This window comes from Terriglobus roseus DSM 18391, from assembly GCF_000265425.1.
GTDB classification, from domain to species: Bacteria; Acidobacteriota; Terriglobia; order Terriglobales; family Acidobacteriaceae; genus Terriglobus; species Terriglobus roseus.
Window position 1 is genome coordinate 3,801,582 of the sequence record NC_018014.1, and the last position, 115,343, is coordinate 3,916,924.

Annotated in this window: 103 protein-coding genes, 1 tRNA gene and 3 pseudogenes (2 of these 107 cut by a window edge); 50 read left to right on the forward strand and 57 right to left on the reverse strand. The window is 57.7% G+C overall.

What is annotated here, in order from left to right:
• The 7 genes from TERRO_RS15455 to TERRO_RS15495 form a co-directional block, all read left to right on the forward strand.
• On the forward strand, positions 1-117 hold the 3' portion of the coding sequence (locus tag TERRO_RS15455; protein ID WP_041592640.1) for a hypothetical protein. It extends 123 nt beyond the left edge of the window; only the last 117 of its 240 coding nucleotides appear in the window; the start codon falls outside the window, past its left edge; it ends in the stop codon at positions 115-117.
• Between the two features lie 1,779 nt (positions 118-1,896).
• Positions 1,897-2,610: a Crp/Fnr family transcriptional regulator gene (locus TERRO_RS15465; protein ID WP_041593372.1), complete on the forward strand. Its 714-nt coding sequence runs from the start codon at positions 1,897-1,899 to the stop codon at positions 2,608-2,610.
• Positions 2,611-4,360: 1,750 nt separating this feature from the next.
• Positions 4,361-5,605 (forward strand): sensor histidine kinase, encoded by a 1,245-nt coding sequence (locus TERRO_RS15475; RefSeq protein ID WP_014786640.1) that lies wholly within the window; start codon positions 4,361-4,363, stop codon positions 5,603-5,605.
• Between the two features lie 1,273 nt (positions 5,606-6,878).
• Entirely contained in the window at positions 6,879-9,467 is a 2,589-nt protein-coding gene (locus TERRO_RS22220; protein WP_014786642.1) for a sensor domain-containing protein, read from the forward strand.
• A gap of 183 nt (positions 9,468-9,650) precedes the next feature.
• Complete coding sequence (locus tag TERRO_RS22225) at positions 9,651-9,851, forward strand: hypothetical protein (protein WP_052313362.1); 201 nt, start codon at positions 9,651-9,653, stop codon at positions 9,849-9,851.
• Between the two features lie 91 nt (positions 9,852-9,942).
• A complete protein-coding gene (locus tag TERRO_RS15490; RefSeq protein WP_217164373.1) occupies positions 9,943-10,953 on the forward strand; it encodes a catalase family peroxidase in 1,011 nt (336 codons plus the stop codon).
• Positions 10,950-11,522: a cytochrome b gene (locus tag TERRO_RS15495; RefSeq protein WP_014786644.1), complete on the forward strand. Its 573-nt coding sequence runs from the start codon at positions 10,950-10,952 to the stop codon at positions 11,520-11,522. Before TERRO_RS15490 ends, TERRO_RS15495 begins: the two co-directional genes overlap by 4 nt.
• A 291-nt stretch (positions 11,523-11,813) precedes the next feature.
• Here TERRO_RS15495 and TERRO_RS15500 read toward each other — a convergent pair whose 3' ends face one another.
• The 4 genes from TERRO_RS15500 to TERRO_RS15510 form a co-directional block, all read right to left on the reverse strand.
• On the reverse strand, positions 11,814-12,092 hold the full coding sequence (locus tag TERRO_RS15500; RefSeq protein WP_041592642.1) for a hypothetical protein: 279 nt from the start codon (positions 12,090-12,092) through the stop codon (positions 11,814-11,816).
• A gap of 582 nt (positions 12,093-12,674) precedes the next feature.
• Positions 12,675-12,836, reverse strand: a complete 162-nt coding sequence (locus TERRO_RS23245; protein ID WP_157178395.1) for a hypothetical protein — start codon at positions 12,834-12,836, stop codon at positions 12,675-12,677.
• Between the two features lie 40 nt (positions 12,837-12,876).
• Positions 12,877-13,251, reverse strand: a complete 375-nt coding sequence (locus TERRO_RS23980) for an ATP-dependent DNA ligase (protein ID WP_041592643.1) — start codon at positions 13,249-13,251, stop codon at positions 12,877-12,879.
• Between the two features lie 402 nt (positions 13,252-13,653).
• A complete protein-coding gene (locus tag TERRO_RS15510) occupies positions 13,654-13,869 on the reverse strand; it encodes a hypothetical protein (RefSeq protein ID WP_014786647.1) in 216 nt (71 codons plus the stop codon).
• A 332-nt stretch (positions 13,870-14,201) separates the two neighbouring features.
• On the opposite strand from TERRO_RS15510, the gene TERRO_RS15515 reads away from it, so the two are divergent.
• Complete coding sequence (locus TERRO_RS15515) at positions 14,202-14,414, forward strand: hypothetical protein (RefSeq protein WP_014786648.1); 213 nt, start codon at positions 14,202-14,204, stop codon at positions 14,412-14,414.
• Positions 14,415-15,407: 993 nt separating this feature from the next.
• Here TERRO_RS15515 and TERRO_RS23835 read toward each other — a convergent pair.
• A complete protein-coding gene (locus tag TERRO_RS23835; protein ID WP_281047877.1) occupies positions 15,408-15,533 on the reverse strand; it encodes a hypothetical protein in 126 nt (41 codons plus the stop codon).
• A 139-nt stretch (positions 15,534-15,672) separates the two neighbouring features.
• Between TERRO_RS23835 and TERRO_RS23985 the strand changes: the two genes are divergently transcribed.
• Both TERRO_RS23985 and TERRO_RS15530 read left to right on the forward strand, forming a co-directional pair.
• Positions 15,673-16,215, forward strand: coding sequence for a glycosyl-4,4'-diaponeurosporenoate acyltransferase CrtO family protein (locus TERRO_RS23985; protein WP_425358493.1), 543 nt, complete (start codon positions 15,673-15,675; stop codon positions 16,213-16,215).
• Between the two features lie 131 nt (positions 16,216-16,346).
• Entirely contained in the window at positions 16,347-16,685 is a 339-nt protein-coding gene (locus TERRO_RS15530; RefSeq protein WP_014786649.1) for a low molecular weight protein tyrosine phosphatase family protein, read from the forward strand.
• A gap of 769 nt (positions 16,686-17,454) precedes the next feature.
• On the opposite strand, the gene TERRO_RS15535 is transcribed toward TERRO_RS15530, so the two are convergent.
• Positions 17,455-18,999, reverse strand: coding sequence for an outer membrane protein assembly factor BamB family protein (locus tag TERRO_RS15535; RefSeq protein ID WP_014786651.1), 1,545 nt, complete (start codon positions 18,997-18,999; stop codon positions 17,455-17,457).
• 747 nt (positions 19,000-19,746) lie between these two features.
• On the opposite strand from TERRO_RS15535, the gene TERRO_RS23250 reads away from it, so the two are divergent.
• Entirely contained in the window at positions 19,747-19,983 is a 237-nt protein-coding gene (locus tag TERRO_RS23250; RefSeq protein WP_245536293.1) for a transposase family protein, read from the forward strand.
• A gap of 778 nt (positions 19,984-20,761) precedes the next feature.
• Here TERRO_RS23250 and TERRO_RS22230 read toward each other — a convergent pair.
• Together TERRO_RS22230 and TERRO_RS15550 are read right to left on the reverse strand one after the other, a co-directional pair.
• Positions 20,762-22,528 (reverse strand): FG-GAP repeat domain-containing protein, encoded by a 1,767-nt coding sequence (locus TERRO_RS22230; protein WP_014786652.1) that lies wholly within the window; start codon positions 22,526-22,528, stop codon positions 20,762-20,764.
• A 219-nt stretch (positions 22,529-22,747) separates the two neighbouring features.
• Positions 22,748-23,320, reverse strand: a complete 573-nt coding sequence (locus tag TERRO_RS15550) for a GAF domain-containing protein (protein WP_245536117.1) — start codon at positions 23,318-23,320, stop codon at positions 22,748-22,750.
• A gap of 747 nt (positions 23,321-24,067) precedes the next feature.
• Between TERRO_RS15550 and TERRO_RS22805 the strand changes: the two are divergent.
• Positions 24,068-24,328 (forward strand): annotated as a pseudogene (locus TERRO_RS22805) (DUF1738 domain-containing protein); the annotation flags it as partial.
• A gap of 57 nt (positions 24,329-24,385) precedes the next feature.
• Here the strand turns inward: TERRO_RS22805 and TERRO_RS23880 are convergent.
• A pseudogene (locus TERRO_RS23880) lies at positions 24,386-24,658 on the reverse strand (hypothetical protein); the annotation flags it as partial.
• Between the two features lie 215 nt (positions 24,659-24,873).
• Between TERRO_RS23880 and TERRO_RS22240 the strand changes: the two are divergent.
• Complete coding sequence (locus tag TERRO_RS22240) at positions 24,874-25,662, forward strand: hypothetical protein (protein ID WP_014786655.1); 789 nt, start codon at positions 24,874-24,876, stop codon at positions 25,660-25,662.
• A 573-nt stretch (positions 25,663-26,235) separates the two neighbouring features.
• Here TERRO_RS22240 and TERRO_RS15565 read toward each other — a convergent pair.
• Positions 26,236-26,601: a TIGR03435 family protein gene (locus tag TERRO_RS15565; protein ID WP_081490657.1), complete on the reverse strand. Its 366-nt coding sequence runs from the start codon at positions 26,599-26,601 to the stop codon at positions 26,236-26,238.
• A gap of 101 nt (positions 26,602-26,702) precedes the next feature.
• On the opposite strand from TERRO_RS15565, the gene TERRO_RS15570 reads away from it, so the two are divergent.
• The 3 genes from TERRO_RS15570 (at position 26,703) to TERRO_RS15580 (ending at position 29,647) form a co-directional block, all read left to right on the forward strand.
• Positions 26,703-27,038 (forward strand): TetR/AcrR family transcriptional regulator, encoded by a 336-nt coding sequence (locus tag TERRO_RS15570; protein ID WP_217164376.1) that lies wholly within the window; start codon positions 26,703-26,705, stop codon positions 27,036-27,038.
• A gap of 964 nt (positions 27,039-28,002) precedes the next feature.
• Positions 28,003-28,794 (forward strand): TlpA family protein disulfide reductase, encoded by a 792-nt coding sequence (locus TERRO_RS15575; RefSeq protein ID WP_157178397.1) that lies wholly within the window; start codon positions 28,003-28,005, stop codon positions 28,792-28,794.
• A gap of 70 nt (positions 28,795-28,864) precedes the next feature.
• A complete protein-coding gene (locus tag TERRO_RS15580; protein ID WP_081490658.1) occupies positions 28,865-29,647 on the forward strand; it encodes a TIGR03435 family protein in 783 nt (260 codons plus the stop codon).
• Positions 29,648-29,804: 157 nt separating this feature from the next.
• Here the strand turns inward: TERRO_RS15580 and TERRO_RS15585 are convergent, their stop codons facing one another.
• Entirely contained in the window at positions 29,805-30,632 is an 828-nt protein-coding gene (locus tag TERRO_RS15585) for a hypothetical protein (protein WP_014786658.1), read from the reverse strand.
• 104 nt (positions 30,633-30,736) lie between these two features.
• On the reverse strand, positions 30,737-31,489 hold the full coding sequence (locus TERRO_RS22245; protein ID WP_014786659.1) for an alpha/beta hydrolase: 753 nt from the start codon (positions 31,487-31,489) through the stop codon (positions 30,737-30,739).
• 507 nt (positions 31,490-31,996) lie between these two features.
• Between TERRO_RS22245 and TERRO_RS15595 the strand changes: the two genes are divergently transcribed.
• Positions 31,997-33,418 carry a M61 family metallopeptidase gene (locus TERRO_RS15595; protein ID WP_157178398.1) on the forward strand — a complete coding sequence of 474 codons (1,422 nt, stop codon included), beginning with the start codon at positions 31,997-31,999 and terminating at the stop codon, positions 33,416-33,418.
• Between the two features lie 858 nt (positions 33,419-34,276).
• Here TERRO_RS15595 and TERRO_RS15605 read toward each other — a convergent pair.
• Positions 34,277-35,236, reverse strand: coding sequence for a DoxX family membrane protein (locus TERRO_RS15605; RefSeq protein ID WP_052313366.1), 960 nt, complete (start codon positions 35,234-35,236; stop codon positions 34,277-34,279).
• A 378-nt stretch (positions 35,237-35,614) separates the two neighbouring features.
• Positions 35,615-37,189, reverse strand: coding sequence for a tetratricopeptide repeat protein (locus TERRO_RS15610; RefSeq protein WP_014786663.1), 1,575 nt, complete (start codon positions 37,187-37,189; stop codon positions 35,615-35,617).
• A gap of 523 nt (positions 37,190-37,712) precedes the next feature.
• Between TERRO_RS15610 and TERRO_RS15615 the strand changes: the two genes are divergently transcribed.
• From TERRO_RS15615 to TERRO_RS23260, 4 genes are all read left to right on the forward strand, one after another.
• Entirely contained in the window at positions 37,713-38,552 is an 840-nt protein-coding gene (locus tag TERRO_RS15615; protein WP_245536118.1) for an alpha/beta hydrolase, read from the forward strand.
• 13 nt (positions 38,553-38,565) lie between these two features.
• Positions 38,566-39,405, forward strand: a complete 840-nt coding sequence (locus TERRO_RS15620) for a TIGR03435 family protein (RefSeq protein WP_245536119.1) — start codon at positions 38,566-38,568, stop codon at positions 39,403-39,405.
• 248 nt (positions 39,406-39,653) lie between these two features.
• Entirely contained in the window at positions 39,654-41,198 is a 1,545-nt protein-coding gene (locus TERRO_RS15625) for a dienelactone hydrolase family protein (RefSeq protein WP_014786666.1), read from the forward strand.
• A gap of 152 nt (positions 41,199-41,350) precedes the next feature.
• The gene (locus tag TERRO_RS23260; RefSeq protein ID WP_157178399.1) at positions 41,351-42,532 is read left to right on the forward strand and encodes a hypothetical protein; all 1,182 of its coding nucleotides are present in this window, start codon (positions 41,351-41,353) and stop codon (positions 42,530-42,532) included.
• Between the two features lie 277 nt (positions 42,533-42,809).
• Here TERRO_RS23260 and TERRO_RS15635 read toward each other — a convergent pair whose 3' ends face one another.
• Positions 42,810-43,541, reverse strand: coding sequence for a hypothetical protein (locus TERRO_RS15635; protein WP_041592651.1), 732 nt, complete (start codon positions 43,539-43,541; stop codon positions 42,810-42,812).
• 145 nt (positions 43,542-43,686) lie between these two features.
• Between TERRO_RS15635 and TERRO_RS22810 the strand changes: the two genes are divergently transcribed.
• The 3 genes from TERRO_RS22810 to TERRO_RS15660 all read left to right on the forward strand — a co-directional run bounded on the left by TERRO_RS22810 (position 43,687) and on the right by TERRO_RS15660 (position 46,904).
• The gene (locus TERRO_RS22810; protein ID WP_245536120.1) at positions 43,687-43,920 is read left to right on the forward strand and encodes a hypothetical protein; all 234 of its coding nucleotides are present in this window, start codon (positions 43,687-43,689) and stop codon (positions 43,918-43,920) included.
• Between the two features lie 1,444 nt (positions 43,921-45,364).
• Positions 45,365-45,691, forward strand: coding sequence for a hypothetical protein (locus TERRO_RS15650; RefSeq protein ID WP_041592654.1), 327 nt, complete (start codon positions 45,365-45,367; stop codon positions 45,689-45,691).
• Positions 45,692-46,601: 910 nt separating this feature from the next.
• A complete protein-coding gene (locus TERRO_RS15660) occupies positions 46,602-46,904 on the forward strand; it encodes a DUF3592 domain-containing protein (RefSeq protein ID WP_157178400.1) in 303 nt (100 codons plus the stop codon).
• A 1,197-nt stretch (positions 46,905-48,101) separates the two neighbouring features.
• Here TERRO_RS15660 and TERRO_RS15670 read toward each other — a convergent pair.
• On the reverse strand, positions 48,102-48,755 hold the full coding sequence (locus tag TERRO_RS15670; RefSeq protein ID WP_157178401.1) for a hypothetical protein: 654 nt from the start codon (positions 48,753-48,755) through the stop codon (positions 48,102-48,104).
• 357 nt (positions 48,756-49,112) lie between these two features.
• On the opposite strand from TERRO_RS15670, the gene TERRO_RS15675 reads away from it, so the two are divergent.
• Together TERRO_RS15675 and TERRO_RS15685 are read left to right on the forward strand one after the other, a co-directional pair.
• Entirely contained in the window at positions 49,113-49,598 is a 486-nt protein-coding gene (locus TERRO_RS15675; protein WP_014786675.1) for a hypothetical protein, read from the forward strand.
• Between the two features lie 532 nt (positions 49,599-50,130).
• Positions 50,131-50,508 (forward strand): hypothetical protein, encoded by a 378-nt coding sequence (locus tag TERRO_RS15685; protein WP_041592658.1) that lies wholly within the window; start codon positions 50,131-50,133, stop codon positions 50,506-50,508.
• A gap of 368 nt (positions 50,509-50,876) precedes the next feature.
• On the opposite strand, the gene TERRO_RS15690 is transcribed toward TERRO_RS15685, so the two are convergent.
• From TERRO_RS15690 to TERRO_RS15725, 8 genes are all read right to left on the reverse strand, one after another.
• Positions 50,877-51,272, reverse strand: coding sequence for a DUF3592 domain-containing protein (locus TERRO_RS15690; protein WP_014786677.1), 396 nt, complete (start codon positions 51,270-51,272; stop codon positions 50,877-50,879).
• A gap of 85 nt (positions 51,273-51,357) precedes the next feature.
• Positions 51,358-51,591, reverse strand: a complete 234-nt coding sequence (locus TERRO_RS15695) for a hypothetical protein (protein ID WP_157178369.1) — start codon at positions 51,589-51,591, stop codon at positions 51,358-51,360.
• 621 nt (positions 51,592-52,212) lie between these two features.
• On the reverse strand, positions 52,213-52,488 hold the full coding sequence (locus TERRO_RS15700; RefSeq protein ID WP_041592660.1) for a site-specific integrase: 276 nt from the start codon (positions 52,486-52,488) through the stop codon (positions 52,213-52,215).
• Between the two features lie 364 nt (positions 52,489-52,852).
• Positions 52,853-53,779 carry a diguanylate cyclase gene (locus TERRO_RS15705; protein ID WP_014786678.1) on the reverse strand — a complete coding sequence of 309 codons (927 nt, stop codon included), beginning with the start codon at positions 53,777-53,779 and terminating at the stop codon, positions 52,853-52,855.
• Positions 53,776-56,904: a response regulator gene (locus TERRO_RS22815; protein WP_014786679.1), complete on the reverse strand. Its 3,129-nt coding sequence runs from the start codon at positions 56,902-56,904 to the stop codon at positions 53,776-53,778. Before TERRO_RS22815 ends, TERRO_RS15705 begins: the two co-directional genes overlap by 4 nt.
• 270 nt (positions 56,905-57,174) lie before the next feature.
• Entirely contained in the window at positions 57,175-58,113 is a 939-nt protein-coding gene (locus tag TERRO_RS15715) for a tyrosine-type recombinase/integrase (protein ID WP_014786680.1), read from the reverse strand.
• 310 nt (positions 58,114-58,423) lie between these two features.
• Positions 58,424-58,696, reverse strand: coding sequence for a hypothetical protein (locus tag TERRO_RS15720; RefSeq protein ID WP_014786681.1), 273 nt, complete (start codon positions 58,694-58,696; stop codon positions 58,424-58,426).
• Between the two features lie 145 nt (positions 58,697-58,841).
• Positions 58,842-59,501 carry a metallophosphatase domain-containing protein gene (locus TERRO_RS15725; RefSeq protein ID WP_014786682.1) on the reverse strand — a complete coding sequence of 220 codons (660 nt, stop codon included), beginning with the start codon at positions 59,499-59,501 and terminating at the stop codon, positions 58,842-58,844.
• Positions 59,502-60,713: 1,212 nt separating this feature from the next.
• On the opposite strand from TERRO_RS15725, the pseudogene TERRO_RS23990 reads away from it, so the two are divergent.
• The 3 genes and pseudogenes from TERRO_RS23990 to TERRO_RS15740 form a co-directional block, all read left to right on the forward strand.
• Positions 60,714-61,080 (forward strand): annotated as a pseudogene (locus TERRO_RS23990) (IS110 family transposase); the annotation flags it as partial.
• A gap of 297 nt (positions 61,081-61,377) precedes the next feature.
• On the forward strand, positions 61,378-61,620 hold the full coding sequence (locus TERRO_RS23995) for a helix-turn-helix transcriptional regulator (protein ID WP_014786684.1): 243 nt from the start codon (positions 61,378-61,380) through the stop codon (positions 61,618-61,620).
• Between the two features lies 1 nt (position 61,621).
• A complete protein-coding gene (locus TERRO_RS15740; protein WP_014786685.1) occupies positions 61,622-62,662 on the forward strand; it encodes a tyrosine-type recombinase/integrase in 1,041 nt (346 codons plus the stop codon).
• Between the two features lie 59 nt (positions 62,663-62,721).
• On the opposite strand, the gene TERRO_RS15745 is transcribed toward TERRO_RS15740, so the two are convergent.
• The 5 genes from TERRO_RS15745 to TERRO_RS15765 all read right to left on the reverse strand — a co-directional run bounded on the left by TERRO_RS15745 (position 62,722) and on the right by TERRO_RS15765 (position 67,389).
• Positions 62,722-62,796, reverse strand: a tRNA-Asn gene (locus TERRO_RS15745).
• Positions 62,797-62,931: 135 nt separating this feature from the next.
• Positions 62,932-63,645, reverse strand: coding sequence for a CAP domain-containing protein (locus TERRO_RS22260; RefSeq protein ID WP_052313369.1), 714 nt, complete (start codon positions 63,643-63,645; stop codon positions 62,932-62,934).
• A 130-nt stretch (positions 63,646-63,775) separates the two neighbouring features.
• Entirely contained in the window at positions 63,776-64,750 is a 975-nt protein-coding gene (locus TERRO_RS15755) for a GDP-L-fucose synthase family protein (RefSeq protein WP_014786687.1), read from the reverse strand.
• A 111-nt stretch (positions 64,751-64,861) separates the two neighbouring features.
• On the reverse strand, positions 64,862-65,947 hold the full coding sequence (gene gmd / locus TERRO_RS15760) for a GDP-mannose 4,6-dehydratase (RefSeq protein ID WP_014786688.1): 1,086 nt from the start codon (positions 65,945-65,947) through the stop codon (positions 64,862-64,864).
• Between the two features lie 119 nt (positions 65,948-66,066).
• Positions 66,067-67,389 (reverse strand): WcaI family glycosyltransferase, encoded by a 1,323-nt coding sequence (locus TERRO_RS15765; RefSeq protein ID WP_041593390.1) that lies wholly within the window; start codon positions 67,387-67,389, stop codon positions 66,067-66,069.
• 95 nt (positions 67,390-67,484) lie between these two features.
• Here TERRO_RS15765 and TERRO_RS15770 point away from each other — a divergent pair, with 95 nt between their 5' ends.
• The gene (locus TERRO_RS15770) at positions 67,485-68,291 is read left to right on the forward strand and encodes an ABC transporter permease (protein WP_014786690.1); all 807 of its coding nucleotides are present in this window, start codon (positions 67,485-67,487) and stop codon (positions 68,289-68,291) included.
• A 173-nt stretch (positions 68,292-68,464) separates the two neighbouring features.
• On the opposite strand, the gene thrB is transcribed toward TERRO_RS15770, so the two are convergent.
• Together thrB and thrC are read right to left on the reverse strand one after the other, a co-directional pair.
• On the reverse strand, positions 68,465-69,394 hold the full coding sequence (gene thrB, locus TERRO_RS15775) for a homoserine kinase (protein WP_014786691.1): 930 nt from the start codon (positions 69,392-69,394) through the stop codon (positions 68,465-68,467).
• Between the two features lie 2 nt (positions 69,395-69,396).
• Positions 69,397-70,749: a threonine synthase gene (thrC, locus tag TERRO_RS15780; RefSeq protein WP_014786692.1), complete on the reverse strand. Its 1,353-nt coding sequence runs from the start codon at positions 70,747-70,749 to the stop codon at positions 69,397-69,399.
• Between thrC and modA the strand changes: the two genes are divergently transcribed.
• The 4 genes from modA to TERRO_RS22270 all read left to right on the forward strand — a co-directional run bounded on the left by modA (position 70,743) and on the right by TERRO_RS22270 (position 73,399).
• Complete coding sequence (gene modA / locus TERRO_RS15785; protein WP_157178403.1) at positions 70,743-71,594, forward strand: molybdate ABC transporter substrate-binding protein; 852 nt, start codon at positions 70,743-70,745, stop codon at positions 71,592-71,594. The genes thrC and modA overlap by 7 nt on opposite strands.
• 66 nt (positions 71,595-71,660) lie before the next feature.
• Positions 71,661-72,398, forward strand: a complete 738-nt coding sequence (locus TERRO_RS15790) for an NADP-dependent oxidoreductase (protein WP_014786694.1) — start codon at positions 71,661-71,663, stop codon at positions 72,396-72,398.
• Complete coding sequence (locus tag TERRO_RS24000) at positions 72,395-72,595, forward strand: zinc-binding dehydrogenase (protein ID WP_052313370.1); 201 nt, start codon at positions 72,395-72,397, stop codon at positions 72,593-72,595. The genes TERRO_RS15790 and TERRO_RS24000 overlap by 4 nt, the downstream gene beginning before the upstream one ends.
• A gap of 72 nt (positions 72,596-72,667) precedes the next feature.
• Positions 72,668-73,399 (forward strand): TIGR03435 family protein, encoded by a 732-nt coding sequence (locus TERRO_RS22270; protein ID WP_014786695.1) that lies wholly within the window; start codon positions 72,668-72,670, stop codon positions 73,397-73,399.
• 102 nt (positions 73,400-73,501) lie between these two features.
• On the opposite strand, the gene TERRO_RS15800 is transcribed toward TERRO_RS22270, so the two are convergent.
• Positions 73,502-74,689 carry a hypothetical protein gene (locus TERRO_RS15800; protein ID WP_014786696.1) on the reverse strand — a complete coding sequence of 396 codons (1,188 nt, stop codon included), beginning with the start codon at positions 74,687-74,689 and terminating at the stop codon, positions 73,502-73,504.
• A 151-nt stretch (positions 74,690-74,840) separates the two neighbouring features.
• On the opposite strand from TERRO_RS15800, the gene modB reads away from it, so the two are divergent.
• Together modB and TERRO_RS15810 are read left to right on the forward strand one after the other, a co-directional pair.
• A complete protein-coding gene (modB, locus tag TERRO_RS15805; protein ID WP_281047904.1) occupies positions 74,841-75,485 on the forward strand; it encodes a molybdate ABC transporter permease subunit in 645 nt (214 codons plus the stop codon).
• Positions 75,482-76,159: an ATP-binding cassette domain-containing protein gene (locus tag TERRO_RS15810; RefSeq protein WP_014786698.1), complete on the forward strand. Its 678-nt coding sequence runs from the start codon at positions 75,482-75,484 to the stop codon at positions 76,157-76,159. Before modB ends, TERRO_RS15810 begins: the two co-directional genes overlap by 4 nt.
• Here the strand turns inward: TERRO_RS15810 and TERRO_RS15815 are convergent.
• The gene (locus TERRO_RS15815; RefSeq protein ID WP_014786699.1) at positions 76,156-77,232 is read right to left on the reverse strand and encodes a UDP-N-acetylmuramate dehydrogenase; all 1,077 of its coding nucleotides are present in this window, start codon (positions 77,230-77,232) and stop codon (positions 76,156-76,158) included. The genes TERRO_RS15810 and TERRO_RS15815 overlap by 4 nt on opposite strands.
• Positions 77,233-77,359: 127 nt before the next feature.
• Here TERRO_RS15815 and TERRO_RS15820 point away from each other — a divergent pair, with 127 nt between their 5' ends.
• The 3 genes from TERRO_RS15820 to TERRO_RS15830 all read left to right on the forward strand — a co-directional run bounded on the left by TERRO_RS15820 (position 77,360) and on the right by TERRO_RS15830 (position 79,949).
• A complete protein-coding gene (locus TERRO_RS15820; RefSeq protein WP_014786700.1) occupies positions 77,360-77,785 on the forward strand; it encodes a BrxA/BrxB family bacilliredoxin in 426 nt (141 codons plus the stop codon).
• A gap of 95 nt (positions 77,786-77,880) precedes the next feature.
• The gene (locus TERRO_RS15825; RefSeq protein ID WP_041592662.1) at positions 77,881-78,093 is read left to right on the forward strand and encodes a helix-turn-helix domain-containing protein; all 213 of its coding nucleotides are present in this window, start codon (positions 77,881-77,883) and stop codon (positions 78,091-78,093) included.
• Positions 78,094-78,155: 62 nt separating this feature from the next.
• Complete coding sequence (locus tag TERRO_RS15830) at positions 78,156-79,949, forward strand: DUF885 domain-containing protein (RefSeq protein ID WP_014786701.1); 1,794 nt, start codon at positions 78,156-78,158, stop codon at positions 79,947-79,949.
• A gap of 21 nt (positions 79,950-79,970) precedes the next feature.
• On the opposite strand, the gene recO is transcribed toward TERRO_RS15830, so the two are convergent.
• From recO to TERRO_RS15880, 10 genes are all read right to left on the reverse strand, one after another.
• The gene (gene recO / locus TERRO_RS15835) at positions 79,971-80,714 is read right to left on the reverse strand and encodes a DNA repair protein RecO (protein ID WP_014786702.1); all 744 of its coding nucleotides are present in this window, start codon (positions 80,712-80,714) and stop codon (positions 79,971-79,973) included.
• A 3-nt stretch (positions 80,715-80,717) separates the two neighbouring features.
• The gene (locus TERRO_RS15840) at positions 80,718-81,104 is read right to left on the reverse strand and encodes a type II toxin-antitoxin system VapC family toxin (protein WP_014786703.1); all 387 of its coding nucleotides are present in this window, start codon (positions 81,102-81,104) and stop codon (positions 80,718-80,720) included.
• Positions 81,101-81,340, reverse strand: coding sequence for a type II toxin-antitoxin system Phd/YefM family antitoxin (locus tag TERRO_RS15845; RefSeq protein ID WP_014786704.1), 240 nt, complete (start codon positions 81,338-81,340; stop codon positions 81,101-81,103). The genes TERRO_RS15840 and TERRO_RS15845 overlap by 4 nt, the downstream gene beginning before the upstream one ends.
• A gap of 99 nt (positions 81,341-81,439) precedes the next feature.
• Positions 81,440-81,700, reverse strand: coding sequence for a 4Fe-4S dicluster domain-containing protein (locus TERRO_RS15850; RefSeq protein WP_014786705.1), 261 nt, complete (start codon positions 81,698-81,700; stop codon positions 81,440-81,442).
• Positions 81,701-81,799: 99 nt separating this feature from the next.
• On the reverse strand, positions 81,800-82,696 hold the full coding sequence (locus TERRO_RS15855; protein WP_014786706.1) for an inositol monophosphatase family protein: 897 nt from the start codon (positions 82,694-82,696) through the stop codon (positions 81,800-81,802).
• Positions 82,697-82,738: 42 nt separating this feature from the next.
• Entirely contained in the window at positions 82,739-83,689 is a 951-nt protein-coding gene (locus TERRO_RS15860) for a VWA domain-containing protein (protein ID WP_014786707.1), read from the reverse strand.
• Between the two features lie 76 nt (positions 83,690-83,765).
• The gene (locus TERRO_RS23730) at positions 83,766-84,218 is read right to left on the reverse strand and encodes a molybdenum cofactor biosynthesis protein MoaE (RefSeq protein ID WP_014786708.1); all 453 of its coding nucleotides are present in this window, start codon (positions 84,216-84,218) and stop codon (positions 83,766-83,768) included.
• Positions 84,208-84,480, reverse strand: a complete 273-nt coding sequence (gene moaD / locus TERRO_RS23735) for a molybdopterin converting factor subunit 1 (protein WP_014786709.1) — start codon at positions 84,478-84,480, stop codon at positions 84,208-84,210. The genes TERRO_RS23730 and moaD overlap by 11 nt, the downstream gene beginning before the upstream one ends.
• A 71-nt stretch (positions 84,481-84,551) precedes the next feature.
• Positions 84,552-87,068, reverse strand: a complete 2,517-nt coding sequence (lon, locus tag TERRO_RS15875) for an endopeptidase La (RefSeq protein WP_014786710.1) — start codon at positions 87,066-87,068, stop codon at positions 84,552-84,554.
• Positions 87,069-87,314: 246 nt separating this feature from the next.
• Complete coding sequence (locus TERRO_RS15880; protein ID WP_014786711.1) at positions 87,315-88,208, reverse strand: prephenate dehydratase; 894 nt, start codon at positions 88,206-88,208, stop codon at positions 87,315-87,317.
• Between the two features lie 150 nt (positions 88,209-88,358).
• Between TERRO_RS15880 and TERRO_RS23270 the strand changes: the two genes are divergently transcribed.
• Positions 88,359-88,508 carry a lmo0937 family membrane protein gene (locus TERRO_RS23270; RefSeq protein ID WP_014786712.1) on the forward strand — a complete coding sequence of 50 codons (150 nt, stop codon included), beginning with the start codon at positions 88,359-88,361 and terminating at the stop codon, positions 88,506-88,508.
• A gap of 152 nt (positions 88,509-88,660) precedes the next feature.
• Positions 88,661-89,011, forward strand: a complete 351-nt coding sequence (locus TERRO_RS15885) for a CsbD family protein (RefSeq protein WP_014786713.1) — start codon at positions 88,661-88,663, stop codon at positions 89,009-89,011.
• A 67-nt stretch (positions 89,012-89,078) separates the two neighbouring features.
• On the opposite strand, the gene TERRO_RS15890 is transcribed toward TERRO_RS15885, so the two are convergent.
• From TERRO_RS15890 to TERRO_RS15910, 5 genes are all read right to left on the reverse strand, one after another.
• The gene (locus TERRO_RS15890) at positions 89,079-89,990 is read right to left on the reverse strand and encodes a UbiA-like polyprenyltransferase (protein WP_014786714.1); all 912 of its coding nucleotides are present in this window, start codon (positions 89,988-89,990) and stop codon (positions 89,079-89,081) included.
• Positions 89,991-90,059: 69 nt separating this feature from the next.
• On the reverse strand, positions 90,060-90,830 hold the full coding sequence (locus TERRO_RS15895; protein WP_014786715.1) for a BON domain-containing protein: 771 nt from the start codon (positions 90,828-90,830) through the stop codon (positions 90,060-90,062).
• A gap of 180 nt (positions 90,831-91,010) precedes the next feature.
• The gene (locus TERRO_RS15900; protein WP_014786716.1) at positions 91,011-95,396 is read right to left on the reverse strand and encodes a translocation/assembly module TamB domain-containing protein; all 4,386 of its coding nucleotides are present in this window, start codon (positions 95,394-95,396) and stop codon (positions 91,011-91,013) included.
• Positions 95,396-96,190 carry a peptidylprolyl isomerase gene (locus TERRO_RS15905; RefSeq protein ID WP_014786717.1) on the reverse strand — a complete coding sequence of 265 codons (795 nt, stop codon included), beginning with the start codon at positions 96,188-96,190 and terminating at the stop codon, positions 95,396-95,398. The genes TERRO_RS15900 and TERRO_RS15905 overlap by 1 nt, the downstream gene beginning before the upstream one ends.
• 2 nt (positions 96,191-96,192) lie before the next feature.
• Positions 96,193-99,552 carry a POTRA domain-containing protein gene (locus TERRO_RS15910; RefSeq protein WP_014786718.1) on the reverse strand — a complete coding sequence of 1,120 codons (3,360 nt, stop codon included), beginning with the start codon at positions 99,550-99,552 and terminating at the stop codon, positions 96,193-96,195.
• Positions 99,553-99,833: 281 nt separating this feature from the next.
• On the opposite strand from TERRO_RS15910, the gene TERRO_RS15915 reads away from it, so the two are divergent.
• The 5 genes from TERRO_RS15915 to TERRO_RS15935 all read left to right on the forward strand — a co-directional run bounded on the left by TERRO_RS15915 (position 99,834) and on the right by TERRO_RS15935 (position 104,176).
• The gene (locus TERRO_RS15915; RefSeq protein WP_014786719.1) at positions 99,834-100,913 is read left to right on the forward strand and encodes a ThiF family adenylyltransferase; all 1,080 of its coding nucleotides are present in this window, start codon (positions 99,834-99,836) and stop codon (positions 100,911-100,913) included.
• Positions 100,914-101,134: 221 nt separating this feature from the next.
• Positions 101,135-101,788, forward strand: coding sequence for an RNA polymerase sigma factor (locus TERRO_RS15920; protein WP_014786720.1), 654 nt, complete (start codon positions 101,135-101,137; stop codon positions 101,786-101,788).
• Complete coding sequence (locus tag TERRO_RS15925; protein ID WP_014786721.1) at positions 101,788-102,069, forward strand: hypothetical protein; 282 nt, start codon at positions 101,788-101,790, stop codon at positions 102,067-102,069. The genes TERRO_RS15920 and TERRO_RS15925 overlap by 1 nt, the downstream gene beginning before the upstream one ends.
• 284 nt (positions 102,070-102,353) lie before the next feature.
• Positions 102,354-102,926 carry a shikimate kinase gene (locus tag TERRO_RS15930; protein ID WP_014786722.1) on the forward strand — a complete coding sequence of 191 codons (573 nt, stop codon included), beginning with the start codon at positions 102,354-102,356 and terminating at the stop codon, positions 102,924-102,926.
• 134 nt (positions 102,927-103,060) lie between these two features.
• Positions 103,061-104,176, forward strand: a complete 1,116-nt coding sequence (locus TERRO_RS15935; RefSeq protein WP_014786723.1) for an AI-2E family transporter — start codon at positions 103,061-103,063, stop codon at positions 104,174-104,176.
• Positions 104,177-104,254: 78 nt separating this feature from the next.
• On the opposite strand, the gene TERRO_RS15940 is transcribed toward TERRO_RS15935, so the two are convergent.
• Positions 104,255-105,352, reverse strand: a complete 1,098-nt coding sequence (locus TERRO_RS15940; protein WP_014786724.1) for an acyltransferase family protein — start codon at positions 105,350-105,352, stop codon at positions 104,255-104,257.
• 139 nt (positions 105,353-105,491) lie between these two features.
• Here TERRO_RS15940 and TERRO_RS15945 point away from each other — a divergent pair, with 139 nt between their 5' ends.
• Positions 105,492-107,144: a CTP synthase gene (locus TERRO_RS15945; RefSeq protein ID WP_014786725.1), complete on the forward strand. Its 1,653-nt coding sequence runs from the start codon at positions 105,492-105,494 to the stop codon at positions 107,142-107,144.
• A gap of 69 nt (positions 107,145-107,213) precedes the next feature.
• Here the strand turns inward: TERRO_RS15945 and TERRO_RS15950 are convergent, their stop codons facing one another.
• The gene (locus TERRO_RS15950; protein WP_014786726.1) at positions 107,214-107,750 is read right to left on the reverse strand and encodes a DUF4142 domain-containing protein; all 537 of its coding nucleotides are present in this window, start codon (positions 107,748-107,750) and stop codon (positions 107,214-107,216) included.
• A 248-nt stretch (positions 107,751-107,998) separates the two neighbouring features.
• Here TERRO_RS15950 and TERRO_RS15955 point away from each other — a divergent pair, with 248 nt between their 5' ends.
• A complete protein-coding gene (locus tag TERRO_RS15955; RefSeq protein WP_014786727.1) occupies positions 107,999-108,709 on the forward strand; it encodes a DUF4230 domain-containing protein in 711 nt (236 codons plus the stop codon).
• On the opposite strand, the gene TERRO_RS15960 is transcribed toward TERRO_RS15955, so the two are convergent.
• The 6 genes from TERRO_RS15960 to TERRO_RS15985 all read right to left on the reverse strand — a co-directional run bounded on the left by TERRO_RS15960 (position 108,706) and on the right by TERRO_RS15985 (position 113,165).
• Positions 108,706-109,134, reverse strand: coding sequence for a PIN domain-containing protein (locus tag TERRO_RS15960; RefSeq protein WP_014786728.1), 429 nt, complete (start codon positions 109,132-109,134; stop codon positions 108,706-108,708). The two genes, TERRO_RS15955 and TERRO_RS15960, sit on opposite strands and share 4 nt — an antisense overlap.
• Positions 109,131-109,376, reverse strand: a complete 246-nt coding sequence (locus tag TERRO_RS15965) for a hypothetical protein (RefSeq protein WP_014786729.1) — start codon at positions 109,374-109,376, stop codon at positions 109,131-109,133. Before TERRO_RS15965 ends, TERRO_RS15960 begins: the two co-directional genes overlap by 4 nt.
• Positions 109,377-109,660: 284 nt before the next feature.
• Positions 109,661-110,578 carry an OmpA family protein gene (locus tag TERRO_RS15970; RefSeq protein ID WP_014786730.1) on the reverse strand — a complete coding sequence of 306 codons (918 nt, stop codon included), beginning with the start codon at positions 110,576-110,578 and terminating at the stop codon, positions 109,661-109,663.
• 232 nt (positions 110,579-110,810) lie between these two features.
• Positions 110,811-111,335 carry a DUF2393 family protein gene (locus tag TERRO_RS15975; RefSeq protein WP_014786731.1) on the reverse strand — a complete coding sequence of 175 codons (525 nt, stop codon included), beginning with the start codon at positions 111,333-111,335 and terminating at the stop codon, positions 110,811-110,813.
• A gap of 327 nt (positions 111,336-111,662) precedes the next feature.
• Positions 111,663-112,475 (reverse strand): ATP-binding protein, encoded by an 813-nt coding sequence (locus tag TERRO_RS15980; RefSeq protein WP_014786733.1) that lies wholly within the window; start codon positions 112,473-112,475, stop codon positions 111,663-111,665.
• Between the two features lie 120 nt (positions 112,476-112,595).
• On the reverse strand, positions 112,596-113,165 hold the full coding sequence (locus TERRO_RS15985; protein ID WP_014786734.1) for a hypothetical protein: 570 nt from the start codon (positions 113,163-113,165) through the stop codon (positions 112,596-112,598).
• Positions 113,166-113,512: 347 nt separating this feature from the next.
• Here TERRO_RS15985 and rpmE point away from each other — a divergent pair, with 347 nt between their 5' ends.
• A complete protein-coding gene (gene rpmE, locus TERRO_RS15990) occupies positions 113,513-113,743 on the forward strand; it encodes a 50S ribosomal protein L31 (protein WP_014786735.1) in 231 nt (76 codons plus the stop codon).
• A gap of 73 nt (positions 113,744-113,816) precedes the next feature.
• Positions 113,817-115,124, forward strand: a complete 1,308-nt coding sequence (locus TERRO_RS15995) for a tRNA dihydrouridine synthase (RefSeq protein ID WP_014786736.1) — start codon at positions 113,817-113,819, stop codon at positions 115,122-115,124.
• Positions 115,125-115,148: 24 nt separating this feature from the next.
• On the opposite strand, the gene TERRO_RS16000 is transcribed toward TERRO_RS15995, so the two are convergent.
• Positions 115,149-115,343, reverse strand: partial view of a hypothetical protein gene (locus TERRO_RS16000; RefSeq protein WP_157178405.1) — the 3' end only. The gene runs 543 nt beyond the window's last position; only the last 195 of its 738 coding nucleotides appear in the window; its start codon lies beyond the right edge, outside the window — the gene reads right to left on this strand; it ends in the stop codon at positions 115,149-115,151.

Sequence of the window (115,343 nt, forward strand, 5' to 3'; positions counted from 1 at the left end):
TTCGAAAGGGCTGAAGAGGTAAGGCGTCAAGCCGACAAAGAGGACCAGTCTACCGATGAATTATCGTACAACCACGACGGAACACTAAAGACAGAGCCAAACTGCTCATGCTGCTAGCATTACCGCTGACAGCACTCTGAGGAGTATTCATGTCAGGGAGAGCGCTGGCGCACGGACCGCGTTGATAGGAACTTAGAGTCTTGGCCTGCGGGAACCAGGAGCGATGCATTGCTCAAAGCACCGAGGATCAGACTGCAGCGAAGGGTCAACACGTCCAATCAACCTCAACGACGTGCATGGCAAGTCGACTATGCGGCAGAGTCCCAGGCAACAGGGGAGTGTGACGGTGGCATGACAACCCGTTGCCCGATAGGTTCTGCGTTGCAAGCCAATTGGTTCAACGAGCCGATGGAGCCTGGTATCGTCTTTCAGGTTTCAAAGGAATGGCCCGCATTTTCTGGCCATGTGATAGCCTGCCTAGCCTGCAATCACGGAATGATTGGTACGTGACGCAGTAGGTATACCGCGACGCTCAGCAGATCTCAGCTCTCATTGCGGCGAGCAAAAGCTCAGGGGAACGGGTTCTGGAGAATCTCGTAGCGTTTGTCGTTATCGTCATAGTCCCTGAAGAGCTCTAGCATGTGTGCCAGCCCTGAAAGCAAGTCACCGGGCAGTCTGCACAAAGTATTTTCAGCTGGTGTGCAACTCGAATCCGGTTATGCCAAGCAACATGAAATGACCAGAATAGAGCAGCTAACGAGGCGCTTGCCAAGCGCTATAAGTGGATCGGAGACGCTACTGTATTGAAGCCGTGAATCTTGATCATGGCAACCATGGTATTAGCGACGAGTTGGTCGTCGACGACGAAGACTCTTTACTCCGTGACACTTATAGGGTCCCCATTCCGTGATGGTTGGACTATCATGAGCGGCAAGTCCCGATTTTGACGCCAAAGGCCAATGATTGCGGTCGATTTCGACCGATGAGGCTGACGGCTATCGCTGGCGTGGACTTCGCCTCCACCAAGTGTTTGGTACTAAACGCCTAAAGGCCCGTCACCTCTTTGTCAGTCGAGCGTTACACGTCGCACAAAAGGCCAGATGCGCAGAGAACGCTGGCCACTCCTTCGAAATCTGAAACACAGAACCGTCTGCAAGTTCTTCCTCCAGCCAGTTCCTTTCCAAAGCTACTCCAATCTCGCACAGCGATTTCATTGCGAATCCTTTCCCGCTATTCGAGCGAGCATCCGAGGTTGAACTATGTTGTTAGAACCTACGCCTAGGCGCCCTCTTCCGCGTTGAGAACAGAGTGGCATCGTTTTCTTCGGCCTGCGCGTCGCCATCGAACAGTTTCAGATGTCAGGCTGCTTGCAAGACTATTTAAAACAGAACACGAGGAAGTTTTCGAAGGCGAAACCTGCACACTTCGGCGGAGTGACGGCAGAGGATTGTCTATTTCATGAAACGAATGATCGCCCAGAGCAGAGCGGCCAGACCCATGGCTATGGCGCCAGCGTACAGCAAGCGCATATCACTGCCGGATGGAGCATGACCGGACATGAGGCAACCTTGCAGCTGTATCAGTGCCAGTGTCATAGGCAGCGAGTAGGAGATACGACGAAGGTTGCGATTAGCCTTGATCAACGATTCACCTAAGAGTAAGAGCGTGATTCGTTTCCAGAGGGTGTATTGAGTTGGATCTCGTCTTTTGAAGTTCCTTGCGTTGGCGCTTGGGTAAACCGGCGTATCTGAAGCGCTGGAGTCGGCCTGAGGAGCTGCTAGTTTCCCTGTGTGTCAGGTGCCGGACAGACCGCGTATGCCATCCCCAGTAGAGTTAGTGCAAGCAATTTACCCCGCATCGATGCGGCCCTCCCTTGCGATCTATTTAGGGAGAATCATGCCTGCTCCGCTCGTCAATCGCCTCCTCAGCTCCCTTTCGCCCGAAGTCCGCCAATCTCTTGAGCGGAAACTTGTAAGCGTGCCACTGCCAATACGTACGCCCATCTACGAGCCTGGGAGGGAGCCGAAATACAGCTACTTCATCACCTCTGGCATCGCTTCGGTCGTCACCGAAATGGACGAGGGAAGCGTTGTGGAAGTCGGTCTACTGGGGCGTGAAGCGGTCCCTGGTAGCTTATTGATGCTTGGAGCGCAACAGGGGGGAAACCGCTGTTTCATGCAGGTTGGGGGCACAGGACTGCGCATCGGCTTTAGCGACCTCGTTCAAGAGTTCCGTAGAAGTCCTGAGGTTCATGCTCGCATCCTGCAGCAGGTTCAGTACGAGGCTTTTACCCTCACACAGCTTTCGGCATGCAACCGGCTTCACGAAGTTGAGGAGCGGCTCGCGCGCTGGATACTGATGGTTTCAGATCGCATTTCGGATGACGTTTTGCCTATCACGCATGAGTTTCTCGGTCAGATGCTGGGAACTCGAAGGTCTACCGTGTCGATGAGCGCAGCAGTCCTGCAAAGAGCTGGCTTCATCGAATATCAGTATGGGCAGATCCGCATCCTGGATCGTCCACTTCTGGAAAGTGCGGCCTGTCAGTGCTATCCGATGATGAAGCGGTTACACAGCGACCTCTACGCCGACGCTGTTTCCCTCGTTTAAGGGACGGGCGAAGGTGTTTTAGCAAGCGCTGAATTTTGTGCTACTTTCAGGAGTTCTTCTTAAGCAGGTCGCAGCCGCTTCTATTCTTGCTACCCTCGGAGATAAGCCGAAGTGCTCCTAAGAGCGCTCTTGGGCCTCGAAGCTCGATAGAGATACGCCGAGCTGGCGGCAAAGATGATGTGGACTGCTATTCAGCGATCGAATGAATCAATCTGTTCTTCGGGTCACGATCTGTCGGGGCACGTGGTCACTTTCTAAAGTGCTGGGGATGGTGCGATCGTTGCACACAGCGCATGTCCAAATGTGCTCTTGATAGTCCGTCCACGCGACGGACGCACGAGAGCTTGTCTTCGATGGCAGCGGTCCCTGCGACCAGACCTGCCTCAGCGATAACCCAACCGCACAGCGATGTTTCATGGATAAGCAATAGTTGAGTCAGAAACGGCTTACCGTCTTCCAAGAGACAGAATGCGCGAAATCGTCGAATCTATTGATTTTTGATGGAAAACCACTTTAAAACGTGTTTGTTTCGTGATGTCGCAAACAGCAGTGCACACACCAATAGTCCACTGAGAATCTTGAGTTCTGGCTCTATGCTGCAAGAACAGTGCCCTGATGGTCAGATAGCACAAAGCCTAGCATGGAGTCGAACTAGCAGTATCAGGGCTCCATCAGTCCAAATTTCGACGTGCGGTGGGCGCAGCTCCATCGAGGGTTGAGCAAGGACTACAAGCTCCCGCACACAAATTGGTCACCAGCGTGGTGTCCGATTCAGTAGCGAATATTTGCCAGTGTCTCAACCGCACTGCTGGTTTGCACGAGGAATTCTTACGATGAAGAGCATCGTTATTTGTGGCAAAGACCCTACCTTGCTTCAAGTTCGGGCCGAAGTCCTCCGCCGGGCGTCCTTTGTACCGATACTTCTCTTAGGTATTGATGCATTTCTCGACGCAACACTTGAAGAAGACCCTGCCCTTTTGGTTCTTTGCAACAGTCTTCCGCTTGCCGAAAGAGTGAGGGCGAACGCCCTCGCTAAGACCCGGTTCCCCTCCGTGCCCGTGATCACACTTCTGCGCGGACTAGAGTCTGACAATCACTTGTTGGGCGAGACACTGACGCTCACCGAGGGGCCTGCAGCTCTCGTCAGTACTGCACATCGCTTGACCAGGTTCGCGCAGGCAGCGTGTAGCGCTCAGATTGTTGGCTCTGCGAGAGCGCACTGGGTGGCAGATGGAGTCTGACACCGTTCGAACCACGACTTCCTTGCTGGCTGCTAGGTTTCGACGCTTTGACATCAGCATCGTCTTGCCTCGCACCGTTAGGAATCTCCCGCCTCCTCGAAAGCGTCCTTTCTCCTTGAAGCGCAGGCCAATTGGAATGCAAGAGAGGCCAGCTCCGGTATCTTCCCCGCACATAAGCAGTTCCTCGATGGGGTCATGAGACAACTCCCCAGGCTCGCGGGTATGCTGCGGTGGTCGGTAGAGTTTTAGGATCGAGCGCGCTTTGCCGTTGCCCAAGGTGTGGACATGCCCATTGCGGGGCAAGACCGGCGAAACGGCCTCAATACTCCGGCTCATTCAGCTAAAGACGGTCCTGAGCGTTGAATATCAGCTTTTCTCAAAGGACTGAGCCCTACATTTGCTAATCCCGGCATCGCACATAGGTAGACCTGGTTTGTGGAGGCTTGAACTCCTAAACGACACGCCATATATGGCGTTCTCTCCAGAGCTTTAGAGCTGGAGACACCTTCTTGAACGACGACTCATCTTTATCGCAGCAGGATCTCGTGAGCAGAAACGGCGCCCAGGATAAGGCTCACATCGGATCGCTATTGCGATCTTTTCCCTTCCGGTCGGATCCCTGGCACCTTGAAAGTCCTTCCGCTCAAGAGACAGAGGAGCGGTTTGCCGTGGCGACCGTCGCGGCGGATATTGGAATCTGGGACGTGGATGTGCAATCCGGTTCCCTACATTGGTGTCCGCGTTGCGCGAAGATCTTCGGAGAGCCGCTCGGCCCCGGTGGATGGCAGGAGCGTCTCTTAGAGCGTGTTCACCCCGGGGACCGCGGGGGCCTCGAGACTTCCATCGCGAACGCGCTCCGCCCAACAGGTACCGGAATCTTCGACGCGGAGTACCGCATCCTCAAATCGCACGATGAGCAGCGGTGGTTATCAATCAACGGGAAAGTCTTCTTTGAGAACGTCTCAGGACGTCGTACAGCGATACGTTTCCTTGGCACGATGCTGGACAGGACGACCCAGAAATTGGCTGAGCAGGCGCTCGTTGAAGCAGAGAAGCTTGCCATCACGGGCCGGCTTGCGGTATCGATTGCGCACGAAATCAAAAACCCAATCGAGTCGGTATCGAATCTGCTCTACCTTGTCCGCCATGAACCCGCGGCCGAGCAGAGAGCCGAGTATTTGTCGTTGGCCGGAGCGGAGTTGACGCGGCTGGATGACATCGTAACGAATACCCTGCGCTTCTACCGCAACCCTGTGGAGGCCGTCACGGTCGATATCGGCGATCTCATCGCCATGGTGACGGCCTTGTTCCGAGGCCGGATCGACGCGCAGCAAGTGCGAGTGCAGACCGAGATTGCACCAGGGATTGTGGCTTCTGCTCCGCAGGGAGAATTACGACAGGTGCTCGCTAATCTAGTGGGCAATGCCCTCGATGCAATGCCCGCAGGAGGCCGCTTGCTGATCCGAGCGCGTGCCTTGAACAGTAAACACCCTAAGCGCATCCGCCTCACGGTAGCCGATACCGGGATGGGCATGACGCGTGAAGTTCAAACGAAGGTGTTTGACCTGTTCTACACGACGAAGAAGGTCAATGGCACCGGCGTCGGCCTCTGGCTGAGCCATGAGATTGTCAAGAAATTAGGCTCGCAACTAAGAGTGAAGAGCGCTATCGGACGGGGAACAGTCTTCCGGTTCTGCCTATCGGGAGCAAAAGACTCTTCCCCAGCACGCGTTGGGTCTGCAAATGCTGCTTAGTTCTATCGCACTAATGCCCGTCACATTTCCCAAGCGGCTCATTTGGGAATTAGATTCTTGCCGCCGCTTCATAATGCATTAGGGTGCAAAAGGTTGTATGAGTTACGAAAGAACTCCACTCTTTCGAGTTGGCAAACGGACTGGAGTTGTTCGGAATGGACCGGAACCAAGCCCGGCGGAGCAGGTCACTCGGCGGGCAAAGGATGTTGATTTGAGCTCTGCCCAGGAGCGAGGTTTACCAGAGATCCATCGAGCGTCAGGAATCTCGGTTGGGCGTACCTCAACCCTGATAGCCTCCGGAAATGACACCGGGGTAAGCCGCATGAAGCAGAGCACGTTTCCCATGACGGCAGCGTATCACTCACGCCCGAGCGTGAACCTATTAAATTGCGCTTCTGTCAGTTCTATGCCCAAGCCGCCGGCGCAATTGCGAATGCCAGCTTCCAGATCCTGTTTGGCGGCCAGATCTTTGGGCGCCCCTGCGCGCAGTGCAATAGCCTGTTCTTATCCGAAAGTCGCACTCAGGCTTGATTCTCGAGCAAGCTTGTGTCCTAAGCCGTCGGACCGAACCGAGGCCAGACGACCGCATCGTCGTGTCCGACGGATCTGCAATTGCAATCTGCACCGCTAGCGAACCTTTTGTTTGTGTAACCCGATAGTGAATCACCATTGCGCCAACGAACGCGATCCACAAAAAGAGTATGCTGGACCCGTCAGGGCATGGCCCCAAGGCAAAGAATCGGGGGACAGTCGAACGCAGACTGCGGCAGACCGCCACGGACCCGCCCGCTCCAGACGAAGAGCCCTCCCATATACAAACCAGCCCCAACAGAGCAGAGTGTAGTTGCGGTGCCAAAGGCTGACTCAACGCATAGGTGGGCCATGTGATCTACGCACCTGCTTGTTCCGAAGGATGACGCAGTGTCAACAATTTCGTCAGCTGATAACTTTGCTGCGGCTGGCGCCTCTCATGTGCAACACAATGCTGCAAGGCAGTCAATCTGAATTGACCGCTGGCAGCAGTACCATCAACCGACGAAGCGCAGAGTTCCCACTCCCTAAGTCCTTCTTTACGTTCGGATAAGCGTCGAGTCTCGTGCAGACGCTCACAATTGCGCCAACTGGTAGATAAGTCCCGAGATTTGTACCTCGTCGCAGGTCTACAAACCTTCTTAGCCTAAACGGCAAATGAGTGGTATCTTGCACCTCCGAGAAGTTGGACTGACTCAGGTTTCAACCGGTCGAGGTTAGATTTGTACGAGGTGTCCATCTTATGCGTGAACAGCCCTTCTCGCCGCACCTCCCTAAGGTTCTTATCGCAGCGCTGGAAGAACGAGCACTCGGGGAGGGCCTATCGATCGAAGACTTCATAGTCTTCGCGATCGCTGAGAAAATTGCACGATCCGAACATCAAACCTGGCAGACTCAAAAGTCTGAACTGAGCAGAACCGTCGTCGCTCAGGAGGAACAAGCAGAGAAGAATAACCAGTCTATGCTGGCGGATCTTTTCGAACAAGCGCCTATTTTCATCGCTGTCTTAGCAGGTCCAGAGCACGTCTTTGAGATGGTCAACCAGTCGTGTCGAGACTTCCTGGGCGGTCGGGAGTTGCTTGGGAGGCGGGCTGCAGAGTGTTTCCCCGAATCAGCCAAGACAGCTTGGCTGGAGCTGCTCGATGACGTCTACCAACGTGGCGATGTGCGTCTTGAACAGGACGTCCAGGTGTCGCTTACCTCCAGTGACGGGAGGACTCCTGAAATCAAGTACGTAGACATCATGTACAAGCCACGGCTCGATTCGGCAGGACTTGTGAACGGCATCATCACACTTGGGGTGGATCGTAGCCTGCTTTATGAAGTGTTACACAGCACGAGCGATGGCATCTTCTTACTTGATCGAGACTGGCGCTTCGTCTATCTAAACCCATGCGCCATTGAGCTCTTGAGCGGTGGAAAAGCTTTAGTAGGCCGCAATGTATGGGAAGCGTTCGAGGCGGCTTCCTCCCTTGAGTTCTGGGACAAGTACCACACGACAATGGAACAGCGGGTCCCAACGGAGTTTGAAGCTTACTATCCGGCACCGCTCGATCGCTGGTTTCAGGTACACGCTCACCCAATCAGCCAAGGTATCAGTGTCTTCTTCCGTGACATAACAGAAAGGAGGGGCGAGACCGTTAGGCTGCGATTGTTGGAACAAACGGTCGATGCTGCCCCCATCGGCATCGCTCTATCCGAATACAAAAGCGCAGACGATTGTCCCTTGATCTACGTCAATCCCGCCTTCGAACGCTTAACCGGCTATTCCGCCGAAGAGGTACTTGGTACCGACTGTCGCTTTCTTCAAGGTTCCGACCTTGGACAGCCAGGCGGCTCTACACTTCAAAGCGCAATTGCGAATGGGTGCTCCGGAAAGGCTGTTCTTCGCAACTACAAGAAGGACGGTACTCGCTTTCTGAACGAGGTCCACATTTCGCACGTTCGCGGTTCGGACAGCAAGGTGAGTCACATCATAGGACTCCAATACGACGTGACGGAGCAGCTCGAAACAAGGGAGCAGCTTGCCAAGCAGGCACGACATGATGCTTTGACTGGCCTCAGCAATCGGCACGCGCTGTTGGAACACCTAGAGACGACTTTAGCCCATGCAAAAGCATCGGGTAGGCCTGTCGCCGTTGTCGTCCTAGACCTTGATAACTTCAAGCACATGAATGACCGGTTCGGCCACATCGAAACCGATAGAATCCTTGTACACGTCAGCCGCCGGATTGCATCGTTCGCAGGCGTCCAGACTGCAGCGAGGCTCGGAGGGGATGAATTTGCACTAATCCTTTCGCAGTGGAACGATCATACCGATCTCGGAAAACTGGTTGAACAGCTCCTCCACGAAATCAGCAAACCTCTACCACTGGGCAGTAAGGAGATTTTGATTACCGGAAGTGCCGGCATTGCCCTCTTTCCGCAGGACACCGTTGAACCAGAAGAGCTCCTGCAGATGGCGGACGTTTCGATGTACGCGGTCAAGCGACGCGGTAAGAACTCGTTTCGGTTTTATACCGCCGATCTGCGTTTCAATCAGAACGAACCGCTGGACGTGGCCGTTGGATTTCGACGGGCACTTGCAAACAGTGAGTTTGAGCTCTATTACCAACCACGCGTGAACGCATCGTCGAAGCGGATCATTGGCTGTGAAGCGCTCATTCGCTGGAATCATCCGGATCGTGGCACCCTTCTTCCGGCTCAGTTCATTCGTATCGCCGAAGATACCGGGCTCATCAACGAGATCGGACGTTGGGTGCTTGAAGAAGCTCTGCAGCAAAACGCGTCATGGCGTCGATCTGGCTTCCAGTCCGCCCTCATTTCAATAAATGTGTCCCCTTCACAGATCCGTGATCCAAACTTCCCAGCCATAGTTCAAGATGCACTTGCCAGGTATCGCTTGCCCGGGACATCTCTCGAACTTGAACTCACGGAGTCTCTACTCATCGACAATGGCGAACTCGCCGAATCTTCGCTGCGTCTTTTGAAGAAGCTCGGGGTTCGCATCGCTATCGACGATTTCGGGACCGGGTACTCGGGCCTTCAATACCTTGCTCGTTTCCCTATCGACACAATCAAGATTGATCAAGGCTTCACCCGAAACATAACTTCCGACCATCTGTCCGCCACCATCTGCAAATCAATTCTCACATTGGGGCGCGACCTTGGCCTGACGACGGTCGCAGAAGGCGTTGAATCGGTCGAGCAGGCCGAACTACTCCGATCTTGGAGCTGTAAGGAATTGCAAGGACATCTGTTTGGTAAGCCGTGGCCCCGCAACATGGCTGAACGGGCGTTTCAAAAAACGCGCCCTCAAAAGTCCCCGTAGATTTGCGCGTTAAGATCTGCCTCACGATTCCGCTCTGCTTTCGCAACGTAGGAGCTTTTTCAATAGATCAAACATGTCGCGCAGGCGAACTATGCCGTTGCGTCAACTATCATCGCCTCTGAGCCAGCAGTGCCCCCAGATGGGATCGGCAGGCTACGGTCCAAAGAAGATATCCTTGAGGCATTGGCGAAGACATTCGTTGCCATTCGCATCGCAATCCTGACAAGCACAACAACGAACGCAAACGATGTGGTTGATGATCCTGGTGTCGGACCGAATCAAACCCGTGCCAGCGAAGCAGCTTGGGCTGCAGTTCATGGGTACGATCATTATGGCCAGGTGATCGGATATCTGCGCTGGAACGGCATCATCCCTAAGCCGTAGCGAACTGATCGCATCTCGCACGGAAGTCTACGGAGGCACGTTTATGAGTCACCCAGATCTGGAACATAGGGGTCTGCCCATCCGTCCCATCATGGGGATCGCAGCCGTGGTCACCATTGCGGGTGCGGCGTTCGCCTACACTGCCGGCTGGCTGTCGCCGCATCGTCTCACTCCGCAGAAGTTTGTTGCAGCGCTCGCGCCACCTAAGGGCCCTGCTCTCGGTCATCGTCGAAATCACGTCATCGGCATCTGCTACACCGGGACATTCACCGCGAACGGCGCAGGCAGCGCTCTTTCTACCGCACAAGTATTCAGGTCGGGCCAGTATCCCGTTGTCGGCCGCTTCAACCTCCCCGGTGGTGATCCGCACATGCCTGACGCTCTGGCGCAGGCTCGCGGCTTTAGCTTCCGCATCACCACCCCCGATGGGGGCGACTGGCGATCGGCGATGCTGGATGCTCCCTTTTTCGCCGCCTCTTCACCCGAGAACTTCTACAAGTTCATCACCGCAGCAGCCAGCAAGAATCCCAACGACATCAAGACCTACCTCGGCGCGCACCCTGAAACGCTGTCCTTCATTGGGTGGGCAAAGGGTCATCCGCGCACCGAAAGCTGGGCCGAAGACCGGTTCAACAGCCTAAACTCCTTCGTATTTACTGACGGGTCTGGTACAAAGCGGACCGGCCGATGGTCGCTCGTACCCTCTGCACCCGCGGTCACTCTCACGCCCGACGAACTCAAAGCACGTGACCCCAATTTTCTCTTGCAGGACATCACCCAGCGCGTAGCCGCCGCACCACAGCATTGGGACCTTATTTTAACCATCGCCAATCCCGGAGATTCTACATCCGACCCGACGAAAGCCTGGCCGGTTGATCGACAAACTATCAAAGCTGGCATGCTTACTGTGAGCCAGATCGAAGATGAGGCCAATGGTCCCTGCCGCGATGTCAATTTTGATCCGGCGGTTCTACCAGCCGGCATTGCTACTTCGGACGATGGGTTCCCCGCTGCCCGTTCAGCCGCGTACCGCGTTTCTTTCGACAAGCGGATAGCGGAAGCAAAGAGCTACCCGCACACCACAGCAGGAGGACAGCAATGAGTGACGCAAAACGTTTCGCTACACCGCAGCGCGTTATGCACTGGCTGATGGCCGCCTGCATCATCGCGATCCTTTTTATTGGGGTTGGGATGGTGGCAACCGTCGCGCCCAAGTACCTTACGCTCTACCAGGTTCACAAGCCGCTTGGGATAGTCATCTTCATTCTGGCGCTCATTCGCCTGGCCATGCGTGTTGGCTATGGCGCACCTGCGCTTCCCAAAGACATGCCCTTCATGATGCGCCTTGCCGCAGAGTCCTCACAGTACGTGTTCTACGCTCTTATGCTCGCTATGCCGCTCCTCGGCTGGGGCATGCTCTCCGCCGCGTCGCACCCCGTCCTCTTATTCGGTGGCGTGCACATTTTTCCGATCCTGCCAGTCAACGAGACGCTCTATTCCCTTCTCCGTCAGGCACATGTCTATCTCGCTTTTGCCTTCTACGCACTCATCCTCATGCACGTCGGCGCACTCCTCTTTCACAAGTTCGTCCGAAAAGATGGCGTCTTTGAAGCTATGGCTCCGGTGCTCACTCCAAATCAGGTGGAAGAGCTAAACGCAAAGAACTCCTAAGCTGCATATGCAGGCTACCGGGGTTCCTTTGGGCTCGTGTTGTGCAGGTTCTGTCACCCATCGAGTGTCCAAGTTTCACCGAGATCTTTCTGGCAGAATACCCCTCGGCTGTCGAATCACGCCTGCTTTCCCTGCATGTGATGTTGCGCCGTGGCTGTCTTTATTCACAGTTTGATGTCTGAGTTTGATCGCGTTCTTCGCCGCACTTTCTGAAGGCCGCCAGCGCCCACACCCTGAGCACACATGGCATCCTGTAGTTCACAGGACTTGGGCGGCCTCTGATGTGGATGATTATTGATCTGAGAGTCGAAACCCTTTGGCCTGCATAGTCCTAGCGTCGGGAACAGGTACCAGCTTGGACCAACGCTGCACGCCCTCATCAAGGACCGTTTGCACATCTTCTCCGCAAAGGAACTTACACTCGGCGGCGGCGAAACTGACTGCCTCCGCGACACTCTGAAACGTCTTGGAATAGAAGGCTCTTTGGGTAACAAGATGCAGTTCGATCTGTCGTGCGCCTGAGTAAAAACTGACCAAAGCTTGGTCTTTCGGGATGTAGTGCGTTGGCATGACAGCAGCGTAACACTAGCCCAAGCGCAAGAAACATCGCTCGCACTCGCCCTTGTCTTTTGCAACATGATTGTCCTTGGACGTCTTCCAGAAGCCGTCGAAGGGCCGGTCCACCTCCGCGTTATTCAACTTGACATGCGCATTTCTCTGGCTGACCCAGACCTTCAGGAAAGAGTCGGCCGGGTTTCGCCTCCGATGCGCTGAAACCTCAACAAGTTGACCGCCGGTGAGTTGCTGTCGCTGCCAAGGAGCCCTTTGCACGCAAAGCGGAGCGCTGGTAACAGTGCAACGAAAGCGTGAAGCCTGTCTGGAGTCATCACAAGTCGCTTAGCCATGAGGTAAACAGGTCATCACTCAGACCATGGCATCAACCTGACTCTTCGAGATGAAGCTAATCTATCCAGAACTACAGAGCGCCGAGAGGGATAACTCTCGGCGCCGTCGCCACAACCAGAGAGCGCTCCCCCTTGGATTGTCTCCGTCAGGCATCGTTAACTTCTCACAGGCGGCGAACTAGGTCTAGTGACGGGAGCGTCGCACTGCAAGTTGATTGCGATTTAATGAACAAATCTTACGCGAACCTTAATTCCTGTCGCCGGGTGTGTAGCCGCCGATGACGAACTCCTGCGCCATGTTCATGCGCTGCTTCACCCATAGGCCGGAGCATATGCCGGGTTCGTACAGTCCGTTCAGACGCTTGGCCACGATGCCCTCGAGCGAGTGAGCGCGAACCGTGTCGAGCATCTGTTGTAGCGGCACCTGGACGCTTATGCCAAGTTGCGCATCACCGGAGACAGCTTCTCCAGCAACCCTCGACGCTCAGGAGAGGCTTGGACAACATGCTCTTCCCGCGGAGGTGCAAGAGGTCGAACGCGTAGAAGACCAGATGTGAATAGCGGCTCTTCCGGTTTTGCAAGAGCTGGAAGCTCGGGCGACCGACCGCGTCGAGCGCGCACAGTTCACCGTCGACGGCGGTACCAGGCGGCAGCAGATGTGCCAGAGCTGCGCATGGGCCGGATGCCTGTTCGGTGAGCGGCTTGCCGTTGCGAGACAACATCTGTACGGCGCCGCTGCCTCGCATGGCCTGCGCACGGTAGCCGTCGAGCTTAATCTCGTACGTCCACGCGCTCCTTCCGGCAGCTTCTTCACCGCAAGGCATTCCATGGGCGCGGTGAAAGGTGTTTCGGGCATAGAGGTTATGGGGTCCAGGAGTTCGAATGCGCGCGGGGGCGGGTGGTATGAATTGGTACCGAGCTAGAGCCGATCAGCGGTCTTGTGATTGGGTAAATATCTTAACCGCGCAGTGGAAGCGGGATCGTCAGATTTTCGCCGTCTATGTCATCCGAGAGATAAATTTTACAGATGGTTCACCGTTGTGCCACTGCGTTGGCCTTGCACAGTCTCTGGCTCAACCAAGCGCCCCGACTGCGTCCCACCCTCAAAGCTTCTCAGGAGTGGGAGGCTTTGCATGATCACATCATCTCGTGCCCGAAGTGCACAGCCTTGCTACCCGGGCCACCATTTAGCCCTTTCGATGGCATCGAGCGCCGCCGGACCCGACTCATTCAGCGTCGGTGACGGACCGCGCGGTCAGTTCTTCCTGCAGTTGAAATAGCGCCGCATCTAGCAAAGCCTCTTCGAGGCGAAGCTCGCCCGCAAACCTCGATTCCTCGAGTTGTTCTGCAGTAAATAGCGCAGCACCGTGGTCCGCGAAGGTGACGAGTAGGCCATTTGGGAGTACATCGGCGGCCACGATCTTGGGTGACTCGGATTGCATAGATCTGTTCTATCGAAGCATAACGGGGGACGTCTTCCGCTTACCCGGAGAACGCTCAAAATCGGGACTTCACGGCTGAATCGCTTCACGTAGCATTCATGCGAGCTCTGTAGGTAGCCCCGCGCGCGGCGGGACGCTCTGCAGTCTCAGCGAGGCCGGCCGGACCAGCTGTTAACCCGTCCTTTACCAGTCAGACATTATCGACTCCAGTCCTTCCAGCAAGGTAACGACGGCCTTTGTTCCTAGACGCAAGGCCCTCATCACCTTCGGGCCATTCGGAGGCGCGAAAGTGCTATGAGGAGAGCAGAGCCTGCGCTGCTAGCCTCAGCCACATGAGCCTGAGATCGCCGTCAGAAAACGAACCGGAATGGATCGAACTGTTCACCGGCGACAGCGACGTCGCCGTGATCTACTGGCTGACCGCCGCGCGAAAACTCACCTGCCGAAATGACGCCTTGCAAAAGGGTTGGAGCCGCTTCGCATACGCGGCGGAGATCGAGTGCATGCGCCGCGGCCTGCCCATGCCGGGGATACCGGAAGCATAACGGCATCCATAACCTGACGCGGCTCTTCATTGCAGGCTCCTAGACACCGGGTCCTTAGAACTCGGCAGAGGCTAAGCACCTTCGCTGCATTGGCGAGCTCGCTGCCGCCGGACGAATGCTTCCCGCAGAGGCCCCAACGCTGCGAGAAATCGCTGGGAAGTGGAGCCGACCGATCGGAGCATCTGGCGCGAACCCAGATCGCGCGCCGACTCGGACATCTGTTGTTCAGCTGAATCGCTAGTAACATCATCTCGTCTGATAGGCATCATGCACCCCGACGTTGACAGTACATGCACGCAGAAAAAGCTGCTGCCACGGTACAAGTTGGGTGGTGAAATTGACCAGGCGTAAATGCCTCTGGGAGTCCTATGCAAAGCAGGCGCCATTCCAAGGACGATCTGAACTCGGGACAAGGGCTGGCCTTGAGTAGTAGTGCTGCTATGTGGCTGAGCACCAATCTGACTGTCGCTAAATATCCACTTATGGTCCTGAGCATGATCGGCATCGGGATGATGGCGCGCGCAGCTTATCGAGATCTCTTCCGACCCGAGCGTGGGTCGCAGCAAGATGCTGGTAGTCAACAGAGTTCGTGACTTCAAGTTTGAGAAGCGTAAAAAGTGGGAGCCGCGTGCACGACTCCCAAACGCGTTCTTAGTACCTGGGCAAAACTTTAGCAGCGGATCGGTTCCGGCGCATAGCAAAAAGGCATCAGGAAGGCAGATCTAGATCTCGTCGCCTTAAGCGGAAAGGTAGCCCGAAACGTAAAAGCCTTGGCGAACCGTTTGCTCACAGAACTTTGACCGCTTTACTGCGAAGTGGCAGCTCGGGCAATCGCTAGCCGGAACTCTCCGAGGTCGGTCTCGTTGGTGTTGCTCAGCAGATGATCGTGAGGCCATCCTCCGAGAAGATCGTCAAGAGTGCATTCGCTCCCATGTTGGTCCCATAGCGTTCAAAGGTCAGCCGTCCCTTCCCCGCGATCTCGTAGTGCTGCACCTAAACGCCATCGCCGTTGTTGTCGAGGCCCGGCGTCATCATCTCGTCTAACGACTTCGGGCTAAGGAGCTGCCCATAGAACAACGCCCCCGCGAACAGGCTGAGGTCATCTACAGTGCTGTACATTGCGCCACCAGCAGACATGTTCTCGGGATACATGGCGTCTGCAAACTTCAGAGCTCACGAAACGGCGTTAGCAGAAGCTCCACGTCACTGTTACCGCGAACCCGACTTTCGAGCTAGTACGGGTGTAATCTCGCTATCTATGCGCAGATGGCGACACGTCTCCAACGCAGTCATCAACCTTCTGTGGACCAGCCTTTTCCTTACCCCGGTTTTTGTCTATTGTGCGCACCATGTACCTTCGAAATGGCTTCTTGTGTTCGGAATCGCTGCCATTCTTCCGCTTGGACTTCCGAGAGCGATTTTGCAGAGGTTTCGGCTTGGTTCAGAGGTCGAAGTGTACCGCCGCCTTGGGGTGCCATTTCTGATGTGGTTCACCCAAGATGCTCCGTGGCTTATGCGGTGGGGCGGTGACCAGAGCAGGCGTGTTTCGCTTGATCGCAAACTCATCGCACAGGTGATACGAGAAACGTGGATGCGAGAGCGTTTCCATCTCGGGCTGCTTTTGTTCTGCGGGTTCTGCTCCGGCCAAGCGCTTTGTCAGATGCAGCTCAGGTGGTGCCTCGCTCTCATCTTCATCAACACTTTGTACAACTTGTACCCGGTTTGGCTGCAGCAATATGTTCGACTTCGTCTTAGCCGAGCTCTGGTGCGTGCCGTCATGTCACAGTCTGATAGCTTGTGACTTCAGCTCTAGAGCTCACGACAACATGCAGGCGATACCTCGGAAAAACGATGATCTCGGCAAGTCCGAGAATACTGTTTCCGAAAACTCGACTTTCGAGGATGGAGCGCCGCCTATAGTAGTTTCAGTGCATGAACCTGCTATTCGTCTGCAGCCGCAACAGGTTACGTAGCCCTACTGCCGAAGCCGTCTTCTCGATGCTGGATGGATACGAAGTTCTGTCTGCAGGAACGGGTTCTGACTCCGAGCAGGAGGTGTCGACCGATCTCGTAGATTGGGCTGACGTGATTTTTGCGATGGAAGGTGTTCATCGCCGGAGGCTGAATCAACGGTTCGGTTCACGCCTGAGAGCGAAGCGTCTCATCGTCCTAGGCATTCGAGATGAGTACAGCTACATGGATCCTCGGCTCGTCGAACTCCTGAAGGAGAGAGTTCTCCCTCACCTACCCGTCAGCCATCCCGTCCGCTAGAGGTAAGGTGTTTCCGAAAACCCGACTTCAAGGGACTCGCTGACTTGAATCAGATCCATGGCACCGAATAGACCGAGTAAACGCGGTAAGGTCCTGGCTCAGCTTCATCGAACGCGCCAGCGGTCAGAGCCGCTTTGGCTTCTTCTAAAGTCTGGAAGAGGCAATGCTCGTTAGTCTTCATGTCTGCAGCGACACTGTTGCATGAAAGCGGCGAATGCGAATGCGGACCGTCACAGGACGTAACCACGTCAAAACCTTCAAGCTGTCTCGTGGACGGGTGTCGTTTTGCGAATTAAGTGGCCGACTTTTGTGCTAATTATCTGGCACACAGCGAGCGGTGATGGCGGGAAACCACACGGGTACAAGCGCTTATACAGCAACAGCTTAGCCGTGTTTGGGGCGATATCGCCGCGGAAGGCGTTCGGGGTTGAGGGTCTTAAAAGCGCGCCAAAGTGCCAAATAGCGCGAACAGAACTTCGCCACTTAATTAGCAAAACAACACCCATGAAGGTAGCAGAGCCGCCGGAACGTCTGCGAAGCATCGGGTGAGTCCTCTTCGGTTGATTGGGAGTGTCACTTTCAGAATTATCTGGCTTAATGTTTCAGCAAGATTGGCGTTTGTTCTGCGACGGCGGAGCCGGTTCAATGGGCGCAGGAACTTCTACCTCACTGAGGCCAATGTTGAATCAAGAACTTGCAACCAGCAATACCGATCTGTCGGTTCTGGAACCACGTTCGCCCGCCATCATGATGGGAGAGCTACGGTCTACTAAGGAATATAAAAGGCATACAGCTTGTTGTTACCTGTTCCTCCAAACCGCTTATAGCCGGATCCCCAGTAGAGTGTTCCATCGACAATGGCAGGCGCACCAAATACTGATCCCCCGCTTGGGAAAGACCACAGCACCTGACCGGTTGCGGAACTCAACGCATACATATATCCCGCCGCATCGAGAGACCCAACATAAACGACCCCGTTCGCAGTGCTCATGGAAGATATAGCTGAAGCGCCATGGGTTGGTTCCGGAGTCTGCCAGAGAATCTTTCCGGTTTTCATGTCAAGTGCGCTCCAGAATCCCCAATTGATGCTCTGGCCGGAGGCAAGAGTCCATGTGGCCGCTGCGGAGTTCGCCGAGGCGACAAAGATGCGTGAACCATCGCTGGCAGTGCCCCAAAGAATGCCGCCGAGCTGGCCACCGGGACCTACGGGCACAGACCAGATGTACTTGCCCTTTGCCGCATCAAACATGTTAAATACTCCGCTCTTCTGGCCAGCTCCAACGACATTGTTGAAGAGGTTTGGGCCGCCGCCGCCGAAGTCGTAGTCGAGGCCCTGAATGGTGGGGCAGTTGGGGCCGGGCGGAGTGAGATGACAGGCAAGATTGTAAGTGTCATAAACGGAAGGCCTCTGCCACCACACGGGCTCGCCCGTTGTAAGGTTCAGGGCAACAATCGCGTCAAACATGTCGGAAGCCAAGGCGCATCGCTTGGTGGTGTTATGAGCGGCATTTGCTGCGGCCTGGCAGGCCTGCACGCTAGAAGGCACACTGTAATTATTTCCGGTAGTTGTGAAAAGAAGATTGCGGCCAACGTCGATCGCTGGCGGACTCCAGATTGCTGCACCGCTGTACTGATTTGGCTGGCCATTGTTGTCAGGCGTCATATAGGTTTGCCACAGCTTGGCACCGGTTGTGGCATTCAGCGCAACTATGCTGCCGCGAAATGTGCAGCAGGCATAACCCTTCTGTTGGGTTAAACCTTCCTCTTCGGAAGAGATCCCTACGTAAGCAACGTTGTTGTAGACGACGGGAGAGCCGGTGATGATCGCAGCTTTATTCGCATCAACCTGCGTAATCCACAGCAGCTTGCCGTCCGCTTGGTTCACGGCGAAGACGTGCGCGCCGGCATGTTTCTCGGTGACCGACAAGTTGTCGCCGAGAATGATTTCGTTCATGTAGACGGCCGGACTCACCCTAGCAATAGCGTTCGGCATTCCGACGTAGCTTGTAATAGTTTGCTGCCAGATCTTAATACCGGTGGTGGCGTTGACGGCATAGAGGTTCCCAGCTGAATCAGGAAAATAGACCACGCCGCCACTCACAGTCGGGGTAGCAGTGACATCTCCGACAGTGGTAAAAGCCCACTTAACCGCGAGCCTACCCACGTTCAACGCAGAGATGCTCTTCTCTGCGGGCTGTGACCGGAGGTTGGTGAGACCTTGGCCAACGCTGGTCCACGCTGCGGTTGTCTGCGCGAATGAGGACACTGAAAACACGATAACCGACATGAGTACCGAGAAGAGCGAGCGAAGCATGAGGCACACCTTGACTCTTACTTTCCAGCTTAGAGGTTGAAACTGAACCCACGGCACTAAAGTGGCTCAGATAGGCAGAGTGACGCGAGGGCATCTGGCGAAACCTTCTCTCAGTCACGGCGCACGTTGAGCGGACATAAATTCCACCAAACACAATGACTAAGTGTTTGGTGATGCTCACGATTTCAAGAGAGTGTTGTCAATTAGATCTTAAGCGCAGAGTGCGTATAACGTTAAAATCAGTGTGTAGCACTTAAAGTAACTTGCCGCGTGGTTACGCAAGTTACTTGGTACCGGAAACTACTTAATAAGCGACTGCTGTTGGTCTACATGCATGGGAATTCTTGCATTGCGCATATGCCCTGAGGTGCTCTTAAGTGCGCTGCCATGCATTACCTGCTTACTCTTCACGGCCACGCGTTCCCAAATAAACGGGCTTTGGGTGAGATCGCAGGCGCGATAACAGCCATGCCTCAACGGGCGCACTGACATGGCTACGCTATGGCTTTAACTTCGTTGCGACGGACCAGATTTCCGCGTACTCGATCTCCAGGGTGATTTTGCCGCGTGTGAGCGGAATGAAGTTTAGTGGCGTTGCTTGGGTCGGGCTGCTGCAGGTTTATGACAGTGTTGTTGACCCGGCCATTGATGAGGCGCGATCGCCCTGCCAGATGACTTCGACGGTGCTCCAGTAACTCTGCCGAAGTGAAGCTTGTCAGCCTACGACCGAAGGCGGGGGCCATCGAGATGCACTTGCGCGCCTGCCGAAGTGACTCAGTCGGTCCAGACTGCAACAGAAGCTCGAGCCGAGTTCATAGCCGCTATGTTCGCTTCCTTGGCGATCTACCTTGGGAGGGCCTGCCTGTGCGGATCGTGCTCGAGAGCAGGAGGTTCTTCTGCCGGGAGCTGGCATGCGCCCGCAGGATCTTCACTGAGTCGCTGCCCAGCACGGTGCGCCACTCGCACGCCACAGCGCCCGCTTGAGTGAACCCTCGCACTGGGAACGCTCAGTCTGAGAGGTGCAGCCGGAGCTCGGCTGGCACACAGGCTGGGCTTACTTGTAAGTGGCTCGAGTCTCCTTCGGCATCTGCGCCGGCGGTCGCGGACAACTCCGTTAGAGGCGCCTCGCGTGCTGGGCATCGATGACTAGGCCTGGCGTAAGGGCCATCGCTATGGCACGATCCTGTGCGATCTGGAGCAGCGAAGAGTCATTGACCTGCTGCCGTGTCGTTGTTCTAGTTATTTGGGTTCTGGCGCGCTTTTGGTGAAGCGGGCACGTGAACTCGCGAACGCGTATACCCGCGTTGATGGCTGCAACTCTGAAGGTGGCGAGATGGGGAGCCACAAGCGCTTCTGATCCGAACCATGACCTCACGCAGGCTCAGTTCGCTCAGGCGATTGCTGGTCAGTAACAGTCCTGGTTACCTGGCGCCGGTCTCTGAACCAGTTGTAAATGCAATTTCTATTGAGCTGGTGCTTTGGTTTGGAGATGAGATCAGGGCCATGGCCCTGATCTCATCTCGGCCGTTTGGATTCCTGTACATCACTGGTAATTCCAGTGAGTTATGGGCCGCTCTACAGTACTCCTGCTCGCATTCTGCCAGCTTCTGACGCACCTCGTTTAGAGTGCGAAACCAGCTGGGTGGAGGCACTCATAACGCAGCCGGACGTGGAAGCTCCCGAGTAGCTATCGTTTGCTAAGAAAATCGGCCTCACCGATCACGATGTCCTGGGCTCGGGCGAGGCCGTTGGCCTACTACTGTCACTGTCCCTGCAACTGCGCTGTGCTCGAAGTACTCGGGTTGTAAGGAGCAGCAGGCGAGCTTGCCGCCTGCACGGAATGCGTTCCGGGGCCGGTGACGGATACGCCGGTGAGCACCGCCTGCGCAGTTTGTGTTGGTTTATCTAAAAGCACGCCAGGCCCCACAAGCAGATCCGGATTGCCGTCACCGTTCATATCAGCGCTCAGGATGCTGGCGTAATACTGCCCGCCAGCGTATGGCTTTGCGAGCGGAAGTATTGTTGACGTGAAGGTGCCCTGTCCGGTTCCAAACAGCACCGTTTGGTAGCCGATTCCCTCGTACGTCGAGCTGGTGGCTACGGCGATATCTTCTAAGCCATCCTGGTTGAGATCGGTCAATGCCAATGCATTGGGCTGAGTCGCGCCGTCAAATGGAATGGAGGCAGCAGCGGTGAACGATCCATTTCCGTTGCCGAGTAGAACGGAAACCGCGTAGTTCACTTGGCTTGCCACGGCTAGATCAACTTTTCCGTCCGCGTTGAAATCCCCACCAATCATCTGCGTGGCATTCGCGACTGCTGTCAATCCAGCGCTGGTAAATGTCGCACCAGCCGATCCAAGAAGGACCTCGATCGAGTTATCTTCGGCTGCTGCCAGGTCCTGAATACTATCGCCATTCACGTCGGCAACGACCAGACTGATTGCAGCACTCGCCAGTGGTGCAACCTTCCTACGGAAGGTTCCATCGCCCTGCCCAATGAAAAGCGAAACCGCGCTCACGCCATTACTCGTTGTCGCTAAGTCTGCTATGCCGTCCCGATTGAAATCACCGACCGCGATGGTGTTCGTATAAGCCACACCAGGATAGGCTACAGCTGTCTGGAATGTTCCATCCCCTTCACCCAAAAGGATGATGAGTTTGGCATCCGTATAGCTTGTCGCCGCAATGTCCTGGAAGCCATCTCCGTTGAAGTCACCTACCGCAAAGGTATTGACAGAGTAGCCGACCGGGAAATTGACCGCCCGTACCGGGAACCCACCGGTTCCATCGCCGAGCACCACGCCCACGCTATTGTTTAATCCGACACCGGCAAGGTCAGGAATTCCGTCATCGTTAAAGTCACCCACTGTGTAATTGGCAGGCAGATTGACACTATTCGGAGCGACGATTAGGGATAGACCCGGGGTGCTGCTTCCAAGTGAACTTACTCCCAGTTGCGTCGGCTGCGGTTGACTCGTGGTCAGATCTGTAAAGAAGACATTCCCTGTGAGTGCTGCCGCAGAACCGGTTCCGACCACCGTGGCCGTGAGTGTGTAGTTGCCCGGAGAGCCGGTAGCCACTAGCGTCGTCTTCGTCGGGAACTTGCCGTTGACAGTCAACATTTCGTTGGAAGAAACACTGGGTTGAAACTGTTTGACCACTCCCAGGAACTCCGCTCGGTATGCCCGTGAGCCAGGGCCGGGAACGATGCTCAGGGTGGCCGTGCCCGAGGGTGTTAGCTGTGCGACTCCCAACAGGTGTAGATCAGTGCATCTCGGTGCAGACGCGTCGCAAAATCGAACCTGGCCGGTTGTAAGCGGCGCCGTCGAACTTTGCACCTGTGCAACGAGTTGGACTGAAGTCTGTTTGGGAACCCTGTTCACTAGAGCGCCGCTTGATTTCACCGAAAGCAGAGTACTGGTTGGCACCGCTGATTGGGCATAAGCAATCGTTGAGCTACCTGCGGCGCAGGCGGCCGCCACAACCGCCAAAGCTACTGGCATGGAAAAGACTTTACGAGCAAGCATGAGAGGGTCCTGGGACAACGTGAATGAAGCGTTTAGACACTACAAACGTTCTTATGTCACAACGAAAACTGTTCCCGCGCGACGAGCATGGTGATGCCTTCAAGAATGGGTCCTGAGCATGAGTTGCGTGACTATAACAGCAGTATTCCTTCAAACGCCATGGAGTGTCTGGAAATGACACCGCTCTTTCGGTCCTCTCTGCCTGGTTTAACCAAGTTCTCACAACGCGGCTGACCTGATCTGGAAAAGGTCCTCCTTCATGTCGGCCAGCCGCTTCGCTTCGTGCTGCGCATCCATCAAGGCTTTGCGTTGGTCCAACAACATCGAAACTTGGCGAGCAAGCGACTCCAGGGCGGCTAGTTGCTTAAGTGACAGTGTTCTTGGAACGGTGTCAATCACGCACACCGTTCCAAGAACATAACCGTCCTGGACTATGGGAGCGCCAGCGTAGAACCGGATGTTTGGATTGCCCAGGACCAGTGGATTATCGCGAAAGCGCGGATCCGTCCGCGCATCTTCTACGACAAGTGTTTCTCTCGTTGATATCGTATTGGCGCAAAAGCTTTGTGTTCGCGGGGTCTCTCGTGCACCCAATCCAACTTCAGACTTGAACCATTGCCGCTGTTCATCGACGAAGGAGATCAGCGAAATCGGAGTACCGCAGATGAAAGACGCAAGCGCCGTCACATCCTCATAGCCCTGCTCCGGGAGTGAGTCGAGGACCGCAAAGCTCCGTAATTTCTCAAGTCGAGCCAGTTCTTGGTCGAGCTGCGGCTCTTCTGCAGGAAGCACAGTCGATTTTCTCACGTCTTAAATGACCTCTCTGCCTACCGTTACTGCCTCGCCCAAAATCCACGGCTTGCGAGTCAGCTACGACGACGGCGCTCGAGTGAAGACTCTGCGGATCTTGAAATGTCGCTTTGAGCGATATTTGGCGTAGACCTTTGAGCGATAACTGGCGTAAGGAGCCGTCGGAGGCGACCCTGCACCATCCATCTGAGTCTGTGCTCGATCAGCAGAATTAGAGCTGGTTGCAGGCATCCGGAAGGGGCTCGAGCTTGATTGACAGTTCACCTCAGCGATGAGACGGGATGAACCTTGCGCCAGAAAGCTCCCAAGAAGTTACGCCACTTTGCGATCCAAACAACACACAGGGCGAGTGGTAAACGCCTCTCGCCTCCCTTTCTCAAGTTTTGAAGGAGGTCTGCCCCTGTCTCCGGAATGCGCCGGCAAGAAGCACCGGGCCATTCTTCCGCCACCCCCCTCTGCGGGGACACCCCGCAACGCCCCAAGAGCAATTCCCGCGCTACGCGCCGAGCTAGGTAACCAAACCTGCTGTGGGACTCCGTCCCTGGCGCGCGCAAGCTGATGGAAAAAGCTCCGTGCAGCTCCAGGTGTTCGCTTCCTCCGTGCCTCCGGCATGCCCTTACGGGCACTTTTCCGCACAGCCTGCACTTGCCGCCCCTGCTGGCGTGGGCCAGGGCCAAGGCGTGTTTGAAAGCAAACACAGCACAGCCATTCAAAACGGAGAAGCCCACCATGACCAGCAACGCAACCGCAAACAACGTCACCACCCTTCCCTCCACACCGAATCCCCAGACCTCCAAGGAAGTGATCGCCGCCAACGTTCAGCTCCTCATCGAGCAGCTTGAGGCAGGACACTCCGAAGGCCTCACCGCCTACCTCACCGCCATGGGCAGGTTTCATAACTACAGCTTCGGCAACATCCTTGAGATCGCACGACAGATGCCCGAGGCGACCCGCGTTGCAGGCCTCTATGCGTGGAACCAGCTTGGACGTTGCCGTTATAAGGAAGCCGGAGACCGCGAAGAACATCTGCACCCCATACTGTCCGTTCCACACAAGGGAGGAAACCACCTGACGTGGGAGACCCTGCGTGTACGGCACGCGCGCGAACAGAAGCTGCATGTTCACGTGGTTCATCAACACGAAGAAGATCGCGAGGCCCCGAATAAGGTCGACCCCATCCACCCTGTTCCAGCTCTTGGTCTCGGTGTTGCTGCGCTCCAGAGACAGGAAACACCATCGCATCTCGGGATCATGAAAGCCAACCCTGGGCATTTGCGAGAGTTGGTACATAGCCTTGACCCCTATTACGTCAATGCGCATTTCCGCATATTTTTGCTATGCGCATTTCAACAATTCGATACTGTCGTTCAATGCGACAGCGATGTCCTGCTCCGATCCTAGGCAGCGCTCCGTCGTCTGGGACCATGGGCCTGTTACCTCGCGAGGCAGCAAACCGCAGCCGTTGCGCCAAATCGCTCTGGAAGACAGAGCAAAGTAATAATCGAAGCTGAACCTTGACCTCTAAACTGGTTCCGATGTCCATCTCGGAAGCAGCCCAGCTCTACAGCAGCAACATGTCGATCATTCGCGATCGCATCAATCTCGTTCGCAGCGTTCTAGATAATCAAGTCCTTCTCGGGTCTGAAGCCTTCGAGACTGAGCTGGTGTACCTGCAATTCCGAAAAGTGTTGGAGTCCATCGCGTTCTCGTCCCTAGCGGCAAACAAAGAGCAATACGCGTCTCTCCACGCCAATTTCGGCAGACATTGGAAAGCCGAACAGATCCTCAAGGAACTGACCGCGCTCAACCCTGACTTTTACCCGATGCCTTTAGAGGCTCCCATCTCAATGCCGGGATTTCACCACTTCGACTTGGTCACAGATGGATTCCTTACGCGAGAAGACTTCGCCACCCTCTACGACGTGTCGTCTCAAGTGCTACATACACGCAATCCCTACTCAGAGAAGGCCCCTGTCATCCAGGCGAAATACTCTGGCATTGAGTGGACAGCACGAATCCAGCGCCTCCTTTCGATACATTCGGTGCGGCTTCTGAATGGTGAGGTTTTTCTGGTGCAGATCCCCGCGGAGGGTCCTATATTGATGAACCACGGGGCCGCCGGTCAAAACTTAGACCCGGTCCGGGCTGAAGAGAACCGCCGCAACGCTGTGATGTATGGCTGGCTCACGGGGCATCAGACGTTCATAGGCGCCGTGCCGTCTACAGCTGTGCCCTTGCAGCCTGCACCCCAACTTGTGAGCTTCTCACGCCTACCAATATCCAAGTCACCTCCGGGCGTGGATCGACAGCCCAAGGCGCACTGATGTTCACGTGTAGCTGCGGGTCTTCCTCCGCTGTCCCTAATTGACTGTCAAATCCAATACCGATTCCGATGCCCCACGGATGCCGATTTGACCACTCGCGACCTCCGGTTTTATCACCCTACGGGGCAAATACCCCGGAGAGATCGCACACACATGAGCAAACGCAAGAGCCCGCCTAGTCCCAGCCGCAACCCGCACACAAAAGGGGAAAGCTGCTGCATATGCCGCAAGACCACATCATCCTCCAACAATCCTCCGACCCAATCGGGTTCCTCACGCGGATCACGCTGTCTCCCAATCAGACCCTGCCGTCAAAGCTGGAAGAAAGAGCGGCCGATGCAGAGGACAGATCGGAGTAGCACTTAGCCGATCCGTCCACAGTCTTCGCGGTCCGGCGGCGATTCCCTTTGGGAACGTCGCCCGGCAAGCGGGATCCCCTGTTGACCCTTCCTCACAGTCCACCTGTTCCCCAAGAGCTAGCAACCCGATGGCGCCAGGGCTGTTTTGATCGAGCACGAATGCCGAATGAGCAGCTTCCGCTAACGGTCGCGTTTGCTCGCGGCCTCCCACAGCCTAGTTTTCGGACGGCGGTTCCATATGATCGATCACCATGACTTGCACGAAGGCTTTCACAGGAGCAAGCTTCAACCCCGCCTGCTCTTGAATCGCGGTGTAAAGGCCCGGAGGAGCGTTCGGATCGTCTCCGGTGTGGCTCCCAGCTACGGGGCAATAGCCCTGTGATTCATCGGGTGTCCACTTAAGATCGAAATCGTATCGAGAAGGCAAACCAGTTTGATCGACCACGGGCTTGTCCATGAACGCATCCTGCATCCCTTTGGCGACGTCTCCAAGAGAAGCGTTTCGGACCCTAAGGACGGCTTGGCATTTGTACGGGAAGCCCGTGCTGTCGCTTGGCTGACACTTAAGGCTATGAGCAATTGCTCATCTTTGGTACTCGCATCCCTATGCTCAGGAAACGTGTAGCGGCCAGGACGATAAAGCCACGTAAATTGCCCCGTCAAAAGCGCGCAGAAGAGACTGTGGCTGTCATCGTGGAAGCGGCTGCTCGCATTCTTGAGAAGAGCGGGTTCGAGGGATTCAACACAAACGCCGTGAGCAAGAAAGCGGGCGTGAGTATTGGCTCGTTGTACCAGTACTTCCCGAGCAAGAACGCTCTTCTCAGTGCAATCATCGAACGTGAGGCAGCACCTCTGCTGGCGATCAAGGCGCAGGTAGCTCGACTCACTGATTGCCGCATAGCCATGCAGCGCTACATCGCGGCGGCAACCCAACACCAGATGCGTCGCCCTCAACTCGCCAGGCTTATCGACATAGCAGAGAAGCGGGAGATTTTCTCGCGCCGACAAGGGCCCTGATCGTAAAGAGAACGCATTATGAGCACAATCGAAGGTGCCTCCAACAAACTTCGGGAAAGAGTGGAAGGGGCCGTCTGGGGCTATCTCCGATCGAGTTGATCAAGCATTCACTATGACGCCGCTCTGCCGACTCAGCCGGTGAGCGGGATGAAGGCTTCTGACACCATGAACGCCTGTAGGTTCGGTCTAGGCTTGCGCTGCTCCAGAGACCTAGCAATCAGCGGCTGAGAGCCTGTGCAGCGTCAGGTCCCAGCTTCACCAAAAGTGATCCAGAACCAATAAATGTCGTAGTTTGATCACGATATTTGTCGCATTCCGCGCCGGAATCGCTTCCATTCCCTTGGCGTCACGGGCGAGCTAAATCACGCTTGGTAAGGCCCAGCACCCTTCGACCGATTTAGTACTGCTCATAATATTCGAGTCGCAGTTCCCGCTGCTGTGCGAGTCGTTGTTGGCGGTTGGCATTAGCAGCCGCTACGAATCCTTCGTTAAATTCCGTGGCAAATGTATTTGCGCAGTATCCCGCGCGGATGCCGGGGCCCCTAGCTGGACGCTTGGCGACGCGGCTGTCGCTGCTACAACAATGTCGTTTTGCGTCATTTCCATTTTGGGAATGTAGAGCAACCCATGTGTCAGACGGCTCGCTCCATATGCTCGGTATTCCAAAGCACACTTGCGATGCGGGTCCATGCTGCGATTGTTAGCTAATAGGCCCAAACCGGCGCCGTCACCGGCGTGCCGCCGCTGACGGGTACTCAATTTACCTAATTGTTTTCTACGTGCCGGCAATGGTAATGCTCGTCCATCTTCCCGGAGGGAGAAATCGACATGACTATCGCTCATAACAGACAACCCAGAACGTTCCTACTGCTCGCACTCACAATGTGCAGCGTGGCCGCGGCTGCGGGCTTTGGCATCAAGGCTCACGCCACACACGCAATAGTCCGACCACAGACTTGCGTAGGTGCTGGCCACGAAACACCAACCGGTGGCTGTTATGCCAACTCGTCGCATACTGGCAGCCAATGCGGCGCTGACGGAACGTGGGAACCCGGCACTGGCGACTGCTTCTAGTGATAGAAGACCACTGCTGAGCGACAAGCGCTGTTCACTACAGTGGACTCGCTTGTCGCTTTGCAGCCGGACGCAGTGCTACATCAGCCGAAGCATGGAAGAAACAATGTCGAAACTGTTGAACAAGCGGGCATTACTAGGAGCTCTCCCTACAGTTCTCCTCGCCGCATCATTGATGCTCAATCTCGCTCAGTATTGGAACAGCACTAGTAAAGCAAGCAGCTCACGCGTGACGACGCAGGTCCTACCGGCGGTAGGACAAGAATTAGCCTCACTGCACGTCATTACTTCTGACGGTCGTGCGATCTCATTGCCTCTGAGGACCTCTGGCAAGCAAACAGTTCTATACGTCCTCTCACCAACGTGCAAATGGTGCAAGCTGAATCAGAAAACAATTAACTCTCTATCGCAGCAATCAAATGGGCGCTTTCAAGTGATTGGCTTGATGGCGCAGAAGGCAGATAGTGAGTCAAAAAAGGTTCTGAGTTCCTATGCTTTCCCCGTCTACACCGTAGACGCGACCGTTCCATATCAAGGTGTGCCGCTCGATGTAACTCCCCGGACCTTTGTCGTATCCCCAAGTGGCCATGTCGCCAAAAGGTGGGAGGGCGCCTACAGCGATGTCACGCTTCAAGCGATCGCTGCTTTCCTCCACGTAGAATTACCGCAGCCTCATGATTAACCCTCTGCTGATACTTTGGAGCAAAGCTTAGAAAGCGTTCTTTTCTCTTCGGTTTACAGGCCGCCACTCAATGCGTCTTCTTTCCGTCTTGTTCTTCAGTTGTCTGTTATCACAATGTGTCGCTCAAAGTACTGAAGGCACACTGCCAAATGAACTGAGGGATTTCCCTGTATCCATCGTCAAACCGAATGTGAGAAATGATGGCAGATGGCGTGCTCAGTTTGTCGCCACTGGATATACCGCTATGGGAGTGACGCTTAAGCAGATCATCCAGGATGCGTATTTTGTTTATGACGAATCTCGACTCGAGGGTCTGCCAAAGTGGGCAAGTACAGAAAAGTTGGACCTCGATGCGCGCGTTGACACGGAACAGTTAGCGACCTTCGAAAAGCTGAGTACAGAGCAAAAGCAATTACTTCTACAGCGTCTTCTGCATCAAAGATTCGGACTTCAAGCCGGCTTTGAAAAAAAGGCTGGTCGTCAGTACGTTCTGACGATCGCAAAGGGTGGGGCGAAACTGAAGCGGTCAGCCCAAGCAGTAAACGAAAGCAATGAAAAAGGTCTATGGCCAAGCCTAAGACCCGGGAAGATGGTAGCTTCGCATGTTCCCATGGGGGAGTTTGCAAGATCTCTCGGTCTAGTACTTGGCCGCCCCACAATTGATAGGACCGGATTGAACGATCATTTTGATATTGCGCTTGAGTGGCAGCCTGATCTCGATAGCGCAGGGGAGACGTCTGGGCCTTCTGTATTTTCGGCGTTGAAGGATCAGCTCGGACTCGAATTAAGGCTCGATAAGGCGGCAACAGATGTGCTCGTCGTTACGGCAGTTGAACACCCCCAGAGCAACTGAGCATCTTTACTAGGTCCGCAACAGCCAACCTACCGATAAAGGCTGAGTACTATCAGTATCAACACATCAAATGAAAGTGTCGAAACACTATCCAGACGGGAACAGCACAAGGAATCGCGCAGCGGCAGCGATGAGTCAAAACACCCGAGGATCGCGACTAAGCCTTTACAAACCAGTCTGCGAGAGCGGTCAAATCATCCTGCGCGTACTCGCTATTGGTTGTGTAGTTTAAAGTCGAACGAGACGGGGGAGGACGAAATAGTGACGCCGCGGGCGAGAGTGAAAGATGCTCGATTCCCGAAACCGTTTCGTTTCCTTCCGTATCTCCATCAATAACCTTCACGACCAGGCGCATCTCCAATGAAATCCATACTTCGTGGAATGTAATTTTCGGGCCGTCAGCTGAGGCACCGCTACATGTGACAGTTCTAAACCCAGTCACATGGATGCCCTGAATAGTGGCCTCTCCCAGATCTTGCGTAAACACGCCATGCTCGAGATCAGTGTTGAACTTGCGCGGTCGCAAAGCGGAGGTGAGGCGTTGGGCATCGGCGAGTTGAGCCGTGCTTAGGCTTATCTGTATCGCCTGCGATGTGTTCCCTAATGGCCCTTCTCCCCAGTGCCATATCGAACCGACCTTTGGATCAAAAACAAACTGTCGCCAGTAATCGCAGGGCGGCAGCGTGCCATACTCTGGAACGTCGCATTGTTGGTCAAAGGGCTGCGCTCCGATCATGGTGACTGTCCCATCCGCGTCACGAGCTAATAGGACGTGTCCCATTTCCTGAATAAGGGTTTGCTTACCTTTGCCGTCGAGATGTACTCTTCGGGCGAACTTCAAAGCAGAAAATGGGCGACCCTGCACTATCGCGGGCGGCGAGAGATCAGGATCGGTCGATCCAGGTCCGTCAGCATTTGCCCTCTTGGAAACCGTTACGCAGCAAGTCAGGAGTAGTCCTCCGACAGCTACCCTTAAATGCTTCATAGAAGTTCTCCCTCCAGAACGCGCCAGCATTACTTGTGCAAATCGCTACAGCCTTCGATCGCTGCCCGTGCCTATATCACGTTACCGCGTTTAGGACTAAGTTGTCAGTCTAGCGAAAAGCAGAGGCCCTGCACCTCCCCAACCTGATCCATAGCTCTTTGTTGTTGCAGAGGGCCTTGGCTGTGGAACTGTTGCCAGTCATGGAACGTTTGACCGTCCGCCTTTTGCAAGGTCGTCATCTCTGCGCTGAACTCCGCTTTCGCGATGGCGCAGCCATCGTGGCTTGCCTCTGCCCGCTTCAAAGCGCTTCCCGCTGGGCTGTCTAGGGTGGAATGCCACTCGGCTGGGTAGCGCTGCTCTATCTGCTTTTCCCAGAGGGAGAAGGTAGCTGGCATGTCTGCGGCTCCGTCCAAGACGATCAGCTTCTCAACATGCTCGGGGTAGCGTGACGCATATTCCAACGCGATAGTACCGCCGAAACTGTGGCCCATCAGCGAAAGCTTTTGGATGCCCAAGCTCCTCCTCAGAGCTTCAACGTCCTGCACCAGCGTGGTCATGGCGTAATCGCGGTTCACCGGCCGTTCACTACGACCAGAGCCGCGCTCATCAAGATAGATGATCTGTACATGCCCTTCGAGCTGTGCACCGATCGTTTTCTCGAAGCTGTAGCTGTTGTACCCAGCCCCACCATGCAAAAAGAGCGCAGGCGACTTGGCCCGACGCCTTTGACCCGCAACTTTGAACCAAAGCTTAACCCCATTGATCGTCGCTTGATGCTCTCCAGCAGGAAGCGAAACCTGACCAAATGAGCAGGCCGAGGAGCACAGGACGGACGCAAGCGTTAGCTTCAGCAGCATTGCTCTAATGTACGAAGGTCTGCAAGCGAGTTCCACCCGGTTGCGGTCGTGTCTACTAGTCCAGAGAAGAGCCGTTGTTGAAAGTCCGAACGCCTGGGCTCGCTCCGTTCCCTAACTGACGGGATGCGACTTGGTGTGCCTCAAGGGCGTTGGAAGCGTAGGTGTCTTTCTTTAGGGCCAATCGCCGATGCGGACACCACTGAGGCGCCGCTTGTTCGCGACTGATACCCTGCCAATGACATCAGCTCGCCGCGTCTTGGAGCAGGAATGCGTTTTCGTGGTCGGACTGCTCTAATTGCAGCGTCACTGTGGTGGGCATGGAGCGCACTCTGCTATGCCCAATGCCGTTTTAAGCCCAGTGCTCATCGTCAGGTTACATACACCTTCCGACCTGAGATTTCTGCAACAGGCCTCATACTTCACACCGTTCTAGAATTCGAAGTCGGCAGGACCGGCACAGAAGTCCTGGCACTGCCGATGGGATGGGCAGGTGAGAAGCTCCAGTCCATGACCGAACTCCAAGCCGCCTCATCCGAGGCGGTCCTAGTTGAGGGGTCGGATCCAAGTCAGCGCGTGATCCACGCATATCCCGGACGTAGCGTGAGGGTCACCTACGACCTTACGAGAGATTGGACCGGAACCTTTAAACATCCCCTGCAGTTCCATCCCGTTCTGGATCCCGAGTACCTAGAGTTCACTGGAAGCAACGGTCTCGTGCGCCTTGGTCTCGGAAACGACGAGATTGAGACAGCGCACTTTGATTGGAGTGCATTGCCTCGGGGCTGGGTGCTTGCAACAAGCTTCGGCAGCTCCCGCTCGTCCTCCGGTCTTTGCCAAACGAAGACAGCACCATGGCGCGATATACACGGCGCGCTCTACGCTGCAGGAGACTTCCGTCTGCACGACTTCTCCATCAACGGTAAACCGGCCCTGTTAGCCATTCGAGGTGCTTGGCAGTTCTCAGATGAAGACGCTGTCTCAGACATTCGGGACGTTGTTGGGATGGTACGACGCTTCTGGCATGATGACCACTTCCCTTCGTTCCTGGTCACTCTCGCCCCCTACGATCAGGATCACGGTAGCAGTGATGGCAGTGCATTCACAGACGCATTCTGGATGTTCGTCTCCAAGCGCGACCAGATCAAAGGTTTGCTTCCGCAACTAGCGCATGAGTCTTTCCATGCCTGGAATCCTAAGCGGATGGGACGCATCCCCGTGGGCTACGATGAGCGCAACATCAGGTGGTTTGACGAGGGTACGACGGAGTACTACGCTCAGCTGCTCACCCTGCGGGCCGGGGCTATGACGTCCACTGCGTACATCTCCTCACTGAACAAAGACCTCCGGCGCTTTCCAACGAGCACAGACGAATACATCCGTGGGCGAGTGATCTCACTTTGGCTCGACGGAACCATCCGGGACGAATCGCATAATAAACATTCCTTGGACGATGTCATGTTCGACATGGTCAAAGGTGCCTCCAGGCCTTTAACGTTTGAGCGCCTGCTGGCCACCATCGACAAGTACCTCTCGCCCTCCTCTCAAGCGCTGCTGCAGCAGGCCGTGGTCGATTACGGAATGCTGCCGGCGCCAGCTCGAATCCCTCGGCAGGAGTCTTGTGGCAAGGCAGCGGTGGAATCCCTGCCGGCTTACGAGCTCGGTTTCGATCTAAAGATGTCCTCCTCCACCATGACGGTCGCGGGCGTTGCTGATGGTGGTCCCGCCTTCCTTGCCGGACTCCGCAATGGTCAAAAGCTTCTGGGGTTCTCAGTGCGGAACGGCGACACCGACCATTTAGCCACCTTCCGGGTCAGCACCGACTCGGGAGATAAGCGTTTGAGCTACTACCCTCGGGGCTCGTCGGTGGAAGTCTGGCAATACACGGCTACATCAGACAACTGCTTAGGAAGCCTTGAGACGCGCCCCTGAACGGCCTCGTTTTCCGTCGCGACTTATATGCCGCGATCAGTGGACCCTCGGTACCTGGGTAATGGCGGCCGCTTCGCTCTGTTGACCGAAGCCCGACAATTCTAGTGGCTTTACAGTACGAAGGTCCTGAGAAACGTCGTCAGCGAAAGTCGACCAGATCTCCAATCGCCCGGATGGCTCCGCTCCGAAATTGACGAGAATTCTACTTCTCGTTACCGGCGCCTGCTCGCACTATCGACTGGCATGAGAGCGTTTGGCGCTACACGACAAACGCTTCCCGGTGTTTGAGACCACACTTCGCCGTCAAGGTAGGTCACCTTCTCCAGCTGAATCCACCGGACACCAGTCAAGTGGCGTGTGTACACCATCGCCTCGGCACCCGGAAGCGTAAATCTCTCCGAAATCAGGTCCCCGCGATCGCCATCCGACGCTCTTAGCATGGAAGCCTCGTCGATACCGATCAGCTTCACCTGAGCGCTTCTCACTAGTTTGCCATCCGATGTGAGCAGGGCGATCTTGTATGCCAGTCTGTCATGCAAGCGTGCGTTGGTATCCCGATCCACGCTCCGGAGCGCGGGGAGGGTGCGAGGAGAGGCCTCAACACCCACGGGGCAGCTAGTGCTTTGTCCTAGCCGGAGAATGGCTTGATCGTTACGCTGCGCCATCAGAGCAGGAGCTAGGATTACGGCTGCGAAAGTGAGAAGTGAGCGCATCGGTGGCCTCCGTTTCTGGGAAAATCATACTCCAGGACAAGAAATGAGGAACGCCGTTGTCGTCACCTGCGCACCCTCATTCCCGTAGGGTCGGATTTCGGAAACTGCCACCCCAACGGAGTTGTTCTGGGTGTGATTCTCGCTGTTACCGATTAAAGGGATTCTCCTGGACCCAGTGAAAGCCGCGCTGAGTCAGCAGATGCTTTTGCTGGGGCACGGGATCAGTCCACCATGCATGGTAGTTATTGCTGATAGTCGTGTAAAAGAGCGACGCGATGACCAAAGCCTGCAGAACGTAACCAGCGATGCGGAGCCGATGGCGTTCTGGTTTCGGCACGGTAGGCGTTCTGAGAGGAACAGCGCGATGTTGGATGAACACGCTCCAGAGCCGACCCATATCGGGGAGCAACAGAAACATGCTCAGTACGAGCAGCGTTGAAGAAAAGAGTTTGACTGGAACGTCGTAACAGAAATTCAGGGCTACAACGTTCAGGAATACGGCGACGGAGATCAAGGCTCCCAGGGTGGCCGTGCGGCGAAAGAGCAACAGGATGCCAGGAATCACCTCAGCCACACCGGACAATACCGTGTATGGAATTGAGTACCCCATGAAAGTCCAAAGCAAGCCCATAGGGGAAAAGTCACCCAAGCGTTCATTTAACGTGTTCAGGCCTGGCGGACTGAACTGCGCATCGAAGACTTTGCTGAACCCATACCCAAGCAAGGTGGCGGCGAGAGAAATCCGAAGGGCGAGGTGCAGGTAAGCAAAGAGGGTTCGATACTCCTGCCGCACACCGCGGACCGATGCAACGGTCGTCCAAACGACACAGCCGAGCCAAGAAACGAGCACGAGAGCAAGCATGCCGATCCAAGCAAGGGCAGTATCACCCGATCCAGTTTGGTGAGCCACTGCGGCGACGCCGGCCAGGTGGAACACGTGATGCGCCAGCAAGCTTGTGAGCGCCTGAACAGGCCAGGTCAAGATGCGGACAGGCCATGGCAGGAGCCAGTGCTGCAGCAAGGGAGCAAACGCCGTGATCGCCAAGAGCACACCGCTTCGTAGAAGGAAGCCAACCCAGAACAAAGCCACGAAGCGAAAGGCCACTCGTTTCCAATGTGGCCAGACTTCTGCAGTGATTACGTTTCTATTCTCTGGAGGGCCGGTCATGTACGGAACCACTATAAGGGCTACGATTTGGGGCCGTCTATTCCGAATTGCATATTGTGGTACTGGTTGTCACTTTCAGAATTATGTGGCGTAATGTTTCAGCATTATCTGCCGTATGTTCGGCGACGGCCGAGCCGGTTTGACGGGCGTAGGGGCTTCTGTCTTGGCGAGCCAACCGTCGAACAACAACTTGCAACCCACGGGCACCACCGGTCCGTGCCTTCTCAAGCGGCAAACCGCAGCCGTTGCGCCAAATAGCGCTGAAAGACCGCGCCAAGTAATTATCGAAGCTACACTCAGCGGAAGCTCTTTAAGCTATTGGTTTCCTCTGGGCTTCAGTAGCTTAGTCAGATACAGCAGGGTTTGCGGATCATCGGGCTTGAGTTGCAACACTTTTTTATAGAAGACAAGTGCTTCTTGGTCCTGTCCGCGCTCTTGAAACATCACACCCAAATTGAAGTAGGCGGCGACATCATTGGGGTCAATTGCTATTGCGCGTTTATACATGGCAATGGCTTCATCAAGACGTCCTTCTACGATGTAAAGATTCTCCAGATCAACGTGAGCTTGGGCATTCATCGGAGCCAACGTGATTACGCGCCTGTATGCGTCCTCTGCCTCGGCCTGACGGCCCGCCAGCTGGAGTGCCACTCCGTAGTTGAGATTCGTCAAAGCACTGTTGGGCGTAGCCTCAAGCGAATGACCATAGAGTGCGAGGGCGCTCTGCCAGTCGTCCACTCTCCCCACCAATCTCCACGCTCCCCAGCCCATCCAAATGACAAGACACGCAACAACAATCCGGCGTGCAGCGGGGCGCACGCCAGCGACTGCCCCCGCGAGTCCGGCTGCGAAGCCAATCGAGGCGAAATAGACGTAGCGTTCCGCCATGCCTTGATAGATATAGACGAATCCGTAATACGGTAACAGCGTAATGAGGACCACAGCCAGCCCTGCAGTGAGCGCGGGAATCCGCTGCCGCAAAAGGACCATGCCGGCAATCAAGAAGATCAGAGCCGCCCATGCAAAAACAGCTCCGCTCGACAATGCTGTCCCAGGAACGCTCGTGGAGCGTTCGATACTCATGTGTACGGGCAGCACGATTAGTTTGAGATAGTGCCAAAACACTTCAGCAACATTCCAAAAGTGATGCGGCCCTTTACCGGCACGCGTACCCACTGCCCAACGACATGCAAAATAGGCCGTAGCCGCCAGCAGCCCAGCCCCTGCAAGCAAACCCCAGCGATGCCACGGCCGTTGCTCGTTCAGCAGAATATATCCCAACCCAACGAGCACCACTAGCAGAAGGCCCTGTTCGTAAGAGAAATCCGCCAGTAACGCAGCAATCGTAAAAGCCACCAGCCACCCGCTTCCGCCGGATCGCACAAACCCTAACCCCAGCAAAAGAGCGGAGAGAAGAAACATTAAGCAAAGCGGATACGATTGCGCGCTCCCCCAAACCACCGCTTCACTGTTGATGGGCATTCCAAGCCAAATCAAACTCGCTAGCGCAGCAAACAGCGACCGCATTCTCAGTCGGCGCAGCAGCTCAAAAAGCAGCACACCATTTATCCAATGAAGGAATAGACCGGTAAAGTGGAACCCGCCCGGCTGGTCTCCGAACACGTGTTTTTCGATGGCTAGCAGGATCAAGAACATTGGGCGATACGTTCCTTCACCCTTAATCGCCAGTCCCAGACCAAGCGGCAACGGGCTCAACACATACTTCGTCCAAACCTCATGCCATGACAGGAGAATGGTGTTGTTCGCGATCAGACCTATGTCGTCATCCAGGAAGGGAGCATTAATTACCGCCGAGTAAAGAAGGCTCACCCACACCATGGCGACAACGCAAAAGCTCAAAAGCGGATTCTTCGCAATCCATTGGCGCATGCCTTCTTTTCCTGTTTCTTTGTATGAGGTTGTGTTGCGTTCTTGGCGCTTTTCTTTTGACGAACGCCGAGCGGTCCCGCTTCATAGGACACTGCTGATTTGCCTCTACCAACGTGGCGTCGTTCATTGCAAGTCCTCAACCGGAATCAACACACTAGAGCCTGATGCCAGGCTGCTCGCTCTCATGCATGCCTCTACTACGATGAAAGCGTCAATGCGCATTTACGTCAACGCGCATTTTCTACAATCCAATACTGTAGTCCACAGCGACAGCGATCTCGTGCCAGCGATCACGTCAGACACGTGGAGCCAACACCGTGCGATAGGGAAATGGCGGGTGGGCGGTCTGACGCACCCCATGCCGCGTGGAGCCGAAGCCGTTCCTGTTGCCAGGGCCACCCGTCAACTCGTCCATCGTAGCGCGCCTGGTTCCTGATACGACAAGCTTCGTTGTGCAGCTACGATATGCATGATGATGGTGTCGATCAGAAACGAGCCCGCTAGAACCTGGCTCTGCTGGCTCATGCTGCTGTGGTCTGCCGTAGGTTTGAAGGCACAGCAGAGCAGTCCAGCAGTCCCAGCGAGCAGCTATGTCCGTGTGGACGGGGTAACGTACGGTCAAGGCAAGTCTGCTCCATTGCTTGCGGACATGTACGTGCCGAAAGATCCCGGGCTACATCCAGCGGTCGTCTACATCCATGGCGGCGGTTGGACCGGGGGCAGTCGGACAGGTTGGAGCAGGCTGATCGTGCCCTTCGCGGAGCATGGCTATGTTGGGATGGCAATCGACTACGACCTCAGTCCGGATGTCCGTTTTCCGATCGCCCTTGAAGAATGCAAGGAAGCCGTTCGTTGGCTTCGCGCCCACGCCATCCAGTACCATGTCGACCCGAATCGCATCGCGGTAGCTGGCGGCTCTGCAGGGGGCGAGCTGGCAGCACTTGTGGCGTTGACAAACGGCGATAACCGCTACGAAGTCGGCGCATTCACGAATTTCAGTTCGAGTGTGAAAGCGGCCGTCCTTTACAGCGCTGACCTTGATCTGACGAAGTTCTCTGACACGGACGACGCAATACTCCCATACCTCGGAGGTTCGTGCTCCGCGCAACATGCTCTGTGCCGCGAGGCTTCTCCACAATTTCACCTCCATGGCGATCTGCCTCCCATCTATATCGGCCATGGCAACGCAGATGGGGACGTTCCGTACTCCCAATTCACCAGCTTCGTTGATGCCTATAGGAAAGCGAACGGAGCCATCACTCCCTTCACCGCGGAAGGCGGTCCACACTCGTATGCTGCAGACCCTCGTTGGTTTCAGGCAAATATGGATGCCGTCTTGAGCTTCCTTCGGAAAAACCTTTAGACGTTAAACTTCCTTGCTTGAAGGGTTCAGCAGAATGGTCATACGGATTTCCGCGAAGTGTCTGCTTAAACTGACGGTCTTGATGGGCTCAGCTATCTTACCGCTGGGCGCACTGGCTCAGGCTGCTCCAGAAGCGCTGCGACCACCTCTTCTGGCGACGTTCGAGATCGTGTCAATTCATCCTATGAGACAGGATGACTTGCGTCCGGAGCACATCGACAATCCATCCAGACGCGGGTATCTAAGCGCAGTTAATGTCAACCTGAAGTCATTGATGGAGATCGCCTACGATATCCCTGATCTAAGGATGTTCGGTGGGCCGACTTGGCTGACATCAGAAAGGTTCTCCGTCGAAGCCAAGGCCGACCCGAGGCTAGACGAAGAGCTCTCTGCACTTCCGAACGATCAAGCGAGGCAGACGAAGCGAAAGATGATTTCGGCCTTGCTCACTGCGAGATTCCAACTGGCGGTACACGCTGACGCAAAGGTGATGCCCGTATACGCGATGGTTGTCGCAAAGGGCGGTCCAAGACTTCGCGGTAGACAGTACAACGGCGACTCGCAGCCCGCAGGCAGCGAGCTCATCAACATACGACCGGGCAACAACACGCTGCAGGTTCTCGCCTATGAACTTTCGTGGCGACTTGGACGACCCGTTCTAGACCGGACGGGTTTGCAGGACAATCAGGCGATCACATTACGTTGGCGAGACGATGAGGGTTCATCAGATGAACTGAACGCCCCTTCGCTCCTCAATGCCATGCAAGAACAGCTTGGATTGACGCTTGAGTCCACGAAGGGCTCCGTACCGATCCTATTGATCGATCACGCAGAGAAACCTGCCGACAACTAGGCCGACCCTTGTGACGGTGCTGATCGCATTCAGCCGCTAAATCGCTCCCGTAACTAGTAACAAAGATCGCCGCCGTCGGAAGTTGGTCTTGAAGCCGAGTCGGCATTCTTAGCAATGCGCATGTTTGCATTTACGTCAATGCGCATTGCCTACTTCCCAATTCTGCCGTTGAATGGAACCCTGGTGTCTTGCTCGGGCGAAGGTCTCCTCCAACGGGCTAGTCTAACCTCAACTCGCCGAGGCTCCGAATGCGTTTTTTCGTACTTCTCACTCTGTTCTCCTGCATTGCATCCGCCCAGTCGACTCCCTACTTCCACTTCACCTTACCGCCGGGCCCCCACGGGGTCGGCCTCAAGGTTGTGCAGCAGTACGATTACACCCGCACCTTCCACTCGACGACAGACGTCCTCGGGAAGCCTTACGCCGGTGAGCGTGCCCGTCCGATCCAAACTCTCATCTGGTACCCGGCACAAACCTCCAAAATCCAGCAGATGGCCGTATCTGACTACGGGAAGCTCTTGGCTTCTGAGACTGACTTCAGCAACCCGAGCATGTCGTCCCGCTGGCAGGATTGGATCAAAGCCATGGCGCCCACCCTGAACGACAGTCTTCTGGCTTTACGAGACGCGCCACAAGCACCAGGCCAGTACCCACTGGTGGTTTACGCTCCGAGCTTTTCTGCAATGTCCTGGGAGAATGCCGACCTATGCGAATACTTGGCCAGCTACGGCTACGTCGTTGTTGCCAGCCCTGACATGGGTGAGAGTACCCGCTACATGACTTCCGACATCGCGGGGATAGAGGCACAGGCAAAAGACGTCTCTTTCCTGATCTCTTATGCCCGGACCCTGCCTAACGTCGACCTCTCCAAGATTGCTGTAGCAGGCTTCAGTTGGGGTGGCATCTCCAACCTTTTTGCTGCAGCACGCGATTCCCGTATCGATGCTCTGGTCGCGCTCGATGGCTCGATGCGGTATTTCCCAGGCCTTGTGAAACAAGCCGGCTACGTCCATCCTGACCAGATGACGATCCCCCTCCTCTACTTCACTCAGGGTGAGATCAGTCTTGAGCACGTCTACCTGAATCATTCCGCGCCCGATCAGCAAGGGCCGAGTGTGCTCAACCAGTGGACCCACGGCGACCTTCTGACCGTCCACGATCTCGCCTTAGTACACCAGGAACACAGCTCCATGTACCAGAGGAGCGAAGACTTCTGGAAAGATTATGCAGGTGACCACAAGGGCGACTACGCCCGTGAAGATGGCGTGGCCGGGTATGCCTGGATGTGTCGCTACACTCTCAACTTCCTCAACGCGTATTTGAAGAACGATGCGGCAGCTGCAGCCTTTCTAAGGAAGACTACCGCCGAGAACGGTGCCCCACCCCACCTGCTTACCGCTGACTTCCAACCCGCGAAAGGCTTTCCGGCGTCATTCGACTCGTTCCGCTTCCAGATCGGTCGTCAGGGCTTTGATCACGCCGCCACAATCTTCGCCGCCATGCAGAAAGAGAAGCCAGATTTCATGCTGAAAGAGCCGACCTTACTGAACTGGTCTTTCGAGCTGGAGGAGCAGGGCCATCTAACTGAGGGTATCGCTATTCTGAGGCTCACCTGTCAGCTGTACCCGAAGTCGAGTTACGACCATGAAGCGCTTGGGGAGGCGTACATGAAAGCTCACGAAAGCGCCTTGGCTGTGGACGCGTTCAAGTCGGCTCTTACGATCGACCCTAACAATCAAAACGCTAAGGCCAAACTCAAGGAGCTCCATGATCCTGAGCAAAAAGCCAACTAGGCCTCCCACTCAGAGGGGGCTGCTGCTCATCCCGATTCCGACCAATGGACTTTACGGACTAATCTGAGGTTATGAAAACAGCTGCACACGGTAAAAGCGCCGCGAACAGGGCTACGGGATGGAAGGTAGTACCTTCTCTGGGCCGGAGTTCCTTGGCATCTCGCGTTCTCTCGTCGTTGCTTATTGCCTTGGTGGCACTCGTTTGTAATGGGCAGGCTGCTGCTAGCCGGACAGCCAGCGACGCCCGGGCATCAACTCCTGAACCTGCTCTTCCGGCGATCCTGAAGATCTTCGAAACTTATGAAGTTGTAGGGATACAAGCAGCCCACGCCCAAAAGGACGTGGACGACTTCATTTTGTCTCTGATCCGGGATCCACGCTTTCCGGAAACAGTGAATGACATCGTTGTTGAATGTGGGAATGTCCGCTACCAGCCGATCCTTGATCGCTATATCGCCGGCGAGGATGTCGCGTTCACTGAAGTCCAACATGTCTGGCGCGACACAACTCAAGCCATGTGTGGCGAATCTGGCTTCTTTGAGCAACTGTACCCGCTCGTCCGTGCGATCAATCAACATCTTCCTGCGGCAAGACGGCTGCGCGTGGTCGCGGCCGACCCGCCTATTGATTGGGCTAAAGTCCAGACGGCCAAGGACATCACGCCTTTCTTTGACCGCGATGGCAGCATTGCTTCCGTAATGGAAAGTGAGGTGCTCTCTAAACACCGGAAAGCGCTTATGCTGTTCGGGATTTTTCATCTACTGCATCGAAGCGGTCCTGGTCCGGGAGATGCAGTCACAATCTACGAGCACCGCTACCCCGGCAAGACCTTCGTAATTAGCACTCTCGGGTATTACAGCACGAACGGCGAATCACTCACAGACTTTCACGCTGGACTTGGAGCATGGCCGTCGCTTCTAAGAACCAAGAACAGCAGACTAGGCTCTTTGAGCCTTGGTGCGTTTCTGCCGACACCGGTCACCACAGATTCGGATTGCAACGTCGTCGATGCGGTTACGGGCAAGTCCTCCAAGACCGTCGCCGGTCTTCTCGACGCTTTCCTGTATCTTGGCCCCCAAGATCTCCAATTGAGTGAAGCCATCCCAGCTGACATCGCGCTTGATCATGCATACAGGTCGGAATGGCTCCGACGCCTTAAAGTTTCCGGCCTGCCCGGGCCTTCGACAAACGAAGCGGTTGATGCTGAGGTCATCGCGGGGGCGGCAGACCCCATTCTCGTGACTCCCAGAAACCCGGATGCGAAGGAACTTTACCCGATGATCAAGCAGGCCTGTCTTCTTAGGAAGCATGCGGCACCGAACACCGCACCTTAAGCGCAGAAAATGGCCTGCCCATCACTTCCCATAATGCGACTTTCCCAAGCCAGTGCTAGTCGTCCGCTTTTAGGAAGTCGTGACACATCCGCGAAAGCCGTTCGGGAAGGTTGCGATTAGTCCTAGTACAACGCCGTTGTGGGAGGTTGGCCTTTGATGCGAATCCATTATTCCAGCAATGCGCATCTCCTTCGCAGCTTCGGTGACGACCGACCAAATGGCCCAGTCGCGCCGATTTTGTTCGCAGGACTTGGCTCTGCAGCACCGTATGAAAACCCTATTGCTGCGTCAAGCGCCGATAGTCTTCTTCGAGGTTGGACGGCAAAGTTGGTGCTTCCGGCTCAGGTAACCAAAAGGCGATACACCAGAACAGAAGGACACCCTGATACACAGAGTTCCTCATATTTTCAAGGAGCCCGAAGTGCTCCGTTGTGCGCCAGTAAGCATGCAGCGTGTCAATAGCGAAGGCGGACAGCGTCCATACCGTTAGCCCCAAACTCTCGCGCGCGATGTAGCTGCGCCAGTCCAGGCCAAGTTTCTGCATTGCACGAATCACTGCGACAAAGAGAAAACAGACCAGCACCGTGGAGAAGAGGCTTGCGCGCGCCGCTAGGCCATCAAGAACATTACTCGCTGCTGGCGTTATCCATATCGTGAGCACAACCGCGAATGTTGGCCCGAGAGTAAGGAACGGAATGAGCGTCTTCTTTGCGCCTTCCACCCATCGTCCATCTCGTTTGAGAGCAGATCGAGCTATCTCCGCTACGACTGCGATCTGGAGCAGGAAGTCGCCCAAAGCTCCGATCCAATACACCACGCGGTAGTTTTCCTTGGATCCCAATCGGTACGCCAAGAAGCACGACAGCGTATAAAGCAAACCGTAAGCGATCCAAGTGGCAAACCACGGCACGACCCGCCATCTGATCTTCAGCGTCAGCACGAGAACCAGGACCAAACGGAGCATCGGGTCGAGCGCCCAAAGCGCGATGTCTAAAAGAGACAGCTTCACCGATAGCCCCTTCCGTAAGGGTATCCGATCTGCTGTTTGCGCAGAAGTAGGGTTCCTCGGCCAGATCACGCATGGGCTTAGGACAGGTTCCGAAAACGCCGTTTTAGGGGAGCAGCCCGACGTCTCCCGCGTTAGCATGGCCGACATGGCGACATTTATCCGAGCAATCTTCTCAGTCCTAGTGGCGCTTGCAGCTTTCGTTGTCTCGTTTTTGGTAATCTTCGTTCCCATGCTGTTCCTAGACATGCACTACGCTCCCCATGACGGCCAGGGAGGGATGAGCGGGTTCTTCATCGGTATTCCGGTTGCGACCATCGCCTCTTTGGTTGCTGGGCCGTTGTGCTACGTACATGCAAAGCGGAAAAAGTGGTTTGCATGAACGAAAGGCCCACGTGTACGGTTTCCGGAAACGCCGTTTTGCGGGAGCTATCTCACGGGGCGTCAGCTGACAACAAGGGCGCTTCAGTGTGATTGAAATGCACAGACTTCACCACTTTCAGAAGAAGGGCTTCTATAGTGTGCGTTTGTTTTGCATCAGGATCCCGACCTGTCTCCGAGGAGGCGGTTGCCTTTGCGATTGCTGTCTCGAAGAAAAAGCAGTTTGGACGCAGATAGAGCACGTAAAGCGTGCCTGAGTTCGATTGCATCATCCCGGATGAGGCTGTTTTGCGGACAGTGAGAGCGTGACTGCCCATGAGCACGGTTCGGAATTTAGATGTTCCCGATATAGACGTCGAGATCGATTCGCAAGCCATACGATTCGGGGAACGCACCGCGGCGTACACAACTCCAAAGCCCTCCAAGTTCGTCTCTGCGTAAGGACGTCCCACTTGCTCTCTCGGGAATCCTCCTACTTCGTAGCCAAAACCCGCTATGAGTTTCACTTGTTCAGATTGAGCTAGGGCGGCCGGTACATAGCCAAACTGCGTCTGGGCTTTCCAGGCGGAAGGATAGCGGAAGGAGACTCCATTCCTGCTGTCTGTATAGGTTGTCACTCCACTCTGCACCTCCTTACGCGCACGAGGAGTATCTATGGCCTGGATGTGATCTCCATGCGAGACCGGAGTAGACGGGCTAAGAACTAGCGAAGCAGCCACAACGATTCGGAACATCATCTGTATTCTCCGCGCGCTTTAATTCTTACCAAATCATCGCCACGATTGGTGATCAACTCGGTGTTCATTGGAGTCGATCCCGCAAAGTCGCGTTTGCGGAAACAGTCCGATTACGTCAGCCCGAGAGCACGTCGATCCACTTCTTTCTGACCCAGCCGGATTGGCAGGTGGCTGTCCGACGCACATCCAGACCTTTTACCCACTCACTTCCACAAGGGGTTCTTGAGGCACCGAAACTGATCCGGTACCAATTGCGGTTTTCATCACATACGTAAACTGCTTGCTTCGACGTCAGCAGGCCCACGGCTGGTGACTTGGAAAGAGGGCGCAAGTGCACGGTCAGCTTTCCGCGCTTCGCAGCGACCGTGACTTTTGCAAAGTTGCACAAATAGGGCGAACCCGCCCTCGGCAAAGACTGAGCGTGTTCCGGTTGCTGGGCAAACAGAATCGAACAAGACATAGAAGCTAGAGCTGCGAATCCTGCGGCGCTTGTCATTCGACAACATGTCTTGTGTCTATCAGAGGGTGCAGCTCCTGCAAAGTCGGGTTTGCGGAAACAGTGACCTCGGAGCTGCCGAAAATGCCGTTTTCCGCGAATCATGCTCTCTCAAAACCATCAAGCTTGGGGGCGCGTTAGAACACGCGAGCTTTAATGTGGTTTTCTCACGGTCCCATGCTGAGTGAGCGCAGCTGTATAACGGGAACGCTATGAAAACGACAAAGGCTAGAAAGCCAACGGCACCAGCGAGCAACCTGCAGCGTGCTTTGGACGATATCCAATTAGGACAACGAAACTCTACCTGGCCGGATGTTCTAAAAAGCAGCAAATCCGCTGATGAAGCCTTCTGGAAGGGCTCTCGCGACGCGCCGTTGGTTCAACGGATCGGGGTCATGATCTTTGCACTCGCGTTTCTCATCACTGCAGTTGGCCTGATGTTCCTGTCTCACCAGGATGAAGAGCCGCTTATCGCAGTCTTCTCTCTCTTTCCCCTCGGAGTGGGATTGCTTTTCTTCAGGAATGCTCTCTTGCACTAAATCACTGCAACCAAACGCGAGCCTGCTTCGAAGCGACAGCTGGTTCCAGAGAGCCGCGCGGCGCCAGGTGCAACCCTCACGGTCGCAGTGTCAAGTTTTTCCTCGTGGACCTGTCGCTTCCCGCAAGTCGGGTTTGCGGAAACTGCGGTCTGAGAGTTGCCGAAAACGCCGTTTTTCGTGAACGAAGCAGTCCGAGGTACCCTGCCCAATCATAATCGGGCCTCAGCACGATATGCTGTCACTCAAACTATGTTGGCCAGGAATCAAATCACGTTTGGATCGCGCCCCAAGATCCTCTTTGTCAGGATCTCCCAATGTGCTGTAGCGCTCTGCTTTATCGCTGTCCTGTTTGGCGGACAGAGCGTCGCTTCTTGGTTTTTGATGGGCATTCCATTGCTGCTTTTCGAGACCTACATGTCCGGCATGGTGCTCGCCCGCTTGAGTGAAGACGGACTTGCGTATAAGCGTTTGGGAACGTGGAAGGAGGTGAGGTGGACAGAGTTCGCTTATGGCGGCGTTTCACCCGTTGGGACGATCCGGTTGAAGCTGCCAAATCAGCCCATTTGGCGACGCTATCTCCTGCTCTTAGTTCCTGACCCGCCACTCGAAGACCAAGAGGCATCCTTACCCGGAGCACGTCGTTTCTGCGAAATCATGGAACCTCCCAGCGGGCGAACCAACTGACAGCGTGCGTGTTGCAAGCCCGACGCTCTTGTAAGTCTGGTTTTCAGAAAACACTGTTCTAGAACTTCCGCAAACACCGTTTTTCGTGACAACGCTCTGCAGTCATAGACTGAACGAGGGATACGCTCATGTTCGACAAGCCGAGACGACTGGGATGCTAGACAGGCTTTCAGATGCTCTCTACAAGTGGAGAGGCATTGCTGGCTGGCCAGAATCAGAAGCTCTCGTGTCTGCGTGCATCTGGACACCGGACGCGGAACTGGGCGGCGGCGTCGGCAATTATCGAGTTCTGTTCTCGTATCCCGTGAAAGATGGGGTCCAGACGGCAAAGCTAGGCATCAATGGCGTGAACGGGCGTTCTCCCTTTCGAGTTGGCGATACCTTCACCCTGCGATATCACCCGAAGCATCCAGCCCGTTTTTACTATGCGAACGAGATGTCCCAGATGGCTCGAGTCGGCCTGGTCGCAATTTTCCTGCTTGTCGGTGGGCTGGCCGCGCTCCTCGTTATAGGGCTTGATCTGAAATAGACGCAGCCTTCCTTGAAAGTCGGGTTTGAGGAAGTCGGGTTTGAGGAAACAGCTTGCCGGGCCTCGACCGACGGCCGTTTCCAGAATCCCGTTTTAGCATCCCAAAGACTGCGATGGACCGCGTCCTATACGCTCAGAACTCTGAATGGTGGTAAGGAAATGAGCATCTTCCAAAGGGCGTGGAAAATCACTGGCTTCGCGCTGGGCTGTGTGGGGCTTGCAGGGATCATCTGGACTGCGATTCTTTGGGGGAACCAGCTGAACGACTTGCCACGACATCCTGAGGATACATCGGGAAGGGTCTACCCAAGAAATATTCATGGAGTGGTTGTGTATCAAAACCGATCCGAATACCGCTTCTTGGAGACTGTCCAATACTGTGCGATGACAGTGTTCGCATCCAGCGTCCTGATGTCAATTCTCTATAAGGCGACGTGGGAGCGATAGCTCCCACGTCTTGAACCCGAACCCCGGTAGACGAATCGGATGGCTACCTTGTAGTTTGAGAAATTATCTGTCGTAGATTTTGAGGTGATATTTGTCGTACGAACCACACCTCTCAATGCCGGGGCAATCGCTCAAGAACCCCCTAACTCTTTGTGGCGAAGGCACTTGGGATTCGATGAGGTGCAATCTAGGACGCTCCCACGCACCAGCCCTACGACAACTATCGGCACAAAATCTACGACAACGAAATACTCACGCTACAGACCAAGAACAAGCGAGCTAACCACGTCATCCTCTGTCTCCCAGGATACGAGAAGTGTTCAGATTGCTGTCATCCAGCAGGTTAGACTCCATGCGCCCTGTTCGCAAACCGGCGTGGGATCAAGCTCAGGGACGCCGTACCGAACGTGCGCCAGTTCCTGTTCGAGCCGCAGCCCTCGTAGCCGCAAAAGCGCAAGGAACGAAGCTCAGCGGTCGCCGCGTCTCGGCTGAGCGCCTTGCAGAGATCGTAGCTGCAACGCGCAAGGCGCGTAGCCAGAAAGTGAGGCAGGTACGCTCGGAACTCCTTCCGACGATCACAGCCATACAGGCCCCCCGGCGCGAGCTCGCTCCGCGCGATCGCAGCAGAACTCAATACTGGCGAGGTCCCAACGCCTCGAAGACTTGGGGAATGGTCTGCGGTCCAAGTCCAGAGGGTGATGGAAAGAGAGATAGCAGACTGAAACGTCTTTTTGCTCGGCTTACGGGCGCTTACTTGCCGGTCTGAGAAAGGAAATCTTTACGGCAGGGGGCGGCGGCCAATGCCGTAGTGTTCGCGGGTGGAGAAGCTGAAGTAGGTTTCGCTAAAGCTAGAATGCCGTCGACTACGCCGAATCGGGCAAGGCTGGCATCGGGGTAGATGCCAAAGGGACGGCTCTTATCCTTGTCCGGAACTCCTCCCGAAAATGCGCCGCAGCCTTTATCGTTCATCATCCAAGCTTGCCCTCCGGCACTCGTCACCTGCATTGAAAATAGCTGGTCGGTAGGCAGGTACATCGCTGCAGTTTTATGACCTAACTTTGGATCTTTCAAGCTATGAACGTTGCCCGTCAGGACCAAGACAAGATCCTGAGGCTGTGTGCTTTCCAGAGTCCGAACGGCGTGACCCATTGCTTCATCATCTGCTGTTGGTGATGAGGCAAAGGCATCAGGATCAACGATCGCCACTACTCGCAACGCAGCGTACTGAGTCTTGAGCTTACGAAGCTTAAATAGTAGTTCCAGCATTGCTTGACTGGTGCGTCCATCGTAACTCTCGCGCCAGTCTGGCTGGTCGAGAAGCGCACGCTCGACTGCTGTCTGATCTCCGGAACCAACGACAGCATCGATTGCAACCTGCTCTGTATTCGGTCGCTCAAGAGCCACTGTGACATGCCGGCCGTGAGCAAGAGCGTCGCACACTAGATCGCCGAATACGGCGGGAGTCTCGACCGTGCCATGCGATTCGCCTAGCCACACCCAGCGTATGGAGGAACGAGACCAGAGGTTCGCTGCCCCGGGTACGGGTGTACATGTGGCGAAAACCGGGGAAGCAGTCGTAACGAACAAACCAACAGCCAGTGCTAGCGCATATCTCATGGAATGTAATCCTGGTCAGCTAGCGTAAACGAAAGTCTCCACTGTTTGCCCACGACAGCTACGGTTGTCAGAGACTGTTTCCGAAAACCCGACTTTGCGGGAGCCATTGTGCGAACAAGGTGTTCGTGGGCCTAAACTTCACAAATGCAAGTGCTGAATCCAGAGGACGCAAAGCGATTCCTCATTGCCAACAATCTAGGTGAACACCTGACTCGCCTTGCACCTGACACCTTCCGAACCGAGGTCACGAAGGATGTGGGCAGACGGTGTGCCTACGCGAACATGCTTACCAATCACCTCGTCACGAGCGAAAGTGCTATCGCCTGCCTAGACATCACTGATTGGGATGTATGGCCCTCGGCACAGAACTTGGATCTGTTCTATTCGTACCGCCGCTACTTGGGTGAGCATCGCTCGTTGAAAGACGCTCACTTCCACGTCTTCACGGCTGCTGAGGCGAATGAGTTTCGGAACATCCTCCATCTCGGTTTGATTTCGCTCTTCGATGTGGCAGGCGCGAGCACGACAACAGACTTTCGCTTCTATGCCTCGCATGACGAGTGGATTCAGGTGGCTTGGCACGAGGACGTTGAGTGGCGAGAAACAACTGAATGGTTCTTCGCCCCGTAGAGGTTCTCCCGAGAAACGGCGTTCTCGGAAGCTCTGGCACGCAGTTTCCGAAAACCCGACCTATCGGGAACGAACTCAGCTGTAAGCTTTACGCCTGCCACTTGCCTTTGTAATAGGCAGACAGAATGGCACTCAAACCGAAGGAGGCCAGTGCCGTATTTTGGATAAGATCCAAGGCGTCTTGCTCACGTGCAGTCTGGTAAACCACCACGCCATGAATGTTCCGCGGGTGTATCCGCCCGTTCGCTAGGTCTGGCGCTCTCGGAAGGTCTCTGAACTGTTGAGACCAAAGAATTGCCGCAGCCAGCAATCCGAGAAGCCCTATCGCACCAAGGAAAACGCCCGCAAATCGGCAGATTGGCTTCATAGGATTCGGAGACGGGATAGCGTCTTCGCTCGGCCAAATGGTATCAGTTGCAGCTTAGAACCGTTAACGCTTCCCGCAAAACGGTGTTTTCGGAAGTTCTAGGTCACAGTTTCCGAAAACCCGACTTTCCAGGAGGTTCCTGGTTGTTCCTTTTAGAATTGGGAGATGACCTCAACGAATTGGCAGATCGTTCGGTGGTGGGAATACAGGCGCTTACCGTTTAACGCTGCTCTGCTTTGCGTCGGTCTCCTCTCGATAGGAGTCTTCGAGTGGTTGATGGACAAGGTCATTCCCCGTGGCGAGGATGCCGTCGAGCCCATGGTTCTGATTCTCGGAATTGGTCTGTACGGCCTCACGGCGAATCTTTGTTACACGTTAGGCTGGGTGTACGAGTTGCGGAGCCAATCCTCGCCCTCTGCCCGAGAGCGACATAAGGCCAAGCGATTGTTTCGGGATGGACTACTGGCTTCCTGCGTCCTGACATCAGCGCCACTGTGGTTTGGCTTCCTTTACTACCTGACCCATCCACGTCTGAATCAGTGATCTGGAATCACCGACACACACTGGTCTGGCGAAACTGGTATCACCACGGCGTCTCCAGCAACGCCGCAGCACTGTTTCCGAAAACCCGACTTTTCAGGCGTTCGATGCCAAGCGTCTGCCAGTGGGGCTCTGCTATGGTGCTGCCATGAGCACTCAGTACAAGCCCTCTGAATGGCGCGGGAAGCGGGCTGTCTATCAGTCCACGGATCCGGCTGAGCCGAAGAGGCAGACAAGAAGAACGCTTTGCTTCATAGCATTTGTTCTCATCGCGGTTGCGTTGTTTGCGCTTATCGCGTTCCGCCCAAGCTGAGCAAGCGTGGCCCGCCCAGTTCCCGAAAACCCGACTTTCAAGGAAGGCTGCGTCTATTTCAGATCAGCCCTATAACGAGGAGCGCGGCCAGACCACCGACAAGCAGGAAAATTGCGACCAGGCCGACTCGAGCCATCTGGGACATCTCGTTCGCATAGTAAAAACGGGCTGGATGCTTCGGGTGATATCGCAGGGTGAAGGTATCGCCAACTCGAAAAGGAGAACGCCCGTTCACGCCATTGATGCCTAGCTTTGCCGTCTGGACCCCATCTTTCACGGGATACGAGAACAGAACTCGATAATTGCCGACGCCGCCACCCAGTTCCGCGTCCGGTGTCCAGATGCATGCAGACACGAGAGCTTCTGATTCTGGCCAGCCAGCAATGCCTCTCCACTTGTAAAGAGCATCTGAAAGCCTGTCTGGCATCCCAGTCGATCTCGGCTTGTCGAACATGAGCGTATCCCTCGTTCAGTCTATGACTGCAGAGCGTTGTCACGAAAAACGGTGTTTGCGGAAACCGTACACGTGGGCCTTTCGTTCAGGCAAACCACTTTTTCCGCTTTGCATGTACGTAGCACAACGGCCCAGCAAGCAAAGAGGCGATGGTCGCCACCGGAATACCGATGAAGAACCCGCTCATCCCTCCCTGGCCGTCATGGGGAGCGTAGTGCATGTCTAGGAACAGCATGGGAACGAAGATTACCAAAAACGAGACAACGAAAGCTGCAAGCGCCACTAGGACTGAGAAGATTGCTCGGATAAATGTCGCCATGTCGGCCATGCTAACGCGGGAGACGTCGGGCTGCTCCCCTAAAACGGCGTTTTGGGAAACTGCTGCGACCGCCTCTTCCCTACTAGCTGTTTGTTCCGCCGAGAAGCTTCTGGCGCATCACAGCTTCCAGGTTCTCCGTGGAAACCAACTGACTTTGAGGCTGGATCGCGACAGCCTTGGTCGAGGATCCTGGTGCCATGTAAACCACCACTCCACTTGAGCGAGGTGCAGCAAGCGCTCGTGGTTCAGGAACAAATGCCTTGATGGTGCGACGATATTCCCGCTTTCGCTTTGGGGGCAATACCGTCACAGTTGCTCTCGGGATGCTTGCGAGCCCGCCGCTTGTTGTCGGTACAAGAGGGAGGCTTCGCAGGATAGCGGGCTCCATCGGCCTTACGGCTTGTCGCCGCACTGAAGCGATCCTTTTTGCACGTCGCTTCTTTGAACCGATGTGAGGAGCGAGGGACGCCGGCTCAACTATGCCTGCAAGGATCTTTCGTACCTGGAGTAGCTTGTTGAGCTCCGCGTCGATCTCGCGGAGGATTGCTGAATATTGCATAGCTCAAGCATAAAGTCTTTAGCTCCTCAGCACCTGTGGGCCGCGATCACTAGCCTCGTGCCTTACAACCCCAAACTGTCATTCAGTGAGATGGCAATGTCCTGTTCAGACCCGAGGTAGCGGTCCGTCGTCTGAATGGAGCTATGCCCCAGCAGGAACTTGATCTGCTCCAGGTCGCCGCCGGCTTTGCGGCAGAGCTTCGCGCAAGTCCTCCGGAGGTCGTGGGCGCAGAAGTGCTCGATGCCGATCTCCTTAGCGGCTTCAGTGACCACGGACCAGATGGCCCAGTCGCTCAGGCTCTCCCCAACCTTCACGCCTTTCGAGATGGATCGCAGCAACGGCCCCTTCTCAACGGAGCCGGCCGCCGGCCAGGCATCGATCCCCTTCTTTACCTAGACGGTATCGCCACGGTCCGGACTGTCGTTTTGCTAATTAAGTGGCCGACTTTGGTGCTAATTATCTGGCACACAGCAAGCGGTGATGGCGGGGAAGCACGCGCGTACAAGCGCATATACAGCAACAGCTTAGCCGAGTTTGTGGTGGTTTCGTCGCCGAGGGCGGTCGGGTTTGGGGTCTTAAAAGCGCCAAAGTGCCAAATAGCGCGAACAGAACTTCGCCACTTAATTAGCAAAACAACACAAATGATGTGATGGAAAGTGTGCCACTTAGTTGGCTAATTTAGAAGTTGTGGGATCCTAAAAATTAGGCGGTCACCAGGTCAGCAGCGGCTACAACAGCCTGGTTGCGTCCATTGCGCTTGCCCTGGTAAAGACGACGATCTGCCTCTTCGACGACCGCTTCCGGTCCCCGATCAGCCATCTCCTGCACAAACGGTAAAGCCCCACAGCTGATCGTCAGATACAACGGCCCCACGCTCGTCTGCACCGGCAGAGACCGCACCGCATCACAAATTCGCGTGCTCACAGTAGCCAGGTGCTCCGGCCCGCAGCCATCCAGCAAGAGCAGAAACTCTTCGCCGCCATAACGGCCGACAGTGCCATTCCGGACATTGTTCTTCAATCGCAGGGCAACTTCACGCAGCACTTCGTCGCCAACCGCATGCCCGTATGTATCGTTGATCATCTTGAAATGATCTAAATCGCACAACATGACACTGAATTGCGCAGCTGGGATAGTCCGGTTGCTCATCTTTGCCGCCAACACATCAAATATGGCGCCGCGATTTAGTAGTTGTGTCAGCGGATCCCGAGCCGCATGCTTGCGCATCTTCTCATGCGCCTCGATGAGGATGTCTTCTAGCTGCAGAATCCGCAGTCCCGTGCGCAGCCGTGCCAGTAGCTCCTCTGGATGACAAGGCTTCGTCAGGTAGTCATCCGCACCGGCCTCCAATCCCGCCACCAAGTCTTCCTTTGAATCCTTCGAGGTGAGTAGCGCGATGTAAATGTATGCCTTCCGCAATCCGCCTCGGATGGCACGGCAAACCTCAAGCCCACTCAGTCCCGGCATCGTCCAGTCCAGCAGCACCAGCCGCGGTCCGTCGTCTCGCGAAAGGATCTGGATAGCCTCCAGGCCGTCCTTCGCAGTAATTACCTCGAAGTCTGTCGTTCGCAGCATCCGCTGCAGCAGCAGCCGGCTCACCGCGTCGTCATCTGCGACGAGGATCTTCACAGAACAGGCTCCTGTGAGATCTGCTGCAAAGCCTTCACCACCTGCGGCATCAGCCCCTCCAGACGCTGGATTAGGTCAAGAGCCGCGGTCAGATCGGAGCCAACAGCAAGATGCTCAAGCTGTGCTGCCAGTGACGCGGCGCGCGTTGCCGACAGATTCGCCAATGCTCCCTTCAGCCCGTGCGCCGTACGGCGAAGCGCATCGCCATCTGCGCGCGCTACTGCGGCGCGCAGTCCCAACAACTTCTCCGGATAATCCTGCTCAAACGCCTCTGACAGTTCCGCGACAAACTCCACGTCCCCGTCGATCCGCTCCAGCAGATCCTTCGTATCCACCACACTCTCAACACTTGCCTCTTCTTCCCTGACGATCATTTCTGCCGTCTTACGAGCCGTATACGTCTCCAACACAGCATCGAGCTCCTGAGGGCGGATCGGCTTCGAGAGGTAACCATCCATGTCCGCAGCCATGCAGCGTTCTCGGTCGCCCTTCATGACCAGAGCCGTCATCGCGACGATAGCCAGGCGCGCGCCCGAACCAGCCTCACGTGCTCGGATTGCGATCGTCGCCTGAATACCATCCATTTCCGGCATCTGCACATCCATCAACACCAGATCGTACTTGCGGCTTTCGCTCGCTTCGACCGCTTCTCGGCCGTTGTTGGCCACAACAACCGAGTGCCCGCGCTTCTGTAACAAGCGAACCGCGAGTTTCTGATTCACCTCGTTGTCCTCCGCCAGCAGGATGTGTAACGAGCGTACGGCTGGGAGATCTGCCACCAATGTCGACTGCGTGATCAAGCTCTTGTCCTTAATCCCGTCCATGCTGCTACCCAGCGCACGCGCAATCGCGTCTTGCAATTCCTGCCGTCGCACCGGTTTCAGCAGATATGCCGAGATCCCGAGCTGTTCACACCGATTAGCGTCGCCGTGATGCCCACCAGAAGACAACATCATCACGGTCGGAAGCGCTAACGAAGTATCCTGCTTCATCTGCTGGACTACCATGAAGCCGTCCATCTTCGGCATGTGCATATCTGTCAGCAGCAGACGGTACGGCGAACCCTCAAGTCCCGCTGCGTGCAGCATTGCCAAAGCCGTGTCACCCTCTGGGGCGCTTGCGACCTCCATGCCCCATATCCGCAGCAAACCTTCGAGGATTCTCCGATTCGTCTTGTTGTCATCAACGATCAGCACTTTTACTCCTGCCAAGAGGGGCAACGGCTTTGGAACAACCACTGGAGCTGTGGCATCAGTCACCGGGGGTAGAGAGACCGTAAAGTGAAACTGCGATCCCTTGCCGGGCGTGCTCTCGCACCAGATACGGCCGCCCATCAACTCCACTAGCCGGCGCGAGATCGTCAACCCCAGCCCTGTGCCGCCGTATTGCCGCGTCGTAGAAGTATCAGCCTGACTGAATGATGCGAAGACGCTTTCTAATTTCTCCGGAGAAATACCGATGCCCGTATCGCTGACGTTGAAATACATCTGATCCGGTCCTTCGCCAGGATCAGCCAGCCCCACACGCAACGACACTTCTCCGCTGCCCGTGAACTTGATCGCATTGCCAACTAGATTCACAACGATCTGCCGTAGCCTACCTGGATCTCCCAGTACGACCTCAGGCAGATCCGCACTAACGTCACATAGCAGTTCCAGGCCCTTCTCATCCGCGCGCAGAGCCAGCGTCTTCAGCGTCGTCTCTACACACTCGCGTATGTCGAAAGAGATCGTTTCGAGATCCACCTTGCCCGCTTCGATCTTGGAGAAGTCCAAGATGTCGTTGATTACGGTTAGCAGAGAGTCTGCGGAGAACTTCACAGTCGTCATGTACTCGCGCTGCTCGCGGCTCATCTCAGTCTCCAGAGCGAGGTCCGTCATGCCGATCACGCCATTCAAGGGCGTCCGAATTTCATGGCTCATGTTCGCCAAAAACTCGCTCTTCGCTCGATTAGCGGCTTCCGCTGTAATCCGCGCCTCTTCCATACTCCGTTCGGCCAGCTTGCGCTGCGTCACATCATGCACAAACGCCGCGAACATCTTCTTCTCACCCACCACGATGGCAGAAACAGCCATCTCAGCAGGGAACATGATCCCGGTCTTATGCAACGCCATCACCTCCAACCGACCATGCAGCACACCATTTGCATCCATCGCCGATAAGTCGAGCGGTGCGCCGTCGTTGCTCTCCGATAACAACAGGCCCGACACCGGTTTTCCGATGATCTCGCTCGCAGTCCATCCAAAAGTCTGCACCGCCTGGTCGTTCCAGTCCGTCACCAGCCCGGTTTCTGAGATACCAATAAATGCATCGAAAGCAGCGCGTACTATCCGTCGGTAGCGCTCCTCGCTGCTCTCCAAGGCCTCTGCGTGGCTGGTGAACCGTCGGTCGATGAACGACGACATGTATACCAGACTAAGCAATACCACCGTAACCAACACAATGCTTGCCGTGCCCAAGTCAGAGATGCCAATCGCATGATGCAATAGGTCCGGATTCGTCGGTGCGTGCATAAACGACACAGCCGCCATCCCCAGGTAGTGCATCACGGGGATGGCTAGGCCCATGACGAGGGCGCTCACGCTCTTGTGCCAATGGAACATCGACCGAATATGCCGAGAAGCGAACGTCAGACGCAGCGCTACGAATGAGATAACGATCGCCGCCACGACCGACAGCGTCACGAGCGCCGGGTTGTAGATGGGCGCCGCATCCATGCGCATGGCGGCCATGCCCGTATAGTGCATCGCCGCGATGCCGCCGCCCATGAACAAACTCGCAACTGCGGTGGAGGCCCATCCCAGCGTGCGACGGCTCACCATGTACAGTGCCAATGCCGATGCCAGTACTGCCGCCAGCATACTGAGCAGCACGGTTGGCCAGTCGTATTGCACTGGCATATCCATCCGGTAGCCCAACATACCCACGTAGTGCATCGACCAGATGCCGATACCCATCGCCACCGATCCGCAGAATAGCCACGACAACCGTGCGCTTGCAGTCCTGCTCGACGTCACTCGCCCCGCGAGGTCGAGGGCGGCATAAGCCGAGAGGATCGCAATGCCAATCGAAAGCAACACAAACGAGATTTGGGTCTGACCGTGCATCATAAAAGCACTGTTCACAACTGCTCCGCATCTGCGATGTCATAGCTCAAATGCAATATGCCCCGTCGCTTTGCTAGCGAAGCAGTCCCTGGGCCACGTGAGTCAAAACAGATCATCGCCGCACTAGCTCACACAATACTGCCCTTTCAGCGCTGTGTACGTACACCGATGGTGTTAGCCGCCGCTCACTAAACTAATCAAGGAATACCGTTTCAACTCGGGTGTAAACGATGAGCTTTTGGATTCTAAAGTCGAGCGGATGCCTGGCTAATTCCACGTCGCCCGGAATTACAGACCTAAACTGTCGTTCACCGCGATGGCGATCTCCTGCTCGGACCCGAGGTAGCGTTCGGTGGTCTGGATTGACGAGTGCCCCAGCAGAAACTTGATCTGCTCCAGGTCGCCGCCGGCCTTGCGGCAGAGCTTCGCGCAAGTCCGCCGTAGATCATGTGCGCCGAACCGCTCGATCCCGATCTCCTTCGCAGCTTCCGTCACCACAGACCAGATGGCCCAATCGCTCAGGCTCTCCCCGATTTTGCCGCCCTTGGAGACCGACCGCAACAACGGGCCCTTTTCGATTGAGCCGGCCGCCTGCCAGGCATCGATCCCCTTCTTCACCCAGACCGGAATCGCTACCGTCCGGACCCGGCCACCCTTGCCGACGAGATCGATGATGACCCAGCGGTTCTCCCGCATCTGGATGTCCTCGACGGTGAGCGAAGCCAGTTCCCTTCTCCGCAGGGCGCAGCCGACCAGCAGAGCCAGGATCGCGTAGTCCCGCTTCCCTTTCAACGTCGAGCGGTCGGGAACGCCGAGCAGTTCCCTCGCCTGTTCCTTGGTCAGCCAGTTCCCCAGCCTAGTTCCCTTCTCCTTTACGTTCGGGATGTCGGTAAGGTTGGCGGCATCCTCGTGGGAGAGCATGCCGTTCTTCCGGGCTTCCGAGACCAGCTTCCGAACGGCCGCCAAACGCACGTTGACTGTTGAAGGCGCCAGGTCTTCCATCGAGGTTCGGAACTCGAGGAGCAACGCCCGGGTGAGAGGTCGGCTGGCAGCGAAGGCGAAGAGCAGGTCGAGAGCCTTGGCGTAGTTGCGCCGGGAGTGGGGCGAGGTGACGGAATCGAGCACCATCTGGCGGAGCTGGAGTTGGGCCGGCGTCAGGCCTGGCGCCTGTGAGGCCGTTTCCGGCTCCTGGGACACCCAAAGGGCGATTTCGGTGGATTCAGTCACTAATTGAGTTTACCTGCGACAATTTGCATTGTCGGAGGTAAACCCACCCGGCCGAACGTGATGGAAATCACCAGAGTGCCATCAATTTCCGCGGTTTGCATGTTGGAAACTGTCAGAAGAAACTGACGTCAAGATCCCGAACAGATATAGGATGCACCAATTCCAAGTGAATGGTACTGGTGAAGTCTTTCCGAGATCATCCCTTGAGTTTCGGAGCGAACCCCATGCCTGCATGGTTCGCTCTGACTTGGCAACATTTTCGGCAGGGCATCCGCGAGCGTGTCCAACAGCGAGTTGGGAACGGTCAGGTCTAGATGGGCGGGGTACTGGCGAGCTGCCGTTCAACGGCGCAGCAAACCCAACCCGACACTCGGTCTGGAAGCTCTATCAACTTCATGTCGTAATGCGGGTAGAACGTGTGGCAAGATTCACAGCAGTCGGCAGTAGGAGTCAAGAAGTCACCGCACACTCGAAATTCTGTGTCTGGAAGACGCCTCCCCAGTTCGGCAATCGCGATCTCCACATAGTCCGGCGGACAGTTCATCTCGCTCAGTGTTGTCCGAATGATTTCGTAACGCTTCATCGCTTTCTCCTGTCCGTTAAGACTCCTTCTCTAAGTGTCCTTGGCATCCTCCAGGGAAAGCGAATCCGCCGCATAAGCATGGTGGCTCGGGCCTCTCGGAAAGGCAATCGATGCTCTGTCATGGTCATCCCACTGTTCATGATCATCACAAGAGCCGCTCACTGATGTCGGTTCTTCTACTTCTCATCCGTAAAGCTGTTGGCGCTTGCACAAGGTCGCCAAGGTGTCCCATCAGGGCCACATTGGCGTATGTGACACCGTCTTGCTCAACAGAACCATGTGCTCCATGAACATGACCAAAAGCATGGAGTCTCAAAGATGGCAACTCTCTCACCCGATTGCGCAGCTCTGGATCGCCCATTCGCTCCGCCTGGTCAGGAGAAAGGTCGAGGATACCGAAGGGCGGTCCGTGTGTGACAAGCACATGAGTGCTAACCGGCACCTTGCTCCAGTGGAGCTGGCGGTCTTTGGCGGAGGACATGCCGAACGCTGCTCCGCAGAGCGGGGTCATGGGCGAGCCATAGATGGTCAGCCCTTCGATCTCAATGCTCTCATCGATAAGCAGATTGGCATTGTCGAGGAGTGACCGCCGCTCAGGGTTCGCTTCTAAGAAGAACTCATGATTACCGGGAACCACGATCTTATGACGGTGCGGAAGCTCCCCCAGCCACTCGTTGAAATCCTCGATCGCGGCCAGGTTCTTGCTGAACATCGTGAAGTCGCCCACGCAGATCAGAACGTCTCCTGCGGGTACGTCCACTTCGCGGTGAAGTTCATGCGTATCCCCGAATAAGACCAGCACCATATTTGCCTTAAGACACCTTAGGCCAGAAGATATTGACCTACGTAATGGATCCAAGAGGAGCCATGTGTTTTAGCGATAGTGCGTGCCGTCGGCTGAGCTTGGTGCTTGTCCTATTCAGTCGGCGACGTCAGCGGAAAATGGTCCGCTGTATGCGAGGTGCACCTTCATGTGCCTCGACGCTTCCGCCAGAATGCGAATCGCCTGCCTGATCGGTTTGAGCTCACCTGTAGCCAGACCTCATGGAAAATTGGACACCCGAATCACTCCGGCACAGGAGGCGTAGAAGTGCTTTGTACTCAGCCGCGTCCCATCGATTAGTGGATCACCGCCGGGCCATCCTGAATTGGGATCGAGAAGAGGCCCGTTCTAATCCGCATTGGTCCGCGCTCCGCGGCTCAAAGGAGTGTCCAAATTTTCCCTGTTCATGTTTCCACCGCCTCCGCGGGGGCGAACTCACCAGTGCGATCGACCTTGCCACTTCATGTTATCTGCCGGGACGCTCGCGGGGTACAAGTCGTTGCGTGTCCGACAGAAAGCACGCCGGGCAGAGGAAGATTGGAGCAGCTGATCGGCCCTCACTGAGCTGACGGTCGCTGCAGTCGCGGCCTGCAGAACGAGTTTTAGAGCCCTCGTGTCGCTGACTCTACGTCGAAGAATCAGAAGAGCGCGTGCTTGCTCCACACTCAACCGCCCAGCTTTAGCATTTGATACCTGACCCATCCACGTCTTAACCAGCGATCTGGCGTATTGACGCCAACCGACTCGCGAGCAAACGTCAAAGGAAAGTTGAGCAACTCCGGGTCACTGTTTCCATAGCCCGATTCTCAGGGGCATATGATCGTCACACACAACGATCCAGAGCAGTGTTCCGACGAGGTCGGGTATGCCGGGAAATCTAAGAAAGTAGTCATAGTCAGGCGAGCGGCAGCCGCGGGCCTTGGTCTTTATCTCTTTGCGCATGACCTTCTGATCCCTGTCCGCGCAATCGAGCCATACGCCGGCGGCCCGGCTGGTCTAATCGTCGGGCCGTTCCTGGTTGCCACCGGTTCGATTGCGATCTCGTGGGCGATGAAGCGATCGGTCTTCTCGCGGTTGAGCGTTCAGAAACCTGTCTCCACGGCTCCCGCAAACGGCGTTACTGAGGTGGTCCGCCTCTCGATCTCTCCTCAAGGTGATCGATTTTGTAGGCAGGTTGTTCCAGGAGGCTTCGCTATGCAGATTCGCTCGGTAGGCGTCGACCTTGGCAGGACGACCTTTCACCTCGTAGCCCTTGGCGATAACGGCGAGGTGCTGTTCAAGAAGAAGTTCACGCAGAAGCAGCTGATCACGTTTACAGCGAACATGCGGGCGTCGGTAATTGGGGATGGAGGCGTGTTCTGGAGAGCACTTTCTAGGCCGCGCGTTGCGGGCACAAGGCCACGATGTGAAGCTGATATCAGCTCAGTTTGTGAAGCCTTTTGTGAAGTCGAACAAGAACTACTTCCTTGATGCTGAGGCAATTGCGGAAGCAGTGGATCGGCAGAACATGCGGTTCGTTCCGATCAAGACGGGCGACCAGCTCGACCTGCAGGCCTTACACTCACGAATGCGCAGTTTCACCTTCGGCGACGCTGACAAGATCGAGGAGATGGCTCGGCGTGGCGGGCCGCTCAAAGATCTCGCGGGTAGTCAGGCGCTGGAGACGGGCATCAGGAATGGCGCTGGGCCTTTCAGATGGTTCTGATCGAGGCTCAGTTCTCCAAGGTGACGCTTGGGCGAGGATCATACTGTCCGAATTGGAGATCCCTTCCTCCAAAACCGCGCGGAATTGCGGGATTTTGAGGTCTCTGCGGTTCCCAACTGAATTAAGCGTTCCCAAACGATTTCGGTCGTATTAATGGACGTGAAGACAGAAAAGAGCCATTCCAAGACCCTATCTACCCTCCAGCTCGTCACCGAGACTGAAGCCGCCCGCCTCCTCGCCACGCCTCCCGGCACGCTCCGCTACTGGCGGCACCAAGGTAAAGGCCCGAACTTCGTCCGCCTAGGCGGGCGTGTTAAGTATGATCTTGTGGAGGTGATCGATTACGTTGATCGCCACCGTCATGGTTTCTCCGCGCGGGCAGCGAAGGGAGATTGACATGGCGCTCTACAAGCAGAACGGTAGCGATTTCTGGTGGTACGACTTCACGGTCGATGGGAAGCGCTACCGGGGCAGCACCAAGGAAGCACGAAAGACAACAGCACTCACAATCGAAGCCGAGCTTCGGTTGCGGGCTCGGGAGAAGGGTCCGAACTTCATCCCGCAGAGACGGGCAATCACACTAAGGGAGCTTGCACCACGCTTTCTTGGTTGGAAGGGAGATGCGCAGCTTGAGCCAAAGACCCAAATCTACTACGAGTATGGTTGGAAGCTCCTCGCGGCGACACCCCTAGCATCCATGCAATTAGCGCACATCACGGCTGATGCGGTCGATGCAACCGTCTTTCGCAAGGCTGCACGCGACCAGCATGGGGAAGGACAGCTCGTCTCGCCCAAGTACGCCAATCAGGCGATCTGCACACTGAAGCGGATGTTGAGCAAGGCCAGAGAATGGCATCTGCTCTCAGAGGTGCCGGTCATCAAGCCGCGCAAGGCATACGGACGCACTGGTCTCTTCACGGCTGAGGACGAAACGAAGTTGCTGGAACACGCTTCCCAGCCGTTGCGCGACATCCTCATGATTGCGATGGACACTGGCATGCGACCGTCAGAGATCTTCCGCATGCGTTGGGAAGACGTGCACTGGGAAGCGCTAGAGATCTTCATCCCAAAGTCGAAGACGGATGCTGGTCGTCGGCGAGTCCCGATGTCGAAGCGAATGCAGGCTGTTCTGTTGGGGCGGTGGACCGGAGATCGCTGCGGATGGTGCTTCCCCACCCGCAGCGCCGAGGGTCACATCAAGAGTGTGAAGACAGCCTTCAATAGGGCTCGAAAGAAAGCTGGACTAGACCCGCGTCTCGTTCTCTACTCGGCGAGACATACGTTTGGAACTTATTCGCTTGCTGCCACGAAGAACTTACCCGCGGTCATGCAAACTATGGGCCACGCCAATGTACGGAGTACCTTGCCGTATCAACATCATGGGTTCGAAAGTATTCGGGCCGTCATAGAGAGTCGTAACTTGAAAGCTACGTCATAGTTTGCGACATAGCGATCTTGATCGCTACTGACTCGCTATGCGCAAACTATTGATTCTTATGGCTCCGCAGGTAGGACTCGAACCTACAACCCTTCGGTTAACAGCCGAATGCTCTGCCATTGAGCTACTGCGGAACAAGTCACGAGGTGCCGGCGGGCGGGCGCCGGCTCGACTCGCAATTCCTTTATAACAAACGCTGACCGCTGGGTCAAAGCGGAGGTCGTGCCCTATTCGCTTACGCCCCTGATTTCACACGGTTGCAGCGCATTTCAGCGATACAGCACCACAGCAATGTTGTAGCTGGTAAAGTCACTCTTCTCCGGCAACTCGCATGCCCCAACGGCCGCGCTGGTCACATGCCCCTGCGCGATCCGATGCGTCAGTTGCGACGGCAACCGCTCCAAATCACCTGCCGTGAAGCGCATCACGAACGCCGGCCGGTCGCCGCTGAAGCCCGTGGACATGCGGCACATCTCACGCGCCTGCTGGCTCGGCTCTACGTTCGCGATGCCTGCGTTCATCATCAGCTCCGCAACGCGTGCCTCCTGCTGCAGGTACGTCAGCACAACGACATCGCGCGCAAAGTCTTCAACACCCCAAAGCTGCCTGCCCGATTGCACGACCGAGATGCCGATCGAGTTCACCTTCGGATCAAGGATGTTCTCGCGATGATGTGGCGAGTTCATCAGGGCTGTATGCATCTCGATGATGGATCCGCTTGTCGCAACGTTCTCTGCTACGCGTGAGAACTTGGTGCCTGTCGCCGCGGCACGCGCGGCCAGGTCCGGTTCGCCCTGGAACTGGTGTGAGATCGTCCCCAGGGAGCGCATCTGCACCGCGTGGTACTGCGCGGCATGGGTCAGCGGCCTGTTCCACATCAGTGGAGCCAGACCGTTCGCCGCACGTTCCTGGTTGATGGACTGAAACAGATACTGCTCCGCGATGGTGTGTTGCTGCGCATGCGCAACGGCAGGCAGCAGCATGCAACTGCAGAGGGCAAACAAGAAAAGCGAAGGCGCGCAATAAGAAGAGGAATCAGCGAACAGAGAGCGGAGAGCAATGACGAGGCGGCTGTCTGGGGTTGCCGTGCGTCCGCCCTCTTCCTTCTTAGTTTCAGCTCGCCAGTTCACTCCGTACCGCCTCCCACGTACGCATGATTCCCTCTTCCAGCGCCACGCGGTGGTGCCAGCCCAGCCCGTGAATCAGGCTTACGTCCATCAGCTTCCGCGGAGTGCCGTCCGGCTTCGAGGGATCAAAGCGCAACACTCCCTTGAACCCCAGCACACGCGCAACAGTTTCGGCGAGCTCACGAATAGTTACGTCTTCGCCCGTACCAATGTTGATGAGCGGCGGAACGTCGTCACGCAGCAGCGTCCCGTACTTCTCTTCGGAAAGATTCAGCAGGTAGACACATGCCTCGGCCAGATCGTCGGAGTACAGCAGCTCGCGCTTCGGCGTGCCGCTACCCCAAACCTCGACTTCAGGCGCACCCTCTGCAACGGCCTTCGCCGTCTTGCGCATCAGTGCTGGCAGCACGTGCGACGTGTTCAGGTCGAAGTTGTCATTCGGACCGTACAGATTCGTCGGCATCGCCGCCAGGTACTTCGTGCCGTACTGCCGGTTGAACGACCAGCACATCTCAATACCGGCGATCTTCGCCAGAGCATACGCCCGATTGGTGGGCTCCAGCGGGCCTGTCAGCAGGCAGCTCTCCGGCATGGGCTGCGGCGCCATCTTCGGGTAGATGCAGCTCGATCCAAGGAACAGCAGGCGATCGACACCGTTGGCATAGCTCGCCTCAATGACATTGTTCTGGATGGCAAGGTTCTGCCGAATGAAGTCTGCCGGATACGTGTTGTTCGCCAGGATGCCGCCAACCTTCGCAGCAGCCAGCACAACAAACTTCGGCTGTTCCTTCAGGAAGAAGTCCGCAACCGCATCAGCGCTTAACAAATCCAGCTCGGCGCGCGAACGCGTCAACAGTCGGGTATAGCCCAACCGGCGCAGCTCACGCTCAATGGCCGACCCCACCAGGCCGCGGTGTCCCGCTATAAAAATCGGTGCATCGAGCGGCATGTATCCAGACATTTTCGTTCTCCTCAAGCGGTCACAAGCGAACGCCGTGACGCTGTTCTCTTCACTCGTTCGGAAGGGCACGGCATAAGCCGTGCCCTTCGCAGGATCACATTCCGGTTCGCTCTAGGTCTCGCGGACGTTGAATGCCTTGTAGCCATGCTTGATCACCAGCGCATCGCGCTGAGCCGCGGAATAGTCAGCCTCGACCATCTCCTTCACCAGCTCCTCGAAGGTGGTGCTCGGCGTCCAGCCAAGCTCACGCTTCGCCTTCGACGGATCGCCAAGGAGCGTCTCAACCTCGGTCGGGCGGAAGTAGCGAGGATCCACGGCGATCACCACTTTGCCGTTGGTGTCGACAGCCGTCTCATCCACACCGCTCCCCTTCCAGGTCAGTTCCATCTCCAGCAGCTCCGCGCAGCGCATCACAAAATCGCGCACGCTGTACTGCACGCCGGTTGCAATGACGAAGTCCTGCGGCTTCTCCTGCTGCAGCATCAGCCACTGCATCTCGATGTAGTCGCGTGCATGACCCCAGTCGCGCTTGGCGTCCATGTTGCCCAGGTACAGTTCGCTTTGCAGGCCAACCTTGATGCGCGACAGGCCGCGCGTAATCTTACGCGTTACAAACGTCTCGCCGCGCAACGGGCTCTCATGGTTGAACAGGATGCCGTTGCACGCGTACATGCCATAGGCCTCACGGTAGTTCACCGTAATCCAGTAGCCGTACATCTTCGCGACCGCATAAGGACTGCGTGGATAGAAGGGCGTGGTCTCCTTCTGCGGAATCTCCTGCACCATGCCATAAAGCTCGCTGGTGCTGGCCTGGTAGAAGCGCGTCTTCTTCTCGAGGCCGAGAATGCGGATCGCCTCTAACAGACGCAGAACTCCCAATGCGTCACTGTTCGCCGTGTACTCCGGCTCTTCAAATGACACCGCCACATGGGACTGAGCGGCCAGGTTATAGATCTCGTCCGGCTGCACCTTCTGCACAATCTTGACGAGAGAAGACGAGTCCGTCATGTCGCCATAATGCAGGATGAAGTTGCGATGCGTCTGGTGCGGATCCTCGTAGATGTGATCGATACGAGCTGTATTGAAGAGCGACGTCCGGCGCTTGATGCCATGGACCTCGTAACCCTTCTTCAGCAAAAACTCCGCAAGGTACGCCCCGTCCTGCCCGGTCACGCCTGTGATCAGTGCCTTTTTCAAATGGGTCTTCTTTCCTGTTGTCGCTGGAGTAGGTTCATCTTACCCGACAGCTTGCAAAATTTGATGTAACGAATCGATTGATTCGTATCGTCACGCAATATGTCAGCCTTCCGCCGACCTTATCTCGCCCCTTCGCGATACTCCGTCACCGCAGCCTTCAGGTCACGCTCAAACTGCTCCAGGACTTTTTCTTTCCCCATGTGCTCTACGGCGAACCGCCTCGCAGCCGCACCCAACCGGGCTCGACGGGCAGGATCGGCGGCCAGATCACGCACCGCAACCACCAGCGCGGCCAGGTCACCTGCCGGCACCACAACGCCACACGGGTCGTGCGTCTGCACGTCCGCGCCAAGAGAAACGCCGCTGACCACCGCCGCCACCTGCGTTCCAATCTGGGCGGTGACGATTGCCGGGCGACCGCTGGACAGCATACCGGTCAGCTTTGACGGCATCACCAGGTCCGCTGCGTCCGCTCGCTGCGGTAGCAGATGTATGTCCGCACAATTCAACAGGTCGTTCAGCGCCTCCAGCGGCTGCAGCGGAAGCAGCGTGACGTTGTCCAGCCCCTCCACCAGCGATTCCATCGTTGGCCGGAACGCTCCGTCACCGCAGAAGAGAAAGTGCACCGACGGGTCGTCAGCCAATGCGCGGGCCACCGCCGGCAGCAGTTCCAGCCCCTGCTTGCTTCCCATGTTGCCGCTGTACAGCAGCACGACCTTACCGCCCAGTCCTAGCTCCGACCGAAAGCGATTCGGCGAACCCTCCGGTGACGGCTGCACCTGATCCACATCGACCCAATTTGGAAACAGGACCGTGTGCGGCGCCGGAACTCCCTTCCGCAACAAGCGCTCCACCATGCGAATCGAAATGCTGGACACGCGGGCAAAGGCGCGGGTGAAAACGCCTTCCATCCCCACTGCTCCAGCGTGAATGCTCCCGTTCGGCGGCAGCAAGCCCAGGTCAAATGCAGCGTCCACCTCAAAGTCCTGCACATGCAGCCACGCGGGGGCCTGTGCAAGCGATGCCGCCGCCAGCGCCACGGGAGCACCGAAGAACGTAGGTTCCACCGTCCAGATCACATCAGGCCCCGCACCGCCGCCGCGAGGCAGGATCGCCTCGCGCAGCACAACCGGAGCCGCACTGGCAGCAAACGAGAACAGGTGCAGCACACGCTTCAGGCCGGTCGCCTTCGCGGGAACGTACAGCGGACACCGAAAGACCAGCGGCTCACCTACGCCATCGCCCGCCGGGCCACCGCCCTCCGTGACATATCCTCTGCCCTGGTATTCATCGCTGACTCGCCACGCCGGATAGTACGGCGGTGCCGTCACAACGCGGACGGCGTGTCCGCGCGCTGCAAGCCAGGTGGCCATTTCGCCCGTGTATTTACCAATGCCCGTTAACTCCGGGGCATAATTCAGGCCGAAGATCAAGATGCGCAAGAGACTCCGTACAGCAGTGGGCGATGGCACCATCATAGCTTCCGCCAAACGATGCCTCTGCCGTAAGCCCGGAGCAAGTGCCGTAGTATCTCCCCATGCGTTCTCCCATCGCCTGGGCCGCCGTTGCCCTGCTGGCCGTCTTTGCTCTGGCCGCGTTGCTGGCGCCGTGGGCCGCCCCCTATGATCCTGCCGCGCTGCACCTGGAGCAGCGCCTGCTATCCCCCGGCCATGGCTTCCTGCTGGGCACCGACGAGCTTGGTCGCGATATCTTCTCGCGCGTACTCTTTGGCGCACGCCTGTCGCTGCTGGTCGCGTTTACCGTCGTCGGCTGTTCGCTCATCCTCGGACTCATCGTCGGGTCCGTGGCGGGCTACTACGGCGGCTGGCGCGACACGCTGCTGAACGTCTACGTGATGAACGCCTTCATGGCGATGCCGGGCATTCTGCTGGCAATTGCGCTCGTAGCCTTCCTCGGCCCGGGTCTGCGCAATGTAATCCTGGCGCTGACACTCTCCGGATGGGTGAACTACGCGCGGCTCGTGCGAGCACAAGTGATGTCGGCACGTGAACGCGAGTTCGTCGAAGCCGCACGTTCCCTCGGCGCAGGCGACCTCCGCATCCTCACACGCCACATCCTTCCGAACATCGTGCAGCCCGTCATCGTGCAAGCGGCCATCGGCATGGCCGGTGCCGTACTGGCAGAGGCGACGCTCAGCTTCCTGGGCCTGGGAGTGCCGCCACCCGCGGCCAGTTGGGGCTCCATGCTGAACGACGCACGAGCCCATCTCTTCGACTCGCCGCACATGGTGCTGGCTCCCGCAATCGCCGTCATGCTTTGCGTCCTGGCTTTTTCGTTTCTCGGCGACGCCCTGCGCGATTGGGCCGATCCGCGCACCCGCTGAACTTGATGCCATCAAAGTTCAGCACACCCGTGAAAAAGGAGAACGCCCGGATCTCGTTAAGAGATCGACGGGCGCCCGCAGACTAACCCTCCCCCAGGGTTGTCTACGTCTTAGAAATTAACATCGCGCAATGCAGACGTACAGCGCACTTCAGTAACAAAAAGGTAATCCAGCTAAGAAATCTTTGCCCCTAAGGCAACTTCTGTCGGCAACACAACACCCGCAAGTCGCTCACCCGACGTTAGGCACTCTTCGACCGCGTTTTTGGCCTGCTCAAAGTCGGCTACCGAGCGAAGAATCAAAAGTACCGACGGTCCGGCACCCGACAACGCGACGCCAAGAATCCCGTGATGACCTGCCAGCGGCAGCAACTTCGGTAGAAGCGGGCACGCGGCGGACCGATACGGCTGATGCATCCGGTCATCCATCGCCCGCGCCAGCAGATCGCCACGACCTTGCGCGAACGCGGCGGTCAACATACTTACGCGCTGTACGTTGGCAATCGCATCTGCCTTTGAGTAGCTCTCCGGCAGCAGCGCACGCGCCTTCTTCGTCGACAGCGACGCATCCGGCATCACCACCAGCAAAGGCCAGCGAACCGGCGGCGTGATGCTCAATGCATCGATGATCGGCGGGCCATCATCGGGCGTCAGCATGCTCGACACGGTCAGTCCGCCAAGCACGCACGCCGCAACGTTGTCTGGATGTCCCTCGCGCAACGAAGCCTCTGTAAGCACCTGCTCGCGAGTCCATCCAAGGCCGCCGAAGTGCGATGCCAGCGCAACACCCGCAACCAGCGCAGCCGCGGACGAACCGCAGCCCATGCCAAGCGGAATTTCGTTGTTCAGATCCAAGTGCAACGGCATCGGATCGATCCCCTGCCCCGTCAGTACGCTCTTGTAAGTCTCAAGCACCAGCGAGTCGGCAACATCGCCGGTCTGCGCGGCATTGCGACCGCTTGCCTTGATGGAGAAGCCCTCGCCTTCCGCGGCCTCACGCGCCTCGATGTGCAGCGCAAAGTCCATCGCCAGGCCCAGCGCATCGAAACCCGGCCCCAGGTTCGCCGACGTTGCCGGCAGCTTCAGCTTGATGGGCGATGCCATCGCTAAACCTTTACCGCCATCTCGGCCTCAAGCGCACGCATCACTGCGGACTCATTCGGCTCCAATACGATGGGTGGCTTGCGGAACGGCGCAGCTTCCGGAATGTCGGTCGCCAGCAGATCCTTGTGGAAGTCGATGGTGTACTCCGGGTCCTTCAGCGTATGGCCGGTCAGCAGCAGGACGACACGCTCGCCCGTCTGCACATGACCCGACTTCAGCAGCTTCTTCAAGCCCGCCAACGTCACAGCAGAAGCCGGCTCGCAGCCAATGCCTTCGGCACCGATCTGCGCCTTCGCAAGAGCGATCTCGCTCTCACTCGCCTGCTCGCACCATCCGCCCGTGGCCTCGATGATGCGGGCCGCCTTGCGCCAGCTCGCCGGATTACCAATGCGGATCGCCGTCGCGCGCGTATCTGCGGTCACCGGATGCAGCATCTTCTCGGCATTCGTGAACCACTGGAAGAGCGGGTTCGCGCCCTCCGCCTGGATCACCGAAATCTTCGGAATACGGTCGATAAAGCCAAGATGCTTCAACTCGCCAAAGCCTTTGCCCAGCGCCGATCCGTTCGCCAGGTTGCCGCCCGGAACGATCACATGGTCCGGCACCTGCCAGTCCAACTGCTCGCAGATCTCGATCGCCGGCGTCTTCTGACCTTCCAGGCGATAGGGGTTCACGCTGTTCAGCAGGTAGATGGGATTCTTCTTGACCATGTCGGTCAGCATCTTCACGCAACCGTCGAAGTCCGTCTTTAGCTGCACGGTCACGGCGCCATAGTCCATCGACTGCGACAGCTTGCCCCAGGCGATCTTGCCCTCAGGGATGAAGACAATCGCCCGCAGACCCGCGCGAGCCGCATAAGCAGCCATCGCAGCGCTGGTATTGCCCGTAGAAGCGCAGGCGACCCACTGGTAGCCACGCTCAGCCGCGACCGACAGCGCAGCCGTCATGCCCGTGTCCTTGAACGATCCCGTCGGGTTCATGCCCTGGTGCTTGGCCAGCAGAAAGTCCAGCCCAAGCGCCTTCGCATTCCGCGGCAGGTCGTACAGCGGCGTGTTGCCCTCGCGCAGCGTAATCGCATGCGCGTCGTCGTTCAGAATGGGCAGCAGGTCGCGGTAGCGCCAGACGCCGCTCTGATCAATAGGCAGCGTCGAGTCGCGACGCTCGGCCCAAAGGTGACGAAGTGCGCTGGCGTTAGGCTTGTTTGTGGCTGCCGCATCGCCGCGTGACTCACTCCACGGGTACTCGACCTCGTAAAGTTCGCCGCTGGCGGGATCGCGGAAGTCGCTACTAACTGTCTCGGGAGCGATCCGTTCGCCACTTCCGATGCATCGAAGCTGATGTGAACGCAATGACATGGATGACTCTAGGGTACCGCACCGTACACAACACGGTGGCTCGCACCGCGCAGAACGCGGTGAACCGCACCTCACGCCGTAGCTTCTCCGCGATGCTCGCCGCCGTTCTCCTGACGGCTGCAACGCCATTCGCACTGCATGCGCAGGAAAAGGTTGTCACCGTCGCCGCGGCCGCCGACATGGAACCGGTGCTGCAGGTCTTCGGCCCGATCTTCGAGAAAAAGACGGGCATCAAGCTCAAGGTCTCCTTCGCGTCGTCGGCAACGCTCTCGCAGCAGATCCAGAACGGATCGCCCGCCGACATCTTCCTCTCGGCCGATTTCTACTTCGCAGAACAGCTCGTCGCCAGCAGCCTGACCGAGACAAAGTCACCGATCCCCTACGCGAAAGGCGTCCTCGTCCTCTGGACCAGCAACGGCTCTCGCTTCAAGCCGCTGACCATCGACAACCTCTCGCGCAAGGACCTCAAATCCGTCGCCATCGCCAACCCCGACCGAGCGCCCTACGGCCGCTCCGCCGTCATCGTTCTCAAGCGTATGAAGCTGTGGGATAACGTCGCACCGCACATCGTGCAGGCTGAAAGCGTCTCACAGGCCGGACAATTCGCCCTCAGTGGCAACGCCGAACTCGCCCTGATGTCGCAGACCGTCGCAATGTCACCCGCCTACCGCAACAAGGGCAACTTCGTCCTCTTTCCCTTCAGCCAGTACCCCGAGATCATTCAAAGCGCCGTCATCCTGAAAAAGGGCGAAAATCGCGAAGGCGCACACGCCCTGCTGAACTTCATCCTGAGTCCCCAGGTCCAGCAGAGCCTGCCCAAGTTAGGCCTGCAGTCCGTAAAATGAACCCCGCTACGAGCGCGGCCTTCCGCAACACGAAAAACGACAGGCAGGGCGGAGCAAGGAGGCAAGTTGAAGGCCTTTGCGTTGGGATCCAAAGCCGGTTCTTTCGATCTGAGAGAGATCGACATCGCTGATCCGTCGCCGTCGACGGATCAGGTACTCGTTCGCGTGCACGCTGTGGGCGTCACCCCTACCGAGCTCCTCTGGTATTCGAGCACGCATAACAAGGACGGTTCAGCTCGTGCCAACGCTGTTCCGGGCCATGAGTTCAGCGGCATCGTCGAATCCATCGGCTCTCAGGCAACGGATTTCGTACCGGGCGATGCAGTCTTCGGCATGAACGACTGGTTCCTGGACGGAGCCACTGCAGACTTCTGCGTAGCCTCGGAGAAGGACATCGTTGCGAAGCCAGCGTCGCTTTCGCACACCGACGCAGCAGCCATCCCAATCGCGGCACTGACGGGATGGCAAGGCCTCGTGGACCACGGACGTATCAAGGCTGGCGACCGAGTGCTCATCGTCGGTGCCGGCGGCAGCGTCGGCCTCATGGCGGTGCAGATTGCCGTCATGCACGGCTGCCGCGTTATCGCGTCCGCCTCCCCATCGCAGGCGGACACCCTGAAAGAGCTCGGGTGCGAACACGTGCTCGACTACAAGACGCAGGCTTTTGAAGACCACCTCAAAGATCTTGATGTCGTCTTTGACGCAATTGGTTCTGACACTCTTGCTCGAGCGAAACCGCTGCTCGTTGAAGGTGGTCGTATGGTCACCATCGCTGCCGATCCGAAAACAGCGACGATCCGTTGATCAAAGAAAGTTTCTTCATCGTCATTCCGTCGCGCGAACAACTCTCACATGTGGCGCAGTGGGTTGAGAACCATCAACTCAAGGTCTTCGTGAAGGGTGTGCTTCCACTCCGTTCAGCTCCCGCAGCTTATTCCACTGGCAGTGCGCCGGCCGCCCTGGGAAAGCTTGTTCTGATAGCGGAAGAGAGCTTGCGCTAGCAACTCATGCCGCAAATTCAGCGGAGGTGAAATCTGCGGAACATCGGATGGACGATCTGCGTAAGACCACCCATGCGCCTACTCTTCCTTGCCGCCGGTCTGCTCTCCGCCTCCTGTGCCTTCGCACAGACCAACTTCGATGTAGCCACCGTCAAGCCGAGCAGCGGAGCGGTACAGTATGAACACGACGGCGAGACGACCGTCTCCCACGGCACCCTGCGGATGCATGACGTTACGTTGCTCACCTCCATCAAGTGGGCCTATCAGGTGCAGCGCGTACAGATCGACGGGCCGGAAGACATTGGCCACCAGCACTACGACATCATCGCCAAAGTTGACGGAGAGCCGACTGTGGAGCAGATGCGCGTCATGCTTCGCCAACTGCTCGCCGAGCGATTTGCGCTGAAGCTGCACCCTGGAACAAAGGAAGTGAATGCCTACAGCCTCACCATCGCACCCAAGGGATTGAAGAAGCTGAAAGCTTCAATACAGAAGGACGGCGAAGCCTGGCACCAGAACTCGTCGCTGGGCATGGTGGCGAAGAACTTCAGCATGCAGGACTTTGTGACGTACATGTCTGACCCGTTGGACGCACCTCTTGTCGACAAGACGAACCTGCCGGGCAGATACGACTTTGACCTCGACTTCCGTCCCTACGTGGACCAGGCGAGCGACATCCATGCAGACCCGAAGGCCGTGCTGAAAGCTGCGTTTGAAGGAGAACTCGGATTGCGCCTGGTGCGCGAGCCCAGCACCATCACGACGCTCGTAATCGACCATGTCGGTCCACCCACTCCCAACTAGGGCGGACGGATGGTGGGGCCCATCCTACGGGTGCTGCGTCCGCGGAAGAGCACAGCGGGAAGAAGGCCTCCCTCGTTCTAACGCAGGACGGTCGTCGGCGCCTTACTCTGTCGACTCGATTGCCAGGGGAGGCGTGGTATTGCGGTTCTTCAACCACTGCAGAGTCACGCCTTCCGGAGACTTCCTTGGCGGCAGCTTGTCCAGGTCTGGCATGTAAATCTCCAGGCCGGCCTTCTCTGTCATGCGCGTCGTCCCATAGACGAGTTGGGCCTGGTAGTTCACCAGGTCCAGGTCAAACCAGGTGTCCTTCGACGCGTCGATCATCGTAAGGTCCACCTGGTGCATGGTGAGCTTGCCAAAGTCCAGATTGCCGCCCGAAAGCCGCAGGAAGTTATGCCATTGCGCAAGATTCCGCTCGTCGTGGCCTGCGTTGCCATAGATGACCGTCAGGTCGGAGTCCGAAGCAGTCACCGATGTGATGTGGCCGTGAATGTGGGGCGGGGGCAGCAGTCGCTGGGTATCAAAGAAGATGTCGTTGTCGACGATCTGAACGCCGGGGGTCTGGGACTTCGAGACGAGATCGGCAAGGTCGACACGGAATAGGCCAAAGAGGCCCTTCATCGGCACCTTGAGGACGTTCAGCTTGGTCAGGTGGTACTGAAGACGACCGTCCGGCAACGGCGTCAACGTGCCGTCGAGGCGCACCGGCAGCGAAACCACCTTGCGAACCGTGCCCTGCAGGCGAATCTGTCCACCCTCATTGGAAATCTTGATGTTCTTCAACGGAGCCTTGCTCGACGCTTCGCCGTTCAGGAAGTCGGCGATGTCGGCGAGCTTGACGTTGATGACGCCCTTATCGATCTCCAGGACGAACGAGTTGGAATCGTCGAAGGATGGGTTGCGGGCTTCACTGGTGCGCAGCATGCGGCCCCGGATCCAGCGGACGTACACGCGAAAGTGATCCCCTTTACGCAGCAGCAGGTTGTGAGCGTAGACCATCGTGGGCTCGATGGGCGATTTGGGTGTCCTGGTGGAGGGGTCTGCCGGGATGTCGGTGTAAATGGTCGTGGGCGCGGGAGAAAGATGGCGGCCAAGATAGAAAGACAACGCGCACAGGACCAGGACGCCAGTGGTCCACAGGACGAACGCGGGAATAGATTTGATCTTGTCGAGCACGCTCAGAGGTAGATAGGTGCAGCGGCGGGGAGGGTTGTTTGGAGCGACCGGGATGAGGCGCCACAGAACGATTCCAGTGCGACATTGCCGCTCTGGCGCGGCCTGTAGGCTCATTCCTCCAAGAGCATCGAGAGGCTCTACAGCAGGCGCCTGCCGTCCCGGTAAATCACAGGACCTGCAGCCACTCGCAGGCCCATCCGTTTCCAATCGCATAAAATCGTAGAAAGGGGGCAATCGACTGGATCCCGAAGCTCTCTGGCTGACGCTGCGTCTCGCGGCTCTGACAACATTCCTCCTCCTGGTCATCGCCCTCCCGCTCGCCGGTTGGATCGCTCTCGCTCGCACCCGCATCCGCTTCCTCGCCGAGGCCCTCATCGCGCTGCCGCTGGTGCTTCCACCGACCGTTCTCGGCTTTTACCTGCTCGTCGGCCTTGGCCCCACGACGGCTCTCGGCCGCACCGTAACGGCGATGCTCGGCCACACCCTCGCCTTCTCCTTCACAGGATTGGTAGTAGGCTCCGTCCTCTACAGCCTGCCGTTTGCGGTGCAGCCCATCGTTGCGGGCCTACGTGCGGTGGACCCGGTATTCCTCGAGGCGGCAGCAACACTCGGAGCATCACCCATACGCCGGTACCTCCGCATCGCCATGCCGCTCGCGAAGGGCTCCATCCTGACTGCGGCTGTCCTCACCTTCACCCACACCGTCGGCGAGTTCGGCGTCGTCCTCATGCTCGGCGGCAGCATTCCCGGCCGCACCAAGACACTCTCCATCGCGCTCTACAATCTGGTCGAGAACGGCGACTTCGCCTCCGCCTCGCACCTCGCCCTGCTGCTTATGGGCTTCTCAACCCTCGCGCTCGTGCTGCTCTACATGCGCCCGTCGTCGCGGCGAACGCGGGCCGTCACATGAAGGAACTCAAGATCAAATGCGATGCCCCCATCGGCGGCATTCGCCTTCGGGTGGACACCACGCTCTCCAATCCCTCGACGGCGCTCTTTGGTCCGTCGGGCTCGGGAAAGTCTTCCCTGCTGCGCATCGTCGCAGGCCTCTGGATACCAGCAGGTACCGAGGTAAGGCTGGACGGCGTCGACCTTACGCAACTCCCGCCGCACAAGCGCCGCATCGCACTCGTCGCGCAGGAGACGGCCCTCTTTCCCCATATGAGCGTGGCTGAGAACATCCAGTTCGCCACTGGACCAAGGAGCGGCGAAGGCGGCTTCGAAACGGCTCTCCATCTCTTCGACCTGCAGCCGCTGCAGAACGCCCGCATCGCCACACTCTCCGGCGGCGAACGCAAGCGCGTCGCCATCGCCCGCGCGCTCGCCAGCTTCCCGCGTGTGTTGCTTCTTGATGAGGTCTTTACCGGCATGCACCGCACGCAGCGCAACGACCTGATCCTGCGCGTGCGCGAACACTGTGCGCAGCGCGGTATCGGCATCCTCTCCGTCACGCACGAACCGACGGAAGCGCTGTTGTTGAATGACGAGACGCTCGCCATGGACGATGGAAAGATTACCGCACAGGGGCCGACGCGCGAGGTCCTCTCGAACGATCTCTCGCTGCTCGAATCAACACGGGACTAACCGACGCTGACCGGCTCCTGCTCCAACTCAATTTCGAACTGGGCTCGAACATCCGCAATGATCCGTTCGCGCAGTGCGATCACGTCGGCCGCAGTCGCACCGCCACGATTCACCAACGCCAGCGTGTGCCGTGTCGAGATGCCCGCATTCCCCAGCGCGAAGCCACGGACAAAGCCGGCGCGCTCCAGCAGCCATGCAGCCGGCAGCTTCACCATTCCATCGCCCGCAGGCCAGTGCGGAACCGTATCGACGCCGACACCGGCCACCTCTGACGCGTGCAGCAGTGCCTCGTGCGAGACGATCGGATTGCGAAAGAACGAACCAGCCGACCGCGAGTTGGGATCGGCCGGATCGAAGACCATGCCCTTGCCACGACGAATCGTCCGCACCGCCTCTGCAACCTCCGCCAGCGACGGCAAAGCCTGTGGTGTCGTCACATCCGACACGCCCGCAACGAGCAAGCCAAAGTGCTTCCGCAGATCTGCATAAGCCAGCTTCGGCGCGCCATCCGGCCGCAGGCGAAAGTCCACGCGAACAACGATGTAGCGCCCACGTTCTGTCGTATTGAAGATGCTGGTGCGATAGGCAAAGCCGCACTCCGCGTTCGATAGCTCCACGAACGCCTGTGTCTGCGTATCGAAGCAGCGCACCACCGCAATGGTCTCCGCGACCTCCTGCCCGTACGCTCCCACGTTCTGCACCGGCGTGCCGCCCACCGTACCGGGAATGCCCGCCAGGCACTCCATGCCGGCCAGATCCCGCTCCACGGCGAACTGGACAAGTCCATCCCACGACTCACCCGCACCTACCCGCAGCAGCGGGTGCCCTTCTGGCATCGCCTCCTGCTCCATGCGGCGGATCGCCATATGCAGCACCACACCAGGAAATCCATCATCGGCGATCAGCAGATTGCTGCCACCCCCCAGGACGAAGAGAGGCAGATCGCACCCGCGCGCGAATCTGACGGCCTCTGCGACGTCATCTTCGGACGTGACCGTCAGAAACCACTTGGCCGGGCCGCCGATCCCCAGGGTCGTGAACGGCGCGAGAGCTACATGTTCCTCGATAAGCACGGATTTCAGCCTACCAGCGTCCACTCGGCCACATGACGCCGGGAACCGAAGCGGATGCCCGCGCATCCAGATAGAATCAATTCAACGAACTGCCGCGGGCTTTCACCCCGATTGGCATGGAGGAAGCATGTATCCAGAGATTATGGTGATCCCGATGCGCGAAGAGCTGACGCGCGCAGGCATCAGCGAAGCACGCACCGCCGCCGAAGTGGACCAGGCCCTGGCCCAGTCCGGAACGACGCTTGTCGTCGTCAACTCCATCTGCGGTTGCGCAGCCGGCAAGATGCGGCCCGGCGTTCGCATGGCCATGGAGCACACCCAGAAGCCGGATCACGCCATCACCGTCTTCGCAGGCCAGGATCGTGAAGCAACTGATAAGGCACGTGGCTACTTCGGTGGACACCCGCCCACCTCGCCCGCCATCGCCATCCTGCGCGACGGCCAGCTCGTCTACCTGATGCAGCGCTCTGCAATTGAAGGCGCAAATGCGCCGGCAATCGCACAGGAACTGGCGCGCGCATTCGACGCGTACTGCGCCAAAGCAAACGCGTAAGCCACTAGGTACACGATTCACCGCAACGGGGAGGCTTCGGCCTCCCCGTTCGTTGTTTCGCTCAACTTTCCGTTCCGTGCGCCGATAGGCCATGTGTGAGCACGCACACACAACATTCCGCGCCCACCAACGCCGCCGACCGCGTGGATCTGCGCGCCTGGCGGCTCGACGAAGTCGTTCGCGGCCATGTGCTCTCCACGTTGCAGCGATGCGACGGCAACAAGCTGCGAGCGGCCGAACTCCTCGGCATCAGCCGCTCGACGCTCTACCGCATGCTCGACACCTTCTCCGTGATGTCTCCCGCATAGCGCAAACCTGTACGCCGAGGCCGCAGGAGGCGGTACACTGCGGCTTCGGAGTGCTTTCATCCATGCGTCTTCTTACCCCCGTTTTATGCGCCGCCCTGGCGCTTCCCGCGATCGCCTACACGCAGATCGCCGCCTCACCCTCCGCCGCCGCCGCGCCGCAGGACGCGGCCTCGCGATCGCGCGCACTGAACAAGATCTTTGAGGACTACTGGCAGTTCACCCTCAAGTCTTCGCCGGAATCGGCCACCTTTTTCGGTGATGATCGCTACAACAACATCTGGAGCGACTACAGCGCCTCCGCCTTCAACACCCGCCTCGCCCGCGAGATGGACTTCTTGACGCAACTCGGCGCCATCGACACTACCGGACTGCCCGAGCAGGAACAGCTCTCAGCCCAGCTGCTGATGCGCACCTTCCTCGACGACCAGGACGGCGCACGCTTCAAGCAGTGGCAGATGCCCGTAAGCCAGTTCGGTGGCCCACACCTCGACATGCTGTCGACATTGAACGCCATGCCCTTCGTGACCGTGAAGGACTACGACAACTACATCGCGCGTCTCAACAAAGTCCCGACAGTCTTTTCGCAGGCACAGGAAGCAATGGACGCCGGCATCACTGACGGCCGCACCGTCCCGCAGATGCTGATGGAAAAGGCCCAGGCGCAGGTCGTGAAGATTGCCACCACCAAGCCGGAAGAGTCGCCCTGGGCCGCTCCGCTCAAGAAGATGCCCACCAGCTTTAGCGCTTCCGATCAGAAGCGCATCCGCACCGAGGCGATGGAAGCGATCACCAATCAGGTGCTGCCCAGCTACGACCGTTTCGGACGCTACCTGAAAGCGCAGTACATTCCAAAGGCGCGCAAGACGCTGGCAGCCACGGCGTTGCCAGACGGCCAGGCTTACTATGCCTACCTCGTCCGCACCAACACCACGACCACACGCACTCCAGACCAGATCCATCAGCTCGGCATGGAAGAGGTCAAGCGCGACGAAGCCGAGATGCTCGCCATCGCAAAAAAGCAGGGCTTCAACGACCTGAAGAGCTTCAATGCCTCCCTGAAGGCCGATCCCAAGCAGCACGCCACCTCTGCAGATCAGTTGCTCGACGCCTTCCGCAAGCCGCTGGTCGAGATGCAGGCACGGCTGCCCGAGTTCTTCGGTCGCCTGCCCAAGGCTCCTTTCAAGGTCCAGGCAACGCCCGCCTTCCGCGAGGCCAACTCAGCACCAGCCGACTATGAGCCCGGCACCCCTGACGGCAAGCGCGCCGGTGTCTTTAACGCAAACACCTATCACTACGCCGACCGCCCGATGTACACCGCAGAAGCCATCGCCTTCCACGAAGGTGTCCCCGGCCATCACCTGCAGATCTCCATCGCGCAGGAACTCACCGGCATCCCCACCTTCCGCAAGCAGGGCGGCTACACGGCCTTCCAGGAAGGCTGGGGACTCTACGCTGAGCGCTTGGGTAAGGACGTCGGCTTCTACACCAATCCAAACGACGACTACGGCCGTCTCAATGCCGACGTCTGGCGCGCCATCCGACTCGTCGTCGACACCGGCGTCCACAGCAAGGGCTGGACACGCCAGCAGATGGTCGACTTCTTCCACGAGCACTCCGCCATCGACGACAGCAGCATCGAGGCCGAGGTTGACCGCTACATCGCCATCCCAAGCCAGGCGCTCGCCTACAAGAGCGGCCAGCTCATGATCCTGGAGCTCCGCGAACGTGCAAAGGCCAAGCTGGGACCGAAGTTCAACCTGAAGGCCTTCCACGACGAGGTTCTGGACTCCGGTGCACTCCCCCTCGACGTCTTGGAGCACCGCGTCGACGCATGGATCGCAGCAGGCGGAAAATAGCGGTCCGCGCATGCCCTGGCGCTACCGCGAGGCCAGGGCGCGCGAACTGCGCAGCCGATCTTCCAGATGACGCTCCAGGATCGTGATCGCAAAGCGTCGTAACTGCAGGGTTGCGGCGCGCGGCCACTCCGCCTCCTCCATCAACTCGGGCAGCGGCTTGCGAAAGATGCGGGCAGCCGTCGCAACAGCCTCAGCCGGCAGCAGCACCGACCCGCTCGGACGGTACTTCGCCGCGAACACACCATCCCGCAAAGGCGAGTAGTACACGGCCTCCCGACGCAACGGCTCACCGCTGATCGCGCAACGGTTCAAGTCCGGCATCCAGCCCAGCAGACGCGTAATCCAGAGCGCAAAATAAGTCACCGGCAACCCAAGATTCGTCCCCGTCAAATGGGTCGCTGCCGCCAGCGTCAGGCGGAAGACATCATCCTCCACGGCACGGTCCGGCAGCGCTCCCTCAAGCACCTCCGCGAGGAACGCGAGCGCCGCGGCGCGCGGATAGTCCACCGGATCCCGCAGCGGAGACCAAAGGATCTCAAACCGATCCAGGCGCACGACATCCTGCTTCGGCCGTTCTGCCCACTCCGCGCGCACATACGTCATCGGCTCCAGCGCACCGCCAAACCGCCGTCGCGATCGCATCGCATGCCGTGCCACACCGCGCACCACACCCTGATCACGCGTGAAGACAGCAACCATCAGGTCCGCCTCACCAAACGGCCACGTACGCAGAACAATGCCCTCGGATTGTTGAACAGAAGCCACGGATCAGACCGCGGCGATAAGCGAACTGTAAGCCGTAAGGCCCCCGTCCACTGTGAGTAAGCGGAGATCCTCCACAATGGCCTGCGCTACCAGCAACCGATCGAAAGGATCGCGATGGTGGAACGGGAGACCAGCGCTGGCAATCGCATGCTCGCTCGCAATGAGCAGTTCGAGGTACCCAAGTGAGAGCAACGATGACCGGAGCTTCGCCGCATCCGCAAAAAACGTCTGCGGATGCTTCGCAGACTTGATCGCAACTTCCCAGATGCTCGCGACGCTGAATACGAAGTCGTTAGAAGGGTCAAGCAGCAACTCTACCGCCGCAGGCGGAACACGCATTCGCTCGAAGACCGACCAAAGCAAAAGATTCGTATCAAGGAGAAAGGTCATGCTTTGCCGTAGAACTCTTCCTCGATTTCGCTTCGTCCGAGTTCCTTCCAGTCCGCAGGAATGCGAGCCTGCCCCTCGAGCAGCCCGAGGCGGAACGACGCATCCAGAGGCCGCGGTAAGAGCGGAACCACGCGGGCGATCGCGCGACCATCATCCAGGAGTGTGATCTCCTCGCCCCGTCGAACTCCTGCGATCACGTCGGTCAGCGCAGCGTCTTTCACGTCCAAGGATTGCATTCCGGTCTCCCTGCAAAAAGTCTATGCCTGCCGCTGGAGGTTGGAAACAAAGAAACGCGCAGCCGAAGCTGCGCGTCTCGTGATTCCTTCAACCAATACTTACCGGCCGAAGTGTTCAGCGTTCTTCGTCGCGAAGTCGACCCACTTGTCCGGCAGATCGTCTGCTGCGTAGATGGCGGAAACTGGGCACACCGGCACGCAGGCGCCACAGTCGATGCACTCGACGGGATCGATAAAGAGCTGCTCGGCGGTGTCGTTCCCGTCCTCACCCTTCTTGGGATGGATGCAATCTACGGGACAGGCATCGGCGCAGGCCGTGTCCTTTGTGCCGATGCAGGGTTCTGCGATGACGTATGCCATGGTGCGTTGAATCCTTTCAAACAGAGCTGAATGTGTGGCTGCGAGACGATCATAACAGTTATCAAATTCGGACTTATCCGGACGTACTTGTGCGTCTTTTTACGAACCCGCCGCAGCCGCCTCGCGACGCCGGCGGAACTCCTCCGCCGTGGGAATCGGCGCAAGATTTCGGCCCGCGAACATATCCGCGAAGATCGCCCGCATCTCGCCACCGATCCTGCCATTGCTCGCCAGAATCTCGCGCGAATCCAGAAGAAAGGGCGACCCGTCAAAGCGCGTCACCTCGCCGCCCGCCTCTTCCACCAGCAGCAGGCCAGCCGCAGTGTCCCAGGGGTTCAGGTTGAACTCCCAGTAACCCTCCACGCGTCCCGCCGCCGTGTACGCCAGGTCAATTGCAGCGGCACCCGCCCGTCGCAGCCCATGCGACCGCAGCGTCAGCTCGTGGTAAAAGTGCGCATTCGGATTCTCGTGACGCTTGTGGGACGGAAAGCCCGTCGACAGCAGCGACTCTTGCAGCAAGGCAGTCTTTGAGACGGAGATCCGTCGCCCGTTCAGGTACGCACCCTTCCCTCGCTCCGCCAGGAACAGCTCATCGCGCAACGGCTCGTAGATCACGCCTGCAACAATGACGCCATCCGCATCCTCCGCCGTCCCTGCAGGCCGGTGCTCCAGGCCCATCGAAACGCAGAAAAACGGGAAGCCATGCGCAAAGTTTGTCGTTCCGTCCAAAGGATCCACGTACCAGCGATACTCCGAATCCAGCTTCTGCCGAGTGCCCTCTTCGCCGTAGATGCCGTGCTCCGGAAACAGCGTGTTCAGCCGCTCGCCGATCAGCTTTTCACTGGCACGGTCAGCTTCCGTGACGATGTCGACATCGCCCTTGAACTCCGCGGTGACGCCTTTTTCGTAGTAGTGACGCAGCAGCGCACCCGCCTCGCGCGCAATCTCAGCGGCTGGCGTGGCAAAGGAAAACTGGCTCGGATCAAAGTAGCTCATGCAGGCACAGGATACGCCGCCCGTATGACGATTGGCTCGCCCTCAGCGTGCATCGGCGTAGTAGCCGGTCCGGCTGCGCAACGCAAGCGACGCCGACTTCGCGGGATCCTTCAACGACACATTGATCTTGCGGAAGCTCGCATCCACACCACGCCGTGGAGCATAGTAGCCCAGCAGGTACTGCGTGCGCAGATCGTCTGACAGGTGCGCAAAGGCCGCCTTCAGATCTTCCTTTTCCGTCACATAGAAGTACTTGCCGCCGGTGTCCTCGGCCATCTGGATCAAGGCATGCTCGCCGCCCACGTTGCGGCCTGCGTCCGCCAGGATCGGCACAATGATGATCGGATAGATCGCCGCGCCCGCACGCTGCGCCTCGGCAACGGCCTTGGCATAGCCGATCTCTTTCCGGCTCGTGTTGTCGCCGCCATCCGTCACCAGCACCAGCACACGGCGGCGCGTGGCATCAGCCTTTGATTCGGTCAACCGCTCGCTCGCGACATACACCGCGTCATACAGAGCGGTGTCGTCGCCCTTGGTCAGTCGCTTGATGCCCTCGTCAATGCGGCGGGCATCGTTCGTATATGGCACCAGCTCCTGCGAGTCATACGAGAACGCAATCAGATCCATCTCATCTTCCGGCCGCAGAATCTGCTCCGCAAAGCGTTTGGCCGCCGCGCGTTCCGTCTTGAACTGCGAGAAGACCGATCCCGAGGTGTCCACAGCCATCACGATCGACAGTGGCGTGCTCGCCTCGCGCTCAAAGATGGCAATCTTCTGCGTCCGCCCATCTTCCATCACGGTGAAGTCGTCCTGCGACAGGCCACCGACCGCAACGCCGTGCCCATCGACCACGTTCACCGGCACATTGACCAGTCGCGTCTCGACCCGCAGAATCGGGGCGGAGTCCTGGCCCGCCTGTTGCGCGCGCGACGCCGCTGGCAGCGCACTGCAGATCGCGAGCACGCTTGCGGCGGTAATGACAAACCTGTTCAAGAAAATTCAGCTCCCGAAGGGAACGATATACCGTTCGCACCCACTTGGACTGTGACGGAGCGATGGATGGTAGCGACTACACTGCGGACGACGAGGGAGCAACAATGTCAGCCGGAAAGGGCTCGCCATCCGGCCACACCGCGCCGTCGACGAACACTTCCCTCTTCCAGATGGGTACCTGCTTCTTCAGCGTGTCGATCAGCCACCGGCACGCCTCGAAGGTGACACCGCGATGCGCCGATGCAACCGCGATCAGGATGCTCGTCTCGCCAACTTCCAGACGCCCAAGCCGATGCACGATCGCCACATCCCGAACGCCAAACTTCTCGACCGCTGCCGCTGCAAGCGCACGCATCTGCTCCAACGCCATCGCATCGTAAGCCGTGTAGTCCAGGTGCAGCGTCTCGCGGCCACGCGTGTTGTTCCGCACGATACCGTCAAAGACGGTTACCGCGCCGTCTTCCCCGGCCTTCAGTGCATCGGTAATCGCCTTGGAGTCAATAACGTCGTGCGTCAGTTCAATCTGCATACGTATCCCGGGTAGATGCTCCACCGCTCACTGGCGGCAGCAGCGCCACTTCATCCTCTTCCATCAGTACGTGCTCGCGTCCAACGTATTCGCGATTCACAGCAACCGCAATGCGCGGCCACATCTCCGCAAGGTCTTCGCGCGAACGCTCTTCGAAGTACGTCAGCAAATCCGCGACGGTCGTCATATCGGCAACTTCCACCGTCTCTGACGCGCCGATCGCCTCACGCAACACACCGAAGAAAAGCACATTCACCTGCATGACCCCAGCATAACGAAAACAGCGAACGCCGCGGTCTGCGGCGTTCGCTGCTGCGTAGCAACTTGTCGTTCTTATGCTGCGGTCGTGATCAGTTCCTCGCGAAGCTGCTCGTCTTGCACGGCGTCCTTCAGCGTGTGCGGAAGGGCAACGGCCAGCACGTCTTCAATACGTGACGCGTAGTGAATCGTGATGCCCTCGACCTGGTCGGCCGTGAGATCTTCCTCCACGTTCGCCTTCACATCGATCGGCAGGATCACGTCCTTCACGCCCGCACGCTTGGCCGCAAGGAACTTCTCCTTGATGCCACCCACCGGCAGCACGTTACCGCTCAGAGTGATCTCGCCCGTCATGGCCAGCAGCGGCCGGATGGGCCGATCGGTCAGCAGACTGACAAGGGCCGTAGCCATCGTCACACCAGCCGAAGGACCGTCCTTCGGAATAGCGCCCGCCGGTACGTGTACGTGGATGTCGAGCTCTTCGAAGACCTTCTCGTCAATGCCGAGCATGGCCGCATTCGATCGAATCCACGTGTACGCTGCGTGCACACTCTCCTTCATCACGTCGCCCAGTTGTCCCGTGCGATCCAGCTTGCCCTTGCCCTTCATCTTGTTGGCTTCGATGAACAGCACATCGCCACCAACCGGAGTCCATGCAAGTCCCACGGCAACACCACTGCGCTTGGTGCGCTCGGCGATCTCCGTATCCACACGCACCTTGTAACCGCCAAGGAACTGGTGAATGATCTCGTCGGTCACGACCAGCGTCTCGGTCTTGCCCTCGGCGATGCGGCGCGCCTGCTTGCGGCAGACTGTGCCGATCAACTGCTCCAGCTTACGGACACCCGCCTCCCGCGTGTAGTGCCGCGCAATGATGCCCAACGACTCCTTCGGGAAGATGATGCGGGGCTCACCGGCAACCGGCTCCGGCAACTGCGACTCGGGCACCCCACCCTCTTCGGGCTTCGTCTCCTCCTTCGGCGCAGCAACCGGCTCAATCCCGTTCTCGCGGATCTGCCGCGGCACCAGGTACCGCTCCGCAATGTTGACCTTCTCCTCTTCGGTATAACCCGTCAGTTCGATGATCTCCATACGGTCCAGCAGCGGCGCGGGAATTGGATCAAGCTGATTCGCCGTGCAGATGAACAGCACCTTCGACAGGTCGAACGGCTGATCCAGATAGTTATCGCGGAACGTTCCGTTCTGCGCCGGATCCAGCGTCTCCAGCAGAGCCGATGCAGGGTCGCCACGGAAGTCGCGGCCCAGCTTGTCGATCTCGTCCAGCATGAAGACAGGATCGTTTGTCTCCACACGCTTCAGGTTCTGGATAATCTGTCCCGGCATCGCGCCAATGTACGTGCGGCGATGTCCGCGGATCTCCGCCTCATCGTGCATGCCACCCAGTGAAATGCGAGCAAACTTGCGGCCAAGCGCGCGTGCAATGCTCTTGCCCAGCGAGGTTTTACCCACGCCCGGAGGTCCGACGAAGCACAGGATCGGTCCCTTCATATCCGGCTTCAATCGACGGACAGACAGGTAGTCCAGGATGCGGTCCTTCACCTTCTGCAGACCATAGTGATCCTCATCCAGGAAGTCAGAAGCCTCCTTGATGTTGACCTCTTTACCGCTTGATTTAGCCCACGGTAGCGCTGCAAGCCACTCGATGTAAGTCCGCGCCATACCGTAGTCCGGCTGTGCGGGATTCATCCGTTGCAGGCGATTCAGCTCCTTCAGCGCTTCCTTCTTCGTCTCCTCCGGCATACCCGCGGCTTCGATCTTCTCGCGCAGCTCGGTGATGTGCTTGTTGCTGTCGTCGCCTTCGCCCAGCTCCTTGCTGATCGCCTTCATCTGCTCGCGCAGATAGTACTCGCGCTGCGACTGCTGCACCGCGTCCTGCACCTCGGTTTGGATCTTGGAGCGCAGCTGCTGCACCTCCAGCTCCTTCACCAGGTACTTGTTCAGCCGCTCCATGCGAGCGTTAACGTCCGTCGTCTCAAGCAATTCCTGCTTATCGACCGTCGTAAGAAACGGCAGAGAAGAGCTGATGAAATCAGCAAGACGGCCCGGCTCCTCAATGTTCAGCGCGATCGTCTGCAGATCGTCTGACAGCGTCGGCGATGCAGTGACGACCTGCTGGAACTGCGAGACGACATTGCGCTGCAATGCCTCCAGCTCGGGCGTCTTCCCCGGGTCAGCATCCGGAATACTCTCGTAGGTTGCCGTTAGGAAGGGCGTACTCTGCTCGAACTCGCCCAGCTTGATGCGCTCCGTGCCCTCCGTGAAGACGAAAAGCGACTGGTTCGGCATCTTCACGACCTTGTGAATGGTCGCAAGGGTGCCGTACTGGTGCAGCTCGGTAGCCTCAGGCGAGTCCTGACGGGCATCACGCTGCGCCACGACAAGGATCGTCTTCTCCTCGCCGAGCGATTGGATCAATTGAATGGAGCTGTCGCGGCCAACGGTCAGCGGCAGAACGGCGTGGGGAAACAGCACGGTATCGCGCACCGGCAGAACAGGCAAAGCGCGGGAACTGCGCTTACGGTCCGGATCAGAGGCGGTGGGCTGAATCACGCTGACGAAGTCGTTTGGCATTTGTGAGTGTCCTTCCATCAGATATTCACACATCTGATGCATCAAGTCACGGCCGGATTCAACCTTCGTCGGCGAGACCTGCTCCGTAAGGGCTTATCGGCGCACTACGGTTCAACTCCAATGGATGCCCCCCGCAACCGCAGGGAAGCACGGCCAGAATGTCATTTCCTTAGACACCCAGGCGCAAACTGGATCGCATTGCGCAATGCGATCCGGCGGCCCGTCAAACCTTTTAATATGAACTGCTTAGTTGACCTGCGGGCTTGAGAGAGAATGTGCCGCGTACCGGCCAAGTTCGGTCACATGAGCGCACACCGGCCGCAAGGTCGCCAGGATGCGATCTGCCGCAGCCGGCTCTGGCAGTCGCAGATCTACAAAGAAGATGTACTCCCAGGGCTTTCCGGGCACGGGCCGCGACTCAATACGCGTCAGGTCAGCGCCCTCGGCAGCCAGCCGCCGAAGCGCCTCCACCAGCGATCCAGGCTGGTGACGCAGATCGAACGCCAGGCTCATCTTGTCGACAGCCGCACCCGCCGGGCGAAGTCGCTCCGCATCCTCCGGCCGCGCCAGCAGAAAGAACCGCGTGAAGTTCAGCGGATCGTCCTCAAGATCGCGCGCCAGAATGTCTGCACCGTAGACGTGCGCAGCATGCGGCGCGGCAATCGCGGCAGCATCCTTCTCCCGCGTCGCCATCAGGTGTTTCACCGCACCGGCTGTGTCGTAAAACGGAACGGCCTGGATGCGCGGATGCCGTGCAAAGAACCGTCGGCACTGCGAAAGCGCCACAGGATGAGACAGCACACTGCGAACATCGGCAAGCGACACACCAGGCGCCGCCATCAGCGCATGCCGGATACGCAACGAAAGCTCCGCAACAATGATGACGCCATGTTGCAGGATCAGGTCCGAGTGATCGGCGACCGCGCCATGCAGACTGTTCTCCACCGGCAATACCGCCGCATCCGCTTCGTGGGTGCGCGCCAGCTTTTCAAACACCTCTACCGAAAGAGCACACGGAACAAGAGAGACCTTGCCCAACATCTGTTCCGTTGCCATATGGCTATTCGAACCGGGTTCACCTTGAATTGCGATCTTCACGACGGCGTCTGATCTCCTCGCGCTACTTACACGGCGCACCATGCCCGCTGCTCATGCGGATTCTGATTGCGTGTGAATGTTTTTTGAGCAAAGTACAACCTACTAAGTTTACGCGGCAACTATGTTGATGTGACTGTATCGTCACACATTTGAACGCCCCGGCCGGAGGCCAGGGCATCTGGAGAGAAAACGATGCTTTGGACTATCACCGTCATCCTGCTGGTGTTGTGGCTTGTCGGCCTTGTCAGTGGAACCACCCTCGGTGGCTGGATCCACATCCTGATCGTGCTGGCCATCGTGTCGCTGATCTTCAACTTGATCAGCGGTCGCCGCGCACTTTAACTGCGCATTCTATTCAGTAAGACAACCAAAGCCACTCACCCCGCGTGAGTGGCTTTTGTCTTGCCTCAGAGTGGTCGCAATCGAACCGATCTGCATCAGAACCGTGAGTAAGTGAAGCAGCGCGACGCACGCCGCTGCGGGAGGAGATCATTATGGATAGCGATCAGATCAAGGGCAAACTGCAGGGCGCTTTTGGCAAGGTAGAAGAAGCAGTTGGTAAGGCGGTCGGCAGCAACGACCTGCAGAATGCCGGCACAGAAGACCGTCTTAAGGGCGGCGCAAAAGAGACCTGGGGAAACGCGAAAGACACGGCCCGCGAAGTGACCGACACGGCCCGCACGGACGCATCCGTCCACGCCGATCACGCAAGTGCAGAAGGTGAATCTCTCCGCAGCCGCATCGTCAACGGCGCCGAGAACCTGAAGGATTCGATCAACGCGAAGCTCGACAACGCGAAGGCAGACGAGCAGGCAAAGCGCGAAGAGATCCGTCGCGAAGCATAGTTCGAAATCATCGCAAGATAAAGGCCCGCAGCAATGCGGGCCTTCTTGTTTTCACTACTGCACTTCCCTACCGCAGAACGCCGATCGCAGAATCAACGCCGGGACGATGCAACATCACGTCTACCGCGATCGCACAGAAAAAGACAACAGAGATGACACCGTTCAGCGTGAAGAACGCAGCGTTCATGCGCCTCAGATCGGTCGGTGAAATCAGGCTGTGTTCATACAACAGCAGCATGGCCACAATGCCGATGCCAACATACGCAATCATCCCCAGGTGAAACAGCATCACCAGCCACACCAGCAAACCGATCATCAGCAGGTGCATCGTACGAGCCAGCAGGAAAGCGCCCTGCAGACCGAACGCCTGCGGCACCGAGTTCAGGCCATGCGTACGATCATGCTCGAAATCCTGGCACGCATACAGCACATCAAACCCCGCGACCCAAAGCAGGACCGCCCCGGAGAGCACGATGATGCGCGCATCGAGACTGCCCCGCACCGCAATCCACGCAGCCGACGGCGCAATGCCAAGTGCCAGGCCCAGCACCAGGTGAGACCAGCGCGTAATTCGCTTCATGTAGCTGTACGACAGCACCACCGCAATGGACAAAGGGCTCAGCAGCAGTGTCAGGTGATTCAGCGCGCCTGCGGCCGCAACGAAGATCGCAAGCGAAAGCAGCGTAAAAGCGCCGACAAAGCCCTTCGTCAGTAGCCCTGCTGGAATGGCACGCGTCGCCGTACGTGGGTTGATGCTGTCGATTTCGGCATCGGCCAGGCGATTGAATGCCATGGCCGCGGTACGCAGAGAGATCATGCAGACCACCACCAGCAGCAGCGTCCGCCAGCGCGGCCATCCACCCGCGGCCAGGACGGCGCCCGTAAGCGCAAACGGCAGCGCAAAGATGGAATGCTCCCACTTGATCATCTCAAGCGTGATGCGTGTACTGCGAAGCGTGTTCGAAAGGAGAGCGGCCATACACCTACCAGTGTATGGCCGAGTCTCGAACGCCGTGTACCGCGTGTCAGCAGCCAACGCTGCGCTTCCCTATTTGCCCTCAGACGACGTCGCAACCTGCAGGTTATTCGTCACGCTGAACACCCCGGGAACGCCGCGCGCCCGGATGTTCGCAGCATCCTTATCCGCCTCGCGGTCAACCACACCGGTCAGCGTCACATTGCCATTCACCACGGTGATCCGGATCGGCTTGGCGGGGTCGATCGCGTAGCGCTGCAGCGAAGGAAAGCCGTAAACAGCGCGTGCCGTCTCCAGTCGAATACGATCGTCATTCGGTGACAGCGGCGCGACCTCGATGTTGTCGATCACATCCCGCACGCCCGGATAATGCTCGACCAGCGACAACGCCGAATCCTTGTCATAGGGTCCATATGCCACGCCACCCAGCGTGACCACGCCGCGCTGCACACCAATCGTGAAGCTATTGAACGCCGTGGTGCCATAGCCCACGCGGTCATATGCCAGCTTTTCTGCCAGTTTGTCACGTAATACGGTGTCCGCCACCTCGCCAACCTGCACGTTGATCAGGTTCCGAACGGCGATCACGCCCTTCTTATGGTGGATCTTATGTTCGGCGTCTTCCTTGGTCGCATACACATCCACGTTGCCGCTCAGCGTCACGATGCCATTCTTCACGGTCATGTGAACGTCGGCAAAGCGCTTGCCATCCAGCGTCTTTTGCACTTCAGCCTGCACCTGCGCATCGGGAACCTTCTCCTGCGCGCGCATCGGCAATGCGGGACCAGCGAGTACAACGGCAAGCGCCGCAAACGAAAACTTCTTCCAAATGTTGTTGCTCACGCGTTCTCCCTGTTCCGGGCAGACTCGTCGACAAATGCCGTTCGATCGCCCGGAGATGTTAGTTCAAGCAGTCGGCAGAAAGATAGCAGAAGCGGCTGCTGTGCGTTGATCGCCAGCAGCCACTTTGCCTGAAGAGTTCAATGATCCGCGCAAAGAGACGGCCGGCGCAGGCATCGGCCACTACTTATAGCGCTTACGAATCTTGTACACCATCGAGAACACACCGTTTTCATCACGCGTCGCAACAATCGACTTGTTCGCGCTCAGTTGATACTGCAACTGAATCAATTGCTGCGCGGACGAGTTCACGTTCGTAGCAAACGTAACGGTCACCTGCCGGGTCAACTGCTGTTCGACAGTGATACGCGCGGATGATGTTCCAAGCGTACCCACGTAGGCAGGATCGATCTTCACCTTACCCGCGCCGCCGAAGAGCTTGTTCACACGGTTTGAGACGGTCGCATTCAATGCGCCACCCAGTAGCGCGTTCGTGGTCGGATCCTGACCCTGCTGCTGCAGCTGCTGCGTGTTCAACGCCGCCTCTTCCTGCGTACGGCCCAGCGCCAGCAGGTTGAAGATATCGGCCTGCGACAGTGGCGGCTCCGAGCGGTAGGTCAGCTTGAAGTTCTTCGACGTACCGTGAACGCCAATCGTGACGTCGTAGTTCTCCACGCGAGCCGTCGCATCCAGGTCAATGACCGGATCGATGCGGATCGGGTTGTTGAAATAGATTTGTCCACGCTGCAACTGGTACTGCGTGCTGGCGAAGGTCGCGGAACCATCATTGATGATGACCTTGCCAAGGATCGTCGGTACCGCCGCTGTTCCGCGCACCGATAGATCGACCGTACCCGCAATACGCGCGTAGCTGTTCTGGAAGTCCAGCGCCGGCGACGACTGTACGCGGATATTCAGCCCGATCTTATTCAGCAGCGAATCCGGGTCTGGTGGCGGCGATACGTCGCCAGCACTGCCGGCAACCGAGGCGAAGTCAAACGTCTCCGCAAGCCCGAAGCGCGTGATCAACACATTACCGCTCACAGACGCTCCATCACCGGAACCCTGCAGGCGAACCGTAGCGTTCATCGTCGCGGACACGCCATAGTAGCGAACGCGCACCGCGGTCGCAGTCGCCGTCAGATCGGCAAACAAACCGTTGCGGAACTGCACGAACCCGCCAACCTTGATGCGTCCACCGCCAGAGGTAGCAGTGATGTTATCCATCACCAAGCGATCGTCCGTAAAGCTCGCAGTACCCGTAATGTTCGACAGTCCATTCGGGATCTGGTCATACGCCAGGTTCGTATTGCTGAAGATCACCTTGCCGCCAAGATTCGGCTTCGCCGTGGTGCCGGTCGCCGTCACGTCAAGATCGATCTTGCCGGATGCGATGATCTGCGGATTCAGACGGTGCGCAATCGCGACATCCAGCGTACCGGTAGCCTGCGCGTTGATGGCACCACCCTGCGCCGGCAACGGCTTGCCATCCTGCGAGAACACCTGCACCGTACCTGACGCCTTTAGGTCAGTGTCTGGCCCCGTAATGTGCAGGTTCTCTAGACGTACGACACCGCTGTTCAGCGTGGCACGAACCGGCTCAGCCGATGCAAACTCAAGCCCCTGTGCCTTCACGCGCAACGGGTTCACGACGAGCGAGCCACTGAGCATCGCCGGCTTCTTCGCAGGACCGGTGACGTTCAGTTCGCCGGCGATAACCGAACTGGCGTCGAAGGTGGACCCCGTCAGTTGCAGCACGGGCGCAATGTCCAGATTGCTGAACGTCGCATGTGCCGTCATCGGATAGTCGCCAGCCAGTTGCACCTGGCCGTTGACATCCAGCTTGGCGGACAACAGGTCGCTATGCGCAGTCAGGAAGACGTTGTCGCGCTCGCTGTGTACATCCGCCGTCAACTGTCCGACTGCCTGCTTGTCATACGTGGCGCCAGCCAGCACCAGGTGCGCCTTCAGCCCTGGCTGCTCGACTGTTCCGTCAGCGTCTGCATTGAAGGTCAGAACACCATCAATCGGCGTTCCGGATTTCTTCACGGCGAGCAGGTTCGAAAGACGAACATCATTGCCCTGCAGGTGCGCGTGCAGATGCTTCGATGTCAGGTTGTAGCCGCCGTTGCCGGTGACCTCAACACCCTGCCCCTTCACATCCAGAGAGGTCGCAGTGATCTCCTGGCCGCGCACAAGAACATTCGCAGTAACAGCGTCGAACGGCTGGTCATAAGCCACGCCATTACGAAGCGAGAGAACACCGTCACCGGCCAGATTTCCGAAGGTACCGTTGACATTCGCGTTGACATTGACGATGCCGGAAACCGGCACCGCGCCCTGGCCCGCGATCTCAAGCACATCGTGGATCTGCGCCTCGGCGAGACCGACCTTCATGTTCACTTCGGCGTAATCGTCGAACTCGTAAGACACCACACCACGCTTCACGACGCGGTGCGGCTTCACGCCACCTGACACGTTCAGCACGGCGGTTCCACGGTGGATCGTAGAACTGGCAACGGTAACGCCAGCCGCGGTGTACTCAGCATCGGCCACAATCGAATCGATTGCAATATCGCCGGCACTGCCCAGGTGAGCCTGCAACTGGTTTGCCTGCAGATGCCCCTTAACGTCAATGTTCTTGATGGGACCAGATGCCGTGCCCTGGAAGTGCGCATCGCCATGCAGCACCACAGGAAGCGCAGCACTGCCCTTCTTACCGTTGTTCTGATAGCCGACCGCGTTCAGGACCGAGTCAAACTCGCTCAGGTCGCGGAAGTCAGCAATCAGGTTCAGCTTCGTCAGCGCATCGCCGGTTCCAACGCCCAGCGTGCCGGTCGCCTGAAGATTGCTGGCGGGTGTGTGAAGCTCGGCCTTCTCAATCGCAACCGTTTCATTTGACCCGCGATAGGTCGCCTTCACCGTGCCATTCACAGGAATGTTCTGTGCAGCGCCGCGGCGCTTGATGCCCTGCGGCGACAACGTCAGATCGGCATTCGCAACCACCGAACTCGCAATATCACTCGCCGCACCACCCCACTCAACATGCACGGGTCCGTTCACCGCAGTGTCGATGCCGAGATCGTTGTAATGCACCGGCTCCGTAATCTCATTGATTGTCCGGAGAGAAATGTTTCCAAGACGGACATCGACATAAGCGTGCGCGCGACCGACCGAATCAATCGACAGGTCACCTGTCGCCGGGGCCTTCGCATTCGCAATCTTCGCCGTCGCATTCACGGTCTTCTGTCCCGCAACGATCGTGGCTGAAGTCTGTGCGGAGTCCGCAGGAACCTCTCCCAGCCAGTTGTGGATGCGCATGTCGCCCGCGACCGTACCACCAGCCGGCAGGTTCAATGCAATTGCATTGAAGAGCAGTTCCGTCGGTGAGACTCGCAGCGAGGCTCCGCCGTTTACATCGCGAACATTGACATACTCATCGCGATATCCAACCTGGTGCAGCTTCGCGTTTCCCGCAAGCAGGTAACCCTTCTCGCACTCGGGACTGGGTGGCAGTGCCTTGGTGCTGCCGGGGTTCTTCTCCGGATGACGGCGCTGCCAGAAACGTGGCTGCTTCTGTGCAACCTGTGGTGCAACCGCGCAGGAATGACCAGAGATATCAAGGTCCACCGTGCCCGCAGTAAGTCCCGGGAAGCCACTCAGTACCGAGATCTGCGGCACTTCGACATTACCCTTCAACGAAACATTCCAGACAGGATTGTCGAAGTTTTCAATGTGCGCGTTGCCATCCAGGTGCGACGACTTACCCGTGTCGAACGCGAAGCTCTGCAGGCTGATCAGCTTACGCCCAACCTCAGCCTTCACCGTCAGCCGCGACTGCGCTTCCGGCATCTGCTGCATCTTCGTGCGCAGATCGCTAATCCCGATGTCGATGCCATAGTGATCCAGTTTGGAGATATAACGAACGTTTACGCCAAGATCACGCGCAGCCAGGTCGAACGGGATTGCCTTGTCGTTCAGCAGTACGACGCCGCTCGCAAGCTCAACCTTCGAAGCCTGCAGATCAAGCAGCGTGTCCAGTACAGGTTCGGTGCTCGTGCTCTTCGTCTTCGGAACCGGCTGATTCGTGCTGCCATCTTTGTTGATGATCAGGTGGACCTGCGGCTTGTCCACGTGCAGCAGCGAAAGCGTAATGTACCGCATCGCGCCCTTGGAATCGGTCGCGTGCGAAAACAGACTCTTCAAAGTAATACGGACAAGAATGCGGTCCGCCGCAAGGTAAGGCGCCTGGTCCGGACCTTCGAGTCCATGGATCACAAGACCATCGGCCTCCACGGCCAGATGCATCAGGTTGAACTGCACCTTCGCCAAATCGACCTTGCCGCCGGTCGCATCTTCCAGCGTCGTGATAAGTGTCGACCGCACGCGATTCTGAAAGTCCTGCGTGGTCGAATAAAAACCAAGACCAACCACCAGCAGCACAACAAGCAGCGCCACGGAACCAACAGTCCACGCGACAATGCGTAGTGCGCGGTTCTTCTTCGGCGCAGTGGGTGTTGTCTCTTTCCGCTCGTCATTCGGCGGATTGTTTGCGTCCAGCAAAGCCATTAGGGCGCCTCAACACCTTTCTGCATCATGCGTACATGGCCGCTGTCGCGCAGGGTTTTAAGCCACTGGTCCAGCAGGCTGCTCACCTCTTGCTGCAACAGCACCTCTTCTATGCGATCGCGAACGGAGTCAAGCGGTGGCGCGGTCGCCTTCTGCTTTGCATACTCCGGCAGCATGGTGTTGTTGTAGAAGTCTTCGATCTGTTTGTCGGTGATGCGGACACCATTGCGGAATCGCTGCTCGATAAAATGCAGCACGCTCTCACGTTCACGCAACCGTTCCCGCAACTCTTCCTGCGTGAACCCAACCTTCGTCAGAAAGTCCTTCCAGCCTGCGTTGCTTGTACAGTCCGCATGTGCACAGGCAGGCAAATCCTTCCGAAGATCGGCCTCGTCCTTCTTGATTTGCTCGTCGGTCACCGGCGTCATCGGATAACCTGCCTGCTGCTGTTCAATCAACGAGCGATCGATCAAGCGTGTAATCGCCTGCTCACGCAGCGGCTTACTGCTGTCCGTGGAATAGGGGTACAGCTTCGTAAAGCGTTCCTCGACTTCGACATCGCTCTCAAGCACCAGATCACCGTTGACGATCGCGACGATACGGTCGACCACGTCACCGCGTTCCGCAGGCAGTTTGTTCGAATCAGCCTTCGCCTGTTCCTTGGTGGCAGGCTTGCCCTCTGCTGCAGACTTAGGCGCAACGGCCTGCCCATGCAGCGACAGCGCGCAAAGACCAAGAGCAGCAACAGTCGTAGCTGCACGGAAGGCATCGGCGATGAAGAATCGTTTGCGCATGGTTAGAAGCTCTGTCCGATGGAGAAGAAGAATTGGAAGCGACCACCCTGGCCCACGCGATGATTCGGCGTAGCCTGCGTGTAATCGTCGATGATGGGGTAGATGGGCGGGTTGAGGTTGTAAGCCGCATCCACGCGGATCGGACCAACCGGCGTGTTGTATCGTGCACCCAGACCAAGCGCATGCGAGAAGTAAGCAAAGTCGCAGGTTCCCACCGTCTTGAAGCCAGTCACCTGACGGCATGTCTGCTGATTCGGCTGCTGGAAGCGCGCAATCGACTTGAACATATCGCCTGGGTGCAGGAACACATTGCCCATGTCATGGAAGACCACGAACGACACGCTGTCACCCACGATCGGCAGCACCGGAGGCGGCATACGCAACTCCAGCGTGTTGACCAGAGCAGCCGATCCACCCACGGGGAAACCCGTCGTCAAATCGCGAGGTCCGGCCTGGTTGATACCAAAGCCACGATGCGATGTAGCGCCACCCGCATAAAGACGTTCCGGCAGCGGAATCGCATTGCACGACGCATTCGTCGTCAGCAGTACACCTTCGCAGCCAAAGATCCCCGCATTCGGGTTCGCGCCCGACTGTGTCTCGATGCCGAAGCGCGTGCTGCGAGCAAACGTGTACTTCCGCTTCTTACCCCACGAGTAGTAAGTGGAGAAGGTCGAGTCGATCTTATTGAAATTCGTCTGCGACCCAAACTTGCTGTTCGCCAGGAAGTCCGTCACTGAAAGATACATACCCTTCGTCGCGTCCAGCGGAGAAGGGCTGCGCGTGTCGTGGAACCACGTAAAGCCGGGACCACCCACACGCACCGGCTGCGAGAGCAACGGGATCAAATTCGCCGTGACCTGCAGGCTGTTCTGATCGACCGACACGCGGCGATAGGTGAAGTCGTAGATGAACGTATCCGTCTTCGGAACCTTTTGCGTCAGGCGGAACAGCCCCTGCAGCGTGCTCGCCTTGAAGGTCGAAATATTCTGGACATTCGAGTAGCCACCACTGAACTGCAGTGACAGATTTTTATGTCCAACAAACTTCGGAACGTTGTAAGTCGCAGTAGCGATTCGCTCCAGCAATCCATAAGTGCTGTGGAAGGTGATGGACTGGTCCGTACCGAACAGGTTGATACGTGTGACATCCGCAGACACGCGGAACGATGCGCCCGCGCGGCCTTCCGGTGTGCAACCGGAACCGGTTCCACCCAATGACTGCTGCGCGCGGCAATTTGTCTGCGGCGTCGAGAGCTGTGTTTCGAAGCCCGCGCCATACGTCACGTCCCAGCGCTTTGCCTCGCTCAACTGCACCAGCACATTCTTGCGGTCCGCAAGTCCCTCTGGGTTCTGCACGGCAACGTTGGCTTCGTTAAACAGCGCTAGATCGTAGTAGCGGCGCTGCATCTCAAGGATCGCCGACTCATCAAGCGGATCGCCCGGCTTCAACAGTAACTGATCGTTCACCAGCTTCGCCCGAACATGGTGCCGGCCAGAGATCAACACACGGTCCACCGCCACCTGCTCACCCTCGGTCACCAGGTAAGTAACGTCCGTGATCGTCGGGTCGTCCTTGTGCGGCGTCTGCCTTACTTCAACCTTCGCCTGGTCGAAGCCCTTCGATAAATACTGCTGCAGAATATTATCGCGATCGTTGGACACATTGGCCAGAGCAAATGGCTGGTTCTTCTCGGCAGTAATCAGCGCCTTCATCGCATCGACGCGCGCAGCATTCGCGCCAGTCATGGTTACTTCGCCAAACTTCTGCTGCACACCCTCATCTATCGTGATGTTCACCGTAATGGTCGCGACCTTCTTATCCTGCGCGCCCTTCACTTCCTTACTGGTGATCTTCACTTTATTGAAGCCGTTAGCACGATAGAGCGAGGTAATCGAGTCAACATCGTTCGCCAGCAGCACCGGCGAAAAGCGGCCATTGCGAACGTACGCGTCCGCCTTCACCACCTGCATGCGCTCTTTGATATTGTCCGTCTCGAAGTACTTGTTACCCGTGACGTTGACCGCAATCACCTTGTACTTCTTACCCGGTTCCGCGTGAAAGGTCACGGTCTCCGTCAGGTCACTGGGCGGCGGCAGCGGTGTGCCGTCGGCCGAATAAGACGGCGTATCCGGAACGCCTTGCACTTTTTGCGTAACCTCAGCGTCAAAGTAACCCTGTCGCTGCAGAAACTCGCGGATATTATGCGCGCCTTCATTCAGCAGGTCGTTATCTACCGCACTCTCTTCATAGATCGGCAGCAGTTTCTTCCGGCGCGCATTAGAAACCTTTGTACCTTCAATCGTCACCTTCACGATCGGTCCTTGATTGGCGCGGAAGGTGTAATCCAGCTGCTTGCGGTCCGAAGCGTATTCGCTCTTCTCCAGTGCGACCGCCGCCTCAAGCCGCTCCTTCTTCTGATAGAACTGCCGCAAATTCGTCAGCGCGTTGCCCGTTGTGTCGGTCGTGACCTTGTTCTTGCTCTTTAAGACGAACAGCGTCTTATTGACTTCCTTTAACTTGCCGCGCTTCCGGAACTCTTCGACACTGATGCCTGGGTCGCCGGTCAACGTAACTTTGCCCACCGTGGCCTTCACGCCCACGTTGATGGAATAGATGACGTCGACCTGCTTGCCATCGGGCAGGTGCTCCGTGGACGAGTGAATCAGCGGCTGATAATAACCGTTGCGTGCCAGCGTTTGCCGGATCCCGTCTTCGCCGTTCTTCACCTGCGTATTCGTGAATGGCAGTCCAGGCTGCAGCTGCGTGGAGGACTCCAGCAACGACATCAACCGCTCCACCTTCACGCCCTGAATACGCACACGACCAATAAAGAAGCGCGGTCGGCCGTCGAACGTCAACGTCACGCCGCCATCCGGCCCCGTGGAGCTGCGCACCTGGATGTCTCGATACAGCCCGGTCAAAAATAACCGGCGCGTCGCCGCACGAATCTTCGCAGGGTCCAGCGTGTCGCCCGGCTTCAGGCCAAGCTCACCCGGCAGCGGATCGCCCTCGGCGTACTCCACTCCATCAAAATTGATCGCCGTCAGCTTGCGTCCGCGCAGTGCGAACAGGCCGGAAGTGGCACTATCAGCCACCTGGGCAGCTTTTACCGCCTGCTGTTCTGCATCCGTTTGCGCCACAACGCCGGATGTAGCCCCTGCCGTGCTGACACCGCTGCCAACCGAGCCTGCAGCACCCGTCAGCGAACCCTTTGCCTCGCCCGTCGCGGGCGCAGCAGGGGTGGTGCTCTGCGTGGTGGGCGTTGCAGATGCGGGCGTGTTCGCTCCGCTGGACGGTTGCCCGTTCGGCTCCTGTGCGTGCGCCAGCGCCGTTGTGCATGCGATTGCGGCGGCCAGCATCACCCTGCTACCCATCCGCATCAACTGTGCGCGTCCACTCTTCCCCTGTATCTTATGTTTCCGTGACGCCAACGTCGTCTGCCCCTGCCTGTTTATGCCCGCAAAGATCGCCGGCGGATTCTGTCACGCGGGGGTTGGACGAAAGCGTAAGTCCAGACTTGGCCCCAGGGCACCTTGGTATGAAGCGGTTGGATGCGCAAAACGCGCGCCGGGTTCGCTAGCCGTTCCGCGCCGCCGCTAACTCCCCACCCTCGTACACTTATGAGGGTTCAGGAGTAGGCATGAGCATTGATGCTATCGAAAATGCGCGCGGTAATGCCGCAGCAATGGGCTCGTCCTCGCTCGATGACCGGTATTCGCGCCAGCGTCTCTTCCCTCCCATCGGGACCAATGGCCAGCAAAGGCTGGCGGCCTCGCACGCAATCCTCGTCGGCTGCGGCGCCACCGGCGCCGCCTCGGCCGGCCTGCTCGCGCGTGCCGGCGTCGGCCATCTGACCATCATTGACCGCGATTTTGTCGAGCCATCCAACCTGCAACGACAGATGCTCTTCACCGAGGAAGATGCACGCGAAGCACTCCCCAAGGCCGAAGCCGCGCGGCGCCGCCTGCTCACTATCAATAGCGAAGTCACCGTAACCGCGCACATCGCCGACCTCACGCCCGCCAACGCGCGTGTCCTGCTCGCCGACGCAGACATCATCCTGGACGCAACCGACAACTTCGAGACGCGCTATCTCCTGAACGACCTCGCGGTCGAGACAGGCACGCCATGGATCTACGCCGCGGCCATCGGCTCCTACGCCGCCACCATGAACATCCTTCCCTCCGGCGACCATCGCACCGCATGCCTCGCCTGCATCTTTCCAGAGCCCCCGGGCGGCACTGTCGAAACCTGCGACACCGCCGGCATCTTAAACACCGCCGTCAATGTCGCCGCCTCCCTGCAAAGCACTGAGGCGATCAAACTTCTCACCGGTCAGCCCTCAGCCATGCGTCGAACGCTGCTCTCCATGGACCTCTGGACAGGCGAGCACTCAGAGATCTCCACCGCAAAGCCCCGATCCACCTGCAGCGTCTGCGGCCAGCGCGAATTTCGCCACCTCGCCGGTGAAGGCAGGCCGCACATCACCATGTGCGGGCGCAACTCCGTCCAGATCCATGAGCACAACCGGCCTGTTGACTTCGCGTCACTCGCAGACCGCCTCCGCCCACTGGGAGAAGTCCGCTGGAACAGCATGATGTTGCGCTTCACCTACAGCGAATACACCCTGTCCGTCTTCGCGGACGGCCGCACCGTCGTCCAGGGCACGGACCAGGTACCGCGGGCGCGCGCGCTCTACGCCCGGTTCATCGGCAGCTGAGCACACGCCAACGCCGGGTACCCGACGCCTGGAGAAGATTTATTCCTGGTGTGGACAAAAGTTATGTCAGACAGACAACCTTCGCCCTGGCAAATTCCCTCCCATTGGTGCATAACGACACTGCGAAACTACCGCAGACTGCTGTCCTGTATTCTTGTGGATAGCCTGCGGTCTTTCTTGGAAAGACGACGCGCCATACCGGTGCGTCAGACCGGAGTGCTATGGAACTTCAGGGCTACGGAATGACACAGAACAACACGACGCCGCCCGCTGGTCACTTCAAACGGAATCCTCCGATTGCAGGTGAAGCGGACGCGCTGGAGCGCGCGAAGAACGGCGATCCAGACGCATTTTCGAAGCTCTACGCATTGCATAAGCGCCGCGTCTATACGCTGTGCCTCCGCATGCTTGGCAATGTCTCTGAGGCAGAGGACATGACGCAGGAAGCCTTCCTGCACCTCTACCGCAAGCTTGGCTCCTTCCGTGGCGAGAGTGCCTTCTCCACCTGGCTGCACCGTCTCACGGTGAACCTGGTCTTGATGCATCTCCGCAAGAAGGGCCTGCAACTGGTCTCTCTCGAAGAGACCATCAACCCTTCGGAAGAAGACGCACCAAAGCGAGACTTCGGGTCGCGCGATCCACGTCTCTCCGGTTCAGTCGACCGCGTTGCTCTCGAACGAGCTGTCGCAACGCTGCCTCCGGGCTATCGCCTGGTCTTCGTGCTTCACGACGTCGAAGGGTACGAACATAACGAGATTGCCGGCATGCTTGAATGCTCGACCGGCAACAGCAAATCTCAGTTGCATAAAGCGCGACTGAAATTGCGGGAAATTCTGCGGCAGAACGAACAAGCCGCCTTGGTGGAGTCGAAATAATGCCGGACAGAGAAGAAAAGCGTTGGACCTGCGCAGAGTTCGAAAAGGAACTGCCAGAACTCTTTGAGCGCGCCGACGGTGGCAAGCTGAGCGCTGACCCGCGCTTCGCCGAAATCCTGCGCGACTGCCCCCAGGCCGCCGAACTCGTACGCGATCTCGAATACATCGCAGAGACTGCACGCATGTTGATGGAGCCGGAAGGCGAAGTCCCAAGCCAGGACCTGTGGGCAAAGATCGAACGCGAAATCGAGATCACACCCAAAGACGACATCGTTCAGTAAGGCTCTCGAACAATCCGAAAAGGCGGGCCCTGGGGCCCGCCTTTTCTTGCTTGCCACAGCCGCCGAGACCGGTGTAAGCTCTCGCACAGAGATGTCGCAGACCTTCCAGACCGTTTGCTTTACCTACCGCTACTGGTATCCAGTGGCGGCGACGGCGTTTCCTGCGAACTTTACGCTCTAAGTAACAGCGCAAAGAACACTCGATCCTCCTGAGCCGCGTCCCCCTAAGGGCGCGGCTTTTTACTGTCCAACCGCCCCACAAACCGGCTTCACCTGAGACCATCATGACGAGCATGCTTGCCGAACCCACCACCGACAACATCACCCCCACCGCGCCCCTCTCCGCCGACCGCATCGTGCTGACCGGCTTCATGGGCGCGGGCAAGAGCACCGTTGGACGCCTGCTCGCAGCAGAACTCGGCTGGCAGTTCGCCGATGTCGATGCCGAAGTGGAAGAGCGCTACGGTTCGACCATCGCGCAGATGTTCTCGGCTCTCGGCGAGGCGGAGTTCCGCCGGCGTGAATCAGCCGTCATCGCCCGCGCTCTCGGTCGCGGCAACGTCGTCATCGCCCTCGGCGGCGGAGCACCCGAGACCCTGACCAACCGCTTGCTGCTGGAACAGACCACACGCACCGCAGTCGTATTCCTCGATGCGCCGTTCGAAATCCTCTTCGACCGCTGCGTCCTGCAGGAAGGCGCAGCAGTCCGCCCGCTGCTCATGGACGCCGACGCCGCAGCACAGCGCTTTCGCCAGCGCGCCCCGATCTACCGCCGCTGCGCAAAGCATCACGTCAGCACGGCCGATCAGCATCCACAAGAGACAGTCACAGCAGTGCTCCGGCTCCTGCGCGCCTGACTTGGGGACTACGCTCAACATCCAGAAGCACCTTGAACAGCGCTCTCGAAACGCCACTGTTCAACCTTTCGACTGAACGAACAGTAAATCGAAAGATAGGATCAACGGCTTTTGTTTGTCGTGCATCAGACGCGATGACTGCATATCTCTGTGCACGTATCCACTGGAGGCCACACCTGAACGCCGATCTCGAACCCGCAGCATTTCCCTCGCGCCAATTCCGCGAAACACGCAAGCACATCGTCTTTACGATCGCTTTGCTGGTGCTGCTCGGTGTCTTTTGGACCATTCGCCACGTCCTCGGAATCGTCTATCTCTCAGGCCTCTTCGCAGTCGTCCTCAACCCGATCGTCACAAAAATCGGCAAGATCAGGATCCGCGAAAAGCACCTGCCCAAGGCAGCTGCCGTCACCGTTCTGGTGGTCGTACTCTTCACAGCCATCACGCTCTTCTTCTGGATCGGTATGCCGCCCGTAGTCCGCGACTTCCGTAACTTCCTTAACGATTTGCCCAGTCGCATCCCGACACTCATCAGCAAGTTGCACAAGGTGCCCATGGCCGACAAGATCGGCATGAACGATCTGAACAACCAGATCACGGGATCCCTGGGTCACTTCGCTTCTTACGTCGTCAGTTCCCTCCCCACATGGGCGGAACATCTGCTCGACATCCTGACCGCAGTCATCCTCACCGTCTACTTCATCCTTGAAGGCGAAGAGGTCTACAAGTTCTTCCTCTCTCTTGTAATTCCCAAGTCTCGGGTGCGCCTCGCAAACACGTTGCTGATCGCAGAAGAGCGCGTCTCCCGCTGGCTGCTCGGTCAATTGCTCCTGATGGCCTGCGTCGCGGCCTACAGCATCATCGCCTTCCGCATCATCAACGTCCGTTACTACATCCTGCTCGGTCTCATGATGGGTCTGACCAACATCATCCCCGTAGCCGGCAACCTCGTCACCATTCTGCTGGTGGCCCTCATCGCCGCAGCCGACAGCTGGACCAAGTGCGGCCTCGTCTTCGCCGCCTACGCCATCTACGTGCAGTTTGAGAACGCCTTCCTGACACCTCGCATCATGAAGTCCAGCGTCGATCTCATGGGCGTCTCCGTTCTGATCGCCCTCCTCTGCGGCACGGCCATCAGCGGCATCCCCGGCGCCCTCATCGCCGTCCCAACCGCCGCAGTCATCGTCGTCTTCGCAGATGAATACCTCGTCCAGCACGAGGATCCCGAAAGGCTCTCCGTACTCGACTAAAGAATGGGACAGCCAATTAACAAAGGGCATCTTCACCAACCTCGTGAAGATGCCCTTTTCTATGGACGCGACTTCAAATTAACTTCGGCGCCCGCGTTCTCGCAACCATCGCCGCAGCGGCTCGTCGTAAACCTTCAGTAGAACAAACGACAACACACCGCTCACCAGCAGCACAGACGGCACAACCCACAACTGCAACGACGCGTGACTGAGCACAAGTCCCCTTATGCGCGGCACTTCGAACACAGACATAAGAGGAGCATGCGTCAGGTACACCGGATACGAAAGATCGCCCAGCAGCGCACAGCCCTTGTTCGCCCAGGCAGGCACCTTGGCATGAGCAGCAAGCAGGATCATCAGCGGAAAGATCACGCTGATCACCAGCATGCCGCCAGCCTCCGTCGATAACCCCGGCAACGCCCACTGGAGCAGTACCAGGAGGAGGCAGCACAGCCCGACAGCAACCCACGTACTCACCGCTGGGGCAAGCAATCTGTTCCCCAGCGCGCGATAGATCCGGTACAGCAACACACCCATCGGGAAGGAGAGGAACACGCGCAACAGTCCCCCGCCAATCTGCCAGGCATCGTTGCTCCATCCGAAATTTAGCGTGTGTTCCGACCGCAGAAGAACCAGCAGTCCTCCCAGCGACGCCAGGCAGATCACCGCAAGCACCGTGGAACTCGCCTTCCGCGCCCTCACAAGAATCGCGAAGCCAATGTTCGCAACCACCTCGAAGAAGATGGACCAGCTGGGACCGTTCGCAGGGTAAAGAACATGGTTCGGCCAGTCGCCCAGATGCGGCAGCATCAACCATTGCGTAACGACCGTGATCGCCATGAAAACCAGATCACGCGTCGCCGGATGATGTCCCATATGCCCGGCCAGCAGTGGAACCGATCCAAGAACCGCTCCAAACAAGTAAACAGGATAGAGCCGGATAAGCCGCGTCTTCACAAACGCCCAAACCGTCATGCCCGACTCAAGCCGCTGCTGATACGTGTAAGCGATCACAAAACCGCTCAGGCAGAAGAAGAAGTCAACCGCCAGATAGGTCAGGTGCTTGGCGCGCAGCCCAAGGTACAGCGGCGCGTGCCAATAGACCACCAACACAGCGGCCATGCCCCGCAGCGCATCGAGCAAGTGGAAACGGTGCTTCTCAGATGTCAGGGACACACGTGGAGTATACAGAGCGACTTCTCGCCCCCAGACCCAACATCGAACGCAACGCGTCCCAGTCCGGAGAGCCTTGCTATACTTGATCGTGCACCCCACGCACGGCCAATCACGACAATCAAAACAAAGCGAGGCGGAGATGTCTGCGAAATACATCTTTGTAACGGGCGGTGTTGTGTCTTCGCTCGGTAAAGGACTTGCAGCAGCTTCTATCGGCTGTTTGCTTGAGGCGCGCGGTATCCGCGTCAATCTGATGAAATTTGATCCCTACTTGAATGTGGATCCGGGCACCATGTCGCCCTTTCAACACGGCGAGGTCTTCGTCACCGACGATGGTGCCGAAACCGACCTCGACATGGGTCACTACGAACGCTTTACCCACGCAAAACTCTCGCGTGATAACAACCTGACCAGCGGCCGCATCTACGAACAGGTCATCACCAAGGAGCGCCGCGGCGACTACCTCGGCAAAACCGTTCAGGTCATCCCGCACGTCACCAACGAAATCAAGAACGCCATGCGCAAGGTCGCGGCCGAATGCGATGTCTGCATCGTCGAGATCGGCGGCACCGTCGGCGACATCGAATCGCTTCCTTTCCTCGAAGCCATTCGCCAGATGCGCCAGGACCTTGGCCGCGACAACACGCTCTTCGTCCACGTGACGCTGGTGCCGTGGATCGCTGCCGCACAGGAACTCAAGACCAAGCCCACCCAGCACTCCGTCAAGGAGATGCTCTCCATCGGCATCCAGCCGGACATCCTCCTCTGCCGCTCGGAGCGCCCGCTCCCCCGCGAGATGCGCGGCAAGATCGCCGCCTTCTGCAACGTGGAAGAGCGCGCCGTCATTGGCGCGCGCGACGTCGCCAGCATCTACGAGCTGCCGCTCGCCTTTGAGCTTGAGCATGTCGATCAGCTCGTCCTGAACTACCTGCGCATGGAGGCGAAAGACGCCGACATGACCAAGTGGAAGGACATCGTCCACCGCGCCTATAACCCCAAGGACGAAGTCCACGTCGGCATCGTAGGTAAGTACGTCGAGTACGAGGACAGTTACAAGTCCCTGAAAGAAGCCCTCGTCCACGGCGCCCTGCACGCGAACCTCAAACTCAAGGTCACCTGGATTGAAGCCGAAGGCCTCGAAACAGAAGACCGCAGCTATGAGCAGCAGCTCGAAGGCTTCGACGGCATCCTCGTCCCCGGCGGCTTTGGCAAGCGCGGCATCGAAGGTATGCTCAACGCCATCCGTTACGCACGAGAAGGCAACATCCCATACTTCGGCATCTGCCTCGGCATGCAGACTGCTTGCATTGAGTTCGCACGCAACGTCTGCGGCTTGCGCGATGCCAACTCCTCCGAGTTCGACATGGCTACACCGCACCGCATCATCTACAAACTGCGCGAACTCACCGGCGTAGAGGAGATGGGCGGCACCATGCGTCTCGGTGCCTGGCAGTGCGTCATGGAGCCTGACTCCAAGGCTGCTGCCGCCTACGGCACCACCGAGATCAGCGAGCGCCATCGCCACCGCTACGAGTTCAACCGCGAGTACGAGCCAATCCTCGTCGGCGGCGGTCTGCGCCTCACCGGAACCACACCCGATGCAACCTACGTCGAGATCGTCGAGATCCCGAGCCACCCCTACTTCGTCGCCTGCCAGTTCCATCCGGAATTCAAATCGAAGCCGCTCGAGCCGCATCCGCTCTTTCGCGACTTCGTGGCAGCCAGCTACAAAAACCGCATGAGCCACGGCCGCGCGCTCTCCCAGGCCAGCTTCGAGGCCATCGCGCAGTAGTTCTCTTTAACGGAAACGAGGAAGGGCGGGCTCGCAGCGAGCCCGCCCTTCTTTCGTCACGACAACCACTTACATACCGGCTGCAGACTTCTTGCCCATCTTGGTCACAGCCATGTCCGCCATCTTTGTGTGCATGGCGACAACCTTCTCACCCTTCGCCACAGCCTTCTTGAATTCAGCATCGTTCGTCGTCGACACTTCCTGCTGAAACAGGCTCAGCGCCGTGTGGTGATCGTCGTCCATGCCCATCATGTAGGCCTTGTCGAAATCCATACCGGACAACTGCTGCAGTGCGTCGAACTTCTGCTGATGCGCCGCATCCAGCTCCATCACCGGCGTAACGCCCCACTTGTCAGCGAAAGGCTTCATCTCGGTCTCCAGCGCCGTGTGGTCCGTGACCATCTTCTGCGCGTAAGCCTTCACCTTCGGGTTGCTGCCCTTATCCGCCGCCAGCTTGCTGAAAGTAATCTCGGTGTAATCGCTCTGCGAAGCTGTCTTCAGGAACTGCTTGTCCCCATCGGCGCTCTGTGCCGAAGCGACTGCAGCGCCTGCTGCGCCTGCTGCGATGGAACAACCAACGATCGCTGCACATAAGATGTTGTTCATAAGAAATCTCCCGCGGCGTCCAGCGCCGGCTTTACTGGTAGGAGGCGATGCAATGCAACATTCGTTGCAGCCGCCACGCACTCGGTCGAACGTCACGTTGAGACTTTGTGTCCGCCGTCAGGAAGTCGGGCCAACAACCGAAGCAAATCGCATCGGTCGCCTCGAGTTCATACCGTCTGCACACGAACATCCGGCAAAGATTCCGCACACACAAGCAGCGCCAATCCGCGCTGTGCATCCTAGCGATCATGGCCATTGAACCTCTCCCAGGCGAACGCGAGCGTCAGCAGGAAGTCGCGCGTCAGCAGCGCATCGCATACAAAGAAAAGCCGCGCAGCCGCGCTGGCGCCATTCTGCTTGGCCTGCTGCTCTTCTTCGCACTCGGCATCGCTGGCGCCGTTTGGCTACTGCGGCACGCCGGCACCAACGGCGCAGCCGGCACCATCGCCAGCTACCTCATGGGCAACCGTGAAAGCTTCAACACCAGTGCACCCGACGTAGTCAGCCAGATCCAGCGGCTCAACCGGCTCGAGACCGTCAGCTACTCCGTTGACACCGTCGTAGAAGGCAAGCGAACCAACGCTGTTCTGCCAGACCTGCTCTTCGGCGATCGCCTCCTGCTCGTCGTCCACGGCCAGGTCGTCGCCGGCGTCGATCTCTCAAAACTCAAGCCCGAGTCGGTCCAGGTCAACGGTCGTTCCGTCACCATCGAACTGCCCGCATCGCAGATCTTCACCACCAAGATCGACAGCGCCAAGACGAAGGTCTTCGCACGCACCACGGGCCTCCTGGTACAGGCCGACCCCAACCTTGAGTCCGACACCCGCTCCACGGCAGAGAATCAAATCCTCCAGGCCGCTACCACCGACGGCATTCTCGACACCGCGCGCAGCAACGCCCGCGGCAGCATGGAAAGCCTGCTGCGCGGACTCGGATTCGAAACAGTAACGGTTCGCTAAACGGCGAGCAGCGTGCAATCCGGCGTATAGCTCGCAAGCGCTTTGTCAAAGGTGACAAGCCGTAGTCCGGCCGCGGTCGCAAATGATGAAAGATAAGCATCCGCCCAGCGATTGGGGGCGGGCTTCCCAAACTCTGCCCGCTTTAGGAAAAGCTCGTCCAAACCTCCGGGCTCCGGGACAAGCTCCAGATAGCCCTGCTGTGTAAGCTCGGCAAGAAACTTTTTGGCATCATTGTTGGAACGCACTTCCAGGCCGGTCGAAGCCTCAAGCGTCAACTGCCTCAGCACTCCCAGTTGGGTCAGCCTGCACACATGGAGTAGGGGCCGCCCAACTGCGTCGTACCAGCCATTCGCGGCCTCGAAATGTCGATGTCCAGCAATTGACAGAGACACCACCACATTCACATCCGGAAAGTAACGTGTCACTCGGTCCCCGGCTCGCCGAAGATCGCGGTGTCATTACTCACCGGTTCGACTACACGCCCCTTCGCGAAGCAGAAAGTCGGCCATGCCCGTCGCTTCCCTTCGGACTCCCGCGTCTGTGGTGCTTCATGCAACATCCGGTAAACAGCCCGCGTGATGAGCGCTTTCACGCTGGTTTGTTCGGACGCAGCCTTCCCCTTCAGATCCGCGTACAAAGCATCATCGAAATCGACCGTGGTGCGCATGTCACCATCGTATCAGCCATATTTATGGCTATTCGTTTTAAACCAAAAAACGGCCCTCCGGGAGGAGGGCCAATCTGCCTTGGTTCTCTCTGCTTAGGAGAGCTTGTATGAACGTCATCGCTGACGTTCAATCTTTGGGCCTACCGGCGAAATCTTTCTCACCGGCTGGCGAATCTTGGGCGCGAAGCGACCACCTTCGCGAGTCTCTAGTCACTCCGGCTTGTTTTAGCGCCGCACCTGCTCAGCCAGCAGGTGCGGCACCGATTTCCCCGGAGGAGGGAACTTTACTGCAGCGAACCACCATTGGTGGTGCTGTTCGAAATGTTGCTGTTCGACGGATTCGCAGTGTTCGACACGGTCGAGCTGCCATCCATCGTCGCCAGGCTGTTGTGCAGCAGCGTCACGCGGACGCCGTTTGCAATCGTCTTCTCGCCTTCCGGCGTGGACTTCGCGCTTGCCTTGCCCAGACCCGAGCGGTAGATCTTGTAGATCGGTACCTGGTGCTCGGTCACGAGATAACGGACAACCGAGTCGGCCATTGCAGTGGAGCTTCCAACACCGGCGCGGCTATAGCCCTGCACTTCGATGATGTAGCCCTTCTCATTTGCCAGCTTGCTCGCCACTTCATCCAGATCAGCCTTGGCCTTGGTGCCGAGAGTCGTGCGGCCGCGGGGGAATGCAACCGGGGTGCTCGTCACTGCGGAGTACTGGTCAAGGTTCGTGACAGTTCCGTGAAGAGCATCGGTACGCGTGCTGGCTGCCGTCGCCGTGCTGTTTGCCGCGTCTGCACGAGTGCCGGCTTCTGCCGCGTGAGTATCAGCAATCAAGGCTGCATCGCTGGCCTTTTTGATACCGGCGGTCGCGCGCGAGTCTACGTCACGAATGTCGTTTGCGTTCTTCGACTGCAGCTGGTCCAGCTCATTGACGCGATCCTTGATCGGGTCCATCTGGCGCTTTACCCACTTCTTACGAGCCAGGGGATTCATGTGACCCCAGAAGCCTTCCTTCGACTGCATCTGGAGCGGCGTGCCGGTGGCGTAAGAGCCCTTGTCGGTCGCGTCCTGCTTAGCAGCGGGGGCAGTGGTGGTCTGAGTCTGATCTGCTGCGGCCTGCGCATGCGAAGGAATTGAAAGTGCACCAGTCAACAGCAGCGCCGAAACTCCAAAGGTCGCGGTCTTGGTGAAGATATTCTGCTTATTCATAACGGTGTTGCTCCTTCCGGGTTTGCCTGATCGCTCGCAGTGGAGCGACACAAGCTTGTACGCGGATACTAAGAGCAACCGACGCGCCAAAGTCTGCGCCAACATTAATTACAATGAAATGAATAACTTATCGTTCAAACGACCATCGAGACAATCTTAGGCAGTGCCCAGAACGGAAGTTTCTTCCGTTCCAGCAGGCAATTTTGGCTCGAATGCCCGGCGCTTGCGGGTCCTACCGAAGTTCGGTGCGCACAACCTGGATTGCAGGCGGTTGCACATCCCAGTTGGCGGGGACGGATTCGAAGATCAGTCGAAAGTCCCGATGATCGCCCGGCTTGATCGGATCTGCTGATAGTGGTTGCAGATCGACATAAGGAACACGCGTCCGGACAACCGCAACCGGAACCGTCTCGCGATGCGGTGCCGTTCCGTCCGAGGTCGAAAAGGTCACCTGCACCTCGGCTCCTGTCAGCGTCTTGGTTCCCGTATTCCCGATCACGCCATCGACATACGTCGCCTTGCCACCGGTGCCATTCGTAGCTTCGGACATCGAGATGTTCGTGATCGGCAGGCTGGCTGCATAAGCATCCGGCGCCAGTGCCGCACCGGTGTTCGCCGGCGCACGCCGCAGCGTCGCTATGGCAGCAACCGCAACAATGACCAGCACGGCCACAGCCGCAATGATCCAAGTCTGCGGTGAGACGGTGCGTTCGGGTTCAGGCGTAAGAAAGGGCGTTTGGGTACCGTCGGCTGCCATCGCTAAGGAGTCTACTACGCAGCATTTTCACGAAACATCCCATTTGGATAGCAACGGGTACCCCTACTTCGGCGGTACCAGGCTGATTCCTCGCAAAACATTCATCGAATATGCGTGCGGACTGTGGCACATTGCTGACATACCACCCATCCAGAACGCAGCATGAGTCGTATCTAAGCCAGACACCCCCAAGAAGGCAGGAACAACGACATGGAAGCCGTCCCTCAGTCCCGTGAATGGACCTACCGCGCATCTGCGCTCTGCTGTGGCATGCTCTTTCTGCTGGGAATGCTGATCTTCTAACGCTGCCCGCGAACCATCGGACTGCTAGGCGAAGGAAGCCTTCTTGACCTTCTGGCGGAAGTCTTCGCCCTGCATCTCGACCACGATGCACATCTCCTGCAACCGCGAACGCATGCGTTCCCCAATGCGATCCCCCAGCGTCTCTTCTCGCACCACGCGAGTGGGCCGCTGACTATCCTCACCAACCGCCATTCCCAGCGGTGGCAGATTCGCATAGTTCGTCGTAATAATCGTCGTCCGCTTGTCGTTGTACCGAGTGTTCAGGATGTGCGCGACCGTATCCCAAACCCAGTCCGTCGGCTTCGACGCGCCAATCTCATCCAGCACCAGAACCTCCGCATCGAAGACCGGCGCCAGCACTTCCAACTCCGTCGCCGCAACGCGCGAGTTGTAGCTGTTCTGCACCTGCTTCAGTAACTCGCGATAGTCATAGAACAATCCCGTCGCGCCGCGCTCATCCACCAGCGCCTGCAGAATCCCCACCGCCAGGTGCGTCTTCCCAACGCCGATCGCACCCGTCAGCAGCAGGCCGGCACCATCGTTCATCAGCGGATAGCCATCCACAAACTTGCGTGCGTTCCGCAGAGCCGTACTCAACGACCGATGCGACCCCTCGCCAAAGTTCGGCTCAAACGAGTCCAGCGTGCAGTGCTCATACCGCCGGGGAATGCGTGCCAGGTTCAGCACCCGGCGAGTCCGGCGCTGCGCGCGACAGACGCACGGCACCGCCGTCCGCTTACCCGCAGCATCCTCCACAACGCGCATGCCCTGCCCTTCGCAGAACTTGCACATCTCTTCCAGATCTGCCGCAAAGCCGAGTTGGTCCGCTGTACTCACAATCCTGATGCTAACGCGATTCTGCCTCCAGCTCTGCCGGGTGACAGCGCTGGAGGCAGAGGAAATCCATGCAACGCCTCGGATGACAAAGCGAATCGCCGTGTCGACCGGAAGCAGGTTCTACTGCCGAGCAGCCACCGCCGCTGCATCACTCTGTTGCGGAGTCGTGGTCGTACAAACTGCCTGCGCATCGCCCACCTTCGCCTTGCACTCCTGGTACGCAATCACCACACCCTTGTGATCCAGGCAGGTCGTCGAAGTAGCGGCACCCGAGCGATTGCTCCAAATCTGGCCCGCAGTAAAACAGGCCTGCACCCGCGGCAGTCTCGCCTTCACCATCGTCACATTGCCGATCGTGCTGAAGTCCATCGGAAACGGCACGGTGGCCGGCTTCGGCACAGCCGCATCCACGCGCACAATCGCCGTCACATGATGTTCCGCCCTGTCGCCAGGCGGCGTATTCGTGGATGGCGTAGCAAAACCCGGTCCCGCTACGGTGCAGTTCGCATCGGCCTGCGCCTGTGGCAAAGGATTACCGGTTGGATCGGTAGCGCACGGCTGTGCGCCACCCGTGTGATTCTGAGTTCCCGGAGGTGTGGCCTGCCCGGGCGGTACGCTCTGCGCCCCCGCCAGTGCGGCGACGCTGAGTGCGCCAAATACAACGAGAACGCGTCCTGCGTGCTTCATCATTGTGCGGTCCTCCCTTAGGGCCGGAATTGTATGCCTTAAGCCACACATAAGAACAGCAGCTGGCTTTTCGCAATCCGAAACCCGAATGCTTCAGATAGCCGAAGCCGCCAGCGTGATGCCTGCTCAACTCGCAACTGAGACGATTCATACCCGGCCGGCACCCTCCATTGCGAACCGGAACAGACAGGGATAGAATAGGAAATGCGCCGGAACGCAGAAATGCGTGACGCCAGGGCAAAGCGACGGGAACATCGATGTGGCGTGACTGTAACCGCTGCAAGCGAACCGTGAGCCAGATGCGCGGACTTCCGAAAGGAAGCCCAAACTCCCAAAGAATCGAGTCACAAATGCCGAAACAAGGAATTCACCCGAACTACGTCAAAACCAACGTCAAGTGCGCCTGCGGAACTACCTTCGAGACCCGCTCCACGCACAAGGGCGACATCCTGCTGGAAATCTGCAGCGCATGCCACCCCTTCTTCACGGGTAAGAGCAAGGTCATGGACACCGCCGGCCGTATCGAGCGCTTCAAGCGCAAGTTCGCCAAGAGCGATTCGTCCGTCGCTGCAGCCAAGTAAACGAAACAACGCTCCAACAGGAAAGAGCCTCCGGGATCCGGAGGCTCTTCTTGCATCAGGGTAGATATACAAGATGAAGAAAGAGTGGGAGTACATCCCGACCGCGATCGCCGACAACGTTCCCGTTGCCACGCCATCTGCCGTCCCCGCCGAGTTCACCATTGGCAACGTGCGCATCGCGCCCGCGACCGTTCTCGCGCCCATGGCCGGCGTCACCGACACCGTCTTCCGCCGCTTCATCAAAAACGCTTCCCTCTTCTCCAGCGAAAGCACCAGCGACAACGTCGACCAGGCCGCCACCAATCAGCAGTCAGGCTGCGGCCTCATCATGACGGAGTTCACCTCAGCCGATGGCCTCTCCCGCATGCGCGAGGTCAAGCGCAAGCGCTACCTTACCTACTACGACGACGAACACCCCATCTCCGCGCAGATCTTCGGATCGAACCCCGAAACGCTCGCCGACAGCGCACGCATCTGCCAGGACGCAGGCTTCGACATCGTCGACCTGAACCTCGGTTGCCCTGCGAAACGCGTCGTCGCCTGCAACGGTGGCAGCGGCCTGCTGCGCGATCTGCCGCACATCCAGACGATCTTTGAAGCGGTCCGCGCGGCCGTCACCATTCCCTTCACCGTGAAGTTCCGCCTCGGCTGGAGCGAGAAGTCGCTCGTCTGCGTACCCCTCGCAAAGATGGCGGAAGACTGCGGCCTGAACGCCGTCGCCCTCCACGCACGCACCCGCGAACAGGGCTACACCGGCAACGCACGCTGGGAGTTCATCGCGGCCGTCAAGGATGCCGTCAAGATTCCCGTCATCGGCAACGGCGATGTCCGCACGCCCGAAGACGCCGCCAACATGATCGAACAGACCGGCTGCGACGCCGTCATGATCGGCCGCGCCGCTCCCGCCAACCCGTGGATCTTCCGGCAGATCGCGCAGTACACCGCCAGCAAGGCAGCAACCGGCACCGGGACTTATGACATCGCCACCGAGCAGGATCGCTACCGCATGATCCGCATGTACTTCACCATGCTCTTCGCAGAGATGGAGCAGGAACACCCGGAGATCGGCGAGCTGCCGCACATCGAAGACCTCGAGGCACTCTCGCCCTACGATCTCTCCGAGTACAACAAACTCCGCAACAAGAAGCGCGACCGCGAGTCCGCACGCCGCGACGTCATCGGCAAGATGAAGCAGTTCGCCAGCTGGTTCACCCACGGCGTCCCGGGGGGAGCCACGCTACGCCGCAGCATCTTCGAGAGCAAGCAGGGCGAGCAGGTAATGGACGCCGTCGACCGCTTCTTCAACACCGACCCGGCCCAGCGCATCATCAGCACCAGCGACCTGCAGCCAGCGGCCTTCGCGGATTACCAGGACAGCTAGGCAGCGTCCTAAAGGCACTCCAACTTACTTATATCCCACGTCTATGCGTATCGCCGCGTGAGGAGCGGGACCTCCGAGATCCGGTACCGAGCTCTCGAAAAATTGATGTGATGCGGCGAGCGGCCCAATCAAATCCATCGCACTTGCACGCCTTAATGCTGCCGAAATGACTTCAGCTCTCTGCTTCGAAGCGGTGTTGCCCATCTCGTAATAAATCAC

What these genes read in the sequence shown, in the direction of transcription:
- modA (WP_157178403.1), top strand. Translation starts at nt 70,743, where the DNA reads ATGACATGGATGACTCTAGGGTACCGCACCGTACACAACACGGTGGCT.
- TERRO_RS15585 (WP_014786658.1), bottom strand. Translation starts at nt 30,632, where the DNA reads ATGAAGCATTTAAGGGTAGCTGTCGGAGGACTACTCCTGACTTGCTGC.
- TERRO_RS15910 (WP_014786718.1), bottom strand. Translation starts at nt 99,552, where the DNA reads ATGCTGGCCGCCGCAATCGCATGCACAACGGCGCTGGCGCACGCACAG.
- TERRO_RS15855 (WP_014786706.1), bottom strand. Translation starts at nt 82,696, where the DNA reads ATGAGCTACTTTGATCCGAGCCAGTTTTCCTTTGCCACGCCAGCCGCT.
- TERRO_RS15625 (WP_014786666.1), top strand. Translation starts at nt 39,654, where the DNA reads ATGCGTTTTTTCGTACTTCTCACTCTGTTCTCCTGCATTGCATCCGCC.
- TERRO_RS15890 (WP_014786714.1), bottom strand. Translation starts at nt 89,990, where the DNA reads ATGGCCGCTCTCCTTTCGAACACGCTTCGCAGTACACGCATCACGCTT.
- TERRO_RS15820 (WP_014786700.1), top strand. Translation starts at nt 77,360, where the DNA reads ATGTATCCAGAGATTATGGTGATCCCGATGCGCGAAGAGCTGACGCGC.
- TERRO_RS15995 (WP_014786736.1), top strand. Translation starts at nt 113,817, where the DNA reads ATGAAGAAAGAGTGGGAGTACATCCCGACCGCGATCGCCGACAACGTT.
- TERRO_RS15650 (WP_041592654.1), top strand. Translation starts at nt 45,365, where the DNA reads ATGAAAACGACAAAGGCTAGAAAGCCAACGGCACCAGCGAGCAACCTG.
- TERRO_RS15535 (WP_014786651.1), bottom strand. Translation starts at nt 18,999, where the DNA reads ATGCTTCGCTCGCTCTTCTCGGTACTCATGTCGGTTATCGTGTTTTCA.
- TERRO_RS15490 (WP_217164373.1), top strand. Translation starts at nt 9,943, where the DNA reads ATGGGGATCGCAGCCGTGGTCACCATTGCGGGTGCGGCGTTCGCCTAC.
- TERRO_RS15595 (WP_157178398.1), top strand. Translation starts at nt 31,997, where the DNA reads ATGACCGAACTCCAAGCCGCCTCATCCGAGGCGGTCCTAGTTGAGGGG.
- TERRO_RS15955 (WP_014786727.1), top strand. Translation starts at nt 107,999, where the DNA reads ATGGCCATTGAACCTCTCCCAGGCGAACGCGAGCGTCAGCAGGAAGTC.
- TERRO_RS15925 (WP_014786721.1), top strand. Translation starts at nt 101,788, where the DNA reads ATGCCGGACAGAGAAGAAAAGCGTTGGACCTGCGCAGAGTTCGAAAAG.
- TERRO_RS15970 (WP_014786730.1), bottom strand. Translation starts at nt 110,578, where the DNA reads ATGAATAAGCAGAATATCTTCACCAAGACCGCGACCTTTGGAGTTTCG.
- TERRO_RS23270 (WP_014786712.1), top strand. Translation starts at nt 88,359, where the DNA reads ATGCTTTGGACTATCACCGTCATCCTGCTGGTGTTGTGGCTTGTCGGC.
- TERRO_RS15500 (WP_041592642.1), bottom strand. Translation starts at nt 12,092, where the DNA reads ATGCCAACGCACTACATCCCGAAAGACCAAGCTTTGGTCAGTTTTTAC.
- TERRO_RS22240 (WP_014786655.1), top strand. Translation starts at nt 24,874, where the DNA reads ATGTCCATCTCGGAAGCAGCCCAGCTCTACAGCAGCAACATGTCGATC.
- TERRO_RS15740 (WP_014786685.1), top strand. Translation starts at nt 61,622, where the DNA reads ATGGCGCTCTACAAGCAGAACGGTAGCGATTTCTGGTGGTACGACTTC.
- TERRO_RS15850 (WP_014786705.1), bottom strand. Translation starts at nt 81,700, where the DNA reads ATGGCATACGTCATCGCAGAACCCTGCATCGGCACAAAGGACACGGCC.
- TERRO_RS15905 (WP_014786717.1), bottom strand. Translation starts at nt 96,190, where the DNA reads ATGCGCAAACGATTCTTCATCGCCGATGCCTTCCGTGCAGCTACGACT.
- TERRO_RS22245 (WP_014786659.1), bottom strand. Translation starts at nt 31,489, where the DNA reads ATGCTGCTGAAGCTAACGCTTGCGTCCGTCCTGTGCTCCTCGGCCTGC.
- thrB (WP_014786691.1), bottom strand. Translation starts at nt 69,394, where the DNA reads ATGGCATCGCCCATCAAGCTGAAGCTGCCGGCAACGTCGGCGAACCTG.
- TERRO_RS23985 (WP_425358493.1), top strand. Translation starts at nt 15,673, where the DNA reads ATGCGCAGATGGCGACACGTCTCCAACGCAGTCATCAACCTTCTGTGG.
- TERRO_RS15580 (WP_081490658.1), top strand. Translation starts at nt 28,865, where the DNA reads ATGCGTCTTCTTTCCGTCTTGTTCTTCAGTTGTCTGTTATCACAATGT.
- TERRO_RS22270 (WP_014786695.1), top strand. Translation starts at nt 72,668, where the DNA reads ATGCGCCTACTCTTCCTTGCCGCCGGTCTGCTCTCCGCCTCCTGTGCC.
- TERRO_RS15755 (WP_014786687.1), bottom strand. Translation starts at nt 64,750, where the DNA reads ATGTCTGGATACATGCCGCTCGATGCACCGATTTTTATAGCGGGACAC.
- TERRO_RS15885 (WP_014786713.1), top strand. Translation starts at nt 88,661, where the DNA reads ATGGATAGCGATCAGATCAAGGGCAAACTGCAGGGCGCTTTTGGCAAG.
- TERRO_RS15495 (WP_014786644.1), top strand. Translation starts at nt 10,950, where the DNA reads ATGAGTGACGCAAAACGTTTCGCTACACCGCAGCGCGTTATGCACTGG.
- TERRO_RS23995 (WP_014786684.1), top strand. Translation starts at nt 61,378, where the DNA reads ATGGACGTGAAGACAGAAAAGAGCCATTCCAAGACCCTATCTACCCTC.
- TERRO_RS15900 (WP_014786716.1), bottom strand. Translation starts at nt 95,396, where the DNA reads ATGGCTTTGCTGGACGCAAACAATCCGCCGAATGACGAGCGGAAAGAG.
- TERRO_RS15690 (WP_014786677.1), bottom strand. Translation starts at nt 51,272, where the DNA reads ATGTTCGACAAGCCGAGATCGACTGGGATGCCAGACAGGCTTTCAGAT.
- TERRO_RS15515 (WP_014786648.1), top strand. Translation starts at nt 14,202, where the DNA reads ATGAGCCTGAGATCGCCGTCAGAAAACGAACCGGAATGGATCGAACTG.
- lon (WP_014786710.1), bottom strand. Translation starts at nt 87,068, where the DNA reads ATGCCAAACGACTTCGTCAGCGTGATTCAGCCCACCGCCTCTGATCCG.
- TERRO_RS15770 (WP_014786690.1), top strand. Translation starts at nt 67,485, where the DNA reads ATGCGTTCTCCCATCGCCTGGGCCGCCGTTGCCCTGCTGGCCGTCTTT.
- TERRO_RS15465 (WP_041593372.1), top strand. Translation starts at nt 1,897, where the DNA reads ATGCCTGCTCCGCTCGTCAATCGCCTCCTCAGCTCCCTTTCGCCCGAA.
- TERRO_RS22810 (WP_245536120.1), top strand. Translation starts at nt 43,687, where the DNA reads ATGGCGACATTTATCCGAGCAATCTTCTCAGTCCTAGTGGCGCTTGCA.
- TERRO_RS15985 (WP_014786734.1), bottom strand. Translation starts at nt 113,165, where the DNA reads ATGATGAAGCACGCAGGACGCGTTCTCGTTGTATTTGGCGCACTCAGC.
- TERRO_RS15810 (WP_014786698.1), top strand. Translation starts at nt 75,482, where the DNA reads ATGAAGGAACTCAAGATCAAATGCGATGCCCCCATCGGCGGCATTCGC.
- TERRO_RS15840 (WP_014786703.1), bottom strand. Translation starts at nt 81,104, where the DNA reads ATGACCTTTCTCCTTGATACGAATCTTTTGCTTTGGTCGGTCTTCGAG.
- TERRO_RS22220 (WP_014786642.1), top strand. Translation starts at nt 6,879, where the DNA reads ATGCGTGAACAGCCCTTCTCGCCGCACCTCCCTAAGGTTCTTATCGCA.
- TERRO_RS15685 (WP_041592658.1), top strand. Translation starts at nt 50,131, where the DNA reads ATGACCTCAACGAATTGGCAGATCGTTCGGTGGTGGGAATACAGGCGC.
- TERRO_RS15695 (WP_157178369.1), bottom strand. Translation starts at nt 51,591, where the DNA reads ATGGCGACATTTATCCGAGCAATCTTCTCAGTCCTAGTGGCGCTTGCA.
- TERRO_RS23730 (WP_014786708.1), bottom strand. Translation starts at nt 84,218, where the DNA reads ATGCAGATTGAACTGACGCACGACGTTATTGACTCCAAGGCGATTACC.
- TERRO_RS15510 (WP_014786647.1), bottom strand. Translation starts at nt 13,869, where the DNA reads ATGCAATCCGAGTCACCCAAGATCGTGGCCGCCGATGTACTCCCAAAT.
- TERRO_RS15615 (WP_245536118.1), top strand. Translation starts at nt 37,713, where the DNA reads ATGCTGCTGTGGTCTGCCGTAGGTTTGAAGGCACAGCAGAGCAGTCCA.
- TERRO_RS15975 (WP_014786731.1), bottom strand. Translation starts at nt 111,335, where the DNA reads ATGGCAGCCGACGGTACCCAAACGCCCTTTCTTACGCCTGAACCCGAA.
- TERRO_RS15720 (WP_014786681.1), bottom strand. Translation starts at nt 58,696, where the DNA reads ATGAAGCGTTACGAAATCATTCGGACAACACTGAGCGAGATGAACTGT.
- rpmE (WP_014786735.1), top strand. Translation starts at nt 113,513, where the DNA reads ATGCCGAAACAAGGAATTCACCCGAACTACGTCAAAACCAACGTCAAG.
- TERRO_RS22230 (WP_014786652.1), bottom strand. Translation starts at nt 22,528, where the DNA reads ATGCTTGCTCGTAAAGTCTTTTCCATGCCAGTAGCTTTGGCGGTTGTG.
- TERRO_RS15915 (WP_014786719.1), top strand. Translation starts at nt 99,834, where the DNA reads ATGAGCATTGATGCTATCGAAAATGCGCGCGGTAATGCCGCAGCAATG.
- TERRO_RS15945 (WP_014786725.1), top strand. Translation starts at nt 105,492, where the DNA reads ATGTCTGCGAAATACATCTTTGTAACGGGCGGTGTTGTGTCTTCGCTC.
- TERRO_RS23250 (WP_245536293.1), top strand. Translation starts at nt 19,747, where the DNA reads ATGCACTTGCGCGCCTGCCGAAGTGACTCAGTCGGTCCAGACTGCAAC.
- TERRO_RS15530 (WP_014786649.1), top strand. Translation starts at nt 16,347, where the DNA reads ATGAACCTGCTATTCGTCTGCAGCCGCAACAGGTTACGTAGCCCTACT.
- TERRO_RS15965 (WP_014786729.1), bottom strand. Translation starts at nt 109,376, where the DNA reads ATGCGCACCACGGTCGATTTCGATGATGCTTTGTACGCGGATCTGAAG.
- TERRO_RS22260 (WP_052313369.1), bottom strand. Translation starts at nt 63,645, where the DNA reads ATGCTGCTGCCTGCCGTTGCGCATGCGCAGCAACACACCATCGCGGAG.
- TERRO_RS15845 (WP_014786704.1), bottom strand. Translation starts at nt 81,340, where the DNA reads ATGCAATCCTTGGACGTGAAAGACGCTGCGCTGACCGACGTGATCGCA.
- TERRO_RS15935 (WP_014786723.1), top strand. Translation starts at nt 103,061, where the DNA reads ATGACTGCATATCTCTGTGCACGTATCCACTGGAGGCCACACCTGAAC.
- TERRO_RS15800 (WP_014786696.1), bottom strand. Translation starts at nt 74,689, where the DNA reads ATGAGCCTACAGGCCGCGCCAGAGCGGCAATGTCGCACTGGAATCGTT.
- TERRO_RS23835 (WP_281047877.1), bottom strand. Translation starts at nt 15,533, where the DNA reads ATGTACAGCACTGTAGATGACCTCAGCCTGTTCGCGGGGGCGTTGTTC.
- moaD (WP_014786709.1), bottom strand. Translation starts at nt 84,480, where the DNA reads ATGCAGGTGAATGTGCTTTTCTTCGGTGTGTTGCGTGAGGCGATCGGC.
- thrC (WP_014786692.1), bottom strand. Translation starts at nt 70,749, where the DNA reads ATGTCATTGCGTTCACATCAGCTTCGATGCATCGGAAGTGGCGAACGG.
- TERRO_RS15725 (WP_014786682.1), bottom strand. Translation starts at nt 59,501, where the DNA reads ATGGTGCTGGTCTTATTCGGGGATACGCATGAACTTCACCGCGAAGTG.
- TERRO_RS23245 (WP_157178395.1), bottom strand. Translation starts at nt 12,836, where the DNA reads ATGCTCGACACGGTTCGCGCTCACTCGCTCGAGGGCATCGTGGCCAAG.
- TERRO_RS15830 (WP_014786701.1), top strand. Translation starts at nt 78,156, where the DNA reads ATGCGTCTTCTTACCCCCGTTTTATGCGCCGCCCTGGCGCTTCCCGCG.
- TERRO_RS15920 (WP_014786720.1), top strand. Translation starts at nt 101,135, where the DNA reads ATGGAACTTCAGGGCTACGGAATGACACAGAACAACACGACGCCGCCC.
- TERRO_RS15880 (WP_014786711.1), bottom strand. Translation starts at nt 88,208, where the DNA reads ATGGTGCGCCGTGTAAGTAGCGCGAGGAGATCAGACGCCGTCGTGAAG.
- TERRO_RS15950 (WP_014786726.1), bottom strand. Translation starts at nt 107,750, where the DNA reads ATGAACAACATCTTATGTGCAGCGATCGTTGGTTGTTCCATCGCAGCA.
- TERRO_RS23980 (WP_041592643.1), bottom strand. Translation starts at nt 13,251, where the DNA reads ATGCCTTGCGGTGAAGAAGCTGCCGGAAGGAGCGCGTGGACGTACGAG.
- TERRO_RS15675 (WP_014786675.1), top strand. Translation starts at nt 49,113, where the DNA reads ATGCAAGTGCTGAATCCAGAGGACGCAAAGCGATTCCTCATTGCCAAC.
- TERRO_RS15610 (WP_014786663.1), bottom strand. Translation starts at nt 37,189, where the DNA reads ATGCGCCAATGGATTGCGAAGAATCCGCTTTTGAGCTTTTGCGTTGTC.
- TERRO_RS15930 (WP_014786722.1), top strand. Translation starts at nt 102,354, where the DNA reads ATGACGAGCATGCTTGCCGAACCCACCACCGACAACATCACCCCCACC.